Origin of the sequence: Streptomyces decoyicus (assembly GCF_019880305.1) — a bacterium.
Lineage (GTDB): Bacteria > Actinomycetota > Actinomycetes > Streptomycetales > Streptomycetaceae > Streptomyces > Streptomyces decoyicus.
The window spans coordinates 7958100-8071229 of sequence record NZ_CP082301.1 but is presented as its reverse complement, the minus strand read 5'-3'; the positions used below and the strand labels follow the sequence as shown (position 1 = coordinate 8071229).

Below are 113130 nucleotides of genomic sequence, written 5' to 3'. Positions count from 1 at the left end.
GGCCCAGGGCACGGAGGTAGCCGCCGAAGGCCGCGGCGGCGGCGCCGGTTGCCGGGTCTTCCACGACGCCGCCGACCGGGAAGGGGTCCCGGGCGTGGAAGTCGAGGCGGCCCGGCGCCGCGCGATGGACGAGGTGCACGGTGGTCCAGCCGTGATGGCGCATGATGTCGTGCAGCGCGTCGAAGTCGTAGTCGAGGGCGGCCAGTTGAGCCCGGCTCCGGACCCCCAGGACGAGATGGTCGTTGCCCGCGAAGGCGATATGCGGCGGAAGACTGTCGTCCAGGTCGGCACTGGTCCAGCGCAGGGCCCGTAGCACCGGTTCGACCTGGGTGGTGTTCTCGGCCGGGTGGGAATGCGCCGGGACGCTGGTGAGCGTGGCGCGGACCTGCCCGTCGACGAGGCTGGTCCCCACCCGGATCTCGCCCACGGGCGTGTCGAACAGCAGCTCACCGGTTCCGGTGCGTACGGCGAGCGCAACGGCCGTGGCGATCGTGGCATGTCCGCAGAAGGCGACTTCGGCGCGCGGGCTGAAGTAGCGCAGCCGGTAGCGGCGGGCGGCGGCGTCATGTGCCGTGATGAACGCGGTCTCCGAGTACCCGACCTCCGCGGCGACGGCGAGCATCCGCGCGTCGTCGAGGTCTTCGGCGTCGAGCACCACACCGGCCGGGTTTCCGCCCGCCGGGTCGGTGGTGAAGGCGGAGTAGCGCAGCACCTCGACGGTGCCGGGGCTCTGGAGGGTCGCCGGGCGCTCGATGGCGTCCGGGCTCTCAGGGGTCTCCTGACTCTCGACAGTGTCCTGGCTCTCGACGGTGTCCGGACTCTCGACGGTGTCCTGGAGCGGGCTGGGGCCGGTGGGGGGCGTCTGTGTGGTCATGGCTTCACGATGGCAGCGTGATCCGATCGCGTCCAACGATGGTTCTCGCTCACCTCCATCGGATATCGCGATAGCGTTTGCCGGTGGACACCAGACTTCTGCGTACGTTCGTGACGCTCGCCGGAGCGGGAAGCTTCACTGCCGCGGCCCGCGCGCTCCATCTCGCCCAATCCACGGTCACCGTGCACATCCGCACCCTGGAAAAGGAGTTGGGCACCCCGCTGTTCGACAGAATGCCCTCGGGGACGGTACCGACCCGGGCCGGTCAGCGCCTGCTGGAAGAGGCCGAGGAGGTGCTCGACGCGGTGGCCCGGCTCCGCGCGACAGCTTCGGCCGGACAGCCCGGCGCGGACGGCGGGACGGTCGAGGGGCAGGTCGCCGTCGGCGCGGGCGATTCGCTGTGCTCCTCACGGCTGCCGGCGGTGATCGCCTCCTTGCGGCACGCCCACCCTCGACTGGATGTCCATCTGCACGCCGTCGGCACGGACACGGCGGTCGACGGACTGCGTACCGGGCGGCTCGACATCGCACTGCTGCTGGAGCCGGAGGTCGGCGACAGCGATCTGCTGGCCCGCAGGATCGCGGACGAGCCGCTGACCTACGTGGCGGCACCCGGTCATGCGCTCGCCGGGCGGGCGGCCGACTGGGACGCGTTGGCCCGCGAGACCTTCTTCGTCCATGAGGAGGGGTGCTCCTACAGTGACCGGCTCGTACGCACCTTGCGGAGCCTGCCGGGTGCCGCACCCCGGATCACCCGGTTCGGCAGCATCGATGCCGCCCGGTCGTGCGTCGCGGCCGGTCTCGGCCTGACGCTGCTCCCACAGGTGACGGTCGAACGCCACCTCCACGAAGGCCGGTTGACGGTAGTGGACGGCCCCGAGGCCCAGCCCGTTCCCGTTCAGCTCGTCCGGCACCGGAGACGGTGGTTCGCGCCGGGCGCGCAGATCGTGGCCGAGGAGCTGGCACGCGCCTTCGCGGCGGCGTGAGGGTGTGCGGACTGAAGAGCGTACGGGTGTGACCCCACGTCGGCTCGGGAGCCCCACAGGAGTTCGGTGTGGTCCTTCGTCCGCGTGGCCGCCCGGCGCGTCGTTTGGACAGCCCGCAGGCCTCCGACACCGTGAGGACGTGCGCCTTCTACTGCTTCGCCTCGCCGCAGCGGCGGCCGTCCTCCTGACCACCAGCGGCTGCGTGTCCCTTCCGGCCGGCGGATCCTTGCACGAGCCCGGTCCCGCACCGGGCGGACGCACCGTCGCCCCGGCCCGGCCCTCGCCGCTCCTGCTGCCCACACAGGGGTCGTCACGTGAGCGGCTGGTGGATGTGGCGTCCACGGGGCGAAAGCCGAAACGGCCCCCGAAGCCGCACAAGGGAGATGCCACCCCGCGGCACGCACCACCGGCGCCCCGACGGCAACGGCATGTGGTCCAGGCGCCACCACGCCTCTCGCACGCCGGGCCGCCGAGGCCACGTCCGGTACCGGCAGGCACCACACCGCGCCGGGGACACCACGCGCCCGCACCCGCGCCCGCACGTGAACGCCCGCGGCAGTCGCGGCCACGGCCGACGATCGATCCCGGCGTGGTGTGCCGGATGGCATCCGGCCGCGTCCGTCCGGACCTTTTGCAGCTGTGCCACCGGACGTACGGGCGCTGAGGGGTGTCCGAGGGTGTCCGTAGGCGGACACCCGTCGTGACCGCAGTTGCCGCCTGATTGGCGTCAGCCCGCTGCCGGCAGGTCAGGGCGGAGCTTGGCCCTCAGCTGCTCGAACGCGGTAGGCGCGGGTCGTCGCGGCAGGAAATCCTTGATCTGCCGCGCACAATCCTCCGCGCCGGTCGTGGCGGTGTCGCACTCGATGTCGTACAGGCCGTGGGCGTGGACCTGATCCCACTGGCGGGCCGCCAGCCCCACCGGACGGTCGCCTCGCCGGGTCTCGCGCCGTTCCAGTTCCTGGAGCGGACAGCGCACGCCGACCAGGACGACATTCCGGGGAGGGAAGAGCTCGAGGCAGTCCAGCAGACGCCACGGCTCGCTCAGCACATGGTCCACCACCACGTTGTTGCCGCCTGCCGTCATTCCGGCGACCGCGCGATGGAAGCCCCTCCATGTACGACGAAGAATGGCGGGCAGCTCTTCCGGTGACACCTCGTGGCGGGATCGCATGGCGTGGAAGGCATCAACGGGCATGTGGAAGTACGTCTCGTCCAGGGTGAGCAGGAGTTCCCGGGCGATGCTCGACTTTCCGGAGCTGGAGGTGCCGTTCAGGAAGATGATGCGCCCGATGTGCCCGCCGTGAGGGGCGTCCGCGCCGTCGGCGTGGGACGTCGGCGACTCGTTCAGGTGGCTGCTCTCCTGGGGCATCCCGGATCCTTTTCGCTGATGTGCCGGGCGGTCAGGAGAAGATCGCGTGGACCTGATCAACCGCTTCGGGGCCGTAGCCGACCACGCCCACGGGGACCGCGCCCTCGATCGCCTCGATGATCCGCCCGGCCCATACCGGCCCGAAACCGCCGCACAGTTCGATGAGTTGCACGCCCTCGTCGACGAGGCGGCGGGCGGCCTCGATGCCCTCCTCCGGCTTTTCGACCCCCACCAGCACGGTGCGGCACCGGCCGGTGTCGACCACGTTGATGCTGTTGCTCGCGTCGCTGCCTGCCGCGGTGTAAATGAAGCCCCAGTGGGTGAGCGCCATGAGCTCAGCCTCCTCGTTCAGCCGTCGATGTCCTCGCCACCCAACCAGACGGGAGTGAGCTCGCCCTCCGAGTGGCCGGAAAACGCTGCATCGTGACCCGCGCCGCCGGGCGGTCGACGCGCGCAGCGTCGCTTCGCAGGCGCTCCCCCGGCGTCCGTGGGTCATTCCAGCCGGATGTCCGACCCCGCCGACTGTTCGCGGGCAGCCGCGACGACAAGGGCGGCGGCGGCCGCGTCCTGCACCGCCACACCTACGGACTTGTAGAGGGTGATCTGGTCCGGAGAGGTGCGGCCCGGCTTGCTGCCGGAGATGAGTTCGCCCAGCTCGGCGTGCACATGGGCCTCCGTGATGACGCCCTCGCGAAGGGGGAGCAGCAGGTCGTTGCTGCCCGCCGGGAAGGGTGCCAGGGCCGCCTGTCGCGACTCGACGCACACCAGCGCTTCGGCAACCGTGGCGTCGTCGATCTCGCGGCCGTCCGGGTTGAAGCCCACCGAAGTCACATGCACGCCCGGTGTCAGCCAGGAACGGCGGATCACGGGCTCGACGGCGTGGGTGGTCGCGGCGGCGATCTCCGCGCCGTCCAGTGCCTCGGCGTAGCTCGCTGCCGCCTCGGCGGGGACCTGGAGTTCGGATGACAGCACATCGGCCAGGGCGGTCGCCTTCGCCCGGTCGCGGCCCGCCACGCGAATGTGCCGGATCGGGCGGACCCGGCACATCGCCTCGGCATGCGACCGGGCCTGAGCTCCGGTGCCCAGAACCGCGAGCACCGAGGCGTCCTCCCGGGCCAGCAGGCGCGCGGAGAGAGCCGAACAGGCGGCGGTCCGCGCCGCGGTGATGGCCGTGCCGTCCAGCAGCGCCGCGGGCTCCCCGGTGTGCGGGTCGAAGACGACGATCAGCGCCTGGTGGGTCGGAACGGGGGTGCCGCCGTTGTGCGGGAAGACGGAGACCAGCTTGCTCATGAGGACCCCGGCCGAGGGTACGTAACCCGGCATGGCTGCCAGGAAACCGTCCCGTTCGGGTACCAGGGCGGCGACCCGGTCCGGAGAGGAAGCGCGGCCCGCGCTCAGGTCCACCATCGCCGACGCCAGGGCGTCGATCAGCGCATCCGGATCGAGCAGCGCCTCGACCTGCGAGCGCCCGATAACCAGCATTCGTCTCAACCTCCTGATCACAGCTGTACGGCCGACGTTACGCCGGGCCGAGGGAGCGGCCGTAGCCCCGTGCGTGATCTTTCTGGGATTCTCAGGGGACGTCTGCGCGCAGAGCCGCAAGGGCGGGTACGTCGACCGGCCGCAACTCGTCCGCCAGAGCCCGCGCAAGCGCCGTCTTCCCGGCTCCGGGCAAGCCGTTGACCAGCACAGTGACCATGGGGCGGCCTTAAGGGCCGTCCCGTAGGCCCCGGTTGCACTCCGAGACGGGCGCGGCACCCGTGGTCTGCGCGGTGCAGGAGTGCCGCGCGGAACTCGGGGTAGGCGGGGCGGTGGCCGAAAGCAAGGGTGGTCGGGCCGTGCCCGACCGGAAGCGCCGGCCGGCGACGGCGGCGCATTGCGGGCACAGGATCGGGCACGCGAGGACAACAGGACGGCCGGGCAAGGAAATTGAGGACGTGCACAGCGCCCGGCACCTCGCCGTAGTGGACTCGACCGCGCTCGGCCGCGGAGAACGGAGGCAATCATGGACTGGCGTCACGACGCGGTGTGCCGCGAAGTAGATCCCGAAATTTTCTTTCCCGTCGGCAATACGGGCCCGGCGCTCCTCCAGATCGAGGAGGCCAAGGCCGTCTGCCGTCGCTGCCCGGTGATGGGGCAGTGCCTGCAGTGGGCACTGGAATCCCGCCAGGACGCAGGAGTCTGGGGCGGGATGAGCGAGGACGAGCGGCGCGCCATGCGGCGTCGGGCCGCCCGGAACCGGGCCCGCAGCGCCTACGCATAGGAGCGCCGGGCCGGCATCGGCTCCTGCGGGCCCGGTGTCGGCCAGGGCCCGGTGGAGCCGGTCAGGACATGGCGTGGTGGGTACCGGGTGTGCCGCCGGTCCGCCTGTACGCTTTCGTCACCCCAGGCGGTGGCCGCGTGAGTGCGGCAACGGGCACGCGCATTCATGTGCCGGAAGGACGTCACCATGCCCATGGATGCACACCCCGGACCGCTGCACGTCCTTGTGCTCGGCGCCTCGCTGCGGGCGGGATCGAGCAATGCCCGGCTGGCTTCCCTCGTCGGCCGCATGATGACGGACGCCGGCGCGGTCGTCGACCTCGCCGCGATGCGGGACTTCGACATGCCGCTGTACGACGGCGACGTGGAGGCCGCACACGGGCTGCCGGAGGGTGCTCTGGCGCTGCGTGACCGGCTGGAGCGATGTGACGCCTTCGTACTGGCCTCCCCCGAGTACAACGCGTCCGTGCCGGGAGTCGTGAAGAACGCGATCGACTGGGTGTCGCGGGTCCGGCCGCAGCCGTTCAAGACCAAGCACGCGCTGCTGCTCTCCGCTTCCCCCTCGCTCGTCGGCGGCAACCGGGGGCTGTGGGCGCTGAGGGTTCCGCTGGAGCATCTCGGCACCCGCGTCTACCCCGACATGTTCAGCCTTGCCGCGGCTCACCAGGGCTTCGCCGAAGACGGGCAGCTGACCGATCCCGCGCTACAGGAGCGGCTGAGTGAGACCGTCATGGCCTTCCTCCGTCTCGTCGAGGCCGATGCGCGCTATGTCTGTCTACGGCGCCGGTGGTACGAGTTCCCGGGTGACCGCACGGAGGCTCCCGTCACCCAGCGGGCGGAGGACTGACCCGGGTCGCCGGACCCAGGTCAACGTCCCCCAGAGGTGTTGGCGTCTCGCCGTACGCCGCCCCCCGTTCCCCGTACGCCCCTCCGGCAGGGTGGGGCGTACGCGTCGTCTTCGGTGAGGACTCAGCGGTCCGCGGCCGCATCGGAGTCCGCGGCCGCGGCCGCGCTCTCGGCACCGTCGACCAGCTTGCGCAGGTCCGACAGATCGGTGGGTGCCGGCGAGGCGGGCGACGGTGTCGCGTGCGGGGTGTCGCCCTCGGTGCGCACCCCGTTGCCGCATCCGGCGACGAGCAGCCCGCACAGGAGGGTGGTGGCCGCGAATACGGCAGCCTGGCCGGCGCGGGTCACGACGAGGCCGCGTTGTGGTGGGAGCGGCACCAGGTGGCGACCTTGGCGAGGTCCTTCTGCCGCTGCTGGAGGGTGGGGACGAGGGACTTGCGGCGGGTGAGCTTGTGGTCGAGGAAGTTCGCGATCTCGGTGTGCCCGGCGGCCTTGGCCTTCTCCACACGCTTCTCCAGGCGCGCCACGGAGCCGCGGCGCCCGGCCTTGCCCTGCAGACGCTGAAGCGCCCGGTGGATGCGCTTCTCGATCTTCGGGACGCGCTTGCACAGCGCCTGCGCACCGTCGCCGGCGGCCGACTTGGCGGAGGCGGAGGGCGCCGGGGTGCTGTCCGCGGCGGCGGTGCCCGCGACACCGAGCAGGGCGGTGGCCGCAGCCACCGAAGAGAGGGCGATGTTCCGGGTACGCATGAAGGTTCTCCTCAGGGGCGTGGCGGGCACGGTGCCCGCCTGCGAGGAGAAGTTAGAGGCGCTCTTTGTGGAAACCTTGTGGCCGGTCCCCGGGGTCCGCCAGCCAGTCCCGGTGCGCGGGCAGTGCCGTGTGCTGAGGGCGGTGGGCGGGCGCGGCGGGGAACGTCACCTCGAAGCGGGCGCCCCGGCCCCCGGGGCCGTCCAGGACCTGCAGCCTCGCCCGGTGCAGGGCCGCCTGCTGCGCGACCAGAGTGAGACCGAGGCCGGAACCCGGGCTGTCCGAACGGCGCTGGAAACGCTGGAAGATCGCCTCCCGGCGCTGCTGCGGCACGCCCGGCCCCCGGTCCTCGACACCGAGCACGACACGGGGCGAACCGCCCTCCTCACCGGCGCGGAGGGAGAGCGCGACATGGGTCCGCGCCTCGGCGGACCGGCCATGGACCAGCGCGTTCGTCAGGAGGTTGTCCAGCATCGAGCGCAGACCGGGCCGCCATCCGTGGATCGTCAGCCCCGGGCTGCTGTGGACCACCACCTCGGCCCCGGGGTGCCCGCGCCGGATGTCGGCGACCGCCTCGTCGGCGAGCTCTGCCAGGTCGATGACGGCAAAGGAGTCCGCCTCGACCAGATCGCCCTGCGCAAGTGCTCTGAGCATCACCAGGAGGCCCAGCAGACGGGCGTGTTCGTGCCGCAGATCGTCGACGGTCTCCGCCCGGTCGGCGGCGTCGAGATCCTGGAACGCATCGAGGATGTCGAGGTTGGTCTGCATGCTCATCAGCGGTGTGCGCAGTTCGTGGGACGCGGCGGCGGAGAACGAGCGTGCCGAGGCCAGCGCCTCGGCGGTGCGGGCGGCCTGCTCGTCGTACCGGGTCAGGAACGTCTGTAGCGTGCGGGCGAGGTCGTCGACCTCGGTGATCCGGGTCGGGGCGTGATCCAGCCGAGCGGCGCTGGTGTGCGGGTCGAGGCCGCCGGCGGCCTGCTGGAGGCGCCGCAGCGGCCGGGCCGCGCGGGCGGCGAGCAGCCAGGCCGCGGCACCGGCGAGGGGTGCGGCGAGCAGTGCCACCGTGACGACTCTGCGGCGCACCATGCCGAGTTGTGCGTCGCGTGCCGTGTCCGGGGAGAACAGCCACAGCGTCCCCGGCACTCCGCGACCGCGGCCGGTGACCGGCACGGCGAGCACCCGCCAGCTCCTGCCCTGTGACCGCACGGTGGAGGGATGGTGCGTCCTTGTGGGCAGGGGAACCGACGCGGCGGGTTGCGGGCCGTCCATGACGGTGCCCTCGGGGCCGGACAACCGGACGCCGACGTCCAGTGCCGCGGTGAACAGCTTCCGCTGGCGGGCCTGCTCGGCGCGCGGGCGGTCGTGGGAGGTGGCGCGCAACAGGCCGCGCGCGGCGACGGCGACGCTCTGCGCACGTTCGGCGAGACGCTGGTCCGCCTGGGTGCGCAGATCCTTGCCCACCAACTGCACCAGGAGCCAGCCGGACACCACCACCAGCAGCGGCACCACCATCCCGACCACGAGCGCGATCCGGGTCGACAGCCTCATCGCGCCGGGCCGCTCTCGTCGTCCCGCAGCACAAAGCCGACGCCGCGCACCGTGTGCACGATCCGGCTCCGCCCGCCGGCTTCCAGCTTGCGCCGCAGATAGCTGACGAAGGTGTCCACGGCGTCGGTGCGCACCTCGAAGTCGTAGCCCCACACGCGCTCCAGAAGCTGGTCGCGGGTGAGCACCTGCCCGGCGTTCCGGGCCAGGACCTCCAGCAGGGCGAATTCGCGTCGCGTCAGCGCCACCTCCCGGTCGTCGAGCCGTGCGCGGTGCGCCGCGGTGTCGAGCGCGAGACCGCCGACGCGTACGGCATCGGTGGGGGCGGGCGGTCTGCGCCGCAGCAGTGCGTGCAGGCGCAGCACCAGCTCGTCCAGGGCGAACGGTTTGACGAGGTAGTCGTCGCCGCCTGCTTGCAGTCCGGCCACCCGGTCGGTGACCTCGTCGAGCGCGGACAGCATCAGCACGGGTATGTCGTCGCCGTTCTCCCGGAGCCGCCGGCACACCGCGATGCCGTCGAGGTCGGGCATCGAGATGTCGAGGACCATGACGTCCGGCGGCGCCTCGGCCAGCCGCTCCAGCGCGGCCCGGCCGCCGTCCGCCAGGCCCACGGTGAAGCCGTTCAGCCGCAGGCCGCGCCCGAGCGACCGCCGGATCGCCGCGTCGTCATCCACCAGCAGGACCCGGCCGGTACTGCTTTGTCCGTACATGCGCGCCTCCGTGGTACCGCCGCCTGACGGACATCATCCGTCATGGGCTCCGCGGGGCAGCGGTCACGGTCCGGGCTGGGCGTAAGGCCGGGGATCTGCCGGGGCAGACCGGCCGGGCAGGGGCAGGGCGGCGCTACAGCAGGTGCTCGATCCTGATCGGCAGTTCCCTGGCCCGGTAGCCGGTCGCGTGGAAGACGGCGTTGGCGATGGCCGCCGCGGCGCCGACCATGCCGACCTCTCCGAGGCCCTTGACGCCCAGCGGGTTGACGACCGTGTCCGTGACCTCCACGAACTCGATGTCGACGTCCGGCGCGTCGGCGTTGACCGGTACGAGGTACTCCCCGAGGCTTGCGTTCGCCCAGCGGCCGTCGCGGGTGTCGACCAGGCTGCCCTCCAGCAGTGCCTGGCCGAGCCCCCAGAGCATGCCGCCCATGACCTGGCTGTGCGCGGTCCTGGCGTTGAGGATCCGGCCCGGGGCGAAGGCGCCGACCATCCGGCGTACGCGGACCACCCCGAGGTCCGGGTCGACGGCCTCCGCGAACTGGGCCCCGAAGGTGGCGAGCCCGTAGGGGACGTTCGGTGGCGGCGGCTGCCAGCTGCCGAGCGCATCCATGTCGGTCATGAAGTGACGCTGCATCAGGTCACGGTAGGACTCGCCGCTGCCGGGCTCGTCCCGCAGCTCCATCCGCCCGCCGCGGGCCACGACGGCGGCCGGGTCCGCCTGGTGCAGCGGGGAGTCGGGGTCCGCGATCGCCTGCTCGATCATCTGGTCGCGGAGCGTGGTGACCGCCGTGTGCACCGCGGCACTGAGCATGCCGGCGCCTGCCGAGCCGACCGCGGCCGCGACATTCGGCAGGTCGGTGTCGCCGTACTCGAACCGGACATTCTCCACGGAGACGCCCAGGCCGTCGGCGGCGACCTGGGTCATCGCGGTACCCGATCCGGTGCCGAAGTCCTGTGTGCCGGCCTGCACCACGGCGGACCCGTCGGCGTAGAGACGGGCCCGGGCGCGTTGCGGCTGCATGGGGAAGAACACCGGATACCCGGCGGTGGCCATGCCTTTGCCGATGAGCCAGTTGCCGTCCCGCTCGGAGCGGGGTTCGGGGTTGCGCGACTGCCAGTCGAAGCGGGCCGCGCCGCGGCGGTAGCACTCCTCCGCGCCGTCGCTCGACCACGGGTGGCCGGTGTTGGGGTCGGCATCGGCGTGGTTGCGCAGCCGCAACTGCACCGGGTCGATGCCGATGCGGTGGGCGAGCTCGTCCATCAGGCATTCCAGGGCGTACATGCCTGTGGTCTCGCCGGGGCCGCGGGTGAAGGTGGGCGTCATGGTGTTGCTGCGGATCAGCCGGTAGACGCCTTCGTAGTTGGGGCAGGCGTAGGCCTGCGAGGCGATGCTGAGCGAGGGTTCGGCCCATTCGTCGAAGGGAGAGGTCAGCGAGAGCTTGTGGTGACGCAGGGCGGTGAGCCGGCCGTCGTCCGTGGCGCCGAGTTCGACGCGCTGCTCCTGCTCCTCGCGGTGGCCGCAGGAGGTGAACATCTGCTCGCGGGTGAGCGCCAGCTTGACGGGGCGCCGCACATGCCGTGCGGCCATGGCCGCCAGGGTGACGTGCGGCCAGATCATGGCTTTGCAGCCGAATCCCCCGCCGACGTACGAGGCACGGACCCGTACCTTCGACGGGGGGATGCCCAGCAGCGCCGCCACGGTGCTCTGGCTGGCCACGATTCCCTGGGTGGCGTCGTAGAGGGTGAGCCGGTCGCCGTCCCAGACCGCTGTGGTGGCCGAGGGCTCGATGGGGTTGTGGTGGTTCGCTGCGAAATGGTACGTCGCGTCGAGCCGGTGGGCCGCCGCCTCGAATCCGGCCTCGACATCACCGCGCACGCTGCGTGCCGGGATGAACCCGGCGAAGATCGCCTCGGGTTCATAGGCCTGGTCCCGGCCCTCGTCGAGGGTGGTGGTGGAGGCACTCCGCTCGTATTCGACATGGACCTGCCGGGCCGCGAACTGGGCGCGTTCGTGCGACTCCGCGATCACCATGGCCACGGGCTGTCCGAAGTAGTGGACGACGTCGCTCTGCAGGGGGAAGAAGCTCTCCCCGGGGGCGGCGTGGCCTGCCAGGGACGGCAGCAGGTGGGGCGGGGCGGCGATTTTCGGCAGGTTCCGGTGCGTCAGCACGGCGAGCACACCGCCGGCGTCCTCCGCGGCACTGGTGTCGATTCCGACCACCCGCCCGCTGGCCGTGCGCGCGCCGACGAGGGCGGCATACGTGGTGCCGGGCAGCGTGAACTCCGCTGCGTAGCGGCCGCTTCCGGTGACTTTGGCGGGACCGTCGACGCGGGCGAGGGGCCGGCCGACGGCCGTGAGTGTGGCGCCCGTGGTCATGCTGTCCCTCCTCCTTGCGCGGCGACGGTCTGTAGCGCACGGACGATGGTCCGCCGGGCCAGTTCCGCCTTGAAGCCGTTCATCGGGCGGGTGAGGGCAGGGGCCAGCTCGGCGGCCGCGGCCCGCACGAACACGTCCACGTCGGCGCGCTCACCCACGAGGATGTCCTCGGCCCGGTGCGCGCGCCACGGCTTGGTCGCCACGCCGCCCAGGGCGAGCCGGGCCTCGCGGATCACGCCGTCCTCCAGTGCCAGCGCCACGGCTGCCGAGGCGAGGGCGAACTCGTAGGACTCGCGGTCGCGCACCTTGAGATACAGCGATCTGCGCGCCATCGGGACCGGGGGCACCTCGATCGCGGTGATCAGTTCGCCGGGGGTGAGGGGGTGTTCCCGCTCGGGGGTGTCCTCCGGGAGCAGGAAGAAGTCGTCGACCGGGATGGTGCGGGGTCCCTTGGCGCCCTCCACATGCACGACGGCGTCCAGGGCGACCAGCGCGACCGCCATGTCGGAGGGGTGGGTGGCGATGCAGTGCTCGCTCGTGCCGAGGATCGCGTGACCGCGGTGGACGCCGTCCAGTGCGGAGCAGCCGCTGCCCGGAACGCGCTTGTTGCACGCGGATTCGGGGTCGCGGTAATAGGCGCACCGCACGCGCTGCATCAGATTTCCGCCCATGGAGGCCATGTTCCGCAGCTGGGCGGAAGCCCCGAGGAGCAGTGCCTGGGAGAGCATCGGGAAGCGCTCCACGACTGCGCGTGCCTCCGCCACCTCGCTCATCCGGGCCAGCGCGCCGATCAACAGCCCCCCGTCGGAACGGTCCTCGATGCCGGCCAGCGGCAGTCGGTTGATGTCCACCAGACGATGGGGACGCAGCACATCCAGCCGGAGCAGGTCGACTTCCGTGGTGCCGCCCGCCAGGTAGGAACTTCCGGGATCACGCGTCACCGCCGCGACCGCAGCGGGCACGTCCGTCGCTCGGGTGTAGCTGATGGCACGCACGTCACTGTCCTGTCTTCCGGCCACGCACCTGACGAATGGCGGCGCGGATATGGGGATAGGCCGCGCACCGGCAGATATTGCCGCTCATCCACTCGGCGATCTCGCTGTCGCTCCCGGCATGTCCTTCCTCGAGCACGGCGACGGCCGACATGATCTGCCCGGGTGTGCAGTACCCGCACTGGAAGGCGTCGTGTTCGAGGAAGGCGCGCTGCATCGGGTGCAGCTCGCCGTCCTCGGCGAGGCCTTCGATGGTGGTCACTTCCCGGCCTTCGCAGGTGAGGGCGAGTGTCAGACAGGCCAGCACTCTGCGCCCGTCGACCCAGACCGTGCACGCCCCGCAGGTTCCCTGGTCACAGCCCTTTTTGGAACCGGTGAGAGCCATGTGCTCACGCAGGGCGTCCAGGAGGCTCACCCGGGGTTCCAGGTCCAGTACGTGGGAGACGCCATTGACGACGAGGTCCACTTCCACGCCGTCGGGCCCTCGCGTCTGCAAGGCGGAGGACTCGGCGACGGATATTGACGCGCCTTTGTCTGCCACGACACTCACCTCGGAGTCGATGCCGTACGTCGAGCCTCCGTCCGGTCGTCCGGGCTCGCAACCGGACGGGGAGGCTCCGGGCAGGGGGCGTGGGCACACCCGGAGGTCCCGCACCGCGCCCCTTACGGGATAATGCGGGGCATGCGGATTTCAGCCAGAGCGGACTATGCCGTGCGGGCGGCGCTGCAACTCGCCACCGCCCGGGACGCGGGGCCGCTCAAGGCGGAGGCCATCGCCCAGGCACAGGACATTCCGCATAAATTCCTCGAAGGTATCTTGAACGACATGCGCCGGGGCGGGCTCGTCCACAGCCAACGCGGCGGCAACGGCGGCTACCGGCTGGCCAAGCCCGCCGAGGCCATCAGCATCGCGGATGTCATCCGGGTCGTGGACGGTCCGCTGGTGTCGGTACGCGGAGTCCGCCCACCGGAGTTGTCGTACACGGGGCCCGCCGCATCGCTGCTGCCGCTGTGGGTCGCCCTGCGGGCCAATGTCCGCCAGATCCTCGACGGCGTATCCCTGGCCGATGTCGCCTCGGCCGAGCTGCCGTCCCAGGTGTCCGCACTGACCGAGGACCCCGCTTCCTGGACGAATCCGTAGGGCCGCCCGGCCGGTCGGGCACGTAGCCGGGCCGCCAGACGCCCCTTCCGGATGCCGAGACCGGGCTGTCCACCCCTTGAACACCCCTTGATCCGCCCGCAGTCCGGAAGCGATCCTTTCCCTATCAATCCAGTGGGAAAACTAGGGAAGCCGGGGTGGGTGACGTGGGCGTGCGGGTACCGATGCGTTCCGCTCCTCCGGTCGACGACCCGGCCTCCCGGCCCGCGCCGGAGACACCCGACAGGACGGTGAACGGCGCAATGCCGAAGAAATCCGCAGCACGGCCCGCCTTCATGGAGCTCAACCACCTTGCCGATGAAGGGATCCGGCTCCGGGTCACCAGGGAGATCGCGGATGACCTCGCCGTCGACGCCCTCAGCCGCGACCGAGCGGGCAAGCCTCCGTTCGACGAAGTCTCCCGGCTGCGCGAAGCGGGGCTGCCCGCGCTGCTGACACCGCCCGGCCCGGCCCGGCGCGGCATCGACTGGCGCACCGCCTGCGCGGTCATCCGGGAGATCGCGGCCGCCGACAGCTCCGTCGGTGAACTGCTGGGCCGGCACTATGTGTTGTCGTGGAGCGCACGGTTCTTCGGCACCCCGGAAAAGGCCGACGGACTCGAACTCCGGACGGCCGCGGAGCAGTGGCTCTGGGGCGGGAGCACCGACATTCCGGACCTGGAGCCGACGACAGGTCCCGACCTCACTCTCACACCGGCCGACGGCGGGTACCTCCTCAACGGGTGCAAGGCCCTTGCCTCGGGCGTCCTTGTCGCGGACCGGCTGGTGCTCGGCGCGGTGTGCACGGATACCGGCGATTCACTGATCGTGTGTGTCGACCCGGACCACCCCGGCGTGCTGGCCGACCCCGAGGACGACCGCCTCGGCCAGCGGCTCACCGGCGCCGGCCGCATCAGCTTCGACAACGTCCCGGTCCCCGCCGAGCACGTCCTCGGCGCTGTCCCCCGTGACGAGCACGCCGTCTCCCCCTTCGCCACACTCGCCCCGCTGGCCCTCCGGCTCGCCCTCGTCCACGTCAGTCTGGGAACGGCCGAAGGCGCCCTTGCCGAGGCACGGGACCTCGACCGGGCGGCACCGCGCGGCTGGCCGGCCACGGGCCCGGACACCGACGCATACCAGGAACGACTCGGTCCGGATCCCTACCTCCTCCTCGCGTACGGGGAATTGGTGACGGCCGCTCACACCGCCTCGGCGGTGGTCGAATCGGCGACGGAGGCGCTGGCGCGGGGCCTCCTCGCGGGACAGGAGCTCGGGGTGGACGAGCGTGCCGACATCGCAGTCCTCGTGGCCGCGGCCGAGGCCGTCACCAGCAGGTCCGCGATGGAGATCACCACCCGTGTCCTGGAGCTCACGCAGGGCGCCGACTCCCCCGCCGGCGCTCCGGGATTCGACCGGTTCTGGCGCAACGCACGCATCCTGACAGCGCAGGCCTCCCCCAGCCACCGGCTCCGCGACATCGGCGACCACTATCTGAACGGCACGCACCCGCCCTTGACCTTGCGCGTCTGACAGCGCTGCCGCCCGCGGGGCGAAGCCGCATTCCCCCGCGCTGCCGCGGCGCGGACGTAATTCGCGGGCACCGTCGGCGTAGCTTCGGGCCGATCCGCGTCGTGGGCTGCTACATCTCGTGGGTGCCCCCGGAGCGGGGGAAGCCCCGTCGGCCCTGTGAGGTGGCGCCTTGTCCGTACGTCGCAGCGATTCCCTGCCGCCCGGCAGACGGGCGGAACCCCTCCAGCGACTGCTGTTCGGCGGGGTCTACGGTTCGGTGCTCGCCAGCGCGCTGGCCGCCGCGCTGAGCCATGAAGGGACACCGGCCAACCCGGGGTACGACGCGTTGTGGGTGGCGCTGTCGGCGGTGGCGTCGGCCGCGGCGCACGGCTACGCACACTCCATCGCGCACCAGACGGGCGAGGACACCCACGTCACCGCCAGCGCGTTCCGTTCGATGCTGACCGAATGGCCGCTGGTGGCCGCGACGGTGCCGACGATTGCCGTGCTGCTCTGTGCCCACGCGAAGTGGTGGGGCGAGGAGAGCGCGATCGATGTCGCCCTGACCATCAATACGGTGGCGTTGTTCGGCTGGGGGGTGTGGGCGGCCCGGGTGGCGGGCCGGAACTGGGCGGGGTCCTTCCGGGTCGGTGGGGTGGATGTGCTGATCGGGCTGTTCATCGTGTTCGCGAATGTCCTGAGCAAGTAGCCGGGGCGGCAGGCGGCCGGGGCGCGCCGTGCTCGGGCGCCGGCGCGCCGGGACCGTGGGGACGAGGCGGGAGTGAACAGCCCTCGGCCTCGCGACGCCACGGTCCCGGCGTCCGGCTCCGCTGCGGGGTCAGGTGGCGGGTTCCACCGCCAGCCAGGTGGCGATGGCCTGGGCGATGGGCTGATCGGTCTCCAGTTGGACGAACCCGAACTGCCCGCCCTGGTTGCATTCGAGGAACCACCATGCTCCGTCCGGGTCTTCGGCGAAGTCAAAGGCACCATAGGCAAGTCGGGCGGTTTTCATGTACTGGTCCACCGCCCGGTGGATGGAATCGGGCACCTCGGCAGGCTCCCAGGTGCCGTTCTGGGTGAAGCGGCTGTCCACTTCCTCGGGGTCGGCCTTCTTGCGGGCGGCGAAGAGATGCTCACCGACGCAGGTCAGCCGGATATCGGCCTCCTTGGGGATGTGCTGCTGGAGCAGGGTCGGACCGGCCGCGACCCCGCTGAAGTCCGCGTCCGGGCTGATGCGTGTGGTGGGCAGCACCAGCGGTGGGTCACCGGGGTGCTTTCCGCTGACCGATTTCACCACCAGGTCCTGGTGGGCGGCCGCGAACTGCCGGGCAACCGCCGGGAACGTGGTGATCAGCGTGGGGGGTACGAGGAAGCCGCTGCGGTGGGCGATCTGGAGCTGCCACGGCTTGTTGCGTGCCTGCACGGACGCGACGGGATGGTTCATCCAGCGCGCCGGGGTGCAGGCGAGCATGCCGTACAGCGCCTGCTCGGACTCGGCCGTGATCCAGGTGGACTGTTCGGGGGCGCGCGCCCCAGGGGTGCCGGGGCGGCGTACCCATACCGAGCGCAGGCTGCTCAGACTCACCATGCGTTCGCCCGATTTGAGATATCCGTGGAAATCGTTCTCGGCATACTCCGCCGACAGGGCAACCCGCCCGGGCAGGTCGGCGGGGTCGAGGCGGACGAGCGGGACACCGAGGTCCTGCAACGTCGACACCACGATGTCCGCCGTCAAATCTTCCTCGCAGGTAAGGACCAGGACGGTCATCGGCGCTCAGTCGTCGAAGTGGGTCTTGGAACCGGCGGTGGAGGCGGTGGTGCCGGTCGCCAGCAGCACCGCCCGGCTACAGGTGGCCGGGCGCCCGTCCGGAAGGACGTTGAGTTGCCGTGTGGCGTCATAGCTGTAGGGGGTGGTGGTCGGTGATTTCACCGCCGGACGGGCGTAGCTCAACGCAAACGGTCGCATACCTTCTCCTTCGGAAGCCCGGTTTCTGAGCCCTTGGCACGGGGCAGACTCCATGGCCCCGTTTGATGACTCTGCACGGAAGACGCGACAATCTGGTCAGTAAGTTGCCTCTTTTGCTCGTTTCCGGCGATCCTCTTGACTGAAAAGCGACGATCGCGTAATCGCCGGCCTTGCCAAGTACCGCCGTCGAGGCATGCCCTGACGGCCCGTTCGGGCAGGGGACGCTCACTTGGCCCCACCCTCAAGAAGGCTTCCCCGCCCGGGACTTGGGCACGCGGAAGGGCCCCGGCACGGCGATCCAGGGGCGCGTGGCCGCGCGCCGGATCGCGCACTTCCGACCCCACTCCGCCTGGTGAATAACTGACGGGACGTCAGAAAAAAGTGTGGCGTGTGGGGCTGGTGGTGTGCATGGTGCGGGTCGTTCAGCCGGGGAACCGTCCGTCGGCCGATACCTCCAACGGTGTGCCGGCCAGGATGGCGGCGACGAGATCCACGGTCAGGCGGTGCCACTGGCGGGCGCCACGGAGCATGGTGTGTCCGCCGCGCGGCATGGCGACCGAGTGGGCCCGGGCACCCGACTGCCGGGCACGGTCGGCGAAGGCCCACGAGCCCTCGGCGTCGGTGACCCGGTCGTGCTTGTCGTGCAGCAGTACGACGGTCCGGCCGCGCAGATGGGAGGCGGGTTCGCCGGGCGGGCACCACGGGGCGAGCGCCACGATGCCGCGGACTGCCGGGTGTCCGCCGGTGAGCAGGGCGGCCCGGCCGCCCATGGAGTGGCCGACGAGCACGACCGGTACGTCCGCGGCGAGCGCGGTCAGCTCGGCGAGCGCCCGGCGGGCGTCCTGGGCGGCGTCCGCCTGGGGCCCGTTCCACCCCCGGCAGCGGTAGCGCACGGAGGCGAGCAACAGATCCCGCCCGCCCGGTGGCCGGGAGATCGCGGAGCCGAAGGGCCGCATCCGCAGTGCGGGGAGGTTGAGCCGCGGTGGCGGGGTCCGGCCGTCGGCCCTCCCTCCGTGCATCAGCAGCACTGCGGCCCGCGGGGTTTCCGGGCGGCGGTGGACCACCAGCGGACGGTGCGTGCCGCGCAGTCCGCCGCCGCTGTCGGGGTGTGCGCTCTGTGCCGGGCCTGTCCTCATGAGCGGTGGTCCTCCGGGTGGGGGCGTCGGCGCGCCGGCAGCGGCAGGAAACCGCTGGTGCGGGCCGTGTAGGCGGCGTATCCGGGGCGGTCGGCCAGATGGTTCTCCAGCAGTCGCTTACCGCTGCCGTGGATCAGCAGGTACGACATCACCAGCGGCGAGACCACGGCGACCGCGGCGCTCTGCAGGGTGCCGCAGGCCGGCAGGAACAGTCCCCACCAGACGAGGAAGTCGCCGAAGTAGTTGGGGTGACGGGTCCAGCCCCACAGGCCGCGGTCCATCACCCGGCCCTTGTTGTCCGGGTCGGCCTTGAACCGGGCGAGCTGGAAGTCCCCGACACACTCGAAGACACAGCCGGCCGCCCACAGCAGCCCGCCGGCGACGTCACTCGCCCCCAGCGGCACCGCCGCATACTGAGCCACCTGCACCGGCAGCGAGATCAGCCACACCAGTCCGCCCTGCAACAGGTACACCGTGCGCAGAGCATAGGCGTCGCGGCTGCCGGGGGCCTTGGCCAGCATGCGGGCGTAGCGCGGATCCTCACCGTGACCGCGCCCCCGCCGGGCGATATGGACGGACAGCCGCAGCCCCCACACCGCCGTGGCGGCCGTGACCAGGATCCGCCGGCCGTCGTCCCCGTAACCGGCGGACAGGGCACACGTGGTCAGGGCCACCGCGGTGAAGGCCGCTCCCCATGCGATGTCCACCAGCCGGTGCACCCCTTTGGCCCGGGCCACGGCGAACGTGATCAACATGACGGCGAACGCGGCGCCGGCCGCCACCGCGAGGTTGGCGGCGAAGGCCGCCCAGGGGAATCCGGTCATCGCCCGCCGTCCCGCGCGTACCAGTCGTACGGCGTCGCCGGCAGGCCGGACTCCCCTTCCGGTGTGGGGCGTACGGCGAGGATCTGGTCGACGCCCATGCGGCGCTCGGTGAACGCCAGACCGGCCCCGGCCAGATACAGCCGCCAGACCCGGGCGGTCGGTTCCCCGGCCAGTGCCACGAACTCCCCCCAGCGGGCCTCCAGTGTGCGGTGCCAGGCGGCGATGGTCCGTGCGTAGTGTTCCCGCAGCGACTCGACGGACCGGACCTCCAGCCCGCCGGCCTCCAGCAGACCGACGGTCTCCCCCAGCGGGCGCATATGCATGTCGGGGGCGATGTACGACGCGATGAACGCGCCGCCGCCGGGCGCGGCGGCGCCGCGCGACATCTGCTGGATGAGCACCCGTCCCCCGGGGCGCAGCAGTGCGTGCAGCCGGGCGGCGAAGGCCGGGTACTCGGCGTCGCCCACATGCTCGCCCATCTCGATCGCGCTCACCGCGTCGTAGCCGCCTCCCCTGATGTACCGGTAGTGCCGCAGCTGGACCTCGACCTGATCGCTCAGGCCGAGCTCCTGGACGCGGGCGGCCACGAAGGCGTGCTGCTCTCGCGAGAGCGTGACCGCGGTGACCTGCGCGTGGTGCTCCCGCGCCGCGTGGAGCGCGAGGCTGCCCCAGCCGCAGCCGACGTCCAGGAAGCGGGCGCCGGGGCGAAGGCCCAGCTTCCGGCAGACCAGCTCCAGTTTGTCCCGCTGGGCGTCGGCCGGTCCGTAGGAGGGGTCGGCGGGGCGCGTCCAGTAGCCGCAGGAGTAGGCCATGGACTCGTCCAGCAGCAGGGCGTACCAGTCGTTGGACAGGTCGTAGTGATGGCTGATGGCGGCCCGGTCGCGGACGGTGCTGTGGAGCGCGCCCCGCAGCCGTGCCTGCGGGGCTCCGGGCGCGGGCGGGCGCGGGCCCAGTGCGCCGAGCCGCAGTGCGGTGACGGCCATCCTGGCCAGTTGCCGGGGGCCGGGAGAGCCGGGGGCCGGGCCGTGTTCCCGTACCGAGCGCCACACTCTGCTCAGGCCGTCGGCGAGGTCGCCGTCGATGTCCAGCTCGCCCGCGATGTACGCCTGCGCCAGACCGAGTTCACCGGGCTGCCACAGCAGGCGGCGCAGGGCACGCGGGGAGCGCAGCACCACGACCGGCGCGGCCGCCGGCCCGGCCTCGCTGCCGTCCCAGGCACGCAGCCGCACCGGCAGGTTCCCCGCGAAGTGGCCTGCGAGCAGTGCGGCGAGACGGGGCGCGACACGCGTCATCGGGCCCCGCCGTCCTGCGCCGACGTGGGTGCCTTGGTCAGGAGCAGCTGGCGTACGTCCAGGTAGCCGGCGCGGAATCCGGCCTCGCAGTAGGCCAGGTAGAACTCCCACATGCGGCGGAACACCGCGTCGAAGCCCAACGAGGCGACCGTGGCGGGCTGGTCCGTGAAGCGCTCGCGCCACAGCCGCAGCGTTTCGGCGTAGTGGCCGCCGTATCCGTCGTTCTCCCGTACCCGCAGCCCGGCGGATGCGGCACACTGTCCGATGGCCTCGACGGAGGGGATCAGACCGCCGGGGAAGATGTACTTGTGGATCCAGGTGTAGGTGGTGCGGGTGGCGAGCATCCGGTCGTGCGACATGGTGATCGCCTGGAGCGCGATCCGGCCGCCGGGGACCAGCAGGCGTGCGAGGGTGTCGAAGTAGACGGGCCAGTAGTCCTCGCCGACGGCCTCGATCATCTCCACGCTCACCACGGCGTCGTAAACGCCGGTCACCTGCCGGTAGTCACACAGCTCGACCGAGACCCGGTCCGCGTAACCGGCCTGCGCAAGACGTGCCCTGGCGAGCTCGCGCTGCTCCCGCGACAGGGTCACGGAGACGACGCGGGCACCGCGGGCGGCGGCGCGCAGGGCCAGCTCGCCCCAGCCGGTGCCGATCTCCAGCAGCCGGGTGCCCTCGCCGACGCCGGCCAGGTCCAGCAGCCGGTCGATCTTGCGGTGCTGGGCCTCGGCCAGATCGCTCCAGGTGGCGGGACGCTTGCGGAAGAGGGCCGAGGAGTACGTCATGGTCCGGTCCAGGAAGAGCGCGAACAGATCGTTGGACAGGTCGTAGTGGCGGTGGATGTTCTCCCGTGCGCCCTCCGGCGTGTTGCGCTGTCCGCTCGGCCGGCGGTGTGCCCAGGCGCCGCGGAGCCGTTGCAGGGGGCGGGGCACCAGCGCGGTGAGGTGGGAGGCGAGCACGGTCAGCGCGCCGACCGGATCGTCCGCGTCCCACTCCCCCGCCATATAGGACTCGCCGAAGCCGATGAGGCCGTCGCTGCCGATCCGGCGGAAGAACGCGTCCGGGTCGTGTACCCGTAGCAGGGGCCCTTCCTCGCCCGTGGCCGGGGCCTCCCCGAGCGCGACGCGCAGTGGCAGGGCGGCGAGCGCCCGCCGGACGAGCAGCCGGGTCACGGCGGCGCGGACGGCCGAGCCGCGCGGACCGCGCGCCACATCCGGCCACCTGGCCGCGTCCACCCGTTCACGGGCCGTCGTGCGTGCGGCGAACGGGGTGAGGCCGGCGCCGGTTTCGGTGCGGTCCGAGACGGAAGTCTTCACTGCATACCTTCCTGGAGACGGTGACGGGGGCGGGGCTGGACGGGCAGGCCGCGCAGGAACAGGGCGATGCCGTGGCGGCGGATACCGGCCGTGAGCGCGGCCGTCGACCAGGGGTGGCGCAGCACCGTGGCCAGCAGCTGCCGCGGGGTCGCGGGCCGCCGGGTGCCGCGCACGGTCGCGGTGAACGGCCTGGTGCCGCCGCGTCGCAGCTGTACGGTCAGATCGAGCCGGCCGGCCGGTTCGGGCAGGCGCATCCGGTAGGCGCCGTCGACCGGGAAGAACGGCGAGACATAGAAGTCCTTGGGGACGTCCGCCCGGCCCTGCTCGTCGGTGTGCAGCAGATAGCAGTGCCGCTCACCGTAGGTGTTGTGCACCTCGGCCACGACGCAGACGGGCGCGCCGGACCGGTCGTGGCACCAGTACAGGGTCAGCGGATTGAAGACATGGCCCAGGACCCTGGCGTGGGTGAGCATCAGCACCCGGCCGCCGTCCAGCCGTACTCCACGGCTCGTCAGGAACCGTTCCAGTCCCGCCCGGAGGGACGGCGCGGTGCCGGCGAAATGGTCCCGCGGGTCGAACCGGGCCAGCGGGCGCAGGGCGACGGGGAGCCGCGGCGGGCGGTCGAGGTCGACGAGCCACATGTAGGTGCGGTGGCGCAGGGAGTGGTGCACCGGGGCGGTGCGGGCGTGGGAGACCAGGCACTCGTAGAGCGCGGGCGTGCGGACGCCGGTGGCGGGTGCGGCGGCCGGTGCGGCCGTACGGGGCGTCACCAGCGCACCCCCAGTGCCGCGGCGGCCTGGACCCCGGAGCGGCAGCCGTCCTCGTGGAAGCCCCAGCCGTGGTAGGCGCCCGCGAAGGCGGTGACGGCCGTGTTCAGCTGCGGCAGACGCTGCTGGGCGGCCACCGACTCCGGTGTGTAGAGGGGGTGTTCGTAGACCATGCGCGCCAGGACCCGGTGGGTGGCGACCCGGTCGGTGGCGTTGAGGGTGACGAGGTAGTCCTCCGGGGTGTTCAGCCGTTGCAGACGGTTCATGTGGTAGGTGACCTGCACCTTGTCCGCCGGGGTGGCGCAGGAGGCCATCAGGTAGTTCCACGAGGCGCGGGCGCCGTGGGCACGGGGCAGCAACGAGGTGTCGCTGTGGAGCAGGGTGGTGTTGCGCGAGTAGGAGAACGCGCTCAGGACCCGGCGTTCGTCGTCGGTGGGGTCGGCGAGCATCCGCAGTGCCTGATCGGGGTGGACGGCCACCACCACCGCGTCGTACGTGCGCTGCGCGCCGTCCTCGGTGACGACGGCGGCCCGGTCGTGGCTGCGGTGCACCGCCCGTACCGGCGTGCCGGTACGGACCACCGTGAGCTGCTTGCCGACCCGGCCGACGTACTCCACCGAGCCGCCGGCCACCGTCTTCCACTGCGGCGACCCGCTGACGGAGAGCAGCCCGTGGTGCTCGAGAAAGCGGAACAGATAGACGGCCGGGTACTGCATGGCGGTCGTGGGGGCGCAGGACCACACCGCGGAGACCAGCGGAGTGACGAAGTGGGTGACGAAGTACCGGGAGAAACCGCAGTCGGCGAGGAAGCGCCCGAGGGTCAGGGTGTCACCGCGGTCCGTGGCGAGCGTGGTGCGCGCCGCGCGGTGGAAGGCCCGGATCTCGGTCAGCATCCGCAGATAGCGGCCGCGCAGCGCGCTGCGCGGCTGGGCGAACAGGCCGGCCGGTCCGCGGGCGCCGGCGTACTCCAGGCCGCAGCCCTCGCACCGTACGGACATGCTCATCTCGGAGTCCTGGGTGGCCACCCCGAGTTCGCGGAACAACCGCAGCAGCAGCGGATAGGTGCGTTCGTTGTGGACGATGAAGCCGGTGTCCACCCGGGCCACCCGGCCGTCCCCCGAGACCGTGTCGTGGGTGTGGGCATGGCCGCCGAGACGGTCCTCGGCCTCGTACAGCGACACCTCACATCCGCCTTGCTGGAGCACATACGCGGCGGTGAGGCCCGCGACTCCGCCGCCTACGACAGCTATCCGTCGACGCTCCACAGCAGGTGCCTCCTCATCTCGGGGCGGGGCCGCGTTCCGGGGGCGGCAGCCCGCTCACTGAGGGATTCGGTGCCGGGGGCGGCGCGGATTGGTCCCGGTCTTCCGGGCCACCGCCACGCGTGGGAGTGCGTGGTGCAGGGGGCGCCGCAGGCCTCGGCGGCGTGGGCGTCGGGTCTGGTGGCTCGGACAGGACACACCGACGGGACCGGCGGCCGGCCAGGGAGGGCCGGCCGCCGGTCTCACCCGTCGTATCCGGAGGTCACACCCGCAGGAGGCCCAGCGGCGCGCTGGTGGGACTGCTGGAGCCACCCGGGGGTTCGACCGTGACACCGACCCCGTCGGCGCCCTGCGGTCCGCCGGTCAGCAGCATCGTGCCCGTGGAGCGGCCGGGTTCGACGAGTCCGGCGGGCACCATGGTGCCGTTGCGGCTGTACCAGAGTTCGTACACCCGCTGACCGGAGAGGGCCGGCAGGCCGTGGTAGACGAAGGCGGCCCGTCCCAGTCGCTTGGAGGCCACCACGGTCCCGTTGCCCCCGCCCTTGAAGGCCGTGGTGTGGAAGGTGGCGTCCGGAGCGGCCATCAGGGCGCTGACCGCGGCCGCCTGTTCTTCGGCCCGGGTGGTCCGGTCCCGCTGCTGGTCGGCCTCGTGCCGGGCGTTGACGGCCAGACCGCCGGCGACCGCGGCGATGGCCAGACAGGCGGCGGCCGCGAAGTAGGGCAGGCGATGGCGCGCCCGTCGGCGCAGCGGGACCACGGTCGCCTCGTGCCGTATCGGCGGCAGTTGCCGGACCTCGGGCAGGGCCGCCATCACCCGGAGCCGCAGATCGGCCGGGGGCACCTCGGCGACCGCCAGGGCGAGCCGGGCCGCGGTTTCCTGCAACTCCCGCACTTCCTGGGTGCATGCCTCGCAGTGTGCGAGATGACGGGTGAACTCCGCCGCCTCCTGCTCGGACAGCGCGCCCAGGGCATAGGCGCCGGTGAGCGTGTGCAGATCGACGGTGTTCATGCCGACACCCCCAGGCAGTCGCGGAGCCGGATCAGACCGTCGCGCAGCCGGGTCTTGACCGTGCCCAGCGCCGTGCCGAGCAGGTCGGCGGTCTCCCGGTAGGTGTAGCCGCGGTAGTAGGCGAGTGTCACCGACTCCCGTTGCAGTTCGGTCAGCTGTCCCAGGCAGCGGCGCACCTGCTCGCGTTCCAGCCGCCGCTCGACGTGCTCGCTGACCTCGTCGAAGGCCGCGGTGTAGGCGTGCAGCCCGGCCCGGTGGTCGCGGTCGGCCGCCGCCTGGGCCGAGCGCACCCGGTCCACCGCGCGCCGGTGGGTCAGGGTCATGATCCAGGCCATCGCGCTGCCCTGCCGTGCGTCGAAGCGGGCCGCGGACCGCCACACCTCGATGAGCACCTCCTGCGCCACCTCCTCCGACTGGGCCGGATCCCGGACCACCCTGCGCACCAGTCCCAGTACGGAGCCGGCTACCGCTGTGTAGAGACTCTCGAACGCTTGCTGGTCACCGCGTGAGACGCGGTCGAGCAGTGATTCCAGCGCACCGGAATGGGGCGCTGAGGATCGGTCGCCGCGGGCTGCGACGGGCATGAACACCTCCGGACTGTGACGTGGTCACCAGTGATTCGGCGCCGGGCGACACCCGGATTGGTCGGAATGGATTCTGGCCCATGCCACGGCGGACCCCGCAGGCGGGCCCGGCGCACGGTGCCATCGCCATGCGCGGGGGCCGGCCGGCCGGCCGGCGAGGCGGAGGTCGATCGGTCCACCGGTTGCCGCGCGTCGTACGGCCCGTGTCGGCCCGGTACTGAGGAAGGATCACCGTCGGGTGCACCGAGGCGCGGAGAGGACTGGGCGTGCAGGACGCGGATGCCGTCATCGTGGGCGCGGGAGCGGCCGGGCTCTCGCTCGCCTACCGGCTGTGCGAACCGGCGCCCGGCGCCCGGCGGCTGCGGGTGCTGCTCGTCGACGCACCGCGCGGGCCGCTCACCCCGCAGGAACGGACCTGGTGTTACTGGGAAGCGCCGGGCGGCGCGTTCGACTCCGCGCTGACCGCTTCCTGGGAACGGCTGCGCGTGCACGGCCCCGACGGTGCGGCCACGCGGGGGCGGCCCGCGCCCTTCCGGTACAAGATGCTGCGGTCGCGCGACTTCGAAGCCCTCGTCGGCGCCCGGCTGTCCGGCCAGGACACCGTCGTCCGGGTGGCGGCAACGGTGGAGTCCGTACGGGACGTTGCCGGTGGCGCCGAGGTACGGGGCCGCGACGAGGCGGGGCGGCCGGTGGCACTCCGGGCCCGCTGGGCCTTCGACTCCCGGCCGGCCGTCCGGCTCCCGCCGGCCCGCACCACACTCCAACAGCACTTCCGTGGCTGGTTCGTCGAGAGCCTGCGGCCGGCCTTCGACACCACGACCGCGGATCTCATGGACTTCCGCACCCCGCAGCCCGCACAGGGCCTGTCCTTCGGATATGTCCTGCCACTGAGCGAGCACACCGCGCTGGTGGAGTACACGGAGTTCTCCCGCCAGATCGCCGAAACCGCCGCCTACGAGCGGGCGTTGGGCCAGTACACCGCGCAGGTGCTGGGGCTGGACGCGTTCCGTGTCACCGCCGTCGAGCAGGGCGCGATCCCCATGACCGACGCCCGTTTTCCGCGGCGGGTGGGCCGCTCGGTGTTCCGCATCGGGACCGCGGGCGGCGCCACCCGGCCGTCGACCGGGTACACCTTCGCCGCCGTGCAACGGCAGTCCGCGCTCATCGCGGCCACCCTCCTGGCGGGCAGACCGCCCCTCCCCCCGCCTCCGCACCCGGCCTGGCACCGGGCGCTGGACGCCGTGCTGCTGCGCGCACTGGACAGCGGCCGGGTGGACGGAGCCGAGTTGTTCACCGGGTTGTTCCGCACGGTGCCGATGGAGCGGCTGCTGCGGTTCCTCGACGGCCGCTCCCGCCTGTGGGAGGACGTCACCATCGGCCTGCGCACCCCGGTGCTGCCCATGCTCCGGACCGCCGCCGAACTTCCGCTGCTGCCACGCCGGGCCGCCGTGCGGTGACCCGGCCGATCGCGACCCGGACCGGAGGAGAGACATCGATGGCACCGCAACTGCTGCATGAGGGCGGGGACTTCCCCGCGCGCGCTCTTCGGGAGGGCTCGTGACATCCGGACGGGAACAGGGCAGGGCGGCGCGGCGCGGACGCGACCGCCGGGCGCAGCGGGTGCCGGGGCCACCGGGGCGGGACCGGGCCGGGCCAGGCGGACCGGGCGTGGCGGTGATCGGCGGCGGGATCGCGGGCCTCTCCGCCGCGACCGCGCTGGCCGAGCGGGGGGTGCCGGTCACGCTGTACGAACGGGAGGGGAGCCTCGGGGGGCGGCTGGCGGGCTGGCCCGTGCGGCTCGCCGACGGTTCGGCGGCGACCATGAGCCGAGGGTTCCATGCGTTCTTCCCGCAGTACTACAACCTGCGGGGGCTGCTGCGCCGGGTCGATCCGGGGCTGGACATGCTCCGTCGGCTGCCCGACTATCCGCTGCACCACCGTTCGGGTCTGCGGGACAGCTTTGCGCGGGTGCCGCGGACACCGCCCTGGAGCGCACTGGGTTTTGTGGCGCTCAGTCCCACCTTCACCTGGCGGGATCTGGTGCGGATGCGTCCCGGCGCGGCCCTGCCGCTGCTCGACGTACGGGTGCCGCAGGTCTATCAGCGTCTGGACCGCATCAGCGCCGGGGACTTTCTCTCGCGTATCCGCTTCCCCGATGCCGCGCGCCACCTTGCCTTCGAGGTGTTCTCCCGGAGTTTCTTCGCGGACCCGCAAGAACTGTCCGCCGCGGAACTGGTGTTGATGTTCCACATCTACTTTCTCGGCTCCAGCGAAGGACTGCTGTTCGATGTGCCCGCCGAGCCCTTCCCGCAGGCGCTGTGGCACCCCCTCGGCCGCTATCTGGCGGGGCACGGGGTCCGGGTGTGTACGGGCACGGAGGTGGCACAGGTCGAGCCGACGACGGACGGCGGGGTGCACGTCGTCGCGGAGGGTGCGGGCCGGCGGTTCGACGCGGTGGTTCTGGCGCTGGACCCGGGAGGGCTGCGTCAACTCGTCGCCAGATCAGTTGAGTTGGGCAACCCGTCGTGGCGCGCGCGGATCGGGCGGCTGCGGACCGCGCCGCCCTTTTTGGTGTCGCGGCTGTGGCTGGACCGTCGGGTGCGCGCCGACCGGCCCGGCTTCCTGGGCACCAGCGGTTTCGGCTCGTTGGACAATGTCAGTGTGCTGGAACGCTGGGAGGGAGAGGCGGCCCGCTGGTCCGCCCGCACCGGCGGCTCGGTGCTCGAACTGCACGCCTACGCCGTCGCCCCGGAAGCCGACCGTGCCCGCGAACAGCGGCGCCTGGTGGACCAGTTGCACTCCGTCTACCCGGAGCTTCGCGACTCCCGGATCATCGACCAGCGGCACGAGTGGCGCGCGGACTGCCCGCTGTTCCCGGTCGGGGGTTTCGGCGACCGGCCGACCGTGCACACACCCGACCCGCGGGTGGTGGTCGCGGGCGATGTGGTGCGGACGCACTTCCCGGTGGCGCTGATGGAGCGCGCCGCGACGACCGGCTTCCTCGCGGCCAATGCGCTGCTGGCGCGGTGGGGCGTGCGCGGCCAGACCCTGTGGACCGTGCCGGGCAAGGGACGCTCCGCGGCGCTGCGGTGGGCGGCGCGGCTGGCGGACCGCTGACCGGGGTGCGCTCCGGCACTGTCGACGGCACGGGGCGCCCCCGGCGGCCGGGCGGTGTCAGCCCGGGTGGCGTCCGCTGCTGCGCAGCTCCCAGCGGCGCTCGGCGTAGGCCAGGTCGTCCCGCCACAGCCGTCGGGACGCGGCGCGCATCAGCGGGCGCAGGGCGGGCGCGGCCGCGCGGGCGAGGGCGAATCCAGGGCGCCGGGAGGTGGCGACGATCGCCTCGGTGACCGCGGTGCGCGGGCGTCCCCGGTCGTCCGGGCCCAGCGGCGTGGCATGGGTCTCCACCACGGAGCCCTGCCCTTCGCCTTCCAGGATGTGCATCACCACGGTGCGGGGCTCGGGGGCGGTGAAGAGCGCCTTGACCGGCACCACCGCGCGCCCGGCGACTTTGAAGGAGACCTCGACGGCGAAGCCCGCGGGCCGCTCCCCGTCGCTCTCCGCGGGGGCGTCGACCACGGTGAGGTCGACGAAGGAGTAGGGGTGGAACCATGCGCCGTGCCACGGGTCGAGGCGGTTGGCCAGCACGTCCTCGGGTTCGCACCCGCCGGTGGTGGTGTGGACGGCGGTGACGGCCCCCTCCGGCCGCGGCCGGACGGGGACGACCGGCTGCCGCAGCGGCCGCTCCCCGCCGGCCTCGTCGAGGCGCACCCAGACCAGCAGGCCGTCGTCGTGGACGGGGAACGGCTCCCAGCCGGCGAACGGGGCGCCGTTCAGGGCGAGTCCGTGCCAGCGGCAGCGGAGGGTCCCACAGTGCACGGGGCTTTGGTCGAGGGGCGCGCCGAGGTGCGGGCAGGCGCCGGGCCCCGCGACCAGACGTCCGGCCGCATCGCGCCAGGCGACGACCTCGATGCCGGCCACGGTGCGCCCGAAGGCGCGGTGGGAGCCGATGGCGTGTGCCGCGCCGAGGACGAACCAGTTGCCGGACGGGCGGGCGAGGGCGGCCTTGACGGCGTCGGCGATGAGCGCGGGTTTCGCGTCGCGCCACGTCGGAGGCTGCTGCTCCCACGGCACGGCTCCGCGGCGCAGCCGGAGCGGGAGGCGCGGAGCGCGGCGGGCTCCCCGGGTCATGAGGCCTCCTCCCGCACGTGGTGCGGCACCCCGGCACGCCGCCCGGCAGGGTGGCGGGCGGCGACGTGGGCGGCGACGACCCGGGCCAGACCGCCGAAGGCGGTGGCCGCGCGGCGTCTGCGGGAGACCACCGAGCGGCGGTGCAGCACGGCGTATCCGTCGTCGCGCACGGCGTCGAGGATGGCGCGGTAGAGGACGAACGCGGTGCGGATACACGGGCGTGAGACCGGGTCGAGCATGGCGAGGCCGGGCGCCGCCTCGCGATAGACGCCGCGGGTGAGCTCGGCGGCGTCCTCCATGGCCGCGGTGATGCGCGGGTCCCGGATGCCGGTGTCCCGGCTCCACCGGAGCAGTGCGCGGTCGACGCCGTGCGCCGCGAGCAGATCCGCGGGCAGATAGATACGGCCCCGGTCCAGATCCTCCCCGACGTCGCGCAGGAAGTTCGTGAGCTGGAAGGCGATGCCGAGGGCCGCGGCGTGCGGCGCGGCTTCCTCCTGCGGCACGACCGTGCCGAGCACCGGCAGCATCTCCAGGCCCATCACCGCGGCCGAGCCGTGCATATAGCGCGCCAGATCGGCGTACGTCGGGTAGTCCGTCACCGTCAGATCGCTGCGCATCGACGTCATGAAGTCTGCGAAGTGCCGGTGGGCGATGCCGTACACGGCAGCGGTGTGCGCCACCGCGCGCACGACCGGTTCCGTGCTCTCACCGCCGCGCAGGCCCTCCTCCAGACGGCGCCGGAGGGCATCGAGCGCCGGGGCGCGGTCGGCGGCGGGGTGGCGGGAGCCGGGTTCGTCGACGATGTCGTCGGCCCAGCGGGCGAAGCCGTACAGGGCGTGGACGGCCGGTCGGCGTTCCGGGGGCAGTAGCCGGGTGGCGAGGAAGTAGGTCTTGCCGTGCCGGGCGTTGAGCCGGCGGCAGTGGGCATAGGCGTCGCGGAGGAGGGGGTCGGTGATGCCTGCGGCGTCCAGTTCGCGAGCGGTCATGCCGGGATGCCTCTCGGGGTGGGGCGGGCGGAGCCTGCGGTGGAGCGAGCGGACCGCAGGCCGGTGACCCGGGCCGCGGCGAGCTTGCCGGAGATCAGGACGGTGGGGACGCCGACGCCGGGGGTCGTGCCACAGCCCGCCAGCACGGCGTTCGCCGTGCCGCGCACGAGGTTGCGGGGGCGGAACGGGCCCGTCTGCGCCAGGGTGTGGGCGGCGGAGAAGGGTGTGCCGGCGGCGAGCCCCTGGGCGGTCCAGTCGGCGGGGGTGACCATGTGCTGCATTTCGATGGCGTCGCCGATGCCGGTGAGTCCCCGGCGTTCCAGTACGGCGAGCAGGCTGTCGCGGTACCGGGGGGCCAGGTCGTGCCAGGAGCCGGCGCCGGGGCCGGTCTCGGTGTTGGGGCAGGGCGCCAGGATGTAGTGCAAGTGGCGTCCCGGCGGGGCGAGTTGCGGGTCGGATGCGGTGGGGCGGGTGAGGAGCAGGGAGGGGTCGCTCATCAGCTGCCCGGTGCGGGTGAGTTCGTCGAAGGTTCGCTCCCACGCGGCGCCGAAGGAGATCGTGTGGTGCGCCAGCCGCGGCCAGGTCCGGTCGGTACCGGCATGCAGGATCACCGCGGAGGGCGAGTGGCGCAGCCGGAGCGGGCGGCGGGGCCGTCTGCCGAGCAGTCGGTGGACGACCGGCAGGTCGGGGGTGAGGACCACCGCGTCGCAGGGGATGCGCTCGTGCGCGGTGACCACCGCCGTGATCCGGTCACCGCTGCGTTCCAGCCGCGTGACCGGGTGGCCGTAGCGGAAGGCGGCACCGGCGTCGGCTGCCGCGTCCGCCATCGCCCGGGGCAGGGCGTGCATCCCGCCACGCGGGAAGTACACCCCGGCGACCGTGTCCATGTAGGCGATGACGGCGTAGGCGGCGAGGGCGCGCGCGGGCGGTACCCCGGCGTACAGCGCCTGGAAGGAGAAGACTCTGCGCAGCCGTGGGTCGGGCAGGAAGCGGCCGATACGGTCGTCGAGCCGGCCGAATCCCCCGAGGGCGGCGAGGCGGACCAGGTCCGGGTGCATCAGCTGGAGCGGGGAGTCGAAGTTGGCGTCGATGAAGCGGTGGCGCTGCACCGCGTACAGCTGCTGGAGCCAGTGCCGCAGCCGGCGGTACCCCTGGGCCGCCGGGGCGCCGGCGAACCGTTCGACCTCGGCCTCCATGGCCTCCGCGTCCGTGTGCACGTCCAGTTCGCTGCCGTCGGCGAACCGGGCGCGGTACGCCGGGTGCAGTGCCTGGAGTTCCATCCGGTCGGTGAGGCGTTCGCCGACCGCGGCGAACGCCTCGTCGATGAGGTCCGGCATGGTCAGCACGGTCGGTCCGGTGTCGATGCGGTAGCCGTGACGCTCGATCCGGCCGGCCCGGCCGCCGGGCAGCGCGTCGCGCTCGACGACCGTCACCCGTCGGCCGGCGCCGAGCAGATGGAGCGTGGCGGACAGCCCGGAGAGACCGGCGCCGACCACCACCACATGGTCGGTGGGGCCGGTGACGGCTCTCATGAGCCGCCCCCTGCGGCCCTGCGGGCGAGCAGGTCCGCGGAGGGCCGGGCGGAGGGCGGCGGGCCGCTGTCGCGCCGCTCGTCTGCGCACGGCGCCGCGGGGTGTGCTGTGGCCCCGGTACGAGGGCGCATCGTGATTCCTCTCGTCGCGCCGAAGGAGGAGGGCCCGTCGCGCACCGTGGCTGTTCGCGGCCCGGCGTGCGCGTCAGGCGGACCGGAAGACGAGTGCGGCGTTCTGGCCGCCGAAGCCGATGGAGAGGCTGGCGGCGGCGGACAGGGCCGTGGTGCGGGGGACCTTGGCCACGATGTCCAGATCGATGTCGAGGTCGAGGTCTTCGTGGTTGGCGGTGGGAGGGATGGTGTCCCGTTGCAGGCTCATGACGGTGACGGCCGCTTCGATGGCGCCCGCCGCCCCGATGGCGTGGCCGAGCGCGCCTTTGAGGGACGTGACGGCGGGGGGCTCGGGGAAGACGGTGTGCAGCGCCTTGGCCTCGGCCAGGTCGTTGCGACGGGTTCCGGTGCCGTGCGCATTGATGTGGTCGATGTCCCCGGGCCCCAGACCGGCGTCCGCCAGGGCGGCGGTGAGGGCCGCCGCGGCTCCCCGGCCGTCCGGCTCGGGGGCGGCGTAGTGGTAGGCGTCGCAGCTCGCCCCGTAGCCGGCCAGATGTGCGCGCGGACGGGCTCCGCGGGCGCGGGCGTGGTCGGGGTGTTCCAGCACCAGCACGGCGGCGCCTTCGGAGAGGACGAATCCGTCGCGTCCGGCGTCGAAGGGGCGGCAGGCGCCCGCGGGGTCCTCCCTCCGCTGGGAGAGGGCTCCCATGCGGTGGAAGCAGGCCGCGGGGATGGGGTGACGGGCGGATTCCGCGCCGCCGGCCAGCACGATGTCGCACGTCCCGGCGCGCAGCAGATCCCGGGCGACACCGAGGGCGCTGCTGCCGGAGGCGCAGGCGGTGGAGACGGCGAAGTTGGGGCCCGTGACCGTCAGGTCGAGTGCGATTTCGGCGGCTGCCATGTTGGGCACGCTGCGGGTGATGGCGAGCGGGGAGATGTCCAGGGGGCGGCCGGCCGCGAGCTTGGCGAACTCGCCGACATAGCGCTCCATGCTGGCCGTGCCGGTGCCCATGACCACACCGACGCGCGCGGCGTCCCAGTCGGTGGGGCCGAGACCGGCATCGGCGACGGCATGGCGGGCGGCGAGCAGAGCCATGGCGACGAAGCGGTCCAGCCGCCAGGCCGCTTTCCGGCCGACCCTGGCGGCCGTGTCGAAGTCGGGCACCCGGCAGGAGATGTCCACCGGCAGGCCCGCGAGTTCCGGGTCCCGGGCGGCCGTGGACCGGCCCGTGAGCAGGCCGTCCCAGGTGGCCTGTGCGCCGATCCCGGCCGGGCTGATGACCCCGAGGCCGGTGACGGCGACCTCACGGCACTGGCCGGGCATCAGGTGCCGCTGTTCGGCGCGGCGGTCAGCGCCTTGTCGGCGTCCTGGGCGTCCATGAGCGCCGCGAGCCCGCCGATGGTCGTCGTCAGGGGGATGTCCTCCAGCGAGATCCCGGTGCGTTCCTGAAGCATCAGCCCCATCTCGACGAGAGCCAGCGAGTCCAGCCCCAGGTCCTCGAAGGTGCGCTCCGGGGTGACCTCGGCCGGGTCGAGATCGAAGGTTTCGGTGAGGGTGCTGGTGATCAGCTCGGTACTGGTGGGCACGGGTGACTCCTTCGGTGGGTGAGGTGGTGCCGGCGAAGGCCACGGTCGCGGTGCTCCACGGGCGCGGTCCGTCGGTACCGACGGGCAGCGCGCGTCCGTTCAGCGGGAGCCCGGGGCGCCCTTGGACGTGCGGGTGCGGACGGGGGTGGTCATCGCGGCTCCAGGCGGGCGGCGGTCGGCACCGGGGCCGGTGCGCAGGGGGCGGTCTCGCGCTCCCTACTGTCGCCGACCTGACACTCCGTCAGCGGCCTTGAAGGCACCTCTGAACGAGTGATTTATCGCTCTATACCACCAGACGGGCTTCCTCCCGGAGCTCCGGCCGCTGCCGGCGGGGCGGCGTGACCCTCACGGGGGAGCCGGGCGTCGCGGGGGCCTTCCGGCCGGCCGAGCCAGCGGGCGGCCGCGGCGGCGGTGACCAGGGTGACGGCTCCGGCGACGACAGCCGTGAGCGTCATGGCGTCCGTGAAGGCCCGGCGTGCGGCGGCCAGCACGCCGGCGCGCAGGGGGCCGGGGAGGCGCATCGCCTGTGCGGGGACGGACAGCATGCTGTGCTCGGCCGCTTCCGCGACGAGTGCGGGGGCGTGCAGGTCGGTGAGGGAGGTGGTGAGCCGGGAGGTGAAGACGGCCGCGAGCAGGGAGCCCTGGACGGCCACTCCGAGGGCGGAACCGACCTGGCGGGTGGCGTCGTTGATGGCCGAGCCGAGTCCGGCGCGTTCGGTGGCGACCGATCCCATGACCGACTCGGTGGCCGCGGCCGCCACGAGTCCGGCGCCCACGCCCGCGACCAGCTGGAAGGCCGCACAGTGCGGGTAGTCGGAGTCGGGGGTGGTGGTCGCGAGGATGGCGAAGCCGGCCGTCACCAGCATCAGGCCGCCCACCACGGGGACCTTGCCGCCCAGCCTGGCCCGTACGGGCACCGCGCACACCGCGCCGAGAGCGAGTCCGGCCGGCAGGGGCAGCGTCCGCACCCCGGCCTGCCAGGGGCTGTAGCCGAGCACCCCCTGGAGGTACAGGGTCAGCACGAACAGCGCCCCGAACATGGCGAAGGACATCAGGGCGAGCGCCACCGCCGCCACTCCGATGCCCGGCACCCGCAGCAGGTACAGCGGGAGCATGGGCGCGGGCGCGCGCAGCTGCCGGCCCACGAAAGCAGCCAGCAGCAGCACGGCGACGGCGAATCCGGTGAGCGCGGCCGGGCTGGTCCAGCCGCGGTGCGGGCTCTCGGTGATCGACCACACCAGGGCCAGCAGCCCGGCGGCCGAGAGTGCGGCACCGGGCACATCGAAGCCGGTGCGCCGCCGCGCATGGGACTCGGGTACCAGGGCGAGGGCCAGGACGATGATGAGGGCGGCCAGCGGCAGATTGATCCAGAAGGCGGCGCGCCACGAGGAGTGCTCCACCAGCCAGCCACCGATGACCGGGCCGCACAGGCCTCCCATGCCGCCGACCGCGGCCCACGCGGCGATCGCCCGGCTGCGCAAGTGAGCCTCGGGGAAGAGATGGTGAAGGGCCGCCAGCGTCGCCGGCATCAGCAGCGCGGCCCCGGCTCCCATGACACAGCGCGCGGTGATCACCTGCCACGGGTGGCCGGACAGCGCGCCGCCCAGCGAGGCGCCCGCGCAGACCGCCACACCGCAGACGAAGGAGCGCCGCCGGCCCCAGGCATCGGTGAAGGCTCCTACGGCCAGCACCGTGCCGCCCAGAACCACGGCGTAGCCGTCCACGATCCACTGCACCTGCGCGGTGGAGGTGTCCAGGTCGCCCTGGAGGTCGGGGACGGCGACGTTGAGGACCGTCAGATCCAGGCCGAGCATGAACAGGCCGAGGCACACCACGGCGGCCGCGCCCACCCGCCGCGCGGATCCGGCCGGTCTGCCGGCCGGCGCAGCGGCGGTCATGCCGTCGCCACGGGGCCGTTGATGACCGTGTCGAGCGCACCCGTGAGGTGGTCGACCAGCGCCTTCGTCCCCGTCTGCAGATAGGTGTGCCCACCGGGGAAGAGCTGGGCCCGGGTGGGCGCGGTGACCAGGTCGTTCCATGCCTGGAGTTCCCGCACGGGGGTGACGGGGTCCTGCTCGCCGCCGTAGAGGGCCAGCGGCACGTCGAGCGGGGGCTCGGGGCGGTGCCGGTAGTGCAGGAGCAGCAGACAGTCGGCCAGCAGCGGCGTACAGGCCGCGGCCATCAGCCGTGCATCGGCCAGCAGTTGCTCGGGGATCGGGCCGACGAGTTCACGGATGCCCTCCAGACCTGCCGTCAGCCGCGGTGGCAGACCGGCGCTGTAGGCGTCGATATGCGGCGCCGACAGCGAGGACAGCGCCAGCAGCGAGGGCAGCCGGCCGTGGGTGCGCCGCAGATGACGGGTCGCCTCGTAGGCCAGCAGCGCGCCCGCGCTGTGACCGAAGACGGCGAACGGACGGGGATCGGCCCAGTCGTCCAGCACCGCGGCGAGCCGGGCGCTGAGGTAGGCGGGATCGGTCAGCGACGGTTCCGCGGAGCGTGTTCCCCGGCCGGGCAGCGCCACCGAGCACGGCTCGACCCAGGGCGGGAGCAACGGAGCCCACCGCAGATAGCAGTCCGGACCGGCCCCGGCGGGCGGCACGCAATACAACCGCAGCGCCGCCTGCGGACGGGCGGCCAGTACCACGCGCTGCGGCACCGCCGACGCCGCTACCGTCACCGACGTCGACTCTTCCGTGAAACCGACACCCACGACACACGCCCTTCGCCTCGCGCTCCACTGGTCCGGGCTCCGCCCTTGTACCGCCGGGCGCCCCGAACGGGGCCGCGTTCAGCCGTGGCGTCGGGGCCGTCCCGGCATCACCACCGGCCGACGGGGCCCGGGAGCCGGCCGGCCGGGCACAAGACCGATGCCCACGCCGACCCTGCACTCCCCCGCCGTCTCACTCCACACACCACGCAAGGCACGGCCCCCCTCTGACACCAACGGCGGCAGCTTGCGCACCTGTCCTGATGCGGCCTCCGCTCCGTCGGCGGCCGGGGGCGCCTGCCGGCTCCCGGTGCACGGTGCCGGTGCTCCGGTGGTCGTCCGCACCCGATCCTCCGATGGCCGCGACGGCGCCACCGGCTTCCGTCGGCCCGGACCGGCAGGCGCGGCACCGCCCCGGCTCCCGGGCACGGCGGAAAGCCCGGACCGTTCGACGGTCCGGGCCCCTCGTCGCTCTCCCTCCCCATGGCTGGGAGCCGTGCCGGGGCCCGCGGCGCAGGTTTGGCTGTCAGGGCACTGGGCCATCTGTCCGGAAGGCGTGTCGGTGCGAAGCCTGGGGGGACCATGGTCATGCGCGGATTCATCGTCAAGGCGGGGACGGTCCTGGCCACCGTCATCGCGCTGCTGTCACCGGCCGCGGCACGCGCGGACGCGACGCCGTCACCACCGCCGCTCACCGACGACCACGGGCGCACGCTCACCCTGCGCGGCTGGAACGTCGGGGACAAGGCGCACCGCGGCGCCGATGCGCTCAGCGCCCTCACCCAGCGGCACTTCCGGGATCTGCACGACCAGGGCTTCGACTTCGCACGCCTCCTGGTCTTCTGGGACGACCTGGAACCGCGACCCGGCCACTACAGCGCGCGCTATCTCCGTAAGATCGAACGGATCCTCAACTGGGCCCACCGCTGGCGCATCCAGGTCGTCATCGACGCGCACCAGGACGTCTTCGGACCCGAGTTCGGTCATCGGGGCATCCCCGAGTGGGCGACCCGCACCGACGGCCTGCCCTTCACCCCGCACCCGGACGACTGGTTCGCGGAGTACTTCGAGCCCGCCGTGCAGGCGGCCTTCGAGCACCTCTATGAGGACTCCGACCTCCAGCGGGCGCAAGCCCGTATGTGGCGCGTGCTCGCCCAGCGCTTTGCCCACCACCCAGCCGTGTTCGGCTATGACCTGATCAACGAACCCATGGGGCGGCTCCGCGCGGGCGAGGACCTTCCGGCAGCCGCCCACCGCATCGAGGCCGAACAGCTGACCCCTATGTACCACCGGATCGCGGCCGCGATCCGCACGGCCGACCGCCACCACCGGCTGTTCGTCGAACCCACCCCGATCGTCGGCGAGGGGCTGCCCACCGGCCTCGGCCGCATCCACGACCCCAAGGTCGTCTACGCGCCGCACTTCTACAACGCCACGATGGAAGCCGGCGGCGACTACGACCCCTCGGCGCACTGGCTCGAAGCCTATGAGAACGCCGTCACCCGCTATCCGAGCGCCCAGCGCATACCGGTCGTCGTCGGCGAGTGGGGCCCCCGGGACAGCTCGCTGCCCCACATGGCGCGCTTCTACGGTGATGCTCTCGCCTCCCTCGACCGCTACAGCTCCGGCTGGGCAGGCTGGGAGTGGTGCTACGGCGGCGGGTACTGCGCCGTCTACAAGGACGGCCGCTACCAGGCCAACAAGGAACAGACCGCACGCCCCTATGCGCCCGCCGTCGCAGGCACCGTACGCGAGCAGCGCTACGACCCCACGACGCGGACGTTCCGCCTTGTCTACGACGCCTCGGGACGGTCCGGCGTCAGCGAACTGTCCACGCCGTCTACGGCCACGGGATGGCAGATGTCGGTGCAAGGCCCGGCCACGGCCTGGCCACGTGTCGTGCCGGCCGGGGAGCGGGGCACGATCCGGGTACGGACGCAGCCAGGCGCCTCCGGGCGAGTCACGGTGACCGTCTCGGCACGTGGACAAGTGCGGGCCCGTCCGCCCTCCCCGCCCTGTCAGCCGAGGAGGTAGATGAACACGCCCGTGCCGTGGCGCCGCCGCCCGTGGTGGTGAGCGCGATGGTGACCGCGCCCGGGGCATGGGTGGGGGCGACGGCGGCGACCCGGGTGTCGGACAGCACGGCGAACGTGGCCGGGACGCCGCCGAAGGTCACGCCGGTGGTCGTCGACAGACCGGTGCCGGTGATGTCGACCAGGGTGCCGCCCGCGGGGAGGCCGTGAGGGGGCTGGAGCCCGTGACGGTCGGTGGGGCCACGAAGCCGAACGTCCCGGACGCGGTGTCGCTCCCGCCGAGGGCGGTGACGACCAGGGCCGCCTGCCCCGTCGCGTGGGCCGGGCTCACGACGGTGAGTTGGCTGTCGGACACCACTGTCGGCGCCACCACCGTCGCGCCGAACGCCACGGACGTCGTGGTGGCGAGGCCGCGCCCGGTGACGGTGATCGTGGCACCGCCCGCCACGGGCCCGGAAGTGGGCGAGACGTCGAGGATGACGGGCGGGGGAACGTAGTAGAAGACCACCGGGTTGCTGGTCCCCCCGGGGGTCGTCACCGTGGCAGCGACCACGCCGGCTCCCGAGGGAGCGACCACCGACACGGACGTGGCCGTATTGGCCGTGATGGTGGCCGACTTGGTGCCGAAGCGCACCTCGCTGGCATTCTCGAGGCCGGTGCCGGTCAGAGTCACCGCGGCACCGCCGCCGGTGGAGCCCTCGTTCGGCCGCATCCGTCCGCCGCGGTGTCCGTCGCCCCCTACCCCTAGTACCTGAGAGCTACGCGGGAAGTGCGCTCCACGGCGGGACGCCGAGCAAGTGGGGTGATCCATAGCTTCGGTTGCGGAAGCACGACCGGCTTCCGGAACGGAAGGACCCTCCCTCATGGCGCCCCGCCCGCCCGGCAGCCGCCCGCTGCGCACCCTGCTCGCCGCACTCGTCGCCGCCTCGGTGGCCGTACCCGTGTCGGGTGCGGCCCGCCCCTCGGCCGTTCCGGCACCTGTCCCGGTGGCCCTCGCACCGCTGCGGTCCCCCGGCCCCGGCGCCCTCGCCGAGCGGTATGCCGTCAACCGCGCCGGCATCCGTGCGGCGGAGCGGGTGGCCGAGGGCCACGGCGACCGGGCGCGGGCCGGCGCACTGCGCGTCATGGCCGGTCCGGGGCGGCAGTTCCTGTCCTTCGACGGCCGCAACGGGGGCCGCACCGTCGAGGTCGTCGGCGACCTGGCGCGGGCCGACCGGATCGCCGTACTGGTGCCGGGGTCGGACACCAACCTCGACCGATACGGACGCCTGCGGGCCGGTGCGACGGCGCTCCGGCAGGAGCTGGGCGACCGGTCCGCCGTCATCGCCTGGGTCGGATACGAGACGCCGGGCACCTTGAGCACCCGGGTCGTGACACCGGGCCTCGCCGAGGAGGCCGCTCCCCAACTCCGGGCGTTCGTACGTGAGGTGGCCGCGGTTCGGCCGCCCGCCCGGATCACCGTCCTCTGCCATTCCTACGGTTCCGTGGTCTGCGGCCGGGCTGCTTCGGGGCTCGATGCCGCGGACATCGTCCTGTACGGCAGCCCCGGGGCCGGTGCCGACAGCGTCGCCGGGCTGCACACCCGAGCGACCGTGTGGGCCGGCCGCGGCGACGACGACTGGATCGCCGACGTGCCGCACACCCAGGTACACCTTCCCTTCTTCACGCTGGGGTTGGGGTCCGACCCGGTCTCGCCCGCCTTCGGCGCCCGGCTCTTCCCGGCAGGTGCCGGCGGGCACAGCGACTACCTGGCGCCCGGTTCCGTATCCCTGCGGAACCTCGCCCGGATCGTCTCCGGGCAGGACCCTGCCGAGGAGGACCACCGTGCGTGACCTCGTCCGGCGGATCGCCGCCGCGACCCCGCCCGATCGTGACCGTGGCGTCGACGCACTGCGTGCGCTCGCCATCCTCGGCGTGGTGCTCGGGCACTGGCTGGTGACCGCCCTGGTCGCCGACAGCGGCGCGGTGCACGTCGTCGGCCCGCTGCACCACATGCCGCAACTCGCCCCGGTTTCCTGGGTTTTCCAGACCCTTGCGGTGTTCTTTCTGGTGGGCGGCCGGATGGCGGCGAGGAGTTGTGCCGCCACGCGTGCCGGGGGCGGCACGTACGGGCGGTGGCTCCGCGCCCGGACAGCCCGGCTGTTGCGACCGGTTGCGGCCGTCCTGGTGGTGTGGAGCGTGGTGGCGGGCGCGCTGCTCGCCTCCGGCACCGGCCTGGAGACCGTTCGTACACTGGGCAAACTGGCGCTGTCCCCGCTCTGGTTCCTGGTGGTCCTCATGGCGCTGACGGCGGCGACCCCGCTGGTCGCCAGGCTGCATCCGCTGTGGCCGCTCGCCGTCGTCCTGCACATCGACCTGATCCGGTTCGGCCTGGGCGGGCCGGCCTGGCTCGGCTGGATCAATGTCCTGGCGGGCTGGCTGGTCCCGTACTGCCTGGGTGCGGCCTGGGCCCGGGGCGGGCTGCGGAGCCGTCCGACCGGCTGGGTGCTGCTGCTCGGTGGCGGCACCGCCACCGCCGGACTCGTCGTAGGGGCCGGCTACCCCGCCGCCATGGTCGGGGTGCCCGGCGCCGGCATATCCAACCTCAACCCACCCACTCTCGCGGCCGTCACCTTCGGTCTCGCCCAGTCGGGGGCGGCACTGCTCCTGATCGGCCCGCTGCGCCGGATGCTGCAACGCCCCGCGCTCTGGGCGGCGGTGGCCCTGACGAATCTGTCGGCGATGACGGTCTTCCTGTGGCACCAGACCGCGCTGATGGCGGTGACGGCGGTCGGGCTGCTGGCGGGCGAACCGCTGCCCGGTCTGCACACCGTCCCCACCGGCTTCGGTTGGGTGCTCGCCCGGCTGGCCTGGCTGCCGGTGTTCGCGCTGACGCTGCTGATGTGCTGGGCCGCGTTCCGTACGTACGAGCAAGGGCGGCGGAGCGGCTCCCGGGTGGTACAGGAGGGGCGTCCCGCACGGACCACGGCGGTGCGGCGTGCTTAGGATGCGTCGTGTGACCGAGGGGGGCGGGACAAAAGGGGGGCTGCGGCTGTGGGAAGCCGTGCAGGCGGTGCCACGCACCCTGCGCGAGGACCTGTGGACGGTGGCGCGCGATCCACTGCCGAGCCTGCGCTGGCTGGGCCGGCTGCCGCATGCCCACGCGGTGCTGTTCGCGGTGCTGATGGGTCTGGCCAACGGGAATCAGTACGAGCCGCAACTCGCGCCGGCCCCGACGTCCTCCGCGACAACAGCCGTGGACACGGCCCTGGCGACGGCCGTGATGTTGCTCGTCGTGCTCCAGTCGGGCGCCGCCATCCTCGCGTTGTCCCGTCCGGTGCCCGCCTGGTGGCTGTCGACGCTTGCGCTTTTCCTGGCCAGGACCGTCGGCGAGACCAAAGTCAGCCACGCCCCGCTGTGGTCCTGGAGCTTCCCGGGGATCGCACTGCACACCTTTGTGCTGTTCCTCCTCGCGCTGCGGGTCCGCCCCCGGGTCGCGGCCGAGGCATGGGGGCTCACCCTCCTGTCGGCATGGGCCGCACTGGCCTTCGCGGCCCCCGCCCAGCAGCCGAGCCTCATTCAGGACGCCGTGACCTGCACGACCGCGGTGGTGGTGGGCGCCTCGCTGCGCGGCCGCCGGGTGGCCCGGAGCCAACTCGTCGAACAGGAAGTGCGCACCGCGGACGAGCGGGCCCGGCGCACCCTTCTGGAGGAGCGCAACCGGATCGCCCGTGAGCTGCACGATGTGGTAGCCCACCACATGTCGGTGATATCCATCCAGGCGCAGGTGGCCCCGCACCTGGTCAAGGAACCCACCGACGAACTGAAGGAGAATCTCGCGGGCATCCGCGAGAACGCCGTCGAGGCGCTCACCGAACTCCGCCGGGTCCTGGGCGTACTGCGCTCGGAGGACGCCCCGTCCGACGGGGTACGGCATGCCCCGCAGCCCACCCTCGGCCGGCTGGACGAGCTGGTCGGCAAGGTGCGCGGAACGGGCCTCGCGGTCATCACCGAGACCACCGGCGAGCCGCGGCCGCTGCCGCCGGGAGTGGACCTGTCGGCGTTCCGTATCGTCCAGGAGGCGCTCAGCAACGCGATGCGGCACGCGCCCGGAGCGGCAGTGCGGGTGGACATCGGGTACCGGTCCGGCGGGCTCGCCCTGCGTGTCACCAACACCGCGCCGGACCGGCCCGCCCCACCCTCGCCGGGCGCCGGCCACGGGTTGCTGGGCATGCAGGAGCGCACCGCCATGCTTGGCGGCGAACTGGCCACCGGCCCCACTCCCGACGGCGGCTACGAAGTCACCGCGCTCCTTCCCACTGACACCACCAAGCCTGCCGAACCCGGTGAGGATGCCCCATGACGCCCATCCGTGTGCTGATCGCCGACGACCAGATCATGGTCCGACAGGGGTTCACGGTGCTGCTCAACGCCGAACCCGGCATCGAGGTCATCGGCCAGGCCGTCGACGGCCTCGACGCCGTTGCCCAGGCCGCCGAACTCGCCCCGGACGTGGTCCTGATGGACGTCCGGATGCCCCGGCTCGGCGGCATCGAGGCGACCCGTCAGCTCACCGGACCTGCCGGCGCCACCGTCAAGATCCTGGTCCTGACCACCTTCGACCTCGACGAGTACGTGTACGAGGCGCTGCGCGCGGGCGCCTCCGGGTTTCTGCTGAAGGACGCCTCCGCGGCCGAACTCGCCCAGGCGGTACGGGTGGTGGCGGCGGGCGACGCCCTGCTCGCGCCGAACATCACCAAGCGCCTCATCGCCGAGTTCTCCCGGGTCACCAGCTCACCTCGCACCCCGCTCAGGGACCGTGTCGGTGACCTGACGGAACGCGAGACCGAGGTGCTGGCCCTGATCGCCCAGGGCCTGTCGAACGGGGAGATCGCGGAGCGTCTGGTGGTGGCGGAGCAGACCGTGAAGAGCCATGTGGGCCGGATCCTGGTCAAACTGGGCCTGCGCGACCGGACACAGGCCGCCGTCTTCGCGTATGAGACGGGGCTGATACGCCCGGCCGGATATTGAGCCGCCCTCCGGCAGGGCGCTGACGTAGCGGCGGCCGCGGGGAGAGCCGACGGTGAAGTGGGCGGCCCCGGCACCGCATCGGCCTCCCGTACCCCTCACCCTTCCGCCGTGCGGCGGAGCGGCCCCCGCCTGGGGAGCGATGCGGGGCGAAGCGGCGAACGGGACCGTGGTGTGCGGCAGGGAATCGCCTCCCTGCCGCCCCGATTCCGGTCGATGACCGCATCCACAGGAGGAAGCGATGCCCCTCACCCGCCGCCCGTTCGTCGTGGCCGCCACCGCTCTCGCCGCCGCTACGGCGACCGCGCTGACCCTGGGCACGACCGGGCCGGCCGCGGCTGCCGAGGCCGGGCCCCGGCCCGCCCGGCACAGCGCCGACGAACCGTCGCTGACGGGCTCCGCCAAGCTCGCGCGACAGCCCGGCGACAACGTCCACTTCCGCATCAACGCCCACGGGTTCGCCGACAAGGCGCGCGGCACGTTCTACGTGAGCCATCATTTCGGCAAGGACTGGGGCGGATATTTCCGGGGCCGTATCGACTGCCTGGTGACCGGTGGCCCGGTGGCCGTCGCCACCGGCATCGTGACCGAGTCGCACTTCAAGGGCGCACCGGGCCTGCCGGAGATCGGGGACCTCAGGGGCAAGCGGTTCGGCTTCACCGTGCTGGACAGCGGCAAGAAGGACCGGCTGGGCTACAGCTGGGCCATGGACGGCGTGCCGAAGAACAGCGTCGGCAAGTGCCTGGGCTCCGCCCCGTTCGAGACCCTGGAGAAGGGCGACTACAAGGTTCACCACTGGACGCCGTCGCGCGGGGCCGCCAAGAACTGACCACCGTCCCCGGGCGACCCGGGGTGGTGTGCCTGCGCGCACCACCCCGGGCTGCCGTTCTGCCCGAATTGCCGTTCGGCCTCGCCCAGTTGCCCTTCCTCGCCCAGTTGTCCTTCCGCCCCGGCCGGGCCCGCTCTCGCGGCGACGGCCGGGGCGGATGTGCGCAAGGGCCCGCGGCTAGAGCTGGAAGGAATCGGCCAAGAGGTCGAGCTGCGCGGTGAGCAGGGTCTGCACCCGGTGCCCCATCCCGGCGTACTGGCCGGACACCTCCAGGCTGACCGTGCCGTGCAGTTGGGACCAGGCCAGCACCGTACCGGCGAGGGCGGTCCCGGCTGCCTCGTCGTGCGGAGCCGGCCCCGTGTGCTGCGCCAGCCAGCCGGCGACATCGGCGTCCCGGCGCGCCCAGGCGGCCATTTCGTCGACGACCGGCCGCAGCGCCTCCGTGGGGTCGCCTTCGGCGAACACCTTCAGGAACGGGCCCAGGACGGCCCGCGCACGGAGCAGGGTGTCCGGCGGAGCCGCGTAGCCGGGGACCGGGGTGCCCTGGATCAGCAGATAGCGGTGCGGCTGCGCGACGGCCCAGCCCCGGTAGGCGTCGGCGAGGGCGTGCAGGGTGGCGCGGGCGCCGTCGGCGGACGCTCCGTCGACGCGTTCGACGGCCTGTGCCGCCTCGTCGTAGGCGTCCCGGATCAGCTCGCCCAGCAGGTCGTCCCGGCCCGCGAAGTAGCGGTAGAGGGCGGGACCCGACAGCCCCATGTCCTTGGCGATACGGGTGAGCGCCACGGCTTGAACGCCCCCTTCGGCGAGCTGCTGAAGCGCGGCCGCCTTGATCTCCGCGCGGTTCTGCTCGCGGTAGCGGGCCCGGGGACTCCGTGCCTCGGCGGCCATGTTCTCCTCCTGCGTTCGCGACGGTGTCCAGCGCGTGTGAGCCGGGTGTGAGCGGGTGTGAGCGGGTGTCGCCGATCGTAGCCAACCCTCCTCTTGCGATGATGCATCACTAGAGTTATGGTCTCTAACAGAAGCGAGAGAGCGAAACACAGTCTGCCCGCCGCTCCCCCGTCACAGGTCATTGGCCATCGTCATCGGCTCGTAGAGAAGGAACCGCCATTTCTGCCGCAGAACGTTCGCTCCACGCAGTGCTGGGTGCCGGCCCCGCAGGCACCACGCTCGCCGGTGAACTCGCCCGTCGCGGTCACGCCGTACGGCTGGTCAGCCGCTCGGTCCCGGACAGCTCCGCCGAGGGCGTCGGGCGCCACGCCGCCGATGTGAGCACGCCCGAGGGGGCGTTGGCCGCCGTCGAGGGCGCCGCCGTCGTGTACCACTGCGTGAACGTCGACTATCACCGCCAGGTCGAGGTGATGCCCCGGGTCCAACAGGCGGTACTGGCCGCCGTCGAGACCACGGGCGCCCGTCTGGTCGTGCTGGACACGCTGTATCCGTACGGCCCGACGCACGGGGAGGTGATGACGGAGGAGACCCCGTGGCGGGCGACCAGCCGCAAGGGGCGGATGCGGGCGCAGCTGGACGAGCGCTATCTCGCCGCCCACCGCGCGGGGCGCGCCCGTGTCGTCCTCGGCCGGTCGGCCGACTTCGTCGGTCCCGGCGTGCTCAACTCGACGCTCGGCGGAGCGGTCTTCCCCGGCGCCCTGACCGGTGGCGAGGTCCTCGGCATGGGCGACATCGACCTGCCCCACAGCTACACGGACATCCGGGACGTGGCGACCGGACTCGCCACGCTCGGCGCCCACCCGGAAGGCGACGGCAGGATCTGGCACCTGCCCACCGCGCCCGCCGTCACCACCCGCGAGATCTACTCGATGATCGAGGAGCGGGTGGGGCGCCCGGTGCGGAGCGTGACCCTTTCCGAGCCCCGCCCCTTCGGGCCGTTCGACGCGACGTTCATGGACGAGTACGCGGAGATGTTCTACCAGCACACCGAACCGCAGATCGTGGACTCCGCCGCCTTCGAGCGCACCTTCGGCGTCCACCCGACACCCCTGGATGCGACCCTCGACGCCACCGTCGACTGGTACCGCACACTCTTGGCCGGAGCCCGGAGCTGAGCCGGCCGCACACACGCCGAAGGCCGACGCCCGGTGCGTCGGCCTTCGGTGTACCAGTGGTGGTCAGGAAGCGCTGGGCAGCTTCGCCGACCAGGCCGTCACCGACAGCTCCCCGCCGTCGACGGCGTTGTCGAACGCCACGACGCTGTGCGAGTTGCTGCCCGTCGGAGACACCTGGAGGTACTTGGCCTGCGCGGAGGACGGACCGGCGTGCGTCCAGACCAGGTCCGCGAAGGCGCTCTTGCCCGGCTCCAGCGTGACCTGGTGCGCGCCCGGGTCCGTGGCGAAGTAGGTGTCACCGTGGTGCGCGGTGGTCTTCAGGGCCGTGTGACCGGCGCCCTCCAGCGCCAGCCCCGCATAACCGTTGATCGCGCAGGTGCTCTTGCCGGTGTTGGTCACCTTCAGGTAGGTGCCCGAGTGACTCATTCCGGCCTGGCTCGACCCCGCGCTGGTGGTCGTGACCTTCAGGGTCCCCGGTGCGCACGAGCCGGCCGCGGCCGCGCCGGGTCCTCCCGCACCTGCCGCGGAGGCAATTCCGGCGCTCGCTCCCACCGCAAGGGCGACAGCGGCGGTGACGGTGGCGGCGGTACGCAGACCACGGATGGTCATCAGTCATCAACTCCCTCTTCTCCGGAACCCGGAGAAACTTCGGTGCAACTCCCGCCGTGCGACCCGCTCGGCTCTCCCCGGCCACCCACGAGGGGCGGCACGATGCGGAGGAGCCGGACCGCGGATCCGGGCGGTGAGTTCTTCTTCGTTCCGCGTCACTCACTCTCGGCGCCGCCACTGATGATCGGCTAACGCCTCGCTAATACCGTGAAGACCAGGGTGGGCGAGGAGGACGAAGGGGTGCGAGGGATGCGAGGAGTTCGAGGGGGTACGAGGAGTTCGCAGGTGGGCGCGGCTGCGCCGGGGATGATGCGGCGGAAGCCGTTCCGATCAGGCGTGCGATGCTGGAGCACTCCGGAGCACGACAAGAAGTGGGAGTGTACGGCAGCGTGATCGCAGCGATACGGCGGGCTGGGACGAGCACCTGGGACCGCTTCGCGGCATCCGACCCAGGGCTACTGCGACTGATGGCGGGGCTGCGGACGGTCGGAGCGATCGTGCTCACCCTCGCCGGCCTCGCACCGCTCCACACCGACGTGACCTTGATGGTCGCGGGCGCCATGGCGGCCATGGTCGCCACCTTCGCGATCAGGGAGAAGGAGGTGCGCGGCCAGGCGATCACCCTTGCGCTGGGCCTGCCCGTCGCGCTGACCGCCATGTCGCTGGCGGCGCTGCTGCACACCCTGGTCATCGCCGGTGATGTGTTCTTCGTCCTCCTGATCTTCGGTGCCGTCTACTCCCGGCGGTTCGGTGACCGCGGCACCGCACTCGGCCTGATCGGCTTTCAGGTCTACTTCGTCTCGCTGTTCGTGCACGCCACCGTCCCCGCCCTCCCCGAGCTGTATCTGACCCTGGGCATCGCCTTCGCATGCAGCGCGGTCGTACGGTTCGCTGTCGTCCCGGATACCCCCCAGCGCACCCTGGGCCGCCTGCGTGCGGCCTTCCGGGCACGCCTGGCCCAGCTGCTGGCAACCCAGCTGGAACTGCTGGACGCGGGCCCCGACGAACTGGACAAGGTCCTCGACGACCTGCGGCGGCACACCGCCCGGCTGCACGAAGCGGCCTTGATGATCCAGGGCCGCCTGGAGGAGGGGACGCGGGACGCGGCCGCGGCGGGACTGGTGCAACGCCGCGTCGCGGATGCCGAGATCGCCGCCGAACGGCTGGGCATGCTGATACTCAACGCCCGCAGCGCGGAGCGGGCGGACACCCTCACCATGCATCTGCCGCACGCCCCCGTCCCGGCCACGGCGACCCGTACCCAGACCGAGGACGACGCGACCCGCACCCTGCGCCGGGATCTCAATGCCCTGCTCCTGCTGGTCGCACGGCGCGCGCCCGACGACCGCGGCACCGCACTGGCCCATGTACGCAACCGGCTGCTCGGCTACCGGGACGAGGACAATCTGCCGCGCGCCTCGTCCGTCGTCCAGGACGTCTTCCGTGGGCTCGGTGAGGCCGCACGTGCCGTCCTGGGTCTGCGGCTGGCGCTGGACGGGCCGCAGGACGAATCGGACGACTCCCCGGCCACCACTCGCTCACGTGAAGAGTTCGACGCCGAGGATCTCGCGATCGTCGGGGCCGAAGAGACCGAGGACACGGAGGAGGACCGCACCGGGCTGCAACGGCCCACCACCCGGGCGGCGTTCCAGGTCTCCGTGGGCTCGACCCTGGCCATCATCGGCGGCGAGTTCCTGTCCAGCCAGCGCTGGTACTGGGCCGTGCTGGCCTGCTGGGTGGTCTTCCTCAACACCGCTTCCACGGGCGAGATCCTCGTCAAGGGCTACCGCCGACTGGTGGGCACGGTGCTCGGCGTGGTCGCCGGTGTCGCCCTCGCCGGGCTGGTCGGCAACCACACCTGGGCCGCGTTCGCACTCGTTCTGCTGTGCATCTTCGGGATGTTCTTCAGCGCACCGCTGTCGTATGCGCTGATGTCCTTCTTCGTCACCGCGATGCTCGGGCTGCTCTACACCCTGCTCAACACCTACAGCCTGTCCGTGCTGGTGCTGCGCATCGAGGAGACGGCGCTGGGCGCCGCCTGCGGGAGCATCGCCGCCATGGTGGTGCTGCCGGTGCACACCGACCGCCGTACGGACGAGCTGCTGGGCACGGTGCTGGTCCGGTTGCGGGATGTCGTCTCCGCCGCGGTGGAACAGCTCAGCGGCGGCCCCGCCGTCGACCTGCTGGGCAAGGCGCGCGATCTGGACACCGCGCTGGACGATCTGCGCGCCTCCACCAAGCCGCTGACACATCCGATCACCCCACTGCGGGTCCGGCGGCAGACCGCTCGTTATCTGGTGGCACTCCTGGAGACCTGCGCCTACCACGCCCGTTCCCTGGCGGCGACGGCCGAACTGGTGCCGTACAGCAAGACCGTCGCGGCCGACCCGCGCCTGGAACGCGCCGGCCGGCGGATCGGGCACAACATCGATCTCATCGTCGCGCGCGTGCTGGAGGAGAGCGCCGAAGGCGAGGTCGAATCCGGCGTCAGCATCGCCGCGATGCTGGACGCGGCCGGCTCCGGTGCCCTTCGGTCGGGCTCCGTCACCTTCCGCGTGCTGCGCCATCTCCAGCGCCTCGACGAGGGCGTGGTGGGCATCGCCCGCCCCCTCGACGTACCGGTGGCGGGGCCCAAGGGGAGCAAGGCCGGTTAGCGCCTGTTGGCGGCCGGCCGCCCCGGGGTGCTGGTCGCAGTCCTCGACGGGTGGCTGTGACCAGCACTTCCACCAAGCGTCCTAGGCGGCCTGCGGCCACGTCCAGCCGAGCTGGAGGAAGAGGCCGAGGCGGTCGCTGACCGCCCGGATCTCGGTGATCTTCCCCTCGGTCACAGTGAAGATCCAGATCGCCTCGTTCTCGAAGCTCCGGCCGGTCGGCTCCGGCATGCGCGCGTGGGCCCCACGGTGGACGCCGCGCTGGGTGACCCGGGCGACCACCCGGTCACCCTCGCCGACCAGTTCGTCCACGCGGACAGTGAGCGGGTCGAACTCGGGGCGCTGCCGCTCGCCGACGCCGCCAAACTCGTCGCCCTGCGCGGGGCGTTCATGCCGGTGCCGTTCGTGGCGGTTGCTGCCGGATTTCGCTTGTCCGCCCTTGCGGTGCCGCACTACCGTGCCGATGTGGATCTCTTCTCACGCTCTTGGGCAGCCTTGCGCACGGCGGTCGCCGAACTCCCGGACAAGGACCTCGAGCAGCCGTCCGGCTGCACCGGCTGGCTCGTGCGGGACCTCGTGTGCCACCTGATCATCGACGCGCAGGACGTCCTGATCACCCTCGTCACCCCCGCCGAGACCGAACCGACCGTCGACGCGGTGACCTACTGGAACGTCGGGAACCAACCGCCGACCGGCGAGGACCCGCTCGACGCGCTGACCGTCCGGCTGGCCGCCGCGTACGAGGAACCACGTCTGCTCAAGTTCCACCTCGACGACGTCGGCTCCGCCGCCGGACGCGCCGCCACACTCGCCGACCCCCGCGTCCGGGTGAGCACCCGCGACGAGGTCCTCACGACGGGCGACTACCTCAGCACGTACGTCCTGGAATGGACGCTGCACCACCTCGACCTGATCGCGCACCTCCCGGACGCGACGGAGCCGCCCAGGGAAGGCCTGGCCCGGTCCCGCGCCGCGCTGGAAAAGCTCGCCGACTCCGCGTTCCCCGCGTCGTTCAGCGACAAGGACGCGCTTCTGGTCGGCACCGGCCGCCGGGCACCGACCGATGCGGAGAAGGCCGCACTCGGCGAGCTGGCCGCGAAACTGCCGCTCGTCCTCGGCTGATACGTCCCCTGTGGACGGACCGGACCGGGCGGGTGAGGCAGGGGGCCCTGCCTCACCCTTGAGCGGTGCACGCCGGGATCATGCCCATCCGGCAGCAGGCCCTGGGTCCCGTGCGCGTCCGGACCGTGTGCCCCCGTGAGCCTTCGTCGAAGGAGCTCAGTCGGCGGCCGCGCCGGAGCGGCACGCGGGGTGCCCCCAGCCCTCCGGGTTCTTGGTGATGGGCTCGCCCGCCGCGTAGGAGCGCCCGCAGCGGCAGCGTCCGGGGAACTTGGCGTTGAGTGTCCGCGTCGAACTCCCCGAGGCGCGCCGCTTCGGCGAGGACGCCGTTTTCGCCACCGCGCCGGAGGCACCTCGGCGAGAACCGGACGGCCGGACCGTGTCAGGGGCGGGCGGCGGCTGCGGGGAGCCGAGCTCGCTGCCGGCGGCCTCCTGGACGATCGCCGACTGGCTCGCGGCCCGGTCGGCGAAGTCATTGAGCGGGTCGCCGTCCACTTGGTGCGCGGGCACGTACCGGAACTCCACGGAGCGGTCCGTGAGCAGTGCGTCGATGCGCATGACGAGTTCCTGGTTGGCGACCGGCTTGCCCGCCGCCGTCTTCCACCCCTTGCGCTTCCATCCGGGCAGCCAGGTGGTGACGGCCTTCATCGCGTACTGGGAGTCCATCCGGATCTCCATCGGAGCGGCCGGATCGGTGGCCGCCAGCAGACGTTCCAGTGCCGTGAGTTCCGCGACGTTGTTGGTCGCGGTGCCCAGCGGCCCGGCCTCCCACCGGACGACGGTCTCCGCACCGTCGGCGATGACCCAGGCCCAGCCCGCGGGCCCGGGATTTCCTTTCGACGCGCCGTCACAAGCGGCGATCACGCGTTCAGCCATGCGCGCGATCATGCCAGCCGGTGGCGCACCGAGCGAAGCCGCCTCCGTCGGCGCTCCGTGTTCGGCCCCCGCCTGAGTCCCGGGTCACACTCTGCGCCACCGGTCCCGGCGGCAAGGAGCGGCGCGTCCGGTTACGCTCCCCGCGCCCACGGTCGCCCGCGCCGCCCCGGCCCTTCCCCGCACGGCGATCCGGCGTGCGCATCCCCGGTGGGCTCCTAGGCTGGAACGGGAGGCCTCCGTCCCGCGCCGGGGCAGGGGGAACGTCCGCACGGCGTGCCTGGAGTCGCCATGACGTTCCGGTTCAGCGAGAACGAGCAGTTCGACTACGAGATCATGCTCGCCCTGGGGTCGGCATGGCGGCAGGGCGCCGACGTGGGCGAGGTACTGGCCGCCGCCTCCGCCACGGCGGACGGCGACCCGGAGACATGGGTGTCGACCTGGGCCTCGCTCGCCCGCACGGTCCGTGCGCAGGCCGAGAAGTGCACCGCGCACGGGCGGACGGTCAGTGCGCGGGCGGCGTTTCTCCGGGCGGCCGGGTACTTCGGTACGGCCCTGGTGGCAGTCGATGGGTGCGCCGGTGCGCAGGCGCGGCTCCAGGAACTCTTCGCGGATCACCGCGACTGCTTCGACCGCTTCGGGGCGGGATGGAACCCGCCTGCCGAGTGGGTCGCGATCCCGTACGAGGATGCCGCGCTGCCGGGCTACCTGATCAGCCCGCCGGGCCGTTCCGGAGCCCTGCCGACGGTGATCGTCAACAACGGCAGTGACGCCCCGCTCTCCACTGCCTGGACGCTCCTCGGTGCGCCGGCGGTGGCCCGGGGGTACCGCGCGCTGCTCTTCGACGGGCCCGGCCAGCAGTCCATGCTGTTCGAGCACGGCGTCCCCTTCCGTCCCGACTGGGAGAAGGTCATCACGCCGGTCGTGGACTTTCTGGCCGTCCGCGGCGATGTCGACGCCGAGCGCCTCGTACTGGCCGGGATCAGCCAGGCCGGCTACTGGGTCCCGCGCTCGCTCGCGTTCGAGCACCGGATCGCCGCCGCGGTCGCCGATCCGGGCGTCGTCGATGTCGCGGAGAGCTGGTGGCACCACCTCGGCCCGGAACTGCACGAGCTGTGGGACTCCGGCGACCGGGCGGCCTTCGACCGCACGGTGTCCGAGGCTCTGGAGGAGGACCCGGCGCTGGCCGCCATGTGGCGCCGACGGGCCAAGCCGTACGGCATCGATGCGCCCTTCGACCTGCTGACCGAGGTCGCCACGTACACGGTGGCGCCGGTGACGGACCGGATCACCACCCCGCTGCTCATCACGGACCCCGAGGGGGAGAACTTCTGGCCCGGCGCGTCCCGCCGTCTCTACGACGCCCTGCCGGGGCCCAAGGAGCTGGTCGGCTTCTCCGAGGCCGAAGGGGCGCATCTGCACTGCGAACCGCTGGGCCGCGCCCTGTTCGAACAGCGGGTCTTCGACTGGCTGGACGCCCGCCTGGCCTCCGGTCCGTCGGCCTGAGACTCTCCCGTCGCCGGCCCGTCGGAGCTCGCCGCCACGGGACCGTGCCCGCCGCGGACCGCGCTCCGCCTCGGGCCCGAGCGAGGCGCCGCGCCCCCCTGCGGCGCCACGCCCCCGCCCGGATCAGTTGCCCGCTGTCTTCTCCGGGCGCAGCTCACTCGGCCGTACGATCACGAAGCCCTCGCCGTCGAGGCGGAGTTGGACGGCCTCGCCGGAACCGCCGCGGAGCATCGAACCGAGGCTCTGCGAACGGTGCAGCGAGGTCTGCAGGCCGCTGCTCCAGCCGACCACCGCATCGGTGTCGACGAAGACCGGGGACTGCGGGGAGACGGGGATCACGAGGGGATTGCCCTCGCACATCACGGCCAGCTTGCCCTGGCCGCTGAAGACGGAGTTGAAGAGCCCGCCACCGACCATGCCGGCGCCCTTGACGACCTTGATCTCGTAGGAGAGGGACGGGTCGAAGCAGAGCACATTGCGGCCGTTGACGGTGATGCCGTCGCCGGGGGCGAGGTCGATGATGAAGCAGTTGGCGGCTTCGTGGGCGAACCACACTTCGCCCCGGCCCCGTATGGCCATCAGCGCCAGCCCCTCGCCGGTGACCGCGCGCTTGAGGAACTTGCCGACGCCCTGGCCCTGCTTCTCGAATTGCAGATCCCCGCGGTAGGCGATCATCGAGCCCTGCCGCGCATAACACTCGCCGTCCAGCGCGTACTTGATCGACTTGGCGTTCTGCTGTGTCATTCCGGGGGCGGTGGCCGGCGTGGCCATGTTCTCGGACGCGAAGAGATCACTGTTCATGGCAGCATGCTAAGCGGGCCCGGGAGAGGGCACACCGGCATGCCCGGCTGCGGCTCCGGAGGCGCCTCGGCCCACCCGGCACCGGCCTCCGGAGCGGCGGCCGAAACGCGATCACGGGTCCGTTGCTTTGTAAACAATGAGACACAAGAACACTCAAAATAGGTAAACCACAGCAGTCGGGCGCAACGTGCTCTAGCGTCACGTCCGACACGGGGCGGTTGTGTGGCCGGGGGGCTCCAGCCGCGCCGGAAGTGAGGGGACGACCAAGTGGGGGGCCATGGGGTTGTCAGAAGCTGCCGGATCACGGGTGATCGAATCACCTGCCGGGACAGCCAAGTTGGATCGTGCGCCGGAGCGCAGCCAGAAGGGCGGGCACAGGTCGACGGAACGACGGCTTGTGCAGGTGGCGTTGGTGGTGGACGCCGTGGGTTCCCTGGTGCCGGTCGGCGTGCTCTGCGCCGTGACACGGCAGCCACAGCCATGGCTCACGGCGGTGCTGGCCTGCCTTTCGTGGCTGGCCGTCGGAGCGTTGAAGAATCGTTACACCAGGGATGAGCCGGGCGGTGGCGCCACGGTGCTGCCGGTCGTGTGGGACTGGCTGACCATGCTCGGCGTCCTGGCCGTCGTCTGTGTCGGTGCACGGGTCGAGGTGGGCCTCAAGGTCTGTGTGGTCGCGCTGCTGCCCTGCCTGGCACTGAGCGTGGCCCGGCGCCAGCTCGTGCACCGGTACCTGCTCGCCATGCGCCGTCGTGCGCAGGCATTGCGCCGGGTGCTGGTCGTCGGGGAAGCGGGCGCCGTCGACTTGGTGCTCGCGGAGTTGGCGCACGGTACCGACCACGCGTACGTCGTCGTCGGCAGCTGCATCGTCGGGGAGGAAGCCACCGAGTCGGCGCTGCCCGTCCCTGCCCGGCTCGCTTCCGACGGTGAGGCACCCGAGGGGGCGCTGGACGGGGAGACCGTGCTCAGGTGCGCCGCGGAACTCGATGCCGATCTCGTCTTCGTGGCGCCGGGCCGTCAGCTGTCCGCCGCGCGGGTGCGGCGGCTGGCCTGGGCGCTGCACGACGGAGGCCGGAATCTGGCCATACTTCCGGGCCTGATCGATGTGTCACAGCACCGGGTCCGGCTCGCGAAGGCGGCGGGCCTGACCGTGATGCACATAGACCCGGCGGCCCGGCGGGGCCTTCCGGTGCTGCTGAAGCAGGCCACGGACCGGTTGGGTGCCCTGCTGCTGCTCGTGCTGCTCGCCCCCGTGTTCGCCGCGGTGGCCGCGGCCATAAGACTCACCACGGCAGGACCGGTGTTCTACTGGCAGATCCGGGTCGGCCGGGATCTGATGCCGTTCCGGATGTGGAAGTTCCGCACGATGGTCGTCACCGCCGACCGGATGCGGGTCGCGCTGGAGTCGGCGAACGAGCACGACGGGGCGATGTTCAAGATCCGGCGGGACCCCCGGGTGACACGGGTGGGCCGGCTGCTGCGGCGCTTCTCGCTGGACGAACTGCCCCAGCTCTTCAATGTCCTGGCCGGCCATATGTCGCTGGTCGGCCCGCGGCCCCCGCTTCCCGAAGAGGTCGAGCGGTACGACGGGACCGAGGTCCGCCGGTTATCCGTCAAGCCGGGGCTGACCGGCCTGTGGCAGGTCAGCGGGCGCTCCGATCTCTCCTGGGACGAGACCGTCGCACTGGACCTGAGCTATGTGGACAACTGGTCCTACGCCGGCGACATCGGTGTGCTGATGCGGACCGTGCGTGCCGTCGTGGACGGGCGCGGTGCGTACTAGACCCGTTGGGCACCGGTGTGTGTCCGCCCCGCCGCGGGGCGGGCGCCGGACACACACCATGGGACCGGCCCGGTCACACCCGGGCCGGCTCCGCCTGCCACGCCCGGTAGGTCCGGGCGATGCCCTCGGCCAGCGGGATGGTGGGCGACCAGCCCAGGGCGCGCATCCTGCTGATGTCGAGCAGCTTGCGCGGGGTGCCGTCGGGGCGGGACGGGTCGAAGGAGATCCGTCCTTCGTATCCCACCGCGGAGGCGACACAGGAGGCCAGGTCGGCGATGGTCAGGTCCTCGCCGCATCCGACGTTGACGGTGTCGTCGCCGTCGTAGCGGCGCAGCAGCACCTCGCAGGCCGCGGCCAGGTCATCGACGTGCAGGAACTCGCGCAGCGGGGTGCCGGTGCCCCAGAGCGTGAGCTCGGCCAGTCCCTTCTCCTTGGCCTCGTGGAAGCGGCGGATGAGCGCCGGCAGGACATGCGAGGTCTCGAGGTCGAAGTTGTCGCCGGGCCCGTAGAGGTTCGTCGGCATGGCGGAGATGAAGGAGGCACCGTATTGCCGGCGGTAGGACTTGACCTGGACCAGACCGGCGATCTTGGCGATCGCATACGCCTCGTTGGTGGGCTCCAACGGCCCGCTCAGGAGGGCGTCTTCGGTGATGGGCTGGGCGGCGTGCTTGGGGTAGATGCAGCTCGATCCGAGGAACAGCAGCCGGCGGACGCCGGCGTGGTGCGCGCCGGCGATGACGCTGAGCTGGATGCTCAGGTTGTCCTCCAGGAACTGCACGGGGTAGGTGCTGTTCGCCATGATTCCGCCGACTTTGGCGGCCGCCAGGACGACGGCATCGGGCCGGGCCGCGCGCAGAAAGGCCGCGGTGGCGTCGGCGTCACGCAGGTCGAGTTCCGCGTGCGTACGGGTCAGCACGTCATAGCCCTGGGCGGTCAGCCGCCGGGCCACGGCGGATCCCACCAGACCTCTGTGGCCCGCGACGAAGACGCGAGCGGGTGTGGGCAGCAAGTCATCCATGGGCCGGATTGTGTCATTGAACCCGATACGTCCACCGACTATTTCAGGAAATATCTGCCGCACTTCGCTCTCGACCACCGGCCACGGAGCAGGTAGCGTCCACGCCCCGCGGTCCGCCGGCGCGTGGGAATTCCATCGATCCATCCCGATGTACATCACTTCTCGTGGGGGGAAGCCATGCCGAAAACCGCGGTCATCACCGGAATCACCGGCCAAGACGGTTCATATCTCGCCGAATTGCTGCTGAGTAAGGGCTATGAAGTGCACGGGCTGATGAGACGCTCGTCGAGCTTCAACACCGAGCGCATCGACCACATCTACCAGGACCCGCACACCCCGGACCGGCGGCTGCTGCTGCACCACGTCGACCTGTCGGACGGGGTCGCGCTGGTGAACCTGCTGCGTGATGTGCAGCCCGACGAGGTCTACAACCTCGGGGCCCAGTCCCATGTCCGGGTCTCCTTCGACGCGCCCCTGTACACCGGCGATGTGACCGGTCTGGGCGCCGTACGGCTGCTGGAGGCCATCCGGGCCGGCGGGGTGCAGACCAGGCTCTACCAGGCCTCGTCCTCGGAGATGTTCGGCGCCACCCCGCCGCCGCAGAACGAGGCGACGCCCTTCCACCCGCGCAGCCCGTACGGCTGCGCCAAGGTCATGGCGTACTGGTCCACGGTCAACTACCGCGAGGCGTACGGCCAGTTCGGCGTGAACGGCATCCTCTTCAACCACGAGAGCCCGCGGCGCGGCGAAACCTTCGTCACCCGCAAGATAACCCGCGCGGTGGCCCGCATACAGGCGGGCCTCCAGGAGCATCTCTATCTGGGCAACCTCGACGCCGTCCGCGACTGGGGCTACGCCCCGGAGTACGTCGAGGCCATGTGGCTGATGCTCCAGCGGGACGAGCCGGACGACTATGTGGTGGCGACCGGGGTGGCCGCGACCGTACGCGACTTCCTGGAGGCCGCCTTCCGCACGGTGGGGCTGGACTGGGAGCGCTATGTGCGCTTCGACCCGAAGTACGAGCGCCCCTCCGAAGTGGACGCGCTCATCGGTGACGCATCCAAGGCCAAGCGCCTGCTGGACTGGTCGGCGAAGGTGCAGTACGACGAACTCGCCCGGATCATGGTCGAGTCGGACGTACGGCAGTTGGCGGACGAACTCTCCGGCCACCGGGTGCGGGTGGACCGATGACACCTGTCGCCACCACCCGCCGGCTGCGCGGTTTCACCGGCGCCGGCTACGACAAGGGCAGGGGCCTGCTGACCCAGGCCGCCTGGTTCGCCGTCCTCAACCTCCTGTTCCTGAAGTGGTGGTTCCCGCCACGGCTGCGGCCCCCGCTGCTGCGGGCCTTCGGCGCCCGTGTCGGCGAACGGGTGCTGATACGGCACCGGGTGCGGGTGCAGTGGCCGTGGAAACTGACGGTCGGCGACGATGTCTGGATCGGGGAGGACTCCTGGCTGATCAACCTGGAGCCGATCAGCATCGCCAGTGACGTCTGTGTGTCGCAGGGCGCCGTGCTGTGCACCGGAAGCCATCAACGGCGCTCGCACACCTTCGAGTTCGACAACGCACCGATCCGGCTGGAGCCGGGCTCCTGGGTGGCCGCCCGCGCCATGGTGCTGCGCGGCGTCACCGTCGGGGCGGGCGCGGTGGTCGGCGCCGGTGCGGTCGCCCACCGCGATGTGCCGGCGGGGGCCGTGCACACCACCGGGGGTGCCGTATGAGGATCACCCATGTCGTGACCCTGGTCAGCGATGACGGGGCGTACGGCGGTCCGGTGAGCGTGGCCACCGGTCAGCTGGGCGAATTGGCCTCGCGGGGCCACGAGGTGGAGCTGGTCTCGCTGTGGCGGGGGCGGGGCGCGCCCCCGGGGTCCGTGGACGGCGTGCCGCTCCGTGCCCGCCCGGCCCGCACCCTGGTGCCGGGGCAGGGCTTTCTCGGCCTGTTCCACCCGGGGCTGCTGCCGGAGCTCTGGCGGCGGGCGGGCCGGGCCGACGTCCTGCATCTGCACGCCGGGCGGGATCTGGTCTCGCTGGCCGCGCTCGCGGTGGCCGTGGTGCGCCGCCGTCCCTTCCTGGTGCAGACGCACGGCATGGTCCAGCCCCGCCGCTCGGCGGTGGCGCGGCTCTTCGACCGGGTCTATGTCCCGCTGCTGCGCCGGGCGGCGGTGGCGCTGGTGCTCACCGACGAGGAGGAGACCGGGCTGCGGCAGGTGCTGGGGCCGCGCGGGCCACGCCTGGTCCGGCTCCCCAACGGCGTCCGTGCCCGGCCCCTCGACGCCGAGCGGAGCGAGACGGATGTGCTCTTCCTCGCCCGCCTCCAGAGTCGCAAACGTCCCGAGGCCTTTGTGCGGATGGCGGCCCTGGTGCACCGCAAGCGGCCCGAGGTGTCGTTCACCCTGCACGGTTCGGACGAGGGGCGGCTCGCGGAGGTCCGGCGGCTGATCGCCGACGAGGGGCTCGGCGAGGTGGTGACGTACGGCGGGGCCCTCGATCACGACGCCGCGGTGCGACGGACCGCGCAGGCGACGGTGTACGTCCTGCCCAGCGTCGACGAGCCGTTCCCGATGAGCGTGCTGGAGTCCTTGGCGGTGGGCACGCCGGTGGTCTGCACGGACAGCTGCGGTATCGCCGCGGCTCTCCAGCGGCGCGAGGCCGCTCTGGTAACCGACGGTTCGCCGGAAGAGCTGGCGGACGCGGTGCTGCGGCTCCTGGAGGACCGCACGCTGCGGGAGCGCCTCACCGGCGCGGGCCGTGCGGCCGTCGAGGCGGATTTCTCGCTGGCGGCCGTGACCGACCGGCTGGAGGAGTGGTACGCCTCGCTCGCCCGGCCCGGCGGCGGGTGACCCGGGGCGGCGGGTGCGGACACCGCTCCCGCCGCCCTCGGCTACCGGCCGGCCTTCGCGGTCCGCAGCAGAGCGGTGATCCGCTCCAGGCCGGCCCGGCTGCTCAGCCGCTGCTCGACGTACTGCGGACCGCGTGCTCCCAGCCGCAACGCCCGCTCGGGGTCGTCGGCGAGTGCCCGGACCTCCGCCAGCAGCGCCTTCGGGTCCTCCGGTGCGATCACCGAACCGGCGCCCGAGCGCAGCACCTCCTGGGCGGTGCCCCCTTCGGCGGCCACCGAGGCGATCACCGGCCGGCCCGTCATGAAGTACGAGGTCAGCTTGGACGGCAGGCTCATGTCCAGCACGGAGGCCTTCTGGGTCACCGCGAGCACATCGGCGGCGGCGAGCACATCGGGGAACTCCTGGGCGTCGGCGGGCGGCAGGAAGGACAGCGAGGAGACGCCCTCGGCGAGCCGTTGCAGATGCGCGCGCTGGTTGCCGTCGCCCATCAGCACGATCCGTACGGGCGCGGCCTCCTGATCGGCGAGCCTGGCGGCCTCGACCAGGACCTCCAGCCCCTGCTTGAGGCCCATGTTGCCGGCGTGCAGCAGCACGGTGTCCTTCTCGGACCAGCCCAGGCGCGCCCTGGTCTGGTCCCGGTCACCGCTCGGGCCCTCCACATGCGTCCAGTTGGGCACCACATGCACCCGTGCGCGCGGCACGCCCATCGCCGTGACCCGGTCCACGAACGACTCGTGCACCACCCCGACGACGGCCGCCGCGCGCAGGACCCTGGCCTCCACCGCCCCGGCCAGGGCGGCCGCCCGGCCACCGCCCTGGATGCCGCTCTGTTCGGCGGCCGCTCCCATCAGGTCCTGGACGACCACGACATGCGGCACCCCGGCCTGTCGCGCGAGGCGCCCGCCCAGCACTCCCCCGGCCAGGCTGGGCATCTGGGTGAGCACCACGTCGGGGCGGATGCGCGGGGGCGCCACGGCGCCGTGGGCCAGGACGCTCGCCTCGAACAGCGCCCGCCGCAGGGCGGTCTGACGTGGCGGAACGGTGTGGCGCCTGCGGTGCACCGTGACGCCGCCGCGGCGCTCGCGTATCCGCCAGCGGCCGCGATAGCCCTCCGCGACCCGCCAGGCGGGGTAGTGCGGCATACCCGCGAGGACATGGGTGTCGGCGCCGGTTGCGGCCAGGTGCTCGGCGATCTGCGTCGAGTACGGCCCTATACCGGTGTGTTCGGGTGCGTAGTTGGTCGAGACCACGAGCACACACCGGCCCGCGAACGAGTTTTCCACGACTGGTCCCCCTCTGGATGTGCGGTCATCGTAGGAGTCCGCCGGGGCCCGCGGGCTGTGATTTGGGTTGCGATTGTGTCCCGAAGGCGACCTTGTTTCCCGATGTCCCTTACATTGTGCTCGCTGGTGGGGACTTGGGGGGAGGTGGGCGGATGCTGCGCGGGAATCGGCCCGGTGCCATGACGCCGGTACGCGGAATCGCCGCACTGTGCTGCTGGGCGCTGCTGCTGGTGGTACTGCTGCCGGTACTGATCCTTCAGTCGCTGGACGCCCGCTTCGGTGCCGCGCTCGCCGTGCAGTGCGTGGTGGTGGTGCACACCGGTGCGGCGCTGGCCCGGGTGCTGACAGATGTCCGGGCCCGGGTGATCGCCTTCGGCTTCTGGCTCTTCTCGTACGTCTGGCTGGGGCTGGCGCCGCTGGCCATGCTCGCGACGGACGCCTATCCGCGGGGGTTCGTCGTCGACGCGAACACCGCGTTCGTGACCACGGCCGTGGTGGAGACCGGACTCCTGGCCTACAGCGCGGGCTCGGCGCTCGCGTCGTGGCGGTCGGCGCGTACGTCCACGTTCCTCGAACCGGTCCTGGCCCGGCGGCTGTCGCCGGGGCGGGTGCTGCTGTTGTGCGGGCTGGCGCTGCTGCTGGCGGTCGTGCTGATTCCCGGTCAGGGCGGGCTGTCGGCGTTCTTCCTCAGCCGGCAGGCCGCCAACGAGGCCGCGGCGCAGGCGGCACCGGCCGGGTCGGCGGACCGGGCGATGGCGGCCTGGGCGCTTTCGGTACCGGCGTTCTGGGCGCTGGTGGCGCTGCTGCATGTGCCGCGGTTCACCAAGGGCGACCGGACCCTGCGCGGGTTACGGTGGCTGCTGCTGCCGCTGATGATCGCGGTGAACGTCGTGGTCAACAACCCCATCAGCCAGCCGCGCTTCTGGGCCGGAACGGTTCTGCTGGCGCTGGTCTTCAGCGCGTCCTGGCTGCGCGGGCCGCGGGCCTTCCGCTTCGGTGCGGCGGGCGTGGCGGCCGTCGTGCTGGTGGTCTTCCCGTACAGCGACTACTTCCGCTACGACAAACGCGAACCCGTCCATGTCGTCTCGCTCGCCGAGCAGTTCACCTCCAACGGCGACTATGACGCGTTCCAGCAGATCCAGACGGGCGTGGACTACGCCCGTACCCACGGCTTCACCCCGACGGCCGCACTGGGGCCTCCACTGTTCTTCGTGCCGCGCGCCGCATGGCCCGGCAAGCCCGACGACGCGGGGATCCTCCTCGCCCGGCACGCGGGCTACACCTTCACCAATCTGTCCGCGCCGCTGTGGGTCGAGACCTATATGTGGGCCGGCTTCCCGTCCGTCATCGCGGTGTTCGGCCTGATCGGCGCGGTGGGACGGCGCATCGACCACCTCCGGCACCGGCTGCGGCGGCGCCGGGGCACCCTCGCGGCGCTGCTGGTACCGGCGTTCGGCTTCTACCAGCTGGTGTTGCTGCGCGGCAGTCTCATGGCCATCGTGGGCCCGCTGGCGCTGCTGGTGTGCATCCCGCTACTGATCACCCGTAAGGCGGGACGCCGGGCCCTGCCGTCGTCCGCGGCGCAGCCCGCGACCGCACCGGCGCCCCGGGCGCAGCGCGACGCCTTGTCTCTACCCACAGGAGGAGCACGTACGTGAGCGTCTTCGACGAGCCCGCGGAGGAGCCGGACCAGATCCGCGACCAGCTGCGCCAGCTCTTCCGCTATCGCGCTTTGCTGGTGCTCGGGCTGGTGCTGGGCATGCTCGGCGGCGCCGCCGTGTCCGTGCTGGGCGGCTCGACGTACACGGCGACCGGTGAGGTGGTGGTGCATGCGATCAGTACGGCGCCCTTCGAGGCCGGCGGTGTCTCGGCGGACAAGCAGATCAGCATGGGCACCGAGCGGCAGATCGCGCAGAGCGCCTCGGTCGCGACCGCCGCGGCGAAATCCCTGGGGATCCGCACCGATCCGGCCGGGCTCCAGCGCGATCTGCGGGTGAGCAATCCACCCGAGACCCAGACCCTGATGTTCGAGTACAGCGCGGACTCCGCGGACCGGGCGTCCGCGCTCGTCAACGCCTTTGTGCATGCATACCTCGACTACCGGCAGGACGCCGCGACCCAGCGGATCGACAAGACCGTCAGCAAGCTCGGCACGGAACTGAAGCCCCTTCAGGAACAGCGCAAGGTGCTGGACCGGCGGATCGCGGGCGCGAGCGGCGGGGCGGGGCGGGCCACCGACGAGTCCGAGCGCAGCAATCTGGTGTCGGAGATAGCGGATCTCCAGGGCCGGATATCCAGCCTCAAGTCCCTCGACACCACACCGGGCGACATCGTCCGCAAGGGCGATCCCCCGGCCTTCCCGTCCAGCCCCGGTCTCGTCATGCTGCTGCTCACCGGGGCCGTGATCGGTCTCGTCCTGGGCATTCTGGCGGCCTGGGTCCGCTCGGTGCTGGAACCGCGGGTCCGGTCGGTGGCGGATGTGCAGGACAACCTGCGGGCACCGGTGCTGGGCATTCTGCCGCGCCGGCAGGACAGTACGGAACTGCTGGAGGTCGGCCGGAGCGGCCGCGGCAACCGTGCGGAGGCCTACCGCACGATCGCCTTCCGGCTGGTGCACGACCAGCGGTTCGCCGGGCGGGGCAGCCTGCTGATCGTCGCCCCCCGGGAGAACGCGGATGCCGTCTCGGTCGCGGTCAACCTGGCCGGTGCGTTCGCCGAGATCGGCAACGACATCCTGCTGGTCGAGGCCGATCTGCGTACTCCCCGACTGGCCCAGCGGCTCCCGCTGCACCCCGGTCACGGCCGACCGGTGCCGGGCAGCTGGGCGGACGGGGAGCGGCTCGCCGTGGACGCGGGCGTCGACGGGCGCTTCGATCTGCTGCCCGGCCGCGAGGTGCCCAACCCCGGACGCGCCCTGTCCTCACCGCAGTTCGCCCGGCTGCTGAACGAGCCGTCGGGACCCAACGAGAACGTCGTGGTGGTCACCGGGCCGCTGCTGTCGCATGCGGACGGGCTGGCCGTCGCCAAGCAGGCGGCGGGCGTCGTGGTGGTCTGCGATCTGACCGAGGTCCGCCGGGACGATCTGGACCGGGTGTGGGAGCTGATCACCGGGGCCGGCGGGCACATCCTGGGCGCCGTCCTGGACAAGGGCAGCCGCGGGCCGTCGCTGCGCCGGCTGTCGGACGGCGGACCGACCCGCCGCAAGCGCGGCCGGAGCCGCCCGCACGCCGCCGTGGTGGCACCGCCTCAGCTGCCCGGCCCGGTCCCGCCCGGGTCCGGTCCCGCGGCGCCGGCCGGAACGTCCCTCGACGTCGACACCACCTCGCTGCGCAGGTGACGGCCATCCGCCCGGCCGGCCCCGGCGACCGGCCCGCGCCGACGGCAACGGGAGCGGCCGCGGCCGCCGGGCGCGGGGTCGGCACGACCGCACGCGGCAGTCTCTTCGGCCTGGCGGGCTCGGCCGCGAACGCGGTGTTCGGGTTCGTCCTCGTCGCGGTCGTCACCCACGGGCTCGGGGCCCGCGGGGCCGGTGCGGTCTTCACCGGTGTCGCGGCCTTCACCATCCTGAGCAATGCGCTGAAGCTGGGGGCCGATACCGCCCTGGTCCGCTTCGTCTCCCGGGACCTCGAACTCAGCGGCGGCGCCGGTGCACCGGGGCTGTTGCGGATCTCCGTGCTGCCGACGCTGCTGGCGAGCGCCGCCGGGGCGGCGGTGCTGCTGTTCTCCCCCGGGCTCGCCGGTCTGCTGCTGCCCGATCTGGAGCCGGGCCAAGCCGCCGCGCTGATGCGGCTGTTCGCGGTGTTCCTGCCGGTGACGACGGTGGCGCTGGTGCTGCTCGGAGCCACCCGGGGGTTCGGGTCGGTGGTGCCCTTCGTGGGCGTGGAGCAGATCGGCAAACCGGCGCTGCGCGTACTGCTCGCCGTGCCGCTGGTGCTGCTCGCGCCGAGCGTGGCCGCGCTCTCCGCGGCCTGGCTCGTGCCGGGGGTACTGGGGGCGGTGGCCGCGGGCATATCGCTGCGCAGGTCCTGCCGTACGCACCCGGGCACCGGCCGGCCGCCGCCGCAGGCACGGGAGTTCTGGGCCTTCGCCGGTCCGCGGGCGGTCTCCTCGGTCTTCGACATCACCGCGGTGTGGATCGGTGTGATCCTGCTCTCGGTGCTGGGCACCGCCACCGAGGCCGGTGTCTACACGGCGATCGGCCGTCTGGTCACCGCGGGGAGTCTGCTCCAACTGGCGATCCGGCTGGCGGTCGCGCCCCAGATCAGCCGTCTTCTCGCGGGCGGCGACGCGCCCGGGGCCCATCATCTGCACCGGCTGTCGACACGCTGGATCGCGCTCTTCTCCTGGCCGGTGTTCCTGGTCCTCGCCGCCTACCCACGCACCGTGCTGTCGCTCTTCGGGGCCGGCTTCTCCGGAGGTGCGCCGGGCCTGGTGGTGCTGGCGGCGGCCTGCCTGGTCAACGTCGGTGTGGGCAACGCGCAGACGGTCATCCTCATGGCGGGACGGAGTGTCTGGAATCTGACTGTCGCCGGCGCCGCGTTCGTGGTCCAACTCGCCAGCGCGGTATGGCTGGTGCCGCGGTACGGGGTGCTGGGGGCCGCCGTTTCCTGGGGCCTGGCGATCGTGGTGGACAACGGCGCCTCGGCGCTGCTGGCCCGCTACCGGCTGGGCTTCGGCACCGTCGACCGCGGTTATGCGTACGCCGCGCTGGTCGGCGTCGTGGCGGTGGCGCTCCCGGTGTTCGCCATGCGGACATTTCTCGGGGACAACGCTCCTGGTGCGTTCTTGGGAATTGTTTTGTCCATTGGGGCTTTCGGCGCCGCCGTCTGGCGCTATCGTTTGCCGCTGGGGGTAGGGGAGTTCTTCGGGGCGCTACGCAAGCGTGGTTCGGAAAACTCGCGATGAACACTGGGCTCATTTCCGCACAGAACTCGTCTCGTTCCCGCTTCCTATCCTGACAATTCCCATCGCGCCATGCTTCCAGGGGGGACCTGTGCGCCAAAGAAGCAGACCCGTCCATCTCTTGCTCGCGGCCGCGGTACTGGGTACCGCAGCAACGGCACTTTCCGCCGGTCCCGCTCAGGCCACCGGCGAAACCACACTGACCGCCGATCCGCTGAGCACCTGGCAGACCGACGGCATCGTGTGGGCCATGGCCTACGCCAAGGGCATCGTGTACGTAGGAGGCACGTTCAGCCACATCCGGCCGCCGGGCGCCGCCCCGGGCACCGGTGAGGTCGCCCGCACGAATTTCGCGGCCTTCGACGCCAAGACCGGTGAACCGCTGCCGTGCGCCCCGGCGTTCACCGGCGGCACGGGCACCATCCGGGCCATGAAGGCCTCGCCCGACGGCTCGGTGATCTACATCGGGGGCTCGTTCGGGAAGGCCGGCACCGTGGGGCGGTCCAACACGGCCGCCCTCGACACCGCCGACTGCACGATCGGCGCGGACTGGAAGCCGACGGTCAGCTCGACCGTACGGGCCATCGACGTCACCGACGACACCGTCTACATCGGCGGCGGGTTCGCCACCGTCCAGGGCCAGACCCGCGAGCGGATCGCCGCACTGCGGCCCGACAGCACGCTGTTGCCGTTCAAGGCGACGATCCGTGGCTCCTCGATCGGCAACGACCCCACACCGGGGGTCAACGCCATCACGGTCGCGCCCCAGCTCAACAAGGTCATCATCGGCGGCCGGTTCACCTCGGTGAACGGGAGCCTGTTCGGCGTGCACGCGCTGGCCGGGCTGGACGCGACCACCGGCAAGGTCGTCAACTCCTTCACCGGCTGGATCCCCAACCGGTCCGCCGTCAAGACGCTCGTCAACGACGGCACCAACTTCTACCTGGGCGCCGAGGGCACCGGCGGCGGGGTCTTCGACGGCCGGGCGGCCGGGCGGCTGGCCGACGGCGCGCAGCTGTGGAAGGACACCTGCCTGGGCGCCACCCAGGCGGTGCTGCCGTACAAGGGCGTGCTCTACAGCGGTTCGCACGCCCACGACTGCTCCAACACCCCGGGCGGCTTCACGGACATCAACAACCGCCAGCACTTCCTGGCGCAGTCGATCTCCGACAAGACCATCCTGCCGTGGTTCCCGGACACCAACGACGGGATCGGCGAGCAGATCGGCCCGCGGGCGCTGACCGCGGCGGACGGCATCCTGTGGGCGGGGGGCGAGTTCACCACCGTCAATGACGCGCCGCAGCAGGGCCTCACCCGGTTCGCCGCGGGTCCGGACACCGGGGCGCCGCAGGTGCCGCTGCTCAGCGGCGCGAGCAGGTCCCGGGGCAAGATCACGCTGAACTGGAAGGCCTCGTGGGACCGGGACGACGGCGTCCTGACCTACAAGATCTACCGCGACGGCACCTATCTGACCTCGCTCGACCAGGACTCGCGCTACTGGAGCCGGCCCGACATGAGCTTCACGGACACCGTGGAGCCCGGGTCCCAGCACCGTTACTCGATCGAGGTCACCGACGGCACCAATGTCTCGGGGCGCAACGGCCCGGTCTATGTGACCGCCAGAAACTGACCGCAGGGCGAGTGGGGGGTACATGACACAGACACACCGAGTAGGTTATGCGCCCGGGGTCTACGATCTTTTCCACGTCGGGCACCTGAACATTCTCCGGCACGCCAAGAGCCAGTGCGACTATCTGGTGGCGGGTGTGGTGTCGGACGAAATGGCCACGCAGGCCAAGGGGAAGGCACCGGTTATTCCGCTCACCGAGCGGCTGGAGATCGTCCGCAGTGTCCGGTTCGTGGACGCGGCGTTCGTCGAGACGGTGCCCGACAAATTGGAGACCTGGCAGCAGGTGCGGTTCGACGTCATTTTCAAGGGCGACGACTGGCGGGGGACGAGCAAGGGCGACAAGCTCGAACGGGATTTCGCGACGGTCGGGGTCGATGTGATCTATTTCCCCTACACCGTGCACACCTCCAGCTCCTTGTTGCGCAAGGTGCTCGACGGGCTCGCGAATTCCGCGTGACCGGTTGCGGCGGCCCGGTGCCCTGTCCGGGCCGCTCGCCCTGGTGAATTGTCCGTCCCCGGCCCGTCAGCCGCCGGGGGCGGACAATTCGCGGTACCACTTGACCAGGAAGGCCACCATGAAGAGGACATGGGCGGCGAACAGAGCGCAGTACAGCACCATGAACACCTCCCGGCTGCCGAACGACAGGAATATCGCGCAGAACACCCCGTAGTCGACGGGAAGCAGCGCGACGGAGCGCAGCGTGGAAGCCGGTGCCGCGGGCGCGGGGCCGACGCCGCTCTTCAGCCGGTCGGCGCGTTTGAGTTGTTCGGTGAGGATGCCGCCGAAGAAGACCATCACCGCGGCGAACTGGAACGCGACGGGAATCAGCAGATAGCGAGGGTCGGAGAAGCCGAAGTGGCGGTAGAACGAGAGAAGCACGGCCATGTGGAGGGCCAGCATCTTCGCGCAGTCGACCACATGGTCCAGCCACTCCCCCGCGGCGCTGCCGTTTCCGGTCAGCCGGGCGAGCTGCCCGTCGGCGGAGTCGAGGGCGAAGCCGAATACCAGGGCCGCGAATATCCCGGCCGCCACAGCGGGCGAGGGGCGCAGCGTCGCAATCATGACCACGCCGACGAAGGTGAACACCGCACTGATCATGGTGACTTGATTGGGCGTCAATTTGAGGGTGTAGCCCGCGGCAGCCAACACCCGTCCGGCCGGCCGGTTCACATAGCGCGAGTAGAGGGACACCCCCTTCGCTGATTTCTGGGCCGTCGACAGCTGTCCGATCGCATACCCGAACTGGCTCATGTCCCCCACCTGATGAATGGACCCCCCGAAGGAGCAACATCATGGCAGGCAGAACCTCCCCGTCAACCGGTGACGCCACCCGCCGGACGATGCTGGCGGGCACGGCCGCCGCGCTGGCCGCCGCCCTCACCGGGTGCGACTCCCAGCCGTCCCCTGCCTCCCGGCAGTCCTCCGACGACGCCAAGGCCCCCGTGGTCACCGGCCACAAGCCCAAGGGCAAGGACGTCATCGACGTGGTGGCGGACTTCGGCGCCAAGGGCGACGGACGCACCGACGACAGCCGGGCGTTCGCCCGCGCCTACTCCTACGCCGCCGGCCGGGTGTGGGACCACGTCGGCCGGACCGTGATCGACATACCGGCCGGCACGTACCTCATCCGCGCGCCCAACGCGCTGCTCAACGCCCAGGGAGGAAAGCTCAAGGCCAACGGCTTACGGTTCCGCGGCGCCGGCAAGCGCATGACCCAGCTGCTCTTCGCCCCGCACAAGGCCGAGAACGCCTATCTGTGCCGCAACGAGGACAGCTGGGCGAATGTGATGTTCGAGCAGATCGGCTTCGCCGCCGCCACCCCCGGCGCCTCGTTCTTCTACTCCTACTCGACCGGCCAGGCACAGGACTACCGCTTCACCGAATGCGAGTGGACCGGCGAGTGGACCTACGGAGTCGCTCTCGACGGCAGCAACACCAACTCGGAGATGCGCTGGGACGCCTGCCGGGTGGGCGGCGCCTACCGCAAGGCGTTCCTGTACTCCGGCCTGTCACAAAAGTCACTGAGCCACCCGCAGCAGGACCAGTTCCTCAACTACTGGTTCAACGACATGAAGGTCGAGTACGCCTGGGGCAACTTCCTGGAGTTCCCCTACGGCGGTTCCATCACCTGCCGCGGTGGTTCCTACATCGTCACCGGCCGCCGCCCCGAGGACTCCGGCGACTACGGGCGCACCAGCACCTTCTTCCGCTTTCCGCGGGGCCCGCACCACGACTCCGTACAGCGCTTCCACGCCGAGGACATCCGCTTCGAGGTGCGCGACCCGGACACCGTCGTGATCGACTGTGCCTGGGACAGCGGCACGGTGCACTTCAACGACTGCGACGACACCGCGAACGCGTTCAAGTCCTTCGCGGAGGAGAGCAGCCCGCACCGCTACCGCATCGGGGCCCAGGGCCCGCTCGTGCGCTACAACTCGTGCCAGCTGTCCGGGCAGCACGCGTACGAGCCGGACGGGGGATCCGGTCCCCGGGCCCGTTACGACATGTGCCGCCTGCGCAACCACTCCCAGCAGGACTTCATCAAGGGTGCGGGTGACCGGGTGCGGTTCGTCGACTGCCTGGGGGCCTGAGCGGGCCGCGGGCGGGCGGGAACCAGTAGCGGCGGCCGGCGCCGACCGCTGCGGCACGGTGATCAACGGCACACATACTGGCCAGTAGCTTTCTCGCCGTGCGGGCCTAGAGTGAGGCGCGAATGGCGCCGCCGGGCACCCGGCGGCAGCCCGCCCTCCGAGCCGACCAGGGAGACTGCATGCGCTCTCCGAAGGACTTCTTCCGCCCGCTGGCCGTCGGGGCGCCGACACCGGTACGCGAGGTACCGTTCCGGCCGTCCCGGATGATCCACTTCTTTGACCCGGGCAACGAGAAGATGGCCGCGAAGGTGCCGTCCATCGCGCCCACCGTGGACGTGCTGCTCGGCAATCTGGAGGACGCGGTCGCCGCCGACCGCAAGGAAGCGGCCAGGTCGGGCCTGGTGAAGATCGCCAAGGCCACGGACTTCGGCGACACGCAGTTGTGGACCCGGGTCAACAGCCTCGACTCCCCCTGGGCGTTGGACGACCTGGTGACGCTCGTCAGCGAGATCGGCGACAAACTGGACGTCATCATGCTGCCCAAGGTCGAGGGCGCCGAGGACATCCACTACGTCGACCGGCTGCTGGCCCAGCTGGAGGCGAAGGCGCAGGTCCGGCGGCCGATCCTGGTGCACGCCATCCTGGAGACGGCCACCGGCGTCGCCAACGTCGAGGAGATCGCCGGCGCCAGCCCCCGGATGCAGGGCATCTCGCTCGGCCCCGCCGACCTCGCCGCCAGCCGCCGGATGAAGACCACCCGGGTGGGCGGGGGCCACCCCGGATACCTGGTCCGGGAGGACCCGCACGGCGCGGACGGCGCCGCGCCGCGGGCCACCTTCCAGCAGGACCTGTGGCACTACACCCTCGCGCGCATGGTCGACGCCTGTGCGGCGCACGGCATCCTGCCGTACTACGGGCCGTTCGGCGACATCAAGGACACCACCGCCTGCGAGGACCAGTTCCGCAACGCCTTCCTGCTCGGCTGCGTCGGCGCGTGGAGCCTGCACCCGGTGCAGATCGCCATCGCCAAGAAGGTCTTCTCGCCCGCTCCCGCCGACGTCGCCTGGGCCCGCCGGGTCATCGAGGCGATGGGGGACGGCACCGGCGCGGTGATGATCGACGGCAAGATGCAGGACGACGCCACCTACAAGCAGTGCCAGGTGGTCGCCGGACTCGCCGCCGCCCTCGCCGCCCGCGACCCCGAGCTGCGCGACGCCTACGCCGCGGCCGAAAAGGAGTAAGTACCGTGTCCGACGCGATCCTGCGGCCGCGCCGCTCCGTGCTCTACATGCCCGGTGCCAACGAACGCGCCCTGGAGAAGGCCAAGTCCCTGCCCGCCGACGCGCTCATCCTCGACCTGGAGGACGCCGTCGCCCCCGAGGCCAAGGCCGAGGCCCGTATGCGGGTCGCGGCCGCCGCGGCCTCGGGCGAGTACGGCTACCGCGAGGTGACGATCCGGGTCAACGGGCCGGGCACCGAGTGGCACGCCGACGACCTCCGGGCCGCCGCCGAGGCCGGTCCGGACGCCGTGGTGGTGCCCAAGGTGGACTCCGCCGAGACCGTACGGGACGTCGAGCGGGCCCTCGAGGCCGCCGGCGCTCCGGACCATACGGCCGTGTGGGCCATGGTCGAGACGCCGCGCGCGATGCTGGACGCCCGCGCGGTGGCCGCCGCCGGCGAGCGGCTCACGGTGCTGGTGATGGGCACCAACGACCTGGCGAAGGAACTGCACGCCGAGCACGTCCCCGGCCGGGCCCCGCTGCTGACCGGGCTGTCGCTGGCGCTGCTGGCGGCCCGTGAGTCCGGCAAGGTGATCCTGGACGGTGTCTACAACGACGTGAAGAACCCCGAGGGGTTCGAGGCCGAGTGCGTCCAGGGGCGGCAGTTCGGCTTCGACGGGAAGACGCTCATCCATCCGTCGCAGGTCGAACCCTGCAACCGGGTGTTCGCCCCGTCGACGGAACAGATCGCCCGCTCGCGGAAGATCATCGACGCGTTCGACGAGGCCACCCGCGAGGGACGCGGGGTCGTCACCGTCGACGGCAGGCTGATCGAGAACCTGCATGTCGAGGACGCCCGCAGGATCCTCGCCCTCGCCGAAGCGCTCGCCGGACGCGCATAGGGGTGTGCGGTCGACGGCCGTCCCGGTGAATCCCCTCGTCGGACAGGTGAATACGCGGGACGGGCCGTTGCTCCTGCTTGGTGGATGCGGGCATCCGGGATAGCAACATCCCGGGGACCAACCATGAGGTGCAGGAGCACACTGTGAAGAACATGGCACGCATCAACGTTGTGATTACAGGAGCTTGCGGTCTGCTCCTGGCCGCCGGCGGGGTCGCACCCTCGGTGGCCTGGGCCGGTTCATCCGGCGGGGACAGGATCACGAACAGCGATACCGTCTCCAGGATCAACGCCTCGTTCCGCTGCGGACCGAGAGCCAGATTCTGCGTCAACGGGCCGCTGAGAAGCGGAAACGCCAGGGGACAGGACGTTCGCATCTCCGGCGGCAGCATCAACAACAGCGGCAGCCCGACCAACACCAACGGAAACACCAACTCGAAGGACGAGACATCCGGCCCGACGACGAAGAGCAGCAATAACGCGCAGGCCCTCGGCGGCGGCAACACGCAGAAGGCTTCGTGACCCCACGCTGATCCGAAAGAACGGCCCCCGGCTTCCGGGGGCCGTTCTTTCGCTTGCGGGGCCGGAAACGGCGATCGCCCGGCGGTCTCGCCGCGCGATCGTGTGACGGTGCGCGAGCTCGACGTATCCGTCAAGCGCTGTAGCCGGATCAGTGGAAGAGCACTCCGAGGACGTGCTGAATGTTGTTGTCGCTGCCCGTCGAGGCGCCCGAGACGGAGTCGGCGCTGTTGGTGGACCCGTTGGTGTTGGCGAGATTACCGCTGTTATTCGGGTTCCCGTGGTTGACGAAGTTACCGCTGTGCAGGCTGTTGCCGCTGTTCACCGGCCCGTTGATGCAGCCGTGACCCGACAGGAGCACCGGCGACTTGTAGTGGATATGGCCGAGGCGGTTGTTGCAGATCACCCCTTGGACCGTGCCGGTCACGGTGCCGATATCGGCGTCCGTCACCGCCGACAGCAGGGAGTCCGGAATGGTCACCGCTTGAGCGACCCCGCTGCCGAGCAGCACCAGGCCGCACGCCCCGACGATGGTTCCCGCCCGCATAGTTCTTCTCACGACGCTCCTCGCCTCTTCATCCTGCTGATGCCACACGTATCGTGCTGCCGTTGTCGGCCCGCACCACCGTTCAACCCGCGGGGAGTAAAACGCCCGTCGGCCACAATCAGCCGGGTGGCCCAACAATCAGTTTTTCGCCGCCCCGGGGGACGGGGCCCGGCGTACCACCCCTCATGTGACGCTGTGCGGATGGCAGGCCGTGGCCGAGCGCGGCGGCCAGGTCTGGGGGTCGAGGATGCCCAGGACATAGGCGCGGGCGACGAGGGCGGGTCTGGTCGGGGCGTCGAGGAGGTCGCGCAGGCGGCTGAGGTGGTAGTCGACGGTCTGCCGGGAGAGGTGCAGGGAGGTGGCGATCTCGGCGTTGCTGCGGCCGGCGGCCAGCAGGGACAGGATGCGGACCTGACTTGCCGTCAGCTGAGGATGCGCGTCATGGGCAAGTCCCTGGTGGGTGACGACCGCCCAGACGCTCGTGGCGCGGGCCGCGCTCCGGCCGACCGTCGTGAGATGCAGCCGGGCGCGGCGCTGCCGGCCGCGGCCGTCCAGGAGCACGGCGGAGGTCTGGATCCGCCGGCTGCGGCGCGCTATCAGATCGTGCCAGCCGCGGCGCAGTCCCGGTAGTTCCGAGGCGGGTGCCAGCACGGTGTGTGCACGGCGGCCGACGAGGTCCGACAGGCGGGTCTGCAACAACTCGGCGGCCGCCGCGCTCGCCTGCTGGATCCGTCCGCCCGCGGAGATCAGCGCGCACGCCAGGCCGCTGTGATCGCGCAGCGCATGCAGACTCTCCTCGGCCTCCCGGCGTTGGCGCAGGGCGCGGGTGTAGTCGCTGATGTCGACGTAGATGCCCGCGACGCAGGTCCGACCCGCCTCCCTGACGGGGAAGCGATGGCCGGCCGCCTGCCCGCTGCTGCCGTCGGCGCGGTGGTAGGTGAGGGTGTGCCGCACGGGCTTGCCACGGGCCAGGACCTCCCGGTCCAGGGCGAGGACCTGGGCGGCGTCGGCAGGCCCGTCGACGTCCGCGACGCACTCGCCGATGATGTGCTCCGGTGTGGTCCCGTACAGATGGGCGTAGGCGTGGTTCGCCCAGAGGTAGCGCCCGTCCGCGTCCCGGATGAAGGCCGCGGCGGGGGCGAGGTCCGCGAAGGCGTCGTAGCGGCGGGCACCGGCGGCGCGGGTGCCGACCTCCACCGCCAGGCCACGGGAGCGGCCCTGCCGGGGCACGCCGAGAGCCCAGTTCACATCGAAGACACGACCGTCGAACTGTGCCTGCCAATGGCTGGTTTCGGGCGCTGCGGCGGGCTCGGGGAGCTCTTGACGCACGGTGTCGAGGAACCGCTGGGCCGTCACCGAGTCGTCGAAGGCTCCTCCCCCGCTGTCGATCACACGCAACTCACGGTCGGCCTCCCACCAGGACACCGGAAGGTGTTCGAGCAGCGACTTCAGACTGGTCTCGTCCACGACGGGCCCCTTTTGTGGTGAAGAGTTCAACGGGTTTGGACGGCGCGCCATCGCCATGCGTATCCCTCCGCGTTGCGTGGCATGCCCGGTTCTCGGCCGATCTGGCGTCGTCCGCGCGCCTCCGCGCTGCCGCGCCGCCATACGGCATCACGGAACCTTCACAGCGGATGGACGGTATCCACAACTCTGGCATTTGCCTGAGCGGTTGCGGCCCGATGCGGGGAACCGTGTGCCGCACGGCTGCTTCGCTTGAAGCATGGCGTCCGGCGGTGAGATCCGGCGCCCTCGGCCGTCCGATGGCCCATACCCGTATGAAGAGGAGTCGGATTCCAGTGAGCAAGGTGCTGTTCGTGTATGCCAAGGGCGGACCGCCCTTGGGGTACGCCCTGTCACGGGTCGCCGCACGGTCGGCAGTGCACCTGCTGGCGCTCAGCGCGCTCCCGCCGTCCGTTACCGCGTCCGCGGACCGACTGTGTGCTTCGGTCCTGATCCCTTCCGAGCCCGAGCGACACGACCTGGTGTCCCTGATCGTCTCCCGGGCCCAGGAAGTGGGCGCGGACGCGGTCGTCACCTTCTCCGAGTACGCCGTCGTCGCGGTCGCGGAGGCCTGCGAGAAGCTCGGCCTGGCCGGGGCGGGCAACTCCTGTGCGCTCGCCCGCGACAAGCGGATGATGCGGCGCACCTGGCAGGACCAGGGGATATCCCAGCCCCGGTTCCGCCCCGTCGCCACCGAGCAGGATCTGCACGACGCGGCCGCCACGCTCCGCTTCCCCCTGCTGCTGAAGGCCGCCTGGAGCGCCGGCTCCACCGCGCACCGCACCATCCGCTGCGCCGGCGAGGTACGGGCGGCCTGGGAGCGGGCGCGCGAGGTGATGGCCGAATCCGCTCAGCTGGGGTACGCCGAGCTGCATGTCGCCGGTGCCGGGGCGGACTTCATCGTCGAGGAGATCGTGCCGGGTACCGCGGAGGAGTGGTTCGACCAGGAGGGCTGGGGCGACTACGTCAGCGTCGAAGGCGTCGTCGTGGACGGGGACTTCCGTCCGGTCTGTCTCAGCGGGCGGATGCCGACCGTGGAGCCGTTCACCGAACGCGCCGGCATCACGCCCGCCGCGCTGCCGCACGACGCCCAGCGCCGCATCGTGGCCCTGGCGCGCGATGCCGTCGACGCGCTGGGGCTGCGCAACTGCGGTACGCACACCGAGATCAAGCTCGGTGCCGACGGGCGGATGTGGGTGATCGAGACCGCCGCCCGGTTCGGCGGTGCGATGACCGTCCCGCAGATCGAGGAGGTCTTCGGCCTGGACCTGATCGGCATGCTCACCGACCACCTGCTGGGGCGTCCGGTCTCCTGGCCCGCCGAGGCCCGCACGCCGCAGGAGGCGCACGGCGCGGCCGGCTCGCTGGTCGTCCTGGCCGTCGACGGGGCCGGTGAAGCCTGGCCGGACCGGCGGATCTGGGACTTCCCGACGGTGCACGACAACGTGCCCCTCAGTGCGGGCAGCCGGCTGTCCGTGGTGGCCGAGAACTCGCTCCCGGACGGGACGTCGGTGCCGGTGTACGACCCGGCCGCGGGCGCCAACACCATGGCGGCGCTGTGCCTGCTGTCGGCCACCGATCCGGAGACCGTGATCCGCGACTTCCGGAGCCTGGTGGACGCCCTTCCCGAGGTCCTCCCCCACGGCACCACGGAGGCGCAGTCATGACCACCACCGTCCTGCCCGCCGGCGCGCCCGGCCCGCTCACCGATCGCACCGTCGTGGGCGAGAACCTCTCCCTGCCGCTCTTCCGCACCCTCTCCGGCGTCCTGGCCGGCCACCCGTACCTCAAGGTCGTGGTGGACCGCATCGAGAACACCTGGCATCTGCTCGACACCGCCACCCACCCGTTCCACGTCAACTACATCGCCACCCGTGTGCTCGGCATGGAGCTGGCCGCGCTGGACTCCTGCCTGGACGCCTTCAACGCCTCGGTCTACATGGATCCCGAGCGCCGCTTCCTGCTGGGTGTGATCTCGCTGCACACCGACGAGGACGCCGAGGGACGGGAGCGGCCTTTCCTGGTCCTGGAGACCACCGAGGCCGACACCATGAACGGCCGGCTGCTGGAGGAGTTCTACACTTTCGTCCGCCACCGGGTCGACGGCCGGCTGCCGCTGCTGCTGAAGCCGGCGAACCACGGGCAGGAGCACGAACTCGCCGCGATCAGCGATGTCCGGGTGCCGCGGATCCTCGGTCATGAACTCTTCGGCAACCGCACCCGTACCCCGCTCAACCCCGGCGAGGCCATCGGCCGGCTCCGCTACTTCCGGACCCCCGAGGAGTACGCGGCCGCGGCCGCCGAGCTCGGCTGGTCCGACATCGTGGCCATGCCGTCGCTGCCGGACGATGTGCCGCGGGTGGCCGGCTTCCTCAACACCGCGCCCGGTACGCCGCTCTCGCACACCAATGTCCTCGCCTCGGGCTGGGGCATCCCCAATGCGATCGTCCGCGATCTGGACCGCCTCGTCGAGGCGGACGGCCTGGACGGCGCCTGGATCCGCTACCGGGTGCAGGACGACGAGATCACCCTCGCCCCGCTGGCCCATGTCCCCTCGCTGGAGGCCCCGGCCTGGCACCAGCAGCGGATCCGGATGGAGCCGCCGCTGCTGGAGGACGTACCCGCGCTGTACCTGCACCGGCTGCGCCGCGCCGACCAGGGCCGGTACGGCACCAAGGCGGCCAGCCTCGGGGAGCTCCATCACGTCCTCGACAGCCGCTCCGCCGACCTCACCGCCTTCTACGGGCAGCCGAGGCCGCCCCGCGCCGACCTCTACGGCCACCTCGCGGCCCGCCTGGGCACCCCTGGCGCGACCCCCGCGGAACTGCAGGCGCTGGCGGCCGACTTCGTGGCCGGCACCATCGCCGCGCCCGACGGGATCGCCCTCCCCTTCGCCCTCCAGCACCGCTTCCTGACGTCCTCCCCGGCCGTGCAACAGGGCATCGGCAAGCTGAAGATGGCGCTCGAACTCGATGCCGTCGACGTGGTGGACGCGCTCTGCCTGAACCTTCAGCAGCTCATCCGGAACACCCCCATGCCCGACGAGGTGACCCGCCAGATCACCCAGGCGCTGCCCGACGGCCCCGATGCGGCCAACCGTCTCGTGGTGCGCTCCTCCTCCAACGCCGAGGACCTGCCGGGGTTCTCCGCGGCCGGGGTCTACGACTCGGTCACCACCGTCCACGGCCCGGACGAACTCCTGGACGCGGTACGCCAGGTGTGGGCCTCCCTGGTGTCGCCGCGCAGCGTCCGGCTGCGCCACCAGGCGGGCATCTCGCTCGACGACACCTACATGGGCGTGATCATCCAGCGGTATGTGCCCGCTGACCTCGGCGGTGTCCTGGTGACCTGCAATCCGACCAAGCGCACGGACTTCCGCAACGTCTACCTCAACTGCTCTCCCGGCTCGCCCGAGACGGTCGTCGACGGAACGACGCTGCCGCTCCAGTACCTGTACAACACGGTCGAGGGCGGCGGCCGCACCGTCGCACTCGGCTCGACCGGGCAGGACCTGCCCGTCGCCACCCGGGACAAGCTGGCCCGGCTGGCGCTGACCGGCCGGCTGCTCCAGTCCCACTTCAGCGACACCGATGTGGACCATCCGCTCGACATCGAATGGCTGATGACCGATCAGGGGGACTTCCGCCTGGTCCAGATCCGCCCCTACGCGCTGTGATCCGCCCGTTCTCCGGTCTGCGAGGCGCCCGCGGTCCCCGGGCCGCGGGGGTGCCGCTGACACCGCGGGCCCGCCGGATCATCAGGCTCAACAACGGCTTCCAGCTGCTGTTCAACCTGTTGTGGTGGATGCCGGTCTTCTACGCCTATCAGCGGGAGGCGGGGCTCTCCGACGGCCAGATCTTCGGCATCCAGAGCATCTACTACGTCGCGTTCTGCCTCTTCGAGATCCCGACCGGGATGGTGGCCGACCGTATCGGTGCCCGCAACTGTCTGCGGGCCGGTGCCGTCGTGATGACCGCGGCGAACCTGGCCCCGGTCCTCGCCCCCAGCTACACCGGCTTCCTGGTGCACTTCCTGGCCATCGCCGCCGGCCGCTCGCTGACCTCCGGCGCCGCCAGCGCCTATCTCTACGACGGCCTGGCGGCCGAGGGCGCGGGAGAGCACTATCTGAAGGCGGAGGGGCAGGCACGGGCGCTGGGGCTGGCCGCGAAGGTGCTGTGCTGGCCGCTGGTCGGCCCCTTGATGGCCGTCGCACACCCCACGCCGTATGTGCTGAGTGCCGCCAGCGCGGCGGGCTCGCTCGTCTGCGCCATGGTGCTGCCGCGGCACACCGCGCCCGGTCACGACCGCCGGGAGCGGGCCGCGAAGAGCTCCCGCGGCGGACTCACGTTCCTCCGTGATGCCACCACGGCGCTGCGCTGTGTGTGGGCCACACCCTGGCTCGCCCTGCTCATGGTGCAGGGCGTGGCCGTCTTCACGCTCTCGCGCATCTGCCAGGTCAACCTCTTCCAGCCGGTGCTGCTGGACCACGGCATCCCCGAAGGCTCACACGGCGGCGTGCTGGCCGCCATGACCGTCGCGGAGGCGGTGGCCTCGGCCCGGCCGCAGTGGCTGGGCTCGCGGCTGTCACCGGTCGCCTGGGTCTCGCTGCTCAGCCTCGCGATGGCGGCGGCGCTGGCGGGCAGCACCCTCGGCGGGCCCTGGACCGTGGTCGCCCTGCTGTGCGTGTTCGCCGCGGTCACCGGTTTCGCCTACCCGCTCCAGCGCAAGCTGGTGAACGACGCGATCCCGGCGGGTGCGCCACGGGCCACCCTGCTCTCCGTCGAGAGCATCGTGGACCGGGCGGTGTGTGCGCTGGCGGCCGTGGCCGCGGGTGCCTACCTCTCGGCCGGGCGGCTGGACACGCTGCTGTGGCACAGCGCGGTGGTGACCGGCGTGGTGATGCTCGTGCTGCAACTGATCCTGCGGCGGGCCCGGGGAAGGCCCCGGAAGCGGCCGACGGAGGAGCCGGTCCCGGAGCTGGTCACCACAGCAGGAAACCCCTGAGCGTCACCGTCATACTGGGGACGTGCGGGGTACCGGTGCCGGGCGCTACGGCGAAGGCATGTTCCGCCCGGAAGAGACCGGCGAGGCCGGTCGTATCGACCTGGGAGCGCTCGCCTACGACGAGGTGAGCGCCGCCCGGTTGACTGCGTTGGGAGCCGGTCCCGGCTGGAACTGCCTGGACGTGGGCGCGGGGACCGGCACCCTCGCACGGTGGCTGCTGGAGTCGGCCGGTGTCACGTCGGTCCTCGCGGTGGACCGTGACACCCGGTTCCTCAGGGCCGACGGCACACCGGGTCTGTCGGCGCTGAGCGCCGACATCACCGCGCCGGACTTCGATCCCGGCCGGTTCCAGCTGGTCCACGCGCGATTCGTCCTGATGCATCTGCGCGCATGGCGCCGCATGATCGCCAAGCTGGCGTCGCTGGTCGCGGACGATGGGGTGCTGGTGCTCAGCGATGCCGTGGACCTGACGTCCGCCACCGCGCCGAGCACCCCGTACACCGCGGTCATGCGGGCGATGTGGCAGGCACTGCGGGAGACCATCGGCACGGACATCTCCTGGGTGCCGGACTACCCGCAGCTGCTGCTCGAGGAAGGCCTGTGCCAGGTGGCCGCCGAGATCCGGGTGCCGCCGTTGGTGCCGGGCAGTGCCCTCAGCGGTTTCTGGGCCGAGACATGGGAGCGGGCACGGGGCGCCATCCTGGCGACGGGGCGGGTGGACGAGGCGCAGATGGAGCGGGCCCTGCGCGATCTGTCGTCGCCCCGCTGCGCCGGCCTCTCCCCCGGGATGCTCACCGCTTGGGGTTGGAAGACCGAGGAGGCCGCCCGTGACCGCCACATCTGACCGGGAACGGGAGCGTGTCTGGGAGCTGCACACCACCAGCGAGTTCAGCACTCTCGACCTCGACACGACGATGGCCACCATGTCGGACGACCCGGAGGTGGTGCATGTCCCCACGGCCATGGGCGCCCGCGGCAGGGCGTCCGTGCGGCACTTCTACCGCCGCTGGTTCGTGGGCCACCACGCGGCCGATTTCGCCCTCGCCCCGCTGACCCGCACCACGGGCAGGACGCGGATCGTCGACGAAATGCTGGTCTCGTTCACCCATGACGTGGAGGTGCCGTGGATCCTCCCCGGTGTGCCGCCGACCGGACGGCGCGTCGAGATCCCGGTCATCGCGGTGGTCTCGTTCGACGGCGCGCTGATCTCCGGCGAGCACATCTACTGGGACCAGGCCGCGGTGCTCGGCCAGACCGGCCTGCTCCCGGCGGAGACGATGGCGCGGCTGCCGGTCGTGGCGGATCAGCGCGGGACGCTGACGGCCGGCCCGCTCAATCAGCTGGCCGGCGGGCAGCGCCGCGGCTGAGTCCGCCACAGTCCGCCACCGGGCAGGAGGCCCCGCACTGCCACGACCGAAGCCACGTCAGCGCCGCGACGGCCGTCCCGGGCAGTGAGGTTCAGCCTGCCTTGGGGAGTTGCTGGGTGGAGCAGTGGATACCGCCGCCGCCCTCGCCGAGGTGGTCGACGGGCACCGGCACCACCTTCCGTCCCGGATACAGCTCCCGCAGCACGGAGGCGGCCTTGCTGTCGGCCTTCTTGTCGCCGAAGCGGGGCATGACGACCCCGCCGTTGACCACGTAGTAGTTCGCATAGCAGGCCAGGAACCCCTCCCCGCGGCGCCCGATGTCGGCCGGTTCGGGCAGCTCGACGACGTCGAGCCGCTTCCCCCGGGCATCCACCGCACGGTCCAGGACCTTGCGGGCCTGTTCGTAGGCGCCGGTGAAGTCGTTGGGGCGGGCGTTCTTCGCCGGGGTGCTCAGGACCACGACGCCGGGTTCGGAGAACCGTGCCAGCGCGTCGATGTGATAGTCCGTGATGTCCTTGCCCTTGACGCCCTTGACCCAGATCACCGTGGTGGCGCCGAACAGCTCCTTGAGCTCCCGCTCGATGTCCTTGCGGGACATACCGGGGTTGCGGTTGTCGTTGACCAGGGAGCTCTCCGTCACCATCAGGGTGCCCCGGCCGTCGCCCTCCACCGCCCCGCCTTCAGCGGTGATCGGTGCCTTGATCCTGGTGAGGCGCTCGTCGTCCAGGATCGCGCGGGCCACCCGGCTGTCGCGGCCGTGGTCCTGCTTGTTGCCCCAGCCGTTGAAGTTGAGATCGACTCCGGCGACGCCGTCGGGTCCGAGCACGAAGACCGGCCCGGTGTCCCGCATCCAGAGATCGTCCACGGGTGCCGGGACGACCTCCACCCCGGATCCGCACGCCCGCCGGGCCTCCTGCGCCTCCTGGTCATTGGCCAGCAGGGCCACCGGCTCGAACTCGGCGATCGTCCGTGCGATGCGGGCGATGTCGTCGCGCACGCCGGTGACCTCCGGCCCCCAGATCCGGCGGGTGGGCCAGGCCATGTAGGTCGCCTCGTGCGGATGCGCCTCGTCGGGCAGCCACCACCCGGCCGGCTTCGCACCCGCGGGGACAGCGCGCTCGCCGTGCGGCGCGGGCCCGCTGCTGTCCTTGGTGCCGCAGGCGCCCAAGGCCCCGCCGACGGCGGCGACGGCCGCCGCCTGCAGTGTCTGACGTCGGGATATGTCCACGATCAGCCCCCTGACTGAAATTTTGGTCAGGACGATAGCAGGGCATGATCGGACCCAAGCCACCTTGATTCCTCGGACCGCGGGAGCATGCGATGCCGGACAGGCCCACCCAGATCCTCGAAGCCGCCGCCCGGCTGATTGCCCGGCGCGGCGTGCGCGGGCTGCGCGTCGAGGAGGTGTCCGCGGAGGCCCGCGTCTCGACCGCGCTGATCTACTACCACTTCAAGGACCGCACCGGACTGCTGCGCCGCACACTGGAGTTCATCAACCGGCGCGCGGTCCGCTACACCGACGCCGCCCTCGACGCCTCCGACGACCCCCGTACGCAGCTCACCGAGATCCTGCTGCTGGAACTACAGGACATCCCCCACGTCAGGGAGAACAGCGCGGCCTGGGGCGAGTTGCGCGCCACCGCCGTCTTCGACCCCGACCTGCGGGAGCTGCTGGCCACCGCGACCCGCGAGTGGATCGAGGACCTCGCCGGCCTGATACGGCAGGCCCAGGCCGCCGATCCGGCCCTCGCCGGGACCGATCCGTACGCGGCGGCCGAGCGGCTCACCGCGCTGGCGGAGGGCCTGAGCGAACGCTGGCTGAGCGGCACCACCTCGCTGGAGCGGGCGCACGAACTGCTGCGCGGCGCCGTCGACGCGGAACTCCGGCCGGCCTGAGCGGCGCCGCGGACCGCGGATGCCGTAGCGGATGCCATAGCGGATGAACTGAACGCTTCGACCAATAAGCGGACATCGGCAGCAGTTTTCGGTCGGATTCCGGCACGTAACGGTCTGCACTCGATCACCCGATCTCGCCGCGCCACCACCGTGCAATCTCCTGCCCACCAGGAAGGGCGACATGTGCCGGTCATCCGGTGGTTGAGAGGATCTGGCGGAGAATTTTCGGTTCCGGTGCGTAAATGGTGAAGAAAACCGGCCGAAAGTGTGCATCGGGTTTTGACCCGTGATCGTCCGTTCCGCGATGGTCGACCACATGCCCGTCATACCCCGACCCGCGGCCAGCGGCCCGCTGCGTCTGCGCGATTTCCGCCTCCTGCTCGCCGGTGCCGCGGCCGGACAACTCGGTGCCCAGGTCACCCTGGTCGCCCTGCCGCTCGTCGCGGTGCTCGAGCTCAACGCCCCCGCCTTCCAGGTGGGGTTGCTCACCGCCGCGGAAACCGCCGCGTTCTTGCTGGTCGGACTGCCGGCCGGGGCCTGGGTCGACCGGATGCGCAAGCTGCCGCTGATGATCCGCGCCGATGTCGTGCGGGCGGTGGCGATGGCGAGCATCCCGCTGGCCGCCGTCGCCGGTGTGCTGACGATGGTGCAGCTGTACGTCGTCGCCCTGATCACCGGCGTGGCGACCGTCTTCTTCGACGTCGCCCACCAGAGCTTCCTGCCCCAGCTGCTGCCCAAGGACCAGCTGGTCTCGGGCAACGGAGCGCTGGAGACCATCCGTTCGTCGGCCCAGGTCGCAGGTCCCGGGATCGGCGGCGGTCTCGTCCAGGTGCTCGGGGCCGCCCTGGCCATCGTCGCCGACGCGGCCGGCTATGTGCTCTCCGCGCTCTTCCTGTGGGCCATCAAGCGGCCCGAGAGCCGCCCGGATCCCCGGCCGGAAGCCTCCCTGCGCCAGGACATCGCCGAGGGGCTGCGCTTCGTCTTCGGGCACCGCCTGCTGCGGGTGATCGCCCTGACGACCGGGCTGGCCAACTTCTTCACCGCTGTGCTGATGGCCACGCAGTCCGTCTTCCTGGTCCGCGTGCTGGGGCTGGCGCCCGGAGTGGTCGGCCTCCTGCTGGCCGCCTCCGCCGTGGGCGGGCTCGCCGGCGCGCTGTGCGCGGGACGGCTCGCCGCCCGGCTCGGCCAGGCCCGGATCATCTGGCTGTCCGCCCTGGTCACCGGCCCGTTCGCGCTGCTGTGGCCGCTCTCCGTGCCCGGCGCGGGGGCGGCGCTGTTCGCCCTCGGCTCCGGTGTGGTCTTCTTCGGTGCCGTCGTCTACAACGTGGCTCAGGTGAGCTTCCGTCAGGCCCTGTGCCCGCCGCGGCTGCTCGGTCGGATGAACGCCACGCTGCGGTTCCTGATGTGGGGCACCCTGCCGCTCGGGGCCCTGGCCGGCGGTGCGCTGGCCGATGCCTTCGGAGCCCGGGTGGCGCTGGTGTGGTGCGCGGCCGGATTCCTGGCCGTACCGCTGCCGCTGCTGCTCTCCCCGCTGCGCCGGATGCGCGAACTGCCCGTCACGGAGCAGGCCGAGGCCGGCCCGTCCGACACCGCCGGCCCGTCCGGCACTGCCGACCCGGCCGAGCCCGCGTCCATCGGCTGACGGCGGGCCACCGCGCCGCGCCTCGCCCGCCTCCCCCGCCTGCCTGCCTTCGCTCACGGCCTCCCCACCCGCCTCGCCACCGGCGACGCGTGCCCGCCACGTCAAGAGAGGATCACGTGCTCAGCATCACGAGCCAGTACCTGGCCCGCTACCGGCGACTCGACACCGGCGACGGGGCCGCCCTCCTGCTGCCCGTCACGGGCGCCCAGCGTCGCTTTGCACTGGTGCGTGCCATGGACCCCGCCGGGCGGCCGGATCTCGTGCCGATGTTCTTCGCCTTCCCGCGCGGCACGGTGGACCCCGTACGCCTCGCGGCCGCCGCGAACCGGCTCGCCGCCCTGCACCCCGTGCTGCGCGCCCGGCTCACCGTGCAGCGCGGCACGCCCGCACTCCACCTGGAGGAGCCGCAGGTACCCGTGACCCGCACAGTGTGCGCGCCCGGTGAGGACGCGGCCACCGTGCTGCGTCGCGCCCTGGGCGGCCGGCACCCGCAGGGCCCGCCGCTGCGGCTGTTCCTGGTGCAGGACGGCCTGGAGGAGGTGCTCGCCGTCGTGCTGGACCACACCGCGTGCGACGGCCAGTCGCTGGCCCGGATCGTCGGGGAACTCGGCGCCGCCTACGACGAAGGTCCCGGCACCGAGGGCCCCTCGCCCGCCGAAGTCGCGGCCGAGCTGGCCGCCTACCGGGACGCAGTGCTGCTACAGCTCGACGCGGAGGAGCGCGCGGGCGCGCCGGCGGCCATGGCGTACTGGGGCGAACGGCTCCGCGCGGTGCGCGAACAGGCCCCCGCGCCACGTCCGGAATCCCTCTCCGCCGGGACGGCGCCGAGCGGTTCGGCGGCGCTGCGGATGCCCGCGCCGCCCGCCGGTGTGCCCTTCCCCGAGCTGCTCGACGCCTGCCGGGCGGCGGCAGCGGCGCTGTTCGGGGCGGGCCATGTGGTGCCGCTCGGCTACCCGTGGGGCGGCCGGCCGCCCGGTGCCGCGCCGGTGCTCGGCTGCTTCCTCAACACCATGGTCTTCCCCACCGTGACCGGGGACGCGTCCGCGGCCTCCGCGACGGCCGAAGCCTGGTGGGACGACCTGGACCATGCCGCCACCCCCTTCGACGCCGTGGTGCACGCCGCCCGGGCGGCCGGCTCCGGCTGGACCGGCCGGCTCGACGGCATGCTGACCGTCGACGACGTCCGCCGGCACCCCCCGCTCCGCCTGGGCGGTGTGACAGGCCGTGAGATCCCTATCGACGGCAGGGCCGTACGCGGTCCCTTCGCGGTCTCCGTCACCCAGGGCCCCGAGCTTCAGCTGCGCATGGTGTGGGACCGCACGATCCTCCCCGACCCCACCGCCGAGAGCGCCTTCACCGCCCTCGCCGACACGCTGCGGACCCCGGCGCCGGCAACCGCCTGACCCGCCCCGCGCACACCGCCCCTCCCGCACCTCCTGACACCGCCGGACCTGCCGCGCGATCCGCGGCCCGGTCCGTGCACCCCACCGGCCGGGCTCGACCATGCCCGGGCCGGAGAACCCCCACCCCGACAACCTCAGGGATCGCCCATGCTTCCGCTCTCCTCCTCGCAGGAGATCGTCTGGCTGCACGAACAGGTGCAACCGGGCAGCCGCGCCTACAACTTCACCGCCGCACTCGACCTGTGGGGCACGCTCGACACCGACGCGCTGCGCCGCGGACTCGCCGCCTCCCTCGACCGGCACCCCGGTCTGCGGCTGGAACTCGTCGCCGTCGCCGGGGCGATGCCGGGGCAGCGGGTCGCCGAGGCCTGTGTGCCGCGGCTGCACACGGTGGACCTGCGTGGGGAGGCGGACCCGGAGAGCGCGTTCCAGGAGCTGTTGCGCACCGAGGCGGAGACCCCGCTCGACACCTTCGAGGCACCGCTGCTGCGCTGGACGCTGGTCCGGCTCGCGGAGGACCGGCACCGGCTCATCCACGTCGAACACCATCTGATCCACGACGGCCATTCGTTCGCGATCCTGCTGCGGGATGTGTTCACCGTCTACCGGGGCCACGTCCTGGGCGAGCCGGTGGAGCTGCCGTCGGCGCCCTCGTACGCCGACCATGTCCGGGCCCGCTCCCAGGACGAGGCCGGCGGGGAACGGCGGGACGGTCTGGAGTTCTGGGCCGGTGAACTGCGCGAGGTCTCCTACGACATGCCGCTGCCCGGTCTGACCCGGCCCGGCTCCCGGCGCCGGCACCACGGCGGCCAGCTGCGTCAGTCGATCGGTGCCGATCTGGCGGAACGGCTCCGTGGCCATGCCCGTGAGCGCGGTCTGACGCCGTTCGCCACGCTCCTGGGGCTCTTCGCCGAGCTGCTGCGCCGCCACAGCGGCCGCTCCCGGATGGTGATCGGCACCGCGGTCGGCAACCGCCCGCGCGGTTTCGAGGAAGCCGTGGGCATGTTCGTCAACACCATCCCGCTCGCGCTGCGGCTGGACCCGGCCGCCCCGGCCGAGGAGTCCATGGACGAGGTGACCGACACCCTCATCCGTGCCCTGCCGCATCAGGAGGTGCCGATCCAGGAGCTGACCCGCGCGCTCGGCCTGCACACCTCGGGCGCCGACAACCCGCTGTTCAGCGTCATGTTCAGCGCGCACGACGCCGAGCTGCCCGAGGTCGACGTCCCGGGCCTGGACATCACCCTGTTCGAGGGCTTCAACACCGGCACCACCCGTTTCGACCTGGACGTGGTGCTGCTCCCGGACGACCGGCGCGGGGTCGGGCCCCGGCACGGTGCGGCAGGGATGACGCTGGTCTGGGACTACGACGCCGACATGTTCGGCGAGGACGTGGCGAAGCTGCTCGCCGGGCGGTTCCTCGACCTGCTGCGGGCGTATCTCGACGCGCCCGGCACCGCCCTCGCGGAGCTGGCTCCGCCGCCGTCGCCGCAGGCCCTCCCGGCTGCCGCGCCGCCGGCGCCGGAGCACGATCCGCTCGACCCGGCCACCGCCCACGACCCGTCCCTGCCCGCGCTGCTCGTCGGCGCCCGCCGGATGACCTACGGCGACCTCGACGCCCAGGTCTCCTCGCTGGCGCAGCGGATGCGGGCGGCGGGAGTGACCGCCGGGCAGCCGGTCGCCGCCGTGCTGCCCCGCGGCGCCGACTCGGTCGTGGCGCTGCTGGCCTGTCTGCGGACCCGGGCGGTGTACTGCCCGCTCTCGCCGTCCGACCCGCCGGCCCGGCTGGAGCTGCTGCTCGGCCGGCTGGGCCCGGCGCTGGTCCTGACCTCCGCGGACGCCGCCGTCACCCTTCCCGACGGGCTGCCGACGGCCACGGTCGACGCCCCGGTCCTGCCGCCGGCGCGGGCGGCCGAGGTCGTGCCCGGTGCCGCGTACATCATTCACACCTCGGGCTCGACGGGCATACCCAAGCCCGTCGCCGTCGGCCGCGCGGCGCTGGAGAACCATCTGACCGGAGCGGCCGACCGGTTCGGCCTGGGTGCGGGTGACCGGGTGCTGCTGTTCGCCCAGCCGTCGTTCGACGTGGCCCTCGAGGAGGTGCTGCCGTCGCTGTACGCCGGAGCCTGCCTGGTCGCCCCCGAGCGCGAGGTACCGACCGGCGCCGAGCTGGCCGGACTGCTGGTCGCCGCCCGGGTCACCGTGGCCAATCTGCCCACCAGTTACTTCCTCGCCACCCGTGAGGAGATGCGCCCCGTGCTCCGCGACGGGCACTGGGCGCCACGGCTGCTGGTGCTCGGTGGCGAGCGCCTCCCGGCGGACGTGATGCGCGCGTTCCTGGCCGACAGCGACAGCACCGTGCTCAACGTCTACGGCGTCACGGAAGCCGCCATCAGCTCCACCGTCCACGAGATCACCCGGGACGGCCTCGCCGACGGTGCGGAGATCCCGCTCGGCACCGAGCTGCCCGGCGAACGGGTCCACGTCCTGGACGCACACCACCGCCCGCTGCCGGACGGCGCGGTCGGTGAACTGGCCATCGCCGGAGCCGGGTTGGCCGAGGGGTACGTCGGCAACCCCGAGACCACCGCCGCGCGGTTCGTCCATGTCGAGGCGCTCGGTGGTGAGCGGGTCTACCTCACCGGTGACCTCGGCTACCGCGGCCGCGACGGCCTGCTGTACTTCCTGGGGCGCCGGGACCACCAGATCAAGCTGCGGGGCTACCGCATCGAGCTGGAAGAGGTGGAGGCCGCCGCCTCGGCCGCGCTCGGCGGCCGCTCCTGCGCCGTCGTCCTGGACCGCGAGGCCGCGGGCGGGCCCCGGCTCGTCGGCTTCCTGGAGAGCGCGGACGCCGGTGAGCCGTGGGACGAGCAGGCGTTGCACACGGAGCTGGGCCGCCGGCTGCCGAGCGCTCTCGTACCGGGGCGCTGGGCACGGCTCGACACCATGCCGCGACTGGCCGGCGGCAAGCCGGACCGCACCGCGCTGACCCGCCGGGCCGCCGCACTGGAGCCGGCCGCCCCGGCCGGGGAGAGCCACAGCGCCCCCGCGCAGCTGCCGTCAGACCCGATGACGGAGCTGCTCGCCGAGGGCTGGCGGGAGGCTCTGGGCCACAGCCGCTTCGACGCGTCCTCGGACTTCTTCCGGACCGGCGGCCACTCGCTGCTCGCCGCGCAGCTGGCGGCCTGGCTCGAACCGCGGCTGGGGCAGCGTCCGCCGCTGCGGCTGCTGTTCCAGAACCCGGTGCTGGCCGACCAGGCCCTCGCGCTCGCGGCCGTCGGCACCGCCGCCGCGGCTGCTTCCGCCGCTTCGACCACCGTGACGGAGTCCCGATGACCCAGCCGATGACCGCCCGGACGGCGGCCCCGACGACCACCACCGGCATGCAACGGCCCTCGTCGGAGAGCCCGCTCAGCATCGCCCGCGGCGCCCTGCCCGCCACCGACGGCGCGACCGGGGTGCTCGCCCTCTTCGAGGAGTGGACCCAGCGCTCCCCGGAGGCTCCCGCGGTGATCGACGGGGAGCACAGCTGGACCTACCGGCAGATCGACACCGCCGCCGACGAGGCCGCCACAGCCCTGCGCGACCGGGTGCGGCCCGGAGACCTGGTCGGGGTCTGCCTCGACCGTTCGGCCGCCCTCGTGGTGACCGCGGTCGCGCTCGCCAGGATCGGCGCCGTCTATCTGCCGCTGGGCCCCCGCCCCGGTGAGCGCCGCACCGACGCCGTCACCGAGGACCTGAACGTCGTCTGTCTGATCGGCGATCCCGAGGTGCTGCCGCCCCGTCACCGGACGGCCGACCACCTGCGGCTGGCGCTGCCCGGCGAGGGCGCCAACGCCGCCGCCACGGTGGTGGCCGCTTTCGCCGCGCCGGGCACGACTGCCCGTTCCGCACCCCCCGAGGCGTTCTACGCCGTGCTGACCTCCGGCTCCACCGGGCGCCCCAAGGCGGTGGCCGTCGGCGAGCCCGCGCTCGGCATGCTGCTGAGCTGGTACCGCGCCACGAGCGGCCTGGCCCCCGGTGACCGGCAGTCCCTGCTGATCGGCGTCGCGTTCGACCCCCATCTGCTGGAGCTGTGGGCCGGGCTGACGTCCGGGGCGGCTCTGGTGCCCGCCCCGGACGAGGTCCGCTGGGACCCGACGGTGCTGGCCGACTGGTGGCGTACGTCCGCGGTGTCGGTGTGTGTGTCGGCCACGCCGATGGTGGAGCCGCTGCTGGAGCGGCCCTGGCCGCAGGATCTGCGGCTGCGTCATGTGTTCGTGGGCGGCGACCGGTTGCGGCGCCGTCCCGGCGCGGACGTGACCGCCACCGTCCACAACGCCTACGGACCGGCCGAGGCCACGGTGGCCTCCACCGTCCACTCCATGCACGGCACCGACGGCGCGGCGGGCGCGGAATCCGCACCGCCCATCGGCCGGCCCCTCCCGGGCGTGACCGTCGTCGTCGCCGATGCGGACGGCCGGCCCGTCGCACGCGATACGGAGGGGGAACTCCTCATCGGCGGAAGCGGTCTGGCGCTCGGCTATCTGGACCCCGAACTGACCGCGCGCCGCTTCCTCGCCGTGCCCGGGGACCTCGATCTGCCGGGAGTGGAGCGCTTGTACCGCACCGGGGACCGGGTGCGGATGCCGGCCGACGGGGAGCTGGAGTTCCTCGGCCGTCTCGACGACCAGGTCAAGATCAGCGGCGTACGGATCGAACCGGCCGAGGTGGAGGCCGCGTTCGAGAAGGACCCGGCGGTCCTGAGCGCCGTCGTCACCGCACCGCGTACCGCCGACGGCCGCACCCGCCTGGTGGCGTACGTACGGGCGGCGGCCGGCGCCGTGCTCACCGCGGACGCGCTGCTGCCGGGCGTACGGGCCTGGCTGCCGGAGCAGGCCGTGCCCTCGGACGTACGGATCGTGGACTCCTTTCCCCTGGACGCCAACGGCAAGGTGGACCGGGCCGAGCTGGCCCGGCAGGCGGCCCACTCCGACGAGCGCCCCGGCGACGCCCCGGCGGCCGACGACGGGCCCGGCGACGCCACCCCGGGCGAGCGGCTCGTGCTGAGCGCCGTACGCGATCTGCTCGCCCGGCCGGGGGCCTCGCTGACGGACAACTTCACCGAGGCCGGCGGCACCTCTCTCCTCGCCGCACGGCTGCTGACCGTCATCGAGAAGGAGAGCGGTGTGCGGCTGCGCGCTCCCGAACTGCTCCGCCAGCCGGACCTGCGCGCCGTGGCCCTGCTCGTCGACACGCGCCGCACCGCCCGGCAACCGGCAGGAGCCTGAGATGACCACCCGCACCCCGCACTCCCCCGACACCCGGAAGGAAGGCCCCGTGCCCACCGAAGGCACCCCGAAGGACGAGCGCACCGCGTCCGGTGACCGCACCGCGTCCGCCCCGGCCGCCGGCCGGCCCGCGCCCGCGGCCGGCCTGCCGGCCCTCGTGGCATGGCATGCCGCACGGACCCCGCAGGCGCTGGCCGTGGCGGACGGCGACCGCACCCTCACCTACGCACAGCTCGTCTCCTCGGCCCGCGCGCTCGCCGCCCATCTGCGCGAGCACGGCGTCCGCCGGGGTGACTCGGTGGCGCTGCTGATGCCCCGCTCCGCGCGCACCGTCGTCGCCCAGCTCGCACTGTGGTGGGCGGGCGCCGTGTGCGTACCGCTCGACCCGGCACATCCGCGTTCCCGTTCCGAGGCGCTGGCCGCCGACGCCGGCGCGACCCTGACCGTCGGGGACAGCAAGCTCCTCGAATCGGCGGGCCTCGCCGGCGCCACTCTTGCGCTGCCCGGTGAACCGCTGATGGGCGGCGACGGCATCGCCGGGGCCGAACTCGGCGCGGACGCCACGGCGTTCATCATGTTCACCTCGGGCTCCACCGGCCGTCCCAAGGGCGTGGCCGTCCCGCACAGCGCTATAGCCGAGCTGGTCTCCGAGCCGGCGTACCTCACCCTCACCTCCCGCGACCGGGTGCTCTTCCACTCGCCGATGACGTTCGACGCCTCGACCTTCGAGGTGTGGGGAGCCCTGGCCAACGGCGCCGCCGTGGTCGTGTGCACCGCGGAGCGGCCCTCGTTCGAGGACCTGGCCCAGCACGTGGAACGCCATGGCGTCACCGTCGCCTTCTTCACCACCGCGCTCTTCCACCAGCTGGCCGGCCGCCGCTCGCGCGTCTTCTCGCTGCTGCGCACGGTGATCGTGGGCGGCGAGGCGCTGTCCACGCACCATGCCCGTGAAGTCCTGCGGGCCTTTCCCTGGCTGGAACTCGTCAACGGCTACGGGCCGACGGAGGCGACGACCTTCACCACGGCCCACCGCGTCACCGACGCCGACTGCGACGGCCAGATGCCCATCGGCCGGCCGATCGCCGGCGCGACCGTGCACCTTCTGGACGACTCCGGCAAGCCGGTCCCGGACGGGGAGCGCGGCGAACTGTGGATCGGCGGCAGCCGGCTGGCCCACGGCTACACCGGGCAGCCGCAGCTGACCGCCGAGCGCTTCGGCAACCACCCCGGGCCGGGGCGTCTCTACCGCACCGGCGACCTCGTCTCCCTGCGTCCGGACGGCACCCTCGACTTCCACGGGCGCACGGACGACCAGGTGAAGATCCGCGGCTTCCGGATCGAACCGGGGGAGGTCGAACACGCCCTGCGGGAGCAGCCCGAGGTGGCGGACGCGGCCGTCACCGTGCACCGCCCCTCCCCCGACGACGCCCGCCTGGCCGCGTTCGTGGTGGCCTCGCCCGGACCGGTGCCCCGCCCCGACGCCCTTCGGGACCGGCTCACCGCTGTCCTCCCCGCCCATCTGGTCCCCGACGAGGTGCAGTTCGTCGACGCACTGCCGCTCACCGCCTCCGGCAAGGTCGACCGCCGCGCGCTGACGGATCTCGTCGCCGCGGACCGGCCCGACTCACCGGCCGGGCCGCTGAATCCGCTGGAACAGGCTGTCGCCGAGGTCTGGGGCCGGTCGCTGGGCCGTGACGTCACCCGCCCGGATGCCGATTTCCTCGCGCTGGGCGGTCACTCCCTGCTCGCGCTCGCGGTCACCGACGACCTCCGTGAGGAGCTCGGCGTCGAGCTGACGCTCGCCGACTTCTTCGCCGCCCCCACGGTGGCGGGGCACGCCGCGCTGGTCGAGCGCGCGCTCCTCGCCGCGCACAGCGATCTGCGCCCCGGCGCCCCGGAGGACACCGATGGCCACTGACACCCCCGCCGCCGCGGCGCTCCAGGAGGAACTGCTGCGCCGGGCGCGCTCCCGCGCCGCCCGCCCCGCTGCCGCCCCCTCGGGCGTCCCCGACGGGCCCGCCCCGCTCTCGCACGCCCAGCGCCGTATGTGGCTGATGGACCGGCTGGGCCGCGGCCACGCCTCCTACAGCGTGCCCTTCGCCACCCGGCTGCGCGGTCCGCTCGATCTGGACGCGCTGGCCGCCGCGCTGACGTCGCTGGTACGCCGCCACGAGATTCTGCGTACCCGTTACGGGCAGCACGACGGTGAGCCGTACCAGGAAGTGCTGCCGGCTCCGGAGGCGATCGCGCTCCGCGTCGTGGACACGGACGCGGACGGCGCCGGCGCCCTGCTGGCCGAGGAGGCACGCCGCCCCTTCGATCTCGCCGCCGGCCCCCTTCCGCGCGCCCTGGTCCTGCGGCACGGCGCGCAGGACCACACCGTGCTGCTGACGTTCCATCACATCGCGATCGACGGGGCGTCGCTGGAGACCGTCGCCGGTGAACTGGCGCGGCTGTACTCGGCCGCCGCCCGGGGCACCGCTGCCGAGGAGCAGCCGGAGCCGGCGCAGTACGCGGACTTCGCACGGCGCGAGCAGGCCGCCGCCGACCGCCTCGAACAGGGCCTGAGCCACTGGGCCGACCGCCTCGAAGGCGTCTCCCCGCTCCGTCTGCCCCGCCCCGCGCACCCGCCGGCCGACACCGGCAGCCGCCCGGCCGGCGCCCACACCGCTCCCCTGGACCCACGGGTGCCGGCCGCCCTGCGCGAACTGGGCCGGCAGCACCGGGCCACCCTGTTCACCGTGGCGCTCGCCGCGTCCTTCGCCGCCCTGCACCGCTTCACCGGCCAGGACGACCTGGTGATCGGGGTCGCCGGCACCCACCGGCAGGGCGCGGACATGCGCGGTCTGGTCGGACTGTGCGTCAACACCCTCCCGGTCCGGGTGGAAACCGCCGGCGACCCGGCCTTCACCACGCTCCTGGAACGCGTACGGGACGCCCTGCTGGACGCCCAGCAACGCCGCGAGGTGCCCTTCGACCTCATCCTGGAGCGTCTCGGCGCCGCCGCCCGCGGCGCGGACGGTACGGCGCTGATCCGGGTGACCGCGGACGTCCTGGGTGCGCCCACGACGCTGCGGCTGCCGGGCCTGGTGGACGAGTACGTCGAAGTCGGCGCCGGCGAGGCCAAGTTCGACCTCTCCTTCGGCATGGTGGACACCGACGCCCCCGCCGGACTCGTCCAGTACAGCCGGACCGCGCTGGACGAGGAAGCGGCGGCCGGCCTCGGCGCGCACTACGCCGCCCTGCTCACCGCGGTGGCGGACGAGCCGGGCCTTCGGCTGTCCCGGCTGCCCGGTGCGCCGCCGGCACCTCGGGGCGAGACCGGCGGGCACCCGGCCGAGGTGCTGCTGCGGTCGCACCCCGAGGTGGCCGAGGCCGCCGTGGTCGAACCGGCCGGCGGCCCGCTGCTGGCGTATGCCGTCCTGCGCGGCATCGGCGGCCCCTCCCCCGCCGAGCTCCGCTCCCATCTGCGCGGCGCGCTGGCCGCGGAACTGGTACCCGCCGCGGTGACCTTGCTGGACGCCCTGCCGCGTACGGCCGACGGTGCGGCCGACCCGGCCCGGCTCCCCGGCTTTCCGTCGGCCCCCGCGCCGCACGGGGCTCGCGCCGAGGCCGTGACCGAAGGCTTCACCGACCTCCTGGGCCATCCGCCCGGACCGGACGACGACTTCTTCCTCCTCGGCGGCCACTCGCTGATCGCCGTCCAGCTCGCCGAGCGTCTGCGCCGCGCGCTGAAACTGCCGCTGACCGGCCTGGACATCATGCAGGCCCGCACTCCGCGGGCGGTCACCGCTCTGCTGGACGCACGCGAGGCGGAGCGTGCCGCCGCGCCCTCGGCCACCTCCGCCCGCCCGCGGCGCTCGCGTGAGGGCACGGTCCTGGTCACCGGCGGCACCGGCGGCGTCGGCGCGTTCGTGCTGCGCGAACTGGCCGCCCGAGGACGTCCGGTCCTGGCCCTGGCCCGCCCGGAGTCCGCGCATCTGGTCGCCGCGGAGGGGGTGGACGTCATCGAGGGCGACCTCACCGATCTGGCCGGTCTGCGCAAGGCCGTCGACAGTGCCGATGCGGTCATCCACGCGGCCTGCACCTTCACCCGCCCCGAGGTCGATGTGACGGCCATGGCGGCCATGGTCGGCGCCTGGTCGCGCGGCCCGTTCGTCTTCGTCAGCAGTGTGGACGCCTACGGCCACCCGGCCGGTGAACGAGTGGCCGAGGAGTCCGCCCCGCGGCAGCCGCTGAGCGGGTACGGACAGGCGAAGCTGGACTGCGAAGGGCTGCTGCTGCGGGCGGCCGGCTCCCAGGGCCGGGGCGGCGCGAGCGCCGTCCGCTCCCCGCTCGTCTGGGGGCCGCACCACCGGCTGCGCGACCAGTTGCGCTGGGGTGCGACCGGCCTGCTCTACCAGGCGGCGCGGGAGGGCCGGCCGCTCGTCCTTCCGCAGCCGGGTACGCACGGTCATGCGTGGTACGGCGCGGCCTGGGTGCATGCCGCGGCCCTGGCCCGGGCCGTGGTCTCGTGCCTGGACTCGCCGGTGCACGGCGTCGCCAATGCCGTCAGCGGACACCTCGCCTGGCGGGACCTCGCCACCGGGCTGACCGAACTCCTCGGCAGCGACAGCGAGATCCGTGAGACGGACGAGGTCCACCCGGACCTGAACCACCGCTGGCACTACCACGCCGACCGGCTGGCCCCGTCCCTGCGCGCACAGCAGGACGAGGACTGGCGTTCCGTACTGGCCGCCATGGTCGGTCTGTCGGAGCGCTGAGCGGCGCGGCACGACGACGGGGCGACTCCCGGTGGCCTCCCGGCCACCGGGTGTCCTCGCTCCGCCGGCCTGCCGGCCCGCTCGGGCCGTGCCGGGCAGCGGCGGTCTACTTGTAGCCGAAGTCCTGCGTCCAGTGCGCCCGGAGCTTCCCGCCGAAGGCGACGCCCACGCCGGTGGCGTGCGACGAGCAGCTGAGGATGTTGGCCCGGTGCCCCGGACTGTTCATCCAGGCGCGGAAGGCGCCCTCGGGCTCGGTCTCCCAGGCGTCGATGTTCTCCGCGTGGGCGTCCTTGTACCCCTGGGCCTCCATCCGCTCCTTGGGATCGCGGCCGTCCGGGGAGGAGCGCGCGTAGTAGTGGCGGGCGGACATGTCCTGGCTGTGCAGGCGGGCGGCCTTCGCCAGGCGCGCGTCGCGCCGCAGCGGCCCGCAACCGTGCTCCGCACGGGCCTTGTTGACGAGCCGGAGGACCTTGGCCTCGTAGCGGGCGGCCCGCTTCGTGTCCTCCTGGGCGGCAGGCTTCCCGGCGGCGGACGAGGCGGATGCCGGGGCCGGGGAACCGGTGTACTCGGTCGCGTTCGCGTCGGCCTGGGACGAGAGCAGAGCCAGCACGCCGATGAGCGCACCGGCCGAGATGACGATGCCGAGGGGGACTATTCGGGCCTCCCGCCGGTCTGCACCACGAGGATCCCGCACGAAGGGGGACGAGTATTTCGTATTCAACTAATTATTCTCCATGCGTGGGGGGAATTACCTGGGAGAGGGCGCGCCGAATTCAACGCAGCGCCCATTCACCGGAGTGAAGCCCGGTCACGCGACGGGCTCCCCCAGGAGCCGGATTACCGTAACAAGACGAGAGAACGAGCCGCCCGCTCAGGCGCCACCCAGCAACAACCTGTGCTCTGACCTGGGAAATCAGCGTGGTACAACCGCTCGATTCCCGCCCCCGGCGGGCATTCGGCATCGACGGAATCATTCTTCGACATACCGGACTCATTCCGGCACAACTCCGCTTGCGCAACGCGGCGATTTCCCCACCCCGGCAGCCGCATTCGGAGATGGCAGCGGCAATGACAGCCGCTGCGCCAAGACATCCCGATGCCTTTCCGCCCGCACCTCCGACGCGCGAACGACACCGCGCCGGAGCCCGACGCACACACTCCGTTCGGATAGCTATCACTATTGACATAGCAATCACTATCTCTACAGTTGATGCCATGAGCCTTGACGCCGAAGCGACCCCCGAACGGCGCCCGACCCGAGCGGAAGCCAAGGCCCGCACGCGCCAACTCCTGCTCGACGCCGCCGCACGGACCTATGCGCGCAAGGGATTCGCCGGAGCGTCCGTGGAAGAGATCGCCGAGGCGGCGGGATTCTCCATCGGCGCGGTCTACTCGAACTTCGGCAGCAAGGAGCGGCTCTTCGTGGAGCTGCTGCGCGAGCGCGCCAGCGAGCATGTCTCCCGGGCGACGCGGATCGTCGCCGACGCACAGGCCGGTGTCGACGACCCGGCTCCGGCGCTCGGCCGCCTGCTGGCGCATGTCGCCGACGACGATCCCGACTTCGCCCCCCTCCAGGCCGAGTTCTGGCTCTACGCGGTGCGCAACCCCCAGCTGATGGAGACGCTGGCCGACCAGCTGCGCGGCCCCCGGGCCGAGATGGAAAGCCTGATGAGTGCGGCCCTGGAGCACATCGGCGCACGCGAGTCCGTGTCCGCCGAAGCCGTGGCCACGATAACGATGGCGCTCTTCCAGGGGCTGGTGCGCCAGCGGCGGATCGACCCGGCCAGCGTGCCGGACGACCTGCTGGGCCAGGCCATGCAGTGGCTGTTCACCGGCATCGCCGCAAGCACCGGCCCGGCGGACACCACAGCCACGGACGAGACCGCGGCCGCTGACGACACCACAGCCACGGACGAGACCGCGGCCGCTGACGACACCGCAGCCACGGACGAGACCGCACCCGCCGATCCGCCCGAGGAGAAACGATGACCCGCATCGACACCACGGCGACCCTGCCCTCGCTCCAGGATCTGCTCGACCCGCGGCATCAGGCCGACCCCTACCCCCTCTACGCCCGCTGGCGGACACGGACCCCGATCGCCCGCATCGACGACCAGTTGATGGTGCTCAGCCGGTACGAGGACTGCGCCGCGGTGCTGCGCGACGGACGGTTCGGGCATGCCGAGGCCGACGATCCGCGGTTCACCGGCGAGCGGGCCCGCCCGGCCTCCAAGGTTCTGGTCGACGAAGCCGGCCGGCCCGTACGCGGCTTCCTGAGTCTCAACCCGCCCGACCACACCCGGATGCGGGGCCTGGTCTCCCAGGCCTTCACCCGGCGCCGGGTGGACCGCCTCGCGCCGCGCATCGAGGAGCTCGCCACCGAGCTGTTCACCGGCCTGGAGTCCGCCGAGGGTCCGGTGGACCTGATCGAGGATCTGGCCACTCCCCTGCCGGTGGCGGTCATCAGCGAACTGCTCGGCGTCCCCACGGCCGATCGCCACCGGATGCTGAGGTGGTCGCACGCGGTGGCCCGCGCCCTGGTCCCCGACTTCCTGCTGCCTCCCGGCGCCGCCGAGGAGGAAGCCCAGGCGTGGCGTGAGTTCACCGACTACCTGCGCGAACTCGTCGCCGAACGCCGCCGCGCACCCGGCGACGACCTGCTCTCCGCACTCGTCGCCGTGCACGACGACGGTGATGCGCTGAGCGAGAACGAGCTGCTGGCCACCTGCACCCTGCTGCTGATCGCCGGCCATGAGACCACCGTCAACCTCATCGGCAACGGCACCCTCGCCCTGCTGCGCCACCCCGACCAGCTCGCCCGTCTGCGCAGCGACCCGGACCTGATCGAGCCCGGGGTCGAGGAGCTGCTGCGCTACGACTCCCCGGTCCAGCTCATCGCCCGCTTCGCCCTCCAGGATGCCGAGGTCGCCGATGTGCCGGTGGCACGCGGCACGACCCTCCTGCTCCTGGCCGGTGCCGCGAACCTCGACCCCGCCGCGTACGACCACCCCGACCGGCTCGACGTCGGCCGCATCCCGCTGCGGCACCTGTCCTTCGGCCACGGCATACATTTCTGTCTGGGAGCCCCGCTCGCCCGCCTCGAAACCCAGATCGTCCTGCGCATGCTCCTGCGGCGCGCCCCGGACGTCCAACTCGCCGGCGAGCCCCGCTGGAAGGACCACATCACCCTCCGCGGACTGAGCCGGCTCCCCCTCTCCCTCGGCTGACGCACCGGTCGCCGGCCTGGCGGTCCCGTGCGCACCGGCTGCCGGCCTGGCGGCCCCGTGCGCACCGGCCGCGGCGCCGCGCACTTCCGAGTCCGGCGATCCGGAAAATCCCGCCTCTCGGCCTGCCCCTCGCTGATTCCCGCGCTCGGCTTGCGACGATGGGCGAATTGCCGGAACTGATGCCCTCCGGGTGCCTGACCGCCACGGAGCGCGACACATCGGTCCACCGGTACCGGTATCCGCGGAACTTCCGCGCGAAGACCTCCGTCGCCGCAAAGGAGCCCTGTATGAACGCCAGCACGGATCTGCTTGTCGACGCCTTCGGACGTATCCAGGAGGTCGTCGAGGACGTGGTCACCGGGCTCGACCCCGACGAGCTCAGCACCCGCCCCGACGACGCCAATTCGATCGCCTGGCTGGTCTGGCATCTCACCAGGATCCAGGACGATCATCTCGCCGGGGTGGCAGGCACGGAGCAGATCTGGACCTCGGACGGCTGGTACGACCGCTTCGGGCTCCCCTTCGCTGCCGACGACACGGGCTACGGCCATTCCGGCAAGGACGTGGCGGCCGTACGGGACCTGAGCGCACAGCTGCTGAACGACTATCACGGCGCCGTCCACGACAACACCGTGCAGTACCTCGCCGGAGTTGACGACAAGGACATGAAGCGCGTCGTCGACCGCGCCTGGACACCGCCCGTCACCCTGGGGGTCCGCCTCGTCAGCGTGATCGCCGACGATCTCCAGCACGCCGGACAGGCGGCCTACGTCCGCGGCCTGCTCGGTCTGTGAGAACCGCCGGGACCTTCGGCGGCCCTCGCCGCCTCACCGTCTGCGGGGCAGGCGGTGCAGCTCCACCTCGGTGAGCCGGCCCGCCGTCAGCTCCGCCGTCATGTACGTGCAGTACGGCTGTCGGCGGCGGTCGGTCGGCGAACCCGGGTTCAGCAGGCGCAGCCGGTCGTCCGCCGTGGAGTCCCAGGGGATGTGGCTGTGCCCGAACACCAGCACATCGAGCTCGGGGAAGCGTGCGGCGCAGCGGCGCTCCCGCCCCTGGGCAGGGCCGGTCTCGTGCACCACCCCGAGCCGCACCCCGGCCAGTTCCGCATACGCCACCTCGGGCAGCCGGGCGCGCAGCGCCGGGCCGTCGTTGTTGCCGTACACCCCGATCAGCTGCCGGGAGCGGGCCTGCAACAGGTCCAGCGTTGCGGTGTCGACCCAGTCGCCTGCATGCACGACGACATCGGCACGCGGCACTTCGTCGAGCAGCTGCACCGGCAGCGCCTTGGCGCGCTTGGGCACATGGGTGTCGGAGATGAGCAGAAGTCGCACGGAGCCCTCCCTCGGCTGTGCTCGCGGGGCGGGGGCGGGGGCGGGGCGGTCAGCGTTCCTGGGCGGTCGGCCGCACGGCAATCTCGTTGATCGCCACATGCGCCGGCTGCGTGACCATGAAGGCGATGGTGCGGGCGACGTCCTCGGCCCCCAGCCAGCTCTCCGGCGGCATCCCATGGGCCGATGCGGCCTGGCTGGGGGCCCGTGTCAGCTCCGTCGAGGTCATGCCCGGTTCGACGAGCCCGACCCGGACCTGACGTCCGGTCACCTCCTGGCGCAGCGCCTCGCTGAAGGAGCACACCGCGTGCTTGGTGGCGGAGTAGACACTGTTGTCCTTGCGCGGCACCCGGCCCGCGACCGAGCTGACGTTCACCAGATCGGCCACGCCCCGCGGCCCCTCGTGCGCCGCGCGCAGCAGATGCGGGAGCGCGGCATGCGACATCCGCAGCAACGCCCTGAGGTTGAGGTCGACCATCCGGTCCCAGCCCTCGGGGTCGCTGTCCTCCACCGAGCCCCGCACCCCGAAGCCCGCGTTGTTCACCAGCACGTCCAGCCGCCCGCAGCGGTTCACCGCCTCCTCGACCACCCGACGTGCCTGCGTCGCGTCACCGAGGTCGGCGGGCAGGGCGAAGGCCGAGCCTCCCTGCGCCTCGATCGCCTCGGTGAGCTGCTCCAGCCGCTCGGTACGACGGGCGACCAAGGCGAGGGAAGCGCCTTCCCGGGCCAGCGCCACGGCGGTGGCCGCGCCGATGCCGCTGGAGGCGCCGGTCACCAGCGCCACACTGCCCGACAGCGCCTTCCGGTCAGCGCCGCTGCCTGCCACCGCCCCGCCCTGACGCTCCGTCACATCTTCTCCCGCCTCTGAGCTGCTGCCCATCGTCTTCCCGCTCCTCTGCTCGATCCCGTCGGCTCACCGCAGCCGCATCTCCCGGTCCGGACACCCGTACCCCGACGGGCACCCGCTCTCCCTCCCGCTCTGCCATCTGCTGACACCCCGCCCCCGCGAACGCGGTGCGCACACCCGGACAGCGGGTATTACCCATGGGAACCCCCCTTTTGCTCCCGGGAGCTGCTCATGAAGCACACCCCTCCCCTGCCCGGCGACATCGGACTCACCCAAATATCCGGCGTTACGGGCCAGTTGATCCGCTTCGGACAGTGGATCAACGGCGACGGCTTCGCCGACTACGAACACGCCTTCCTGGTCCTCCCCGACGACCGGCTGCTGGAGGCCGAACCGGGCGGGGCCCGCATCATGCCCCTCACCACCTACCCCGACGCGGACGTGGTCTACGTCTGTCCGGAACGGCTCACCGAGCAGCAGCGCACCGACATCTGCACGGCCGCCACCCGCTACGTCGGGGTGCCCTACAGCTTCCTCGACTACCTGGCGATCGCCACGCACCGGTTCCATCTGCCCGTTCCGGGCCTGCGCCGCTATGTCGCCAGCACCCGGCACATGATCTGCTCCCAACTCGTCGACCAGTGCTACCTGGACGCCGGTGTCCATCTGTTCGCCGACGGCCGCTGGCCCGGCTATGTGACGCCGATGGCCCTGCACCACCTGCTGGCCCGCTGACCCCGCCGCCCGGCCGACCGGCCGACCGGCCGACCGGGCACGGGATCCGAGCACGGGATCCGAGCACGGAATCGCGCGGCGGGGCTCGTGGGGAACGGGCCCCGCCGCGCGAGCCACCGGGTACGGCCGTACGCCTCCTCACCCCTCACTCCCCCACCCCTCACCCCTCACCCCTCACCCCTCCGGGTGGTCCGGGTCCGGGTCCGGCACCGCCTGACAACGCCCTGCCGCTCCCGGCAGATCCCCAGCCGCCCCCCTCAACCGACACCCCCGCTCAACCGCCGCCCCCGCTCAGCCACCTTCCGCTCTCCACTCCCACCTGATCTCGCCTTCCTGCTCCTGGCTGGTGGGGGTGAGCCCGGCAGCGGCGGCGACGGCAGCGGAGGCCGCGTGATCCGGGTGGATATGAGCGACGAGAGTCCGCACGTGCTGCCGGCGAAGCCAGGCGACCAGCCCCCGGGCCGCCTCGGTGGCGATGCCGCGCCGCTGCCAGTGCGTCCCCACGACCCAGGCGATCTCAGCGGCCTTTCCGTTCCCCCCGGCGGTGACCGTCGCCTGGACGGTGCCGGCCAGGCAGCCCCGATCGCGGAGCTGGATCACCCAGTTGCACCAGGTGACAGCGGGGTCGGGCGAGCCGGCGACCAGACGTTCATGGCGGGTGCGCAGCGCCTCCGGGGCCGCCGGGGCTCCGCCGATGAAGGTGTGCAGATCCGGATCGGACAGCACCGCGGCCAGTTCCTCGGCATGCTCGACCAGCAGCGGCAGAAGGGTCAGCCGACCGGTACGGATGACCTCGGCGTCCACGGCGAGCGGCAGGCGGGTGCTCCGGGGGCGGCGCACCGCCGCCCCCGATCCCTCGTGGCGTCGATCGTGGTGGCGGTTCACTTCAGGCCGCCACAGGGGCCAGTGCGCCGCGATGGTTCCGGGCCGCTTCGTAGGCATGGCCGGCACGCAGCACAACGGCTTCTCCCATGGGTGGCCCCATCAACTGCATTCCGATGGGCAGACCCGCATGGTCACGGCCGACCGGCAGGGTCAGAGCCGGCACTCCGGTGATGTTCGCGGGGGCGGAGAGGCGCACGTAGGCGTCGGAGACGCTCTCCGTCGTGCCGTCCGGCCACTCGACCACCTCTTGTCCGGTCTTGGCGGCCGTCATCGGCACCGTGGGCGCAGCGATCACATCGACCCGGTCGAGCATCGCCGCCCACGCCTGGCGCATGAGAGTGCGGGCGCGCTGTGCCCGCAGATAGTCACCGGCGGACACCAGCTCGCCTGCCTCAAGGAGCACCCGGACGTCCGGCGCGTACAGCTCGGGCACCGACCGCAGCGTCCGCTCGTGGTAGGCGGTCGCCTCCGGGACCATCAGACCCCATTGGGTGGCCTGGACGTACAGGGCCATCGGAATCTCGACCTCGACCAGGTCGGCCCCGAGGTCCGACATCTGGGCGAGGGCGCTCCGCACGGCGGCTTCGACCTCGGGACTGACGCGGTCGAAGTAGTAGTTGACCGGTACTCCGATCCGCAGGCCCTTCAAGTCCCCGTCGCGAGGGAGGGGATAGTCGCGCGGGTCCGTGCGGAGGGAAGCCGGATCCTCGGGGTCGTGGCCGGTGAGCGCGGAGAGCACGAGCGCCGCGTCCTGCACCGTACGCGTGAGGGGGCCGACGTGGTCCAGGGACCAGGACAGCGGGACGACGCCGTGCCGGGAGATGAGGCCGTACGTCGGCTTGAGTCCGACGACTCCGTTCAGTGCCGCGGGTACGCGGATGGAACCTCCGGTGTCCGTGCCCAGAGCGAAGGTCGCCGCACCTGCGGCCACCGCGACCGCGGAACCACCGCTCGACCCGCCCGCGACTCGGCCGGGATCCCAGGCATTGCGCGTCTGAGGTGTCGTCAGCCCGTAGGCGAATTCATGCGTATGCGTCTTCCCCAGGAGGACCGCCCCGGCCTCGAACAGCCGCGTGGCGACGGTGCTGTCCGCCTGCGCCACATGAGCGGCCCTGACCCGGGAACTGGCCGTGGTCGGCATGCCGGCGACATCGATGAGGTCCTTCAGACCGAAAGGGATGCCGTGCAGCGGGCCGCGGTACCGGCCGGCCGCGATGTCGCGTTCCGCTCGCGCGGCCGAGCCACGCGCCGCCTCGCCAGCCACCGTGACATACGCCCCGAGATGTTTCTCGACGGCGTCGATGCGTTCGAGCAGGGAAGAAGTCAGCTCCAGCGGGGACAGTTCCCCCTCCCCCACAGCCGCGGCTGCCTGAGTGAGGGTCAGCTCAAAGGGAGGCATCCGTCACCCCCCGTTCGACGACGTGGGCGGCGTGAGTGGCGGGGGGCGTCTCCCCGTAGTCGAGGTCGCGCAAGGTGCCGAGGACGGCGTGGATGTGGTTCGCGGTGGCGGCCACATCGGCGTGATGTTCGCCCGCCGGCGGGAGCCCGGCGCGGAGCACGCAACGGGCGGCCTCCGCAGCAGTGAGTTCGACGGTGCTCATGGATGCCCTCCGTATAGGTGCGCGTGACTGCCGAGCCGCGGCCCAGCCATCACGCAACAAAAGCTAAATCTTTGCCTTAGAGCAGAATAGACCCTCGCGGCACCTAAGGCAAACAAATAGCTTTTACCCGGGTGGGGGTGCCAGCCCTGCGGCCAGGCCGCGCCGCGTTGTCAGGGGCGGGTGCCCTGCGGCCCTGACCGACACCGTGAAGGGGCCCACCAGTTGCTCTCCGTCGATCGAGAAGAAGTACGGCCGGTCGATAGCCGAGTGGAAGCACCTCATCCACACCACCCCTGACCAAGCACAGGGAACTGGTCAGCCGGCTCAAGACCGAACACAGCCTGGGACACGGTCACGCCCACGCCCTTGTTGCCCACACCCTTGCGGACGCCAACAGCAAGTAGGAGGAGCCGCCTGGGACTTGGCCCCTTTGGCCACGTGCCGTCCGTCCGCCTTGCGGTTCATGGCGCGTGCTACGGCAATGCTGGTGCCGGCCCTTCCACCGCCATGGGCGACCGGGAATCGGTTCGGGCCAGATAACCGGCGGCCGACTCCGCCAAGGTGCGGATTGCCGGGTGCCAGGGGCGGGCCTCCGGCCCGGTCAGTACGAGGCGGCGCGAGGTCTGGGGCTCCAGCGGCAGCAGGATCAGGTCGGGCGGGATCAACGAGCGGGAGACCTCCGACAGGACGGTCACGCCGATGCCGGCCTGCACCATGCTGATCAGGGTCGCCAGGTCCCGTACCCGGTGAGTGGGCGTGAAGCGCAGCCCGGCCAGATGGTGGATCGTACGGATGCGGGCCTCGCAGCCGTTGGGTGAGATCAGGAACTGGTCGTCCTCCAGGTCGCGGATGTCGACCAGCGGCTCACCCGCCAGAGGGTGGTCTCGTGGCAGCAAGGCCCGGTAGCCGTCCATGGCGAGCTGGATGCCGGAGCCGGGCGGCGGGTCGATCAGTACGGCGGCATCGGCCGTCCCGTCCTCCAGCCAGGCCGAGACCTCACTGCTGTCGCCCTCGAAGACCCGCACGGTGATCCGCGGCTGGTCCTCGCACCAGTGCCGGAGCAGCCCGGGGACCAGTCCCTGACAGACCGTTGGCGTGGAGGCCAGCCGCACGGTGCCGGTCATGGTCTCGGTGGCATCGGCCGCGATCTGCTCCACCGACCGGACCGCCGACAGCGCGATACGGGCGTGCGGCAGAACCTGCTCGCCGAGCACGGTGGTCCGCACGGGAGCAGACCGGACCAACAGCGGGGCGGTCAACTCGCGTTCCAGAGAGGCGACGGCGTGCGACACCGCCGATTGGCTCATGCCCAACTCGGCGGCGGCCGCACTGAAGCCGCCCGCATCGACGACGGCGAGGAAGGCCCTCAGCTGGGGAAGATTCACGGTCATGCGGCCGCCTCATACACGTATGACATATATGCGTTGGATCTATGGTGCCAGCTCGGCGACGCTTGCTCCGTCCGCCGGCTCCGGCGGAGACACCCACAGCTCGCACCGAGGAGAGCCATGCCGTATTTCCGGGTCACCGTCACCGACCCCGACCTCACTGCCGACGTCCAGCGCGCCCTTGCCGAGGGGCTGACCCGGCTGGCGGTCTCGGTCCTGCACAAGTCCAGTGCGAGGACCATCGTCCACATCAACCTGGTTCCGGCCGGCAGCTACTACGTCGACGGCAGGCCCCTGACCAGCGTCCGCGACGCACACGTGGAGGCCAGTATCACCGTGGGCACGAACAGCGCCGCGGAGAAGGCGGCCTTCATCGCCCAGGCCGGTGAGCTGCTGTCGAACCTCCTCGGTCCGCTTCCCCGGTCCGGCGTCGCGCTGCACGAACTCCACCCCGAGAGCTACGGCTACAACGGAGTGACCCAATTCGACTTCTACCGCCGGGCCGGGAACGTACCGGCCGCCGCCCCCGCCGCCCGCTGAGCTGCCCGCGGCCGACCGAGCTGCACCGAGCCGATGACCGTGCCGGTGTGACGCCTTAGTGTGCAACGTCCGTGGTGCGGCGCCCCGGCCGGCCCAGGCGCAACCGGCCCCGCAGCTTGTCCACCAACCGGAACTTCTCCCGCTGTTCGCGGGACTGGCGGTTCAGCTCCTCCACCAGCCGCTCGGAACGCTTCGCCACGTCCAGCTCGTCGAGGATCCGGTCGATCTCGGCGAGCAGCGCGCCGTGCAGCTGCCATTGGCGCGGATGGTCGCGCACGGTGTCGAGGAGGAGGTGCGCGACGATCTCGCGGCTCTCGCGGCTGGCGGCGAGCTCCTCCACGAGCCGGTCCTCGGCTTCCTCCGCGTTGGCACTGACCTGCGTGGTGATGAGAACCGCGAAGCTCTCGATCGCGCGGGCCATATGGCCGAACAGCTCCCGCAGGGCGGTGGCGATGGCCGGAGGGAAGAGTGACTCGTCGGTCCTCGCCTTGGCGAGGTCGGTCAGTGTGCGGCAGGCCGTGCGGAGCACCACCGCGGAGATCTCCAGGGTGTCCAGCCCGGTGCGCAGGACGACACGGGAGAGCAGGCCCTCCTTGACGCGGGGGTTGAGCCGAAGGCTGTCCTCCGCCTGCCGGAGGGCCTCGTCCACCTGCACGATGTCGTGATCCAGCCGCCGCGCCTCGTGCAGCCGGGCCGCGGCTTCCACGACGGACGTGTGCCCCGTCACCTGGTCGCCCAGGCTCAGCAGCAACCGGCTCATCCTGGCGGCCAGGCCCTCGATTGCCTCACTGGCGGGCTGCACCCACAGGGGTGGCACGAACAGCATGTTGAAGAGCAGCCCGACGACCGCGCCGATCAGCGTCTCCAGCACCCGGTCCCAAGCCGTCGCGGCCACCCGCGTCGTCGTCACCCCGAGCACCAGCATCGCGCTGATCGCCACCTCGGGCACGAACTCACCGGCCCGGACAAAACGACCGATCACCAGCGACGCGAGGATGATCAGTCCCAGGCTCCACCAGGTCAGGCCCACCAGGGAGCTGAAGCCGATGGCGATGACCACCCCCACCACGACGGCGTTCACCCTGCGCACACTGGTGGTGAGGGTGGTGTACAGGGTGACCTGGACGACGAGCAGGGCAGTCAGTGGTGCGGTCAGGGGCGCCGGTTCGCTGCTCAGCAGCAGGGCGACGACATAGGAGATCACGGCGGCCACGGTCGAGCGGAACGTCTGGGCGACGATGGGCTCGCTGTGCCAACGGACGAGATCCAGCAAGGGGTCGGTGACTTCGCGCACCCTCTACCCCTTTCCCCTCTTTCCCTCCTTTCGCGCCAGAGGCAACATCGGTCGCCGCGATGGCCCGCACATCTCACCCGACCGTGATCGTGGTTCGCCCGTGCGACATGTGCCGGAGAGCCACCCGCCCTCTGCGAGAACCGATGTCACACCTCCGTTCCCGGCGGCGGTGGCCCTTGCGGCGTCGGGGCCGCGGCAGGGTGTGTATGCGAGGCACCCGGGCAGTTACAGCCGCTCCACCACATCCCGGAGCGCGTCCATGACGTACGAGCGCCAGCCACTCCCCATGATCTTGCGGGCCATCATCTGTGCCGGGTCGTCCGGGTCGAATCCCTCGTGCACGAGGAAGAGGCGGGTGCCGCGCCCTTCCGCTTCAAGGGTCCAGGTAATCGTCCAGTCGGCGGCATGGGCGGCGGACCGATCCGTCCACCGGACGCTGAGCATCCGCCCGGTTTCGTATGCGAGCACCTCGGCCGCCACGGTGCCGGAGAAGCCGGTGTTGGGGCGTGGGAGCGTGGTCATCGTGTAGCGATGGCCGACCTCCAGGCGGAAGTCCGCCGGCATCAGCCACTGGGCGATCAGGTCGGGCTCGGTGAGCGCACGCCAGACCTTGGCCGGCGGATGGGCGAGGAACTGATCGACCCGGACGGTGGTGAGGTCTTCCGGATCTCCTGGGTTTTCGACAGCTGAGGTCATGTCTCATCGTCCGGCATGCGGTCGAGCAGCTCCCCCAGGCCCATGAGCCTGTCGCGCCAGAACCGCTCGTACGGATGGAGCCAGTCCTGCACCTCGGCCAGGGGCGCAGCGTCCAGACGGTAGATCCGCTGGCGCCCCGCCCTCGCCTCCGAGACGAGACCGGCCTCCCGCAGCACCTTCAGATGCTCCGAGAGGCTGGGGCGGCGCATGTCGAAGTGGTCGGCGAGGGACTGGACGGGCTGCGGACCGCGTTCGCGCAGCAGCCGCAGCACTTCGCGGCGGGTACCGTTGGCGAGCGCGGCGAACACGCGGTCCTCGTCGGCACCCGTCGTGACCATGGCGTCAGCCCTTCTCCGTGAGCAGCATCAGACCGTTACCGTCGAGGTCACGGAAGCCGGCCATCCGTCCCCAGGGAACGTCGTCCGGCCCGTTCACCTCGATCCCGGCCGCGGCCAGGTTCGCGCAGTCGGCGTCGACATCGGCCGTGACCAACATGATCCCCTGCGTGGAGCCGGGCAGGAAATCACCCATCCCGGGGCCGGAGAGCGTGAAGACGGTCTGGGCCCCCTTGGGCGCGACCTGGAGCCAGCGCATGGACCCGACCTGGCGGTCCACCCGGACCTCGAAGCCGAGGACCTCGGTGTAGAACGCCAGGGCCCGGTCCTGGTCGGAGACCGGGAGGGTGAGGAAGGAGGCGTGAGTGATGTTCATGGCACTCACGATAGGTAGGCATCTCCCTACCTGTCAAACGTAGGGAAATCCCTACGCGTGCATCGGCCTGTCGCAGACGGTGTCCGACACGGGCCTTGGGCGCGGCCGCTCGGCAAGGATGTCCACGGTGGCCGGATCGGCCGGCGAGTTGCCGGGCCAGGTAGATCGCAGGGGGCGGTCTGTTCCTCGTCGCCGCGCCATCTCCCCTGCTGCCACGACGAGTTCGGGAAGAGTTCCGGCAAAGGTCGGCAGCAGTTGGAGGCAGACGGACCACGCCTCGACGTCCGTACCCAGATGCTCCCCGGTCAGTGCCACGGCCCGTTCACGCACTGCCTGCCGGGCCGCGGCACCGGTCCGGTCGTCGGCGTACCGCCGCAGGCAGGCGAGAGCGGCGCGAGCGGGGGCGGCGCAGGTCATGAGGTCTTCGAGGGCCAGCCGGCCGCTCCGCAGAGCGTCACGCAGCCAGTCCGCCCCGGCCTCGGGAGTGGTCGCCAGGGCAGCCGGCAGCAGTTCGCGGGGGCAGTCCGGGTGCTCCACCAGCTCGTTCACCAGCGGGGCAGGGAGGCCGTCGGCGTGGTGGGCCGCCATGAGCCCCTCCCAGGGCCGCTGGTAGCCCTCGGCGACGAGCCGGCGCAATCGCGTACCAGGATCCCTGGTCGCGGTGAGGAACTCCGTGAGCCCGGCCGGGGACTCCTCCTCGGCGAGCCGGGCGCGCAACCGGCCCAAACCGTCCGGGGCGTCGAGGGCCCGCTCCGTCCACCGCTTCAGCAGGGCCGGAAGACGGTCCATGGCCAGGATCTCCCGTACGGCCTCCGGGCCGCCGCGCTCCCATACGGCGATCAGCAACCGGGTGCGGCTGGCCGGTACATGGAGCCGCAGTCGGCCGACGACCATACGGGCCACACCGAGGTCGCCGGATTCCAGGCCGGCGAGGAACCAGTCGCGGTGGTCGTTGACCGTGATGTCCTCCAGCACCGCGAGCAGCTCCTCGGGCACCGGGCGGATACCGCCGCCCCGCAGCCGTCCGGCGAGCAGCCGCTCCCGTTCGGGCCGGTCGAGGGGGGCGTGGCGGAACAGCTGGGCGTCCACCGTCGGTTCGTCGAGATCCAGGAGGTAGTCCATCTGCTCGTCCGAGAGGTGGTACGAGGCGGCCATCGCGGTCTGGGCCGGGAGACCATGGGCGGCCACCACCGCGTCGCGGACTGCCGGGGAGGGCTCGCCGAACACCAGCAAATACTGCACGGCCCGGGCGTCGAGGTGCGGGACGACGGCCTTCTGGACCTCTTCCGTGGCACACCGGAACATGGCGAGGAATGCCGCCCGGGAGCTCTGGGGGTGGCCGACCGGGAACTTCGCCTCCTGAGGCCATGGCCAGGTGGTGCAGCGCTTCTTGCGGGAGTTCGGTGAGGTGACGTCCACGATCAGCTCGGCGACACTGCCACGGGCGCGCCCCATCCGGGCGTAGCACGTCAGCCAGTTGACGGGATCCGTGCCCAGCCAGGCGAGCAGCCCGGCTACGGCCTTGCGGGTCGGTGCGTGGTCGTACGGCAGCGAGTCAAGCACGTCCACCGCCGGCCCCACTTCGGCCAGCACCCGGTCCACGGAATACCGGCCGCTGCCTATGCCGCGCTCCAGGGTGGGCGGGAGGTGTATCGCCCTCGTCTGCGCCTCGGGCCCGACGAGCGCCTCGAAGGGCAGCTCGGCGGCGTCCAGCGCGGTCCCGGCGGGGTAGTTGCGGAAGCTCTCCATCATCAGGTCCGCGGGACAGCCCTCCCACCGGGCGAGCCGGCTCAGCGGGGTGTCGTACCGGAAGCCCGGCCACCGGGGGCTCTCCGGGCCGAAGGGGAGGCGCTGGTGTTCACGGCGGATCAGATCCCAGTCGAGACCGTCGGGCTTCGTCTCGGGGACGTCCCGGATGTCACCGTAACGGAGCGCCAGCAGCGCGCGGAGATGCTCCGGGTCCGCCCACTCCCCGGCGGGCCGGTGCTCCCTCAGGAACGATGCCGGATCGGGGGCATCGAGGACCTGCCGCAGGAGACCCGGCAGCCATGGATGCCCGGTATCCAGGTCCGGGAGGTCGTCGAGCAGGCTGAGGAAAAGGGCGAACGGTTCGGTGCTGCCCCAGATCTCCAGGAGGCTGAGGCAGGTGTCCACGACGACCGGCGGCGGGAGGTGCACCGCGAACGCCGCGAGGGAAAGGGCGTTCACCCCGGGGAACCCGCTGGTCAGGATCGCCACGAGCAGGGGGCCTGTGAGCTCCTCATAAAAGAGCGGGAACAGACCGTCGTCCTCGTACCAGCGCGGATCCGCGAGGTCGGCGGCGTACAGAAGGGTAGCCAGGAGGCCGGGGATCTCCTCCATGGCGTGTTCCTGGTACCCGGCGTCATTGCGGTACTTCGCATGCCACAACGCCCGGCCGACCACCGGATCGCCGGTCTCCGCCGCCGCCATGAGCCATTCCTTGGGATCTATGGTCAGCGCCGCCCGCATCTGCACGGGGTCCGCGCCCAACAGCTCCTCCACCACCTCCTCCGGAAGCCCGAAGCGGTCGGAGAGAACGCCCAGCAGCTGTGGCGCCATCCGCTCGGCGAGCGCGTCGGCGGTATCGGGGTCGGCGAGGCTCAGCGCGAAACGGAGCGCAGAGCGGGAGCTGGCGGTCACAGGGGGCGGTTCCCTTCGGCGGCGGTTGACAGGCAGTGATCCGTACGCAAGCGATCGTCACATGGACCACTGACAATGCCCTGGCAGCACCAAACCTCCCCCTGCGTGCGGAAGTTCAGCAGGCCGTCCGCCCGGCTGCGCCCGGACCTCAGGAAGTGGTGTCCGGGCCCGCGCCGCGCTCCGGACCGGGGTGGTGGTCGGGGAGGAGGGGGGTGCGCCAGTCCGGCGCACGGCCGAGAGCCGCCAGGATCTTCTCCAGGGTGCCCGTGTCGTTGGCCACGGACAGGCCCGGCCGGAAAGCGCTGCCCGGGACCAGCCGGGAGTCGCCGTCCGGGACGGCGTGGGCTATCGGCAGTGCGGCCTGGAGGAGTTCGGAGCCGGGTACGTACGCGAGATCCAGGGTGCGGGCGACATCCCAGCTGTGCACCACGTAGTCGATGAGGTGGAAGCCGATCGCACGGGCGGCGGGGAACGTCCGCGCGCGGGTGATTTCGGGGAGGGTGAACGCACGGTCGGGGCTCTCCACGGTCGCGAAGGCCGCGAGGGCGTGTTCGGCTGCGTCGCGGTACCGCGCGACGGGGTCCGCGCCGAGCGGTCCGACCGACCAGTGCGACAGATCCTGCCCGTGCCCGAGTGCTGCCGCCGCGAACCCGTTGTGCTGGGCCGTCATATGGGCGAGCAGATCGGCCAGTGTCCACGCCGAGCAGGGGGTTGGCCTGCGGAGGTCGGCGGGGGTCATCCGGCCTATCAGGGTCACGCTGTCCCGGACCGCCCGGGCGTCGAGGTGCCGGAGGCGTGCGAAGTCCGCGTTCGGTGGGGGCGCGCCCTCGCGATGCGCATTATTCATATGCATGCGCTTACGATCAGCGTGAGCACATGAATTGTCAACGGGTATTTTCATGACCATGGCCGAGAACGCAGCCGACAGCGGCACCACATCCGGGGGGCGGCCGCCCCGTCCCGATCTGGCGGCGATGATCGCGCCCCTGGGCCGTGCGCTCATGGCCGCCGAGCAGCC

104 protein-coding genes and 1 pseudogene (2 of these 105 running past the window's edge) are annotated in these 113130 nt (G+C 72.0%); 50 read left to right on the top strand and 55 right to left on the bottom strand.

Features of this window, described 5'->3' with window-relative positions; translation table 11 throughout:
* Positions 1 to 874: the 5' portion of a PhzF family phenazine biosynthesis protein gene (locus tag K7C20_RS35260; RefSeq protein WP_078952877.1), read on the bottom strand. Its footprint begins 143 nt before the window's first position; 874 of the gene's 1017 nt are visible here — the first part of the coding sequence; the start codon lies at positions 872 to 874; its stop codon lies beyond the left edge, outside the window.
* An 83-nt stretch (positions 875 to 957) separates the two neighbouring features.
* Between K7C20_RS35260 and K7C20_RS35255 the strand changes: the two genes are divergently transcribed.
* The gene (locus K7C20_RS35255) at positions 958 to 1860 is read left to right on the top strand and encodes a LysR family transcriptional regulator (RefSeq protein WP_030079121.1); all 903 of its coding nucleotides are present in this window, start codon (positions 958 to 960) and stop codon (positions 1858 to 1860) included.
* A gap of 727 nt (positions 1861 to 2587) precedes the next feature.
* Here K7C20_RS35255 and K7C20_RS35250 read toward each other — a convergent pair.
* The 4 genes from K7C20_RS35250 to K7C20_RS38675 form a co-directional block, all read right to left on the bottom strand.
* Positions 2588 to 3229 (bottom strand): chloramphenicol phosphotransferase CPT family protein, encoded by a 642-nt coding sequence (locus K7C20_RS35250; RefSeq protein ID WP_107083331.1) that lies wholly within the window; start codon positions 3227 to 3229, stop codon positions 2588 to 2590.
* Between the two features lie 31 nt (positions 3230 to 3260).
* Positions 3261 to 3560, bottom strand: a complete 300-nt coding sequence (locus K7C20_RS35245; RefSeq protein ID WP_030079125.1) for a DUF6506 family protein — start codon at positions 3558 to 3560, stop codon at positions 3261 to 3263.
* A 161-nt stretch (positions 3561 to 3721) separates the two neighbouring features.
* Positions 3722 to 4711 carry an ornithine cyclodeaminase family protein gene (locus tag K7C20_RS35240; RefSeq protein WP_053208624.1) on the bottom strand — a complete coding sequence of 330 codons (990 nt, stop codon included), beginning with the start codon at positions 4709 to 4711 and terminating at the stop codon, positions 3722 to 3724.
* Positions 4712 to 4802: 91 nt separating this feature from the next.
* Positions 4803 to 4928, bottom strand: a complete 126-nt coding sequence (locus tag K7C20_RS38675; protein ID WP_246655321.1) for an AAA family ATPase — start codon at positions 4926 to 4928, stop codon at positions 4803 to 4805.
* Between the two features lie 306 nt (positions 4929 to 5234).
* On the opposite strand from K7C20_RS38675, the gene K7C20_RS35230 reads away from it, so the two are divergent.
* Together K7C20_RS35230 and K7C20_RS35225 are read left to right on the top strand one after the other, a co-directional pair.
* Entirely contained in the window at positions 5235 to 5492 is a 258-nt protein-coding gene (locus K7C20_RS35230; RefSeq protein ID WP_030079127.1) for a WhiB family transcriptional regulator, read from the top strand.
* Between the two features lie 186 nt (positions 5493 to 5678).
* Positions 5679 to 6338, top strand: coding sequence for an NADPH-dependent FMN reductase (locus K7C20_RS35225; RefSeq protein ID WP_030079129.1), 660 nt, complete (start codon positions 5679 to 5681; stop codon positions 6336 to 6338).
* 122 nt (positions 6339 to 6460) lie between these two features.
* On the opposite strand, the gene K7C20_RS35220 is transcribed toward K7C20_RS35225, so the two are convergent.
* The 7 genes from K7C20_RS35220 to K7C20_RS35190 form a co-directional block, all read right to left on the bottom strand.
* Positions 6461 to 6685: a hypothetical protein gene (locus tag K7C20_RS35220; protein WP_030079132.1), complete on the bottom strand. Its 225-nt coding sequence runs from the start codon at positions 6683 to 6685 to the stop codon at positions 6461 to 6463.
* On the bottom strand, positions 6682 to 7086 hold the full coding sequence (locus K7C20_RS35215) for a hypothetical protein (RefSeq protein ID WP_030079134.1): 405 nt from the start codon (positions 7084 to 7086) through the stop codon (positions 6682 to 6684). The genes K7C20_RS35220 and K7C20_RS35215 overlap by 4 nt, the downstream gene beginning before the upstream one ends.
* 52 nt (positions 7087 to 7138) lie before the next feature.
* Positions 7139 to 8632, bottom strand: a complete 1494-nt coding sequence (locus tag K7C20_RS35210; RefSeq protein WP_053208625.1) for a sensor histidine kinase — start codon at positions 8630 to 8632, stop codon at positions 7139 to 7141.
* On the bottom strand, positions 8629 to 9339 hold the full coding sequence (locus K7C20_RS35205) for a response regulator transcription factor (RefSeq protein WP_030079140.1): 711 nt from the start codon (positions 9337 to 9339) through the stop codon (positions 8629 to 8631). The genes K7C20_RS35210 and K7C20_RS35205 overlap by 4 nt, the downstream gene beginning before the upstream one ends.
* Before the next feature lie 133 nt (positions 9340 to 9472).
* A complete protein-coding gene (locus K7C20_RS35200; protein ID WP_053208626.1) occupies positions 9473 to 11719 on the bottom strand; it encodes a xanthine dehydrogenase family protein molybdopterin-binding subunit in 2247 nt (748 codons plus the stop codon).
* Positions 11716 to 12714 (bottom strand): FAD binding domain-containing protein, encoded by a 999-nt coding sequence (locus tag K7C20_RS35195; protein ID WP_030079141.1) that lies wholly within the window; start codon positions 12712 to 12714, stop codon positions 11716 to 11718. Before K7C20_RS35195 ends, K7C20_RS35200 begins: the two co-directional genes overlap by 4 nt.
* Position 12715: 1 nt before the next feature.
* Positions 12716 to 13252, bottom strand: a complete 537-nt coding sequence (locus K7C20_RS35190; protein WP_030079143.1) for a (2Fe-2S)-binding protein — start codon at positions 13250 to 13252, stop codon at positions 12716 to 12718.
* Positions 13253 to 13393: 141 nt separating this feature from the next.
* On the opposite strand from K7C20_RS35190, the gene K7C20_RS35185 reads away from it, so the two are divergent.
* The 3 genes from K7C20_RS35185 (at position 13394) to K7C20_RS35175 (ending at position 16066) form a co-directional block, all read left to right on the top strand.
* Entirely contained in the window at positions 13394 to 13852 is a 459-nt protein-coding gene (locus K7C20_RS35185; RefSeq protein WP_053208627.1) for an RrF2 family transcriptional regulator, read from the top strand.
* 260 nt (positions 13853 to 14112) lie between these two features.
* Positions 14113 to 15378 carry an acyl-CoA dehydrogenase family protein gene (locus K7C20_RS35180; protein ID WP_030079148.1) on the top strand — a complete coding sequence of 422 codons (1266 nt, stop codon included), beginning with the start codon at positions 14113 to 14115 and terminating at the stop codon, positions 15376 to 15378.
* 169 nt (positions 15379 to 15547) lie between these two features.
* Positions 15548 to 16066 (top strand): hypothetical protein, encoded by a 519-nt coding sequence (locus K7C20_RS35175; protein WP_048829139.1) that lies wholly within the window; start codon positions 15548 to 15550, stop codon positions 16064 to 16066.
* A gap of 129 nt (positions 16067 to 16195) precedes the next feature.
* Here K7C20_RS35175 and tgmB read toward each other — a convergent pair whose 3' ends face one another.
* The 10 genes from tgmB to sigK all read right to left on the bottom strand — a co-directional run bounded on the left by tgmB (position 16196) and on the right by sigK (position 25513).
* On the bottom strand, positions 16196 to 17125 hold the full coding sequence (gene tgmB, locus K7C20_RS35170) for an ATP-grasp ribosomal peptide maturase (protein ID WP_030079152.1): 930 nt from the start codon (positions 17123 to 17125) through the stop codon (positions 16196 to 16198).
* Positions 17126 to 17131: 6 nt separating this feature from the next.
* Positions 17132 to 17323 carry a putative ATP-grasp-modified RiPP gene (gene tgmA, locus K7C20_RS35165; protein ID WP_030079154.1) on the bottom strand — a complete coding sequence of 64 codons (192 nt, stop codon included), beginning with the start codon at positions 17321 to 17323 and terminating at the stop codon, positions 17132 to 17134.
* Positions 17324 to 17745: 422 nt separating this feature from the next.
* Positions 17746 to 18459 (bottom strand): alpha/beta hydrolase, encoded by a 714-nt coding sequence (locus K7C20_RS35160; RefSeq protein WP_030079156.1) that lies wholly within the window; start codon positions 18457 to 18459, stop codon positions 17746 to 17748.
* Complete coding sequence (locus K7C20_RS35155) at positions 18456 to 19283, bottom strand: DUF1295 domain-containing protein (RefSeq protein WP_030079158.1); 828 nt, start codon at positions 19281 to 19283, stop codon at positions 18456 to 18458. The genes K7C20_RS35160 and K7C20_RS35155 overlap by 4 nt, the downstream gene beginning before the upstream one ends.
* On the bottom strand, positions 19280 to 20575 hold the full coding sequence (locus tag K7C20_RS35150) for an SAM-dependent methyltransferase (RefSeq protein ID WP_030079160.1): 1296 nt from the start codon (positions 20573 to 20575) through the stop codon (positions 19280 to 19282). Before K7C20_RS35150 ends, K7C20_RS35155 begins: the two co-directional genes overlap by 4 nt.
* Entirely contained in the window at positions 20572 to 21891 is a 1320-nt protein-coding gene (locus tag K7C20_RS35145; RefSeq protein ID WP_078952881.1) for an SAM-dependent methyltransferase, read from the bottom strand. Before K7C20_RS35145 ends, K7C20_RS35150 begins: the two co-directional genes overlap by 4 nt.
* Positions 21888 to 22661, bottom strand: a complete 774-nt coding sequence (locus K7C20_RS35140) for a DUF1365 domain-containing protein (RefSeq protein WP_053208628.1) — start codon at positions 22659 to 22661, stop codon at positions 21888 to 21890. Before K7C20_RS35140 ends, K7C20_RS35145 begins: the two co-directional genes overlap by 4 nt.
* Positions 22658 to 23923 (bottom strand): NAD(P)/FAD-dependent oxidoreductase, encoded by a 1266-nt coding sequence (locus K7C20_RS35135; RefSeq protein WP_053208629.1) that lies wholly within the window; start codon positions 23921 to 23923, stop codon positions 22658 to 22660. Before K7C20_RS35135 ends, K7C20_RS35140 begins: the two co-directional genes overlap by 4 nt.
* 259 nt (positions 23924 to 24182) lie before the next feature.
* Entirely contained in the window at positions 24183 to 24929 is a 747-nt protein-coding gene (locus tag K7C20_RS35130) for an anti-sigma factor (protein WP_030079171.1), read from the bottom strand.
* Positions 24926 to 25513: an ECF RNA polymerase sigma factor SigK gene (gene sigK, locus K7C20_RS35125; RefSeq protein ID WP_030079173.1), complete on the bottom strand. Its 588-nt coding sequence runs from the start codon at positions 25511 to 25513 to the stop codon at positions 24926 to 24928. The genes K7C20_RS35130 and sigK overlap by 4 nt, the downstream gene beginning before the upstream one ends.
* Positions 25514 to 25779: 266 nt before the next feature.
* Between sigK and K7C20_RS35120 the strand changes: the two genes are divergently transcribed.
* Together K7C20_RS35120 and K7C20_RS35115 are read left to right on the top strand one after the other, a co-directional pair.
* Entirely contained in the window at positions 25780 to 26970 is a 1191-nt protein-coding gene (locus K7C20_RS35120) for a lycopene cyclase family protein (protein ID WP_030079175.1), read from the top strand.
* Positions 26971 to 27070: 100 nt separating this feature from the next.
* A complete protein-coding gene (locus K7C20_RS35115) occupies positions 27071 to 28630 on the top strand; it encodes an NAD(P)/FAD-dependent oxidoreductase (RefSeq protein WP_030079177.1) in 1560 nt (519 codons plus the stop codon).
* Positions 28631 to 28687: 57 nt separating this feature from the next.
* Here the strand turns inward: K7C20_RS35115 and K7C20_RS35110 are convergent, their stop codons facing one another.
* The 7 genes from K7C20_RS35110 to K7C20_RS35080 form a co-directional block, all read right to left on the bottom strand.
* Positions 28688 to 29701 (bottom strand): DUF5914 domain-containing protein, encoded by a 1014-nt coding sequence (locus K7C20_RS35110; RefSeq protein WP_053208630.1) that lies wholly within the window; start codon positions 29699 to 29701, stop codon positions 28688 to 28690.
* Entirely contained in the window at positions 29698 to 30687 is a 990-nt protein-coding gene (locus K7C20_RS35105; protein ID WP_030079182.1) for a phytoene/squalene synthase family protein, read from the bottom strand. The genes K7C20_RS35110 and K7C20_RS35105 overlap by 4 nt, the downstream gene beginning before the upstream one ends.
* Complete coding sequence (crtI, locus tag K7C20_RS35100) at positions 30684 to 32219, bottom strand: phytoene desaturase family protein (protein WP_053208631.1); 1536 nt, start codon at positions 32217 to 32219, stop codon at positions 30684 to 30686. Before crtI ends, K7C20_RS35105 begins: the two co-directional genes overlap by 4 nt.
* A gap of 204 nt (positions 32220 to 32423) precedes the next feature.
* Entirely contained in the window at positions 32424 to 33653 is a 1230-nt protein-coding gene (locus K7C20_RS35095) for a beta-ketoacyl-[acyl-carrier-protein] synthase family protein (RefSeq protein ID WP_053208632.1), read from the bottom strand.
* A complete protein-coding gene (locus K7C20_RS35090) occupies positions 33653 to 33916 on the bottom strand; it encodes an acyl carrier protein (protein WP_030079192.1) in 264 nt (87 codons plus the stop codon). The genes K7C20_RS35095 and K7C20_RS35090 overlap by 1 nt, the downstream gene beginning before the upstream one ends.
* A gap of 275 nt (positions 33917 to 34191) precedes the next feature.
* Positions 34192 to 35814 (bottom strand): MFS transporter, encoded by a 1623-nt coding sequence (locus K7C20_RS35085; protein WP_245170966.1) that lies wholly within the window; start codon positions 35812 to 35814, stop codon positions 34192 to 34194.
* Complete coding sequence (locus K7C20_RS35080) at positions 35811 to 36593, bottom strand: thioesterase II family protein (RefSeq protein WP_078952894.1); 783 nt, start codon at positions 36591 to 36593, stop codon at positions 35811 to 35813. Before K7C20_RS35080 ends, K7C20_RS35085 begins: the two co-directional genes overlap by 4 nt.
* A 618-nt stretch (positions 36594 to 37211) precedes the next feature.
* On the opposite strand from K7C20_RS35080, the gene K7C20_RS35075 reads away from it, so the two are divergent.
* Positions 37212 to 38657, top strand: coding sequence for a cellulase family glycosylhydrolase (locus K7C20_RS35075; RefSeq protein ID WP_048829164.1), 1446 nt, complete (start codon positions 37212 to 37214; stop codon positions 38655 to 38657).
* Here K7C20_RS35075 and K7C20_RS38670 read toward each other — a convergent pair.
* Together K7C20_RS38670 and K7C20_RS35070 are read right to left on the bottom strand one after the other, a co-directional pair.
* Positions 38584 to 38817, bottom strand: coding sequence for a hypothetical protein (locus tag K7C20_RS38670; RefSeq protein ID WP_245170971.1), 234 nt, complete (start codon positions 38815 to 38817; stop codon positions 38584 to 38586). The genes K7C20_RS35075 and K7C20_RS38670 overlap by 74 nt on opposite strands.
* The gene (locus K7C20_RS35070; protein ID WP_063753893.1) at positions 38796 to 39368 is read right to left on the bottom strand and encodes an IPT/TIG domain-containing protein; all 573 of its coding nucleotides are present in this window, start codon (positions 39366 to 39368) and stop codon (positions 38796 to 38798) included. Before K7C20_RS35070 ends, K7C20_RS38670 begins: the two co-directional genes overlap by 22 nt.
* Before the next feature lie 151 nt (positions 39369 to 39519).
* Between K7C20_RS35070 and K7C20_RS35065 the strand changes: the two genes are divergently transcribed.
* The 5 genes from K7C20_RS35065 (at position 39520) to K7C20_RS35045 (ending at position 44492) form a co-directional block, all read left to right on the top strand.
* The gene (locus K7C20_RS35065; RefSeq protein WP_053208633.1) at positions 39520 to 40488 is read left to right on the top strand and encodes an alpha/beta hydrolase; all 969 of its coding nucleotides are present in this window, start codon (positions 39520 to 39522) and stop codon (positions 40486 to 40488) included.
* Positions 40481 to 41641, top strand: a complete 1161-nt coding sequence (locus K7C20_RS35060; RefSeq protein WP_030079197.1) for an acyltransferase family protein — start codon at positions 40481 to 40483, stop codon at positions 41639 to 41641. The genes K7C20_RS35065 and K7C20_RS35060 overlap by 8 nt, the downstream gene beginning before the upstream one ends.
* A gap of 1 nt (position 41642) precedes the next feature.
* The gene (locus K7C20_RS35055; protein ID WP_053208634.1) at positions 41643 to 42998 is read left to right on the top strand and encodes a sensor histidine kinase; all 1356 of its coding nucleotides are present in this window, start codon (positions 41643 to 41645) and stop codon (positions 42996 to 42998) included.
* Positions 42995 to 43666 (top strand): response regulator, encoded by a 672-nt coding sequence (locus tag K7C20_RS35050; RefSeq protein ID WP_030079203.1) that lies wholly within the window; start codon positions 42995 to 42997, stop codon positions 43664 to 43666. Before K7C20_RS35055 ends, K7C20_RS35050 begins: the two co-directional genes overlap by 4 nt.
* Before the next feature lie 238 nt (positions 43667 to 43904).
* The gene (locus K7C20_RS35045; protein ID WP_053208635.1) at positions 43905 to 44492 is read left to right on the top strand and encodes a hypothetical protein; all 588 of its coding nucleotides are present in this window, start codon (positions 43905 to 43907) and stop codon (positions 44490 to 44492) included.
* A 177-nt stretch (positions 44493 to 44669) separates the two neighbouring features.
* Here the strand turns inward: K7C20_RS35045 and K7C20_RS35040 are convergent, their stop codons facing one another.
* Positions 44670 to 45380, bottom strand: a complete 711-nt coding sequence (locus K7C20_RS35040; protein ID WP_030079207.1) for a TetR/AcrR family transcriptional regulator — start codon at positions 45378 to 45380, stop codon at positions 44670 to 44672.
* 218 nt (positions 45381 to 45598) lie between these two features.
* On the opposite strand from K7C20_RS35040, the gene K7C20_RS35035 reads away from it, so the two are divergent.
* On the top strand, positions 45599 to 46555 hold the full coding sequence (locus K7C20_RS35035; protein WP_053208636.1) for an NAD-dependent epimerase/dehydratase family protein: 957 nt from the start codon (positions 45599 to 45601) through the stop codon (positions 46553 to 46555).
* Positions 46556 to 46618: 63 nt separating this feature from the next.
* On the opposite strand, the gene K7C20_RS35030 is transcribed toward K7C20_RS35035, so the two are convergent.
* The gene (locus K7C20_RS35030; RefSeq protein ID WP_030079213.1) at positions 46619 to 47164 is read right to left on the bottom strand and encodes a DUF4232 domain-containing protein; all 546 of its coding nucleotides are present in this window, start codon (positions 47162 to 47164) and stop codon (positions 46619 to 46621) included.
* A 467-nt stretch (positions 47165 to 47631) separates the two neighbouring features.
* Between K7C20_RS35030 and K7C20_RS35025 the strand changes: the two genes are divergently transcribed.
* Positions 47632 to 49818, top strand: a complete 2187-nt coding sequence (locus K7C20_RS35025) for an FUSC family protein (RefSeq protein WP_048829141.1) — start codon at positions 47632 to 47634, stop codon at positions 49816 to 49818.
* An 81-nt stretch (positions 49819 to 49899) separates the two neighbouring features.
* Here the strand turns inward: K7C20_RS35025 and K7C20_RS38665 are convergent, their stop codons facing one another.
* Positions 49900 to 50127: an ester cyclase gene (locus K7C20_RS38665; protein ID WP_245170972.1), complete on the bottom strand. Its 228-nt coding sequence runs from the start codon at positions 50125 to 50127 to the stop codon at positions 49900 to 49902.
* Positions 50128 to 50280: 153 nt separating this feature from the next.
* On the opposite strand from K7C20_RS38665, the gene K7C20_RS35015 reads away from it, so the two are divergent.
* Complete coding sequence (locus tag K7C20_RS35015; RefSeq protein WP_030079219.1) at positions 50281 to 50937, top strand: maleylpyruvate isomerase N-terminal domain-containing protein; 657 nt, start codon at positions 50281 to 50283, stop codon at positions 50935 to 50937.
* Between the two features lie 156 nt (positions 50938 to 51093).
* Here K7C20_RS35015 and K7C20_RS35010 read toward each other — a convergent pair whose 3' ends face one another.
* Positions 51094 to 51822 (bottom strand): ribonuclease H family protein, encoded by a 729-nt coding sequence (locus K7C20_RS35010; protein ID WP_030079221.1) that lies wholly within the window; start codon positions 51820 to 51822, stop codon positions 51094 to 51096.
* Between the two features lie 276 nt (positions 51823 to 52098).
* On the opposite strand from K7C20_RS35010, the gene K7C20_RS35005 reads away from it, so the two are divergent.
* Positions 52099 to 53313 carry an alpha/beta hydrolase family protein gene (locus K7C20_RS35005; RefSeq protein ID WP_030079223.1) on the top strand — a complete coding sequence of 405 codons (1215 nt, stop codon included), beginning with the start codon at positions 52099 to 52101 and terminating at the stop codon, positions 53311 to 53313.
* Positions 53314 to 53436: 123 nt separating this feature from the next.
* On the opposite strand, the gene K7C20_RS35000 is transcribed toward K7C20_RS35005, so the two are convergent.
* Positions 53437 to 54114, bottom strand: coding sequence for an AIM24 family protein (locus K7C20_RS35000; protein WP_030079225.1), 678 nt, complete (start codon positions 54112 to 54114; stop codon positions 53437 to 53439).
* A gap of 415 nt (positions 54115 to 54529) precedes the next feature.
* Between K7C20_RS35000 and K7C20_RS34995 the strand changes: the two genes are divergently transcribed.
* On the top strand, positions 54530 to 55894 hold the full coding sequence (locus K7C20_RS34995) for an exopolysaccharide biosynthesis polyprenyl glycosylphosphotransferase (protein ID WP_053208652.1): 1365 nt from the start codon (positions 54530 to 54532) through the stop codon (positions 55892 to 55894).
* 73 nt (positions 55895 to 55967) lie between these two features.
* Here K7C20_RS34995 and K7C20_RS34990 read toward each other — a convergent pair whose 3' ends face one another.
* Complete coding sequence (locus K7C20_RS34990; protein WP_030079229.1) at positions 55968 to 56912, bottom strand: GDP-L-fucose synthase family protein; 945 nt, start codon at positions 56910 to 56912, stop codon at positions 55968 to 55970.
* 177 nt (positions 56913 to 57089) lie between these two features.
* Here K7C20_RS34990 and gmd point away from each other — a divergent pair, with 177 nt between their 5' ends.
* From gmd to K7C20_RS34975, 3 genes are read left to right on the top strand one after another with little or no spacing between them, the layout of a single operon-like run.
* Positions 57090 to 58103 carry a GDP-mannose 4,6-dehydratase gene (gene gmd, locus K7C20_RS34985; protein WP_030079232.1) on the top strand — a complete coding sequence of 338 codons (1014 nt, stop codon included), beginning with the start codon at positions 57090 to 57092 and terminating at the stop codon, positions 58101 to 58103.
* Positions 58100 to 58636, top strand: a complete 537-nt coding sequence (locus tag K7C20_RS34980; protein ID WP_053208637.1) for an LbetaH domain-containing protein — start codon at positions 58100 to 58102, stop codon at positions 58634 to 58636. Before gmd ends, K7C20_RS34980 begins: the two co-directional genes overlap by 4 nt.
* Positions 58633 to 59757: a glycosyltransferase gene (locus tag K7C20_RS34975; RefSeq protein WP_030079235.1), complete on the top strand. Its 1125-nt coding sequence runs from the start codon at positions 58633 to 58635 to the stop codon at positions 59755 to 59757. The genes K7C20_RS34980 and K7C20_RS34975 overlap by 4 nt, the downstream gene beginning before the upstream one ends.
* A gap of 41 nt (positions 59758 to 59798) precedes the next feature.
* Here K7C20_RS34975 and K7C20_RS34970 read toward each other — a convergent pair whose 3' ends face one another.
* Positions 59799 to 61007, bottom strand: a complete 1209-nt coding sequence (locus tag K7C20_RS34970) for a glycosyltransferase (protein WP_053208653.1) — start codon at positions 61005 to 61007, stop codon at positions 59799 to 59801.
* Between the two features lie 185 nt (positions 61008 to 61192).
* Between K7C20_RS34970 and K7C20_RS34965 the strand changes: the two genes are divergently transcribed.
* The 5 genes from K7C20_RS34965 (at position 61193) to K7C20_RS34945 (ending at position 68029) form a co-directional block, all read left to right on the top strand.
* The gene (locus K7C20_RS34965) at positions 61193 to 62698 is read left to right on the top strand and encodes a hypothetical protein (RefSeq protein WP_107083333.1); all 1506 of its coding nucleotides are present in this window, start codon (positions 61193 to 61195) and stop codon (positions 62696 to 62698) included.
* The gene (locus K7C20_RS34960; RefSeq protein ID WP_053208638.1) at positions 62695 to 64377 is read left to right on the top strand and encodes a tyrosine-protein kinase domain-containing protein; all 1683 of its coding nucleotides are present in this window, start codon (positions 62695 to 62697) and stop codon (positions 64375 to 64377) included. The genes K7C20_RS34965 and K7C20_RS34960 overlap by 4 nt, the downstream gene beginning before the upstream one ends.
* Complete coding sequence (locus tag K7C20_RS34955) at positions 64374 to 65945, top strand: oligosaccharide flippase family protein (protein ID WP_053208639.1); 1572 nt, start codon at positions 64374 to 64376, stop codon at positions 65943 to 65945. The genes K7C20_RS34960 and K7C20_RS34955 overlap by 4 nt, the downstream gene beginning before the upstream one ends.
* An 88-nt stretch (positions 65946 to 66033) precedes the next feature.
* The gene (locus K7C20_RS34950) at positions 66034 to 67572 is read left to right on the top strand and encodes a PQQ-binding-like beta-propeller repeat protein (RefSeq protein ID WP_030079246.1); all 1539 of its coding nucleotides are present in this window, start codon (positions 66034 to 66036) and stop codon (positions 67570 to 67572) included.
* A 22-nt stretch (positions 67573 to 67594) separates the two neighbouring features.
* On the top strand, positions 67595 to 68029 hold the full coding sequence (locus K7C20_RS34945) for an adenylyltransferase/cytidyltransferase family protein (RefSeq protein ID WP_030079248.1): 435 nt from the start codon (positions 67595 to 67597) through the stop codon (positions 68027 to 68029).
* Positions 68030 to 68095: 66 nt separating this feature from the next.
* Here K7C20_RS34945 and K7C20_RS34940 read toward each other — a convergent pair whose 3' ends face one another.
* Entirely contained in the window at positions 68096 to 68824 is a 729-nt protein-coding gene (locus tag K7C20_RS34940) for a CDP-alcohol phosphatidyltransferase family protein (RefSeq protein WP_030079250.1), read from the bottom strand.
* A gap of 41 nt (positions 68825 to 68865) precedes the next feature.
* Between K7C20_RS34940 and K7C20_RS34935 the strand changes: the two genes are divergently transcribed.
* The 4 genes from K7C20_RS34935 (at position 68866) to K7C20_RS34920 (ending at position 72807) form a co-directional block, all read left to right on the top strand.
* Positions 68866 to 70164: a glycoside hydrolase family 55 protein gene (locus K7C20_RS34935; RefSeq protein ID WP_245170969.1), complete on the top strand. Its 1299-nt coding sequence runs from the start codon at positions 68866 to 68868 to the stop codon at positions 70162 to 70164.
* Positions 70165 to 70343: 179 nt separating this feature from the next.
* Positions 70344 to 71405 (top strand): HpcH/HpaI aldolase/citrate lyase family protein, encoded by a 1062-nt coding sequence (locus tag K7C20_RS34930; protein WP_030079254.1) that lies wholly within the window; start codon positions 70344 to 70346, stop codon positions 71403 to 71405.
* Between the two features lie 5 nt (positions 71406 to 71410).
* Positions 71411 to 72286, top strand: coding sequence for an HpcH/HpaI aldolase/citrate lyase family protein (locus tag K7C20_RS34925; RefSeq protein WP_280921977.1), 876 nt, complete (start codon positions 71411 to 71413; stop codon positions 72284 to 72286).
* A gap of 152 nt (positions 72287 to 72438) precedes the next feature.
* Positions 72439 to 72807, top strand: coding sequence for a hypothetical protein (locus K7C20_RS34920; protein ID WP_245170973.1), 369 nt, complete (start codon positions 72439 to 72441; stop codon positions 72805 to 72807).
* 148 nt (positions 72808 to 72955) lie between these two features.
* Here the strand turns inward: K7C20_RS34920 and K7C20_RS34915 are convergent, their stop codons facing one another.
* Both K7C20_RS34915 and K7C20_RS34910 read right to left on the bottom strand, forming a co-directional pair.
* Positions 72956 to 73351, bottom strand: a complete 396-nt coding sequence (locus tag K7C20_RS34915) for a hypothetical protein (protein ID WP_030079261.1) — start codon at positions 73349 to 73351, stop codon at positions 72956 to 72958.
* Positions 73352 to 73534: 183 nt separating this feature from the next.
* Positions 73535 to 74818, bottom strand: a complete 1284-nt coding sequence (locus tag K7C20_RS34910) for a helix-turn-helix transcriptional regulator (protein WP_053208640.1) — start codon at positions 74816 to 74818, stop codon at positions 73535 to 73537.
* 332 nt (positions 74819 to 75150) lie between these two features.
* Here K7C20_RS34910 and K7C20_RS34905 point away from each other — a divergent pair, with 332 nt between their 5' ends.
* The 5 genes from K7C20_RS34905 to K7C20_RS34885 are packed head-to-tail and all read left to right on the top strand — an operon-like array spanning position 75151 to position 81225.
* Positions 75151 to 76521, top strand: coding sequence for an ATP-grasp domain-containing protein (locus tag K7C20_RS34905; protein ID WP_030079267.1), 1371 nt, complete (start codon positions 75151 to 75153; stop codon positions 76519 to 76521).
* The gene (locus K7C20_RS34900; protein WP_053208641.1) at positions 76518 to 78530 is read left to right on the top strand and encodes a PEP/pyruvate-binding domain-containing protein; all 2013 of its coding nucleotides are present in this window, start codon (positions 76518 to 76520) and stop codon (positions 78528 to 78530) included. The genes K7C20_RS34905 and K7C20_RS34900 overlap by 4 nt, the downstream gene beginning before the upstream one ends.
* Positions 78527 to 79858: an MFS transporter gene (locus K7C20_RS34895; RefSeq protein WP_078952885.1), complete on the top strand. Its 1332-nt coding sequence runs from the start codon at positions 78527 to 78529 to the stop codon at positions 79856 to 79858. Before K7C20_RS34900 ends, K7C20_RS34895 begins: the two co-directional genes overlap by 4 nt.
* A gap of 22 nt (positions 79859 to 79880) precedes the next feature.
* Positions 79881 to 80702 (top strand): class I SAM-dependent methyltransferase, encoded by an 822-nt coding sequence (locus K7C20_RS34890; protein ID WP_078952886.1) that lies wholly within the window; start codon positions 79881 to 79883, stop codon positions 80700 to 80702.
* Complete coding sequence (locus K7C20_RS34885; RefSeq protein ID WP_053208642.1) at positions 80686 to 81225, top strand: nuclear transport factor 2 family protein; 540 nt, start codon at positions 80686 to 80688, stop codon at positions 81223 to 81225. Before K7C20_RS34890 ends, K7C20_RS34885 begins: the two co-directional genes overlap by 17 nt.
* Positions 81226 to 81316: 91 nt before the next feature.
* Here the strand turns inward: K7C20_RS34885 and K7C20_RS34880 are convergent, their stop codons facing one another.
* The gene (locus K7C20_RS34880) at positions 81317 to 82453 is read right to left on the bottom strand and encodes an agmatine deiminase family protein (RefSeq protein ID WP_030079279.1); all 1137 of its coding nucleotides are present in this window, start codon (positions 82451 to 82453) and stop codon (positions 81317 to 81319) included.
* A 92-nt stretch (positions 82454 to 82545) separates the two neighbouring features.
* Here K7C20_RS34880 and K7C20_RS34875 point away from each other — a divergent pair, with 92 nt between their 5' ends.
* The 7 genes from K7C20_RS34875 (at position 82546) to K7C20_RS34845 (ending at position 96199) form a co-directional block, all read left to right on the top strand.
* Positions 82546 to 83121, top strand: coding sequence for a TetR/AcrR family transcriptional regulator (locus tag K7C20_RS34875; RefSeq protein WP_053208643.1), 576 nt, complete (start codon positions 82546 to 82548; stop codon positions 83119 to 83121).
* Positions 83122 to 83437: 316 nt separating this feature from the next.
* Positions 83438 to 84763, top strand: coding sequence for an MFS transporter (locus K7C20_RS34870; RefSeq protein ID WP_053208656.1), 1326 nt, complete (start codon positions 83438 to 83440; stop codon positions 84761 to 84763).
* A 116-nt stretch (positions 84764 to 84879) separates the two neighbouring features.
* Positions 84880 to 86166, top strand: a complete 1287-nt coding sequence (locus tag K7C20_RS34865) for a condensation domain-containing protein (protein ID WP_053208644.1) — start codon at positions 84880 to 84882, stop codon at positions 86164 to 86166.
* A 147-nt stretch (positions 86167 to 86313) separates the two neighbouring features.
* The gene (locus tag K7C20_RS34860) at positions 86314 to 89502 is read left to right on the top strand and encodes a non-ribosomal peptide synthetase (protein WP_053208645.1); all 3189 of its coding nucleotides are present in this window, start codon (positions 86314 to 86316) and stop codon (positions 89500 to 89502) included.
* A complete protein-coding gene (locus K7C20_RS34855; protein WP_053208646.1) occupies positions 89499 to 91436 on the top strand; it encodes a non-ribosomal peptide synthetase in 1938 nt (645 codons plus the stop codon). The genes K7C20_RS34860 and K7C20_RS34855 overlap by 4 nt, the downstream gene beginning before the upstream one ends.
* Position 91437: 1 nt before the next feature.
* Complete coding sequence (locus K7C20_RS34850; RefSeq protein ID WP_078952888.1) at positions 91438 to 93354, top strand: non-ribosomal peptide synthetase; 1917 nt, start codon at positions 91438 to 91440, stop codon at positions 93352 to 93354.
* Positions 93344 to 96199, top strand: coding sequence for a condensation domain-containing protein (locus K7C20_RS34845; RefSeq protein ID WP_053208647.1), 2856 nt, complete (start codon positions 93344 to 93346; stop codon positions 96197 to 96199). The genes K7C20_RS34850 and K7C20_RS34845 overlap by 11 nt, the downstream gene beginning before the upstream one ends.
* Before the next feature lie 106 nt (positions 96200 to 96305).
* Here K7C20_RS34845 and K7C20_RS34840 read toward each other — a convergent pair whose 3' ends face one another.
* On the bottom strand, positions 96306 to 96920 hold the full coding sequence (locus tag K7C20_RS34840; protein ID WP_078952890.1) for a CAP domain-containing protein: 615 nt from the start codon (positions 96918 to 96920) through the stop codon (positions 96306 to 96308).
* 494 nt (positions 96921 to 97414) lie between these two features.
* Here K7C20_RS34840 and K7C20_RS34835 point away from each other — a divergent pair, with 494 nt between their 5' ends.
* The 3 genes from K7C20_RS34835 (at position 97415) to K7C20_RS34825 (ending at position 100220) form a co-directional block, all read left to right on the top strand.
* Positions 97415 to 98188: a TetR/AcrR family transcriptional regulator gene (locus K7C20_RS34835; protein ID WP_053208648.1), complete on the top strand. Its 774-nt coding sequence runs from the start codon at positions 97415 to 97417 to the stop codon at positions 98186 to 98188.
* Positions 98185 to 99426 (top strand): cytochrome P450, encoded by a 1242-nt coding sequence (locus K7C20_RS34830; RefSeq protein ID WP_030087332.1) that lies wholly within the window; start codon positions 98185 to 98187, stop codon positions 99424 to 99426. The genes K7C20_RS34835 and K7C20_RS34830 overlap by 4 nt, the downstream gene beginning before the upstream one ends.
* Before the next feature lie 287 nt (positions 99427 to 99713).
* Complete coding sequence (locus tag K7C20_RS34825) at positions 99714 to 100220, top strand: mycothiol transferase (RefSeq protein WP_030087333.1); 507 nt, start codon at positions 99714 to 99716, stop codon at positions 100218 to 100220.
* A 33-nt stretch (positions 100221 to 100253) separates the two neighbouring features.
* On the opposite strand, the gene K7C20_RS34820 is transcribed toward K7C20_RS34825, so the two are convergent.
* Both K7C20_RS34820 and K7C20_RS34815 read right to left on the bottom strand, forming a co-directional pair.
* On the bottom strand, positions 100254 to 100757 hold the full coding sequence (locus K7C20_RS34820; RefSeq protein WP_030087334.1) for a metallophosphoesterase family protein: 504 nt from the start codon (positions 100755 to 100757) through the stop codon (positions 100254 to 100256).
* A gap of 49 nt (positions 100758 to 100806) precedes the next feature.
* On the bottom strand, positions 100807 to 101634 hold the full coding sequence (locus K7C20_RS34815; RefSeq protein WP_078952892.1) for an SDR family oxidoreductase: 828 nt from the start codon (positions 101632 to 101634) through the stop codon (positions 100807 to 100809).
* Positions 101635 to 101832: 198 nt separating this feature from the next.
* Here K7C20_RS34815 and K7C20_RS34810 point away from each other — a divergent pair, with 198 nt between their 5' ends.
* Positions 101833 to 102336, top strand: a complete 504-nt coding sequence (locus K7C20_RS34810) for a C40 family peptidase (protein WP_030087337.1) — start codon at positions 101833 to 101835, stop codon at positions 102334 to 102336.
* Positions 102337 to 102627: 291 nt separating this feature from the next.
* Here K7C20_RS34810 and K7C20_RS34805 read toward each other — a convergent pair whose 3' ends face one another.
* Genes K7C20_RS34805 through K7C20_RS34795 form a run of 3 tightly spaced genes read right to left on the bottom strand, consistent with a single transcriptional unit; the run spans position 102628 to position 104822 of the window.
* On the bottom strand, positions 102628 to 103176 hold the full coding sequence (locus K7C20_RS34805; protein WP_245170998.1) for a GNAT family N-acetyltransferase: 549 nt from the start codon (positions 103174 to 103176) through the stop codon (positions 102628 to 102630).
* A gap of 46 nt (positions 103177 to 103222) precedes the next feature.
* On the bottom strand, positions 103223 to 104620 hold the full coding sequence (locus tag K7C20_RS34800) for an Asp-tRNA(Asn)/Glu-tRNA(Gln) amidotransferase GatCAB subunit A (protein WP_030087341.1): 1398 nt from the start codon (positions 104618 to 104620) through the stop codon (positions 103223 to 103225).
* Positions 104607 to 104822, bottom strand: coding sequence for a hypothetical protein (locus tag K7C20_RS34795; protein ID WP_030087343.1), 216 nt, complete (start codon positions 104820 to 104822; stop codon positions 104607 to 104609). Before K7C20_RS34795 ends, K7C20_RS34800 begins: the two co-directional genes overlap by 14 nt.
* Before the next feature lie 193 nt (positions 104823 to 105015).
* Here K7C20_RS34795 and K7C20_RS34790 point away from each other — a divergent pair.
* Positions 105016 to 105226, top strand: a pseudogene (locus K7C20_RS34790) (DUF4287 domain-containing protein).
* Positions 105227 to 105295: 69 nt separating this feature from the next.
* Here the strand turns inward: K7C20_RS34790 and K7C20_RS34785 are convergent.
* Positions 105296 to 106213, bottom strand: a complete 918-nt coding sequence (locus K7C20_RS34785) for a LysR family transcriptional regulator (RefSeq protein WP_030087345.1) — start codon at positions 106211 to 106213, stop codon at positions 105296 to 105298.
* Between the two features lie 117 nt (positions 106214 to 106330).
* On the opposite strand from K7C20_RS34785, the gene K7C20_RS34780 reads away from it, so the two are divergent.
* Positions 106331 to 106750, top strand: a complete 420-nt coding sequence (locus tag K7C20_RS34780; RefSeq protein ID WP_030087347.1) for a tautomerase family protein — start codon at positions 106331 to 106333, stop codon at positions 106748 to 106750.
* A 55-nt stretch (positions 106751 to 106805) separates the two neighbouring features.
* Here K7C20_RS34780 and K7C20_RS34775 read toward each other — a convergent pair whose 3' ends face one another.
* The 6 genes from K7C20_RS34775 to K7C20_RS34750 form a co-directional block, all read right to left on the bottom strand.
* A complete protein-coding gene (locus K7C20_RS34775) occupies positions 106806 to 108044 on the bottom strand; it encodes an FUSC family protein (protein WP_053208793.1) in 1239 nt (412 codons plus the stop codon).
* 225 nt (positions 108045 to 108269) lie between these two features.
* Positions 108270 to 108740 carry an SRPBCC family protein gene (locus K7C20_RS34770; RefSeq protein WP_030087351.1) on the bottom strand — a complete coding sequence of 157 codons (471 nt, stop codon included), beginning with the start codon at positions 108738 to 108740 and terminating at the stop codon, positions 108270 to 108272.
* Positions 108737 to 109078, bottom strand: coding sequence for an ArsR/SmtB family transcription factor (locus K7C20_RS34765; protein ID WP_030087353.1), 342 nt, complete (start codon positions 109076 to 109078; stop codon positions 108737 to 108739). Before K7C20_RS34765 ends, K7C20_RS34770 begins: the two co-directional genes overlap by 4 nt.
* Before the next feature lie 4 nt (positions 109079 to 109082).
* Positions 109083 to 109451 carry a VOC family protein gene (locus K7C20_RS34760; RefSeq protein ID WP_030087355.1) on the bottom strand — a complete coding sequence of 123 codons (369 nt, stop codon included), beginning with the start codon at positions 109449 to 109451 and terminating at the stop codon, positions 109083 to 109085.
* Positions 109452 to 109502: 51 nt separating this feature from the next.
* The gene (locus K7C20_RS34755; protein WP_030087357.1) at positions 109503 to 112112 is read right to left on the bottom strand and encodes a hypothetical protein; all 2610 of its coding nucleotides are present in this window, start codon (positions 112110 to 112112) and stop codon (positions 109503 to 109505) included.
* A gap of 148 nt (positions 112113 to 112260) precedes the next feature.
* Positions 112261 to 112965, bottom strand: coding sequence for a TIGR03086 family metal-binding protein (locus tag K7C20_RS34750; RefSeq protein WP_048830162.1), 705 nt, complete (start codon positions 112963 to 112965; stop codon positions 112261 to 112263).
* Positions 112966 to 113017: 52 nt separating this feature from the next.
* Between K7C20_RS34750 and K7C20_RS34745 the strand changes: the two genes are divergently transcribed.
* Positions 113018 to 113130 carry the 5' portion of a MarR family winged helix-turn-helix transcriptional regulator gene (locus K7C20_RS34745; RefSeq protein WP_030087359.1) on the top strand. It continues 415 nt past the right edge of the window, so 113 of the gene's 528 nt are visible here — the first part of the coding sequence; its start codon is at positions 113018 to 113020; the stop codon falls past the right edge of the window.

What these genes read in the sequence shown, in the direction of transcription:
- K7C20_RS35250 (WP_107083331.1), bottom strand. Translation starts at nt 3,229, where the DNA reads ATGCCCCAGGAGAGCAGCCACCTGAACGAGTCGCCGACGTCCCACGCC.
- K7C20_RS35245 (WP_030079125.1), bottom strand. Translation starts at nt 3,560, where the DNA reads ATGGCGCTCACCCACTGGGGCTTCATTTACACCGCGGCAGGCAGCGAC.
- K7C20_RS35240 (WP_053208624.1), bottom strand. Translation starts at nt 4,711, where the DNA reads ATGCTGGTTATCGGGCGCTCGCAGGTCGAGGCGCTGCTCGATCCGGAT.
- K7C20_RS38675 (WP_246655321.1), bottom strand. Translation starts at nt 4,928, where the DNA reads ATGGTCACTGTGCTGGTCAACGGCTTGCCCGGAGCCGGGAAGACGGCG.
- K7C20_RS35230 (WP_030079127.1), top strand. Translation starts at nt 5,235, where the DNA reads ATGGACTGGCGTCACGACGCGGTGTGCCGCGAAGTAGATCCCGAAATT.
- K7C20_RS35225 (WP_030079129.1), top strand. Translation starts at nt 5,679, where the DNA reads ATGCCCATGGATGCACACCCCGGACCGCTGCACGTCCTTGTGCTCGGC.
- K7C20_RS35215 (WP_030079134.1), bottom strand. Translation starts at nt 7,086, where the DNA reads ATGCGTACCCGGAACATCGCCCTCTCTTCGGTGGCTGCGGCCACCGCC.
- K7C20_RS35210 (WP_053208625.1), bottom strand. Translation starts at nt 8,632, where the DNA reads ATGAGGCTGTCGACCCGGATCGCGCTCGTGGTCGGGATGGTGGTGCCG.
- K7C20_RS35205 (WP_030079140.1), bottom strand. Translation starts at nt 9,339, where the DNA reads ATGTACGGACAAAGCAGTACCGGCCGGGTCCTGCTGGTGGATGACGAC.
- K7C20_RS35200 (WP_053208626.1), bottom strand. Translation starts at nt 11,719, where the DNA reads ATGACCACGGGCGCCACACTCACGGCCGTCGGCCGGCCCCTCGCCCGC.
- K7C20_RS35185 (WP_053208627.1), top strand. Translation starts at nt 13,394, where the DNA reads ATGCGGATTTCAGCCAGAGCGGACTATGCCGTGCGGGCGGCGCTGCAA.
- K7C20_RS35180 (WP_030079148.1), top strand. Translation starts at nt 14,113, where the DNA reads ATGCCGAAGAAATCCGCAGCACGGCCCGCCTTCATGGAGCTCAACCAC.
- tgmB (WP_030079152.1), bottom strand. Translation starts at nt 17,125, where the DNA reads ATGACCGTCCTGGTCCTTACCTGCGAGGAAGATTTGACGGCGGACATC.
- tgmA (WP_030079154.1), bottom strand. Translation starts at nt 17,323, where the DNA reads ATGCGACCGTTTGCGTTGAGCTACGCCCGTCCGGCGGTGAAATCACCG.
- K7C20_RS35160 (WP_030079156.1), bottom strand. Translation starts at nt 18,459, where the DNA reads ATGAGGACAGGCCCGGCACAGAGCGCACACCCCGACAGCGGCGGCGGA.
- K7C20_RS35155 (WP_030079158.1), bottom strand. Translation starts at nt 19,283, where the DNA reads ATGACCGGATTCCCCTGGGCGGCCTTCGCCGCCAACCTCGCGGTGGCG.
- K7C20_RS35150 (WP_030079160.1), bottom strand. Translation starts at nt 20,575, where the DNA reads ATGACGCGTGTCGCGCCCCGTCTCGCCGCACTGCTCGCAGGCCACTTC.
- K7C20_RS35130 (WP_030079171.1), bottom strand. Translation starts at nt 24,929, where the DNA reads ATGAACACCGTCGATCTGCACACGCTCACCGGCGCCTATGCCCTGGGC.
- sigK (WP_030079173.1), bottom strand. Translation starts at nt 25,513, where the DNA reads ATGCCCGTCGCAGCCCGCGGCGACCGATCCTCAGCGCCCCATTCCGGT.
- K7C20_RS35110 (WP_053208630.1), bottom strand. Translation starts at nt 29,701, where the DNA reads ATGACCCGGGGAGCCCGCCGCGCTCCGCGCCTCCCGCTCCGGCTGCGC.
- K7C20_RS35105 (WP_030079182.1), bottom strand. Translation starts at nt 30,687, where the DNA reads ATGACCGCTCGCGAACTGGACGCCGCAGGCATCACCGACCCCCTCCTC.
- crtI (WP_053208631.1), bottom strand. Translation starts at nt 32,219, where the DNA reads ATGAGAGCCGTCACCGGCCCCACCGACCATGTGGTGGTGGTCGGCGCC.
- K7C20_RS35095 (WP_053208632.1), bottom strand. Translation starts at nt 33,653, where the DNA reads ATGCCCGGCCAGTGCCGTGAGGTCGCCGTCACCGGCCTCGGGGTCATC.
- K7C20_RS35085 (WP_245170966.1), bottom strand. Translation starts at nt 35,814, where the DNA reads ATGACCGCCGCTGCGCCGGCCGGCAGACCGGCCGGATCCGCGCGGCGG.
- K7C20_RS35075 (WP_048829164.1), top strand. Translation starts at nt 37,212, where the DNA reads ATGCGCGGATTCATCGTCAAGGCGGGGACGGTCCTGGCCACCGTCATC.
- K7C20_RS35070 (WP_063753893.1), bottom strand. Translation starts at nt 39,368, where the DNA reads ATGCGGCCGAACGAGGGCTCCACCGGCGGCGGTGCCGCGGTGACTCTG.
- K7C20_RS35065 (WP_053208633.1), top strand. Translation starts at nt 39,520, where the DNA reads ATGGCGCCCCGCCCGCCCGGCAGCCGCCCGCTGCGCACCCTGCTCGCC.
- K7C20_RS35055 (WP_053208634.1), top strand. Translation starts at nt 41,643, where the DNA reads ATGCGTCGTGTGACCGAGGGGGGCGGGACAAAAGGGGGGCTGCGGCTG.
- K7C20_RS35050 (WP_030079203.1), top strand. Translation starts at nt 42,995, where the DNA reads ATGACGCCCATCCGTGTGCTGATCGCCGACGACCAGATCATGGTCCGA.
- K7C20_RS35045 (WP_053208635.1), top strand. Translation starts at nt 43,905, where the DNA reads ATGCCCCTCACCCGCCGCCCGTTCGTCGTGGCCGCCACCGCTCTCGCC.
- K7C20_RS35040 (WP_030079207.1), bottom strand. Translation starts at nt 45,380, where the DNA reads ATGGCCGCCGAGGCACGGAGTCCCCGGGCCCGCTACCGCGAGCAGAAC.
- K7C20_RS35030 (WP_030079213.1), bottom strand. Translation starts at nt 47,164, where the DNA reads ATGACCATCCGTGGTCTGCGTACCGCCGCCACCGTCACCGCCGCTGTC.
- K7C20_RS35025 (WP_048829141.1), top strand. Translation starts at nt 47,632, where the DNA reads ATGGCGGGGCTGCGGACGGTCGGAGCGATCGTGCTCACCCTCGCCGGC.
- K7C20_RS35010 (WP_030079221.1), bottom strand. Translation starts at nt 51,822, where the DNA reads ATGATCGCGCGCATGGCTGAACGCGTGATCGCCGCTTGTGACGGCGCG.
- K7C20_RS35005 (WP_030079223.1), top strand. Translation starts at nt 52,099, where the DNA reads ATGACGTTCCGGTTCAGCGAGAACGAGCAGTTCGACTACGAGATCATG.
- K7C20_RS35000 (WP_030079225.1), bottom strand. Translation starts at nt 54,114, where the DNA reads ATGAACAGTGATCTCTTCGCGTCCGAGAACATGGCCACGCCGGCCACC.
- K7C20_RS34990 (WP_030079229.1), bottom strand. Translation starts at nt 56,912, where the DNA reads ATGGATGACTTGCTGCCCACACCCGCTCGCGTCTTCGTCGCGGGCCAC.
- gmd (WP_030079232.1), top strand. Translation starts at nt 57,090, where the DNA reads ATGCCGAAAACCGCGGTCATCACCGGAATCACCGGCCAAGACGGTTCA.
- K7C20_RS34980 (WP_053208637.1), top strand. Translation starts at nt 58,100, where the DNA reads ATGACACCTGTCGCCACCACCCGCCGGCTGCGCGGTTTCACCGGCGCC.
- K7C20_RS34975 (WP_030079235.1), top strand. Translation starts at nt 58,633, where the DNA reads ATGAGGATCACCCATGTCGTGACCCTGGTCAGCGATGACGGGGCGTAC.
- K7C20_RS34965 (WP_107083333.1), top strand. Translation starts at nt 61,193, where the DNA reads ATGCTGCGCGGGAATCGGCCCGGTGCCATGACGCCGGTACGCGGAATC.
- K7C20_RS34945 (WP_030079248.1), top strand. Translation starts at nt 67,595, where the DNA reads ATGACACAGACACACCGAGTAGGTTATGCGCCCGGGGTCTACGATCTT.
- K7C20_RS34940 (WP_030079250.1), bottom strand. Translation starts at nt 68,824, where the DNA reads ATGAGCCAGTTCGGGTATGCGATCGGACAGCTGTCGACGGCCCAGAAA.
- K7C20_RS34935 (WP_245170969.1), top strand. Translation starts at nt 68,866, where the DNA reads ATGGCAGGCAGAACCTCCCCGTCAACCGGTGACGCCACCCGCCGGACG.
- K7C20_RS34930 (WP_030079254.1), top strand. Translation starts at nt 70,344, where the DNA reads ATGCGCTCTCCGAAGGACTTCTTCCGCCCGCTGGCCGTCGGGGCGCCG.
- K7C20_RS34920 (WP_245170973.1), top strand. Translation starts at nt 72,439, where the DNA reads ATGGCACGCATCAACGTTGTGATTACAGGAGCTTGCGGTCTGCTCCTG.
- K7C20_RS34915 (WP_030079261.1), bottom strand. Translation starts at nt 73,351, where the DNA reads ATGCGGGCGGGAACCATCGTCGGGGCGTGCGGCCTGGTGCTGCTCGGC.
- K7C20_RS34900 (WP_053208641.1), top strand. Translation starts at nt 76,518, where the DNA reads ATGACCACCACCGTCCTGCCCGCCGGCGCGCCCGGCCCGCTCACCGAT.
- K7C20_RS34875 (WP_053208643.1), top strand. Translation starts at nt 82,546, where the DNA reads ATGCCGGACAGGCCCACCCAGATCCTCGAAGCCGCCGCCCGGCTGATT.
- K7C20_RS34870 (WP_053208656.1), top strand. Translation starts at nt 83,438, where the DNA reads ATGCCCGTCATACCCCGACCCGCGGCCAGCGGCCCGCTGCGTCTGCGC.
- K7C20_RS34860 (WP_053208645.1), top strand. Translation starts at nt 86,314, where the DNA reads ATGCTTCCGCTCTCCTCCTCGCAGGAGATCGTCTGGCTGCACGAACAG.
- K7C20_RS34855 (WP_053208646.1), top strand. Translation starts at nt 89,499, where the DNA reads ATGACCCAGCCGATGACCGCCCGGACGGCGGCCCCGACGACCACCACC.
- K7C20_RS34850 (WP_078952888.1), top strand. Translation starts at nt 91,438, where the DNA reads ATGACCACCCGCACCCCGCACTCCCCCGACACCCGGAAGGAAGGCCCC.
- K7C20_RS34845 (WP_053208647.1), top strand. Translation starts at nt 93,344, where the DNA reads ATGGCCACTGACACCCCCGCCGCCGCGGCGCTCCAGGAGGAACTGCTG.
- K7C20_RS34835 (WP_053208648.1), top strand. Translation starts at nt 97,415, where the DNA reads ATGAGCCTTGACGCCGAAGCGACCCCCGAACGGCGCCCGACCCGAGCG.
- K7C20_RS34830 (WP_030087332.1), top strand. Translation starts at nt 98,185, where the DNA reads ATGACCCGCATCGACACCACGGCGACCCTGCCCTCGCTCCAGGATCTG.
- K7C20_RS34825 (WP_030087333.1), top strand. Translation starts at nt 99,714, where the DNA reads ATGAACGCCAGCACGGATCTGCTTGTCGACGCCTTCGGACGTATCCAG.
- K7C20_RS34815 (WP_078952892.1), bottom strand. Translation starts at nt 101,634, where the DNA reads ATGGGCAGCAGCTCAGAGGCGGGAGAAGATGTGACGGAGCGTCAGGGC.
- K7C20_RS34810 (WP_030087337.1), top strand. Translation starts at nt 101,833, where the DNA reads ATGAAGCACACCCCTCCCCTGCCCGGCGACATCGGACTCACCCAAATA.
- K7C20_RS34800 (WP_030087341.1), bottom strand. Translation starts at nt 104,620, where the DNA reads ATGCCTCCCTTTGAGCTGACCCTCACTCAGGCAGCCGCGGCTGTGGGG.
- K7C20_RS34795 (WP_030087343.1), bottom strand. Translation starts at nt 104,822, where the DNA reads ATGAGCACCGTCGAACTCACTGCTGCGGAGGCCGCCCGTTGCGTGCTC.
- K7C20_RS34785 (WP_030087345.1), bottom strand. Translation starts at nt 106,213, where the DNA reads ATGACCGTGAATCTTCCCCAGCTGAGGGCCTTCCTCGCCGTCGTCGAT.
- K7C20_RS34780 (WP_030087347.1), top strand. Translation starts at nt 106,331, where the DNA reads ATGCCGTATTTCCGGGTCACCGTCACCGACCCCGACCTCACTGCCGAC.
- K7C20_RS34770 (WP_030087351.1), bottom strand. Translation starts at nt 108,740, where the DNA reads ATGACCTCAGCTGTCGAAAACCCAGGAGATCCGGAAGACCTCACCACC.
- K7C20_RS34765 (WP_030087353.1), bottom strand. Translation starts at nt 109,078, where the DNA reads ATGGTCACGACGGGTGCCGACGAGGACCGCGTGTTCGCCGCGCTCGCC.
- K7C20_RS34760 (WP_030087355.1), bottom strand. Translation starts at nt 109,451, where the DNA reads ATGAACATCACTCACGCCTCCTTCCTCACCCTCCCGGTCTCCGACCAG.
- K7C20_RS34750 (WP_048830162.1), bottom strand. Translation starts at nt 112,965, where the DNA reads ATGCATATGAATAATGCGCATCGCGAGGGCGCGCCCCCACCGAACGCG.